100 protein-coding genes and 1 tRNA gene (2 of these 101 running past the window's edge) are annotated in these 115,343 nt (G+C 39.7%); 46 read left to right on the top strand and 55 right to left on the bottom strand.

The features are described 5' to 3' along the window. On the top strand, positions 1-68 hold the 3' end of the coding sequence (locus tag MCBB_RS09710) for a PRC-barrel domain-containing protein (RefSeq protein WP_071907572.1). 205 nt of this gene lie to the left of the window's left edge; only the last 68 of its 273 coding nucleotides appear in the window; its start codon lies beyond the left edge, outside the window; the stop codon is at positions 66-68. 290 nt (positions 69-358) lie between these two features. Here the strand turns inward: MCBB_RS09710 and fae are convergent, their stop codons facing one another. From fae to sufC, 3 genes are all read right to left on the bottom strand, one after another. Further along, complete coding sequence (fae, locus tag MCBB_RS09705; RefSeq protein WP_071907571.1) at positions 359-850, bottom strand: formaldehyde-activating enzyme; 492 nt, start codon at positions 848-850, stop codon at positions 359-361. Between the two features lie 232 nt (positions 851-1,082). Continuing rightward, positions 1,083-2,303 carry a SufB/SufD family protein gene (locus tag MCBB_RS09700; protein WP_071907570.1) on the bottom strand — a complete coding sequence of 407 codons (1,221 nt, stop codon included), beginning with the start codon at positions 2,301-2,303 and terminating at the stop codon, positions 1,083-1,085. Further along, the gene (sufC, locus tag MCBB_RS09695) at positions 2,285-3,052 is read right to left on the bottom strand and encodes a Fe-S cluster assembly ATPase SufC (RefSeq protein ID WP_071908074.1); all 768 of its coding nucleotides are present in this window, start codon (positions 3,050-3,052) and stop codon (positions 2,285-2,287) included. The genes MCBB_RS09700 and sufC overlap by 19 nt, the downstream gene beginning before the upstream one ends. 593 nt (positions 3,053-3,645) lie before the next feature. On the opposite strand from sufC, the gene MCBB_RS09690 reads away from it, so the two are divergent. The 4 genes from MCBB_RS09690 to MCBB_RS09675 are packed head-to-tail and all read left to right on the top strand — an operon-like array spanning position 3,646 to position 7,689. Then, complete coding sequence (locus MCBB_RS09690) at positions 3,646-4,074, top strand: hydrogenase iron-sulfur subunit (RefSeq protein WP_071907569.1); 429 nt, start codon at positions 3,646-3,648, stop codon at positions 4,072-4,074. Between the two features lie 16 nt (positions 4,075-4,090). Continuing rightward, positions 4,091-5,020: an NADH-quinone oxidoreductase subunit B family protein gene (locus tag MCBB_RS09685; protein ID WP_071907568.1), complete on the top strand. Its 930-nt coding sequence runs from the start codon at positions 4,091-4,093 to the stop codon at positions 5,018-5,020. Beyond that, on the top strand, positions 5,021-6,433 hold the full coding sequence (gene mvhA / locus MCBB_RS09680) for a F420-non-reducing hydrogenase subunit MvhA (protein ID WP_071907567.1): 1,413 nt from the start codon (positions 5,021-5,023) through the stop codon (positions 6,431-6,433). 20 nt (positions 6,434-6,453) lie between these two features. Beyond that, positions 6,454-7,689, top strand: coding sequence for a 4Fe-4S binding protein (locus MCBB_RS09675; protein WP_071907566.1), 1,236 nt, complete (start codon positions 6,454-6,456; stop codon positions 7,687-7,689). Between the two features lie 393 nt (positions 7,690-8,082). On the opposite strand, the gene MCBB_RS09670 is transcribed toward MCBB_RS09675, so the two are convergent. Next, entirely contained in the window at positions 8,083-8,262 is a 180-nt protein-coding gene (locus MCBB_RS09670) for a CooT family nickel-binding protein (RefSeq protein WP_071907565.1), read from the bottom strand. A 356-nt stretch (positions 8,263-8,618) separates the two neighbouring features. On the opposite strand from MCBB_RS09670, the gene MCBB_RS09665 reads away from it, so the two are divergent. Next, a complete protein-coding gene (locus MCBB_RS09665; protein WP_084789945.1) occupies positions 8,619-17,069 on the top strand; it encodes a DUF11 domain-containing protein in 8,451 nt (2,816 codons plus the stop codon). Positions 17,070-17,367: 298 nt separating this feature from the next. Here MCBB_RS09665 and MCBB_RS09660 read toward each other — a convergent pair whose 3' ends face one another. Further along, positions 17,368-18,696, bottom strand: coding sequence for a dihydroorotase (locus tag MCBB_RS09660; RefSeq protein WP_071907563.1), 1,329 nt, complete (start codon positions 18,694-18,696; stop codon positions 17,368-17,370). A gap of 291 nt (positions 18,697-18,987) precedes the next feature. On the opposite strand from MCBB_RS09660, the gene MCBB_RS09655 reads away from it, so the two are divergent. Further along, a complete protein-coding gene (locus MCBB_RS09655) occupies positions 18,988-20,112 on the top strand; it encodes a nucleotidyltransferase family protein (protein ID WP_071907562.1) in 1,125 nt (374 codons plus the stop codon). After that, the gene (locus MCBB_RS09650; RefSeq protein ID WP_071907561.1) at positions 20,103-20,867 is read left to right on the top strand and encodes a peptidylprolyl isomerase; all 765 of its coding nucleotides are present in this window, start codon (positions 20,103-20,105) and stop codon (positions 20,865-20,867) included. Before MCBB_RS09655 ends, MCBB_RS09650 begins: the two co-directional genes overlap by 10 nt. Before the next feature lie 195 nt (positions 20,868-21,062). Here MCBB_RS09650 and MCBB_RS12170 read toward each other — a convergent pair whose 3' ends face one another. From MCBB_RS12170 to MCBB_RS09635, 4 genes are all read right to left on the bottom strand, one after another. After that, entirely contained in the window at positions 21,063-21,224 is a 162-nt protein-coding gene (locus tag MCBB_RS12170) for a hypothetical protein (protein WP_171899128.1), read from the bottom strand. Positions 21,225-21,377: 153 nt separating this feature from the next. Then, entirely contained in the window at positions 21,378-22,937 is a 1,560-nt protein-coding gene (serS, locus tag MCBB_RS09645) for a serine--tRNA ligase (protein ID WP_071907560.1), read from the bottom strand. Positions 22,938-23,122: 185 nt separating this feature from the next. Further along, on the bottom strand, positions 23,123-23,374 hold the full coding sequence (locus tag MCBB_RS09640; protein WP_071907559.1) for a KEOPS complex subunit Pcc1: 252 nt from the start codon (positions 23,372-23,374) through the stop codon (positions 23,123-23,125). Positions 23,375-23,400: 26 nt separating this feature from the next. After that, the gene (locus MCBB_RS09635; RefSeq protein WP_071907558.1) at positions 23,401-24,198 is read right to left on the bottom strand and encodes an ATP-binding protein; all 798 of its coding nucleotides are present in this window, start codon (positions 24,196-24,198) and stop codon (positions 23,401-23,403) included. Between the two features lie 121 nt (positions 24,199-24,319). Between MCBB_RS09635 and rplJ the strand changes: the two genes are divergently transcribed. From rplJ to MCBB_RS09615, 4 genes are all read left to right on the top strand, one after another. Next, positions 24,320-24,802 (top strand): 50S ribosomal protein L16, encoded by a 483-nt coding sequence (rplJ, locus tag MCBB_RS09630; RefSeq protein ID WP_071907557.1) that lies wholly within the window; start codon positions 24,320-24,322, stop codon positions 24,800-24,802. A 22-nt stretch (positions 24,803-24,824) separates the two neighbouring features. Next, entirely contained in the window at positions 24,825-27,122 is a 2,298-nt protein-coding gene (gene ppsA, locus MCBB_RS09625; RefSeq protein WP_071907556.1) for a phosphoenolpyruvate synthase, read from the top strand. A gap of 168 nt (positions 27,123-27,290) precedes the next feature. After that, the gene (gene mfnA, locus MCBB_RS09620) at positions 27,291-28,448 is read left to right on the top strand and encodes a tyrosine decarboxylase MfnA (protein WP_071907555.1); all 1,158 of its coding nucleotides are present in this window, start codon (positions 27,291-27,293) and stop codon (positions 28,446-28,448) included. Between the two features lie 69 nt (positions 28,449-28,517). Then, positions 28,518-29,012, top strand: a complete 495-nt coding sequence (locus MCBB_RS09615) for a fumarate hydratase C-terminal domain-containing protein (RefSeq protein ID WP_071908073.1) — start codon at positions 28,518-28,520, stop codon at positions 29,010-29,012. Positions 29,013-29,036: 24 nt separating this feature from the next. On the opposite strand, the gene upp is transcribed toward MCBB_RS09615, so the two are convergent. From upp to MCBB_RS12310, 4 genes are all read right to left on the bottom strand, one after another. Further along, positions 29,037-29,672 (bottom strand): uracil phosphoribosyltransferase, encoded by a 636-nt coding sequence (gene upp / locus MCBB_RS09610; protein ID WP_071907554.1) that lies wholly within the window; start codon positions 29,670-29,672, stop codon positions 29,037-29,039. 344 nt (positions 29,673-30,016) lie between these two features. After that, the gene (locus tag MCBB_RS09605; RefSeq protein ID WP_071907553.1) at positions 30,017-30,568 is read right to left on the bottom strand and encodes a tRNA (cytidine(56)-2'-O)-methyltransferase; all 552 of its coding nucleotides are present in this window, start codon (positions 30,566-30,568) and stop codon (positions 30,017-30,019) included. A 230-nt stretch (positions 30,569-30,798) separates the two neighbouring features. After that, on the bottom strand, positions 30,799-31,587 hold the full coding sequence (gene cobS, locus MCBB_RS09600; protein WP_071907552.1) for an adenosylcobinamide-GDP ribazoletransferase: 789 nt from the start codon (positions 31,585-31,587) through the stop codon (positions 30,799-30,801). A gap of 229 nt (positions 31,588-31,816) precedes the next feature. After that, positions 31,817-32,881: a phosphatidylglycerophosphatase A gene (locus tag MCBB_RS12310; protein ID WP_145976038.1), complete on the bottom strand. Its 1,065-nt coding sequence runs from the start codon at positions 32,879-32,881 to the stop codon at positions 31,817-31,819. A 60-nt stretch (positions 32,882-32,941) separates the two neighbouring features. Here MCBB_RS12310 and MCBB_RS09590 point away from each other — a divergent pair, with 60 nt between their 5' ends. The 4 genes from MCBB_RS09590 to queC all read left to right on the top strand — a co-directional run bounded on the left by MCBB_RS09590 (position 32,942) and on the right by queC (position 36,114). Next, the gene (locus MCBB_RS09590; RefSeq protein ID WP_071907551.1) at positions 32,942-33,466 is read left to right on the top strand and encodes an MJ1244 family protein; all 525 of its coding nucleotides are present in this window, start codon (positions 32,942-32,944) and stop codon (positions 33,464-33,466) included. Beyond that, positions 33,463-33,630, top strand: a complete 168-nt coding sequence (locus MCBB_RS12160; protein ID WP_171899127.1) for a hypothetical protein — start codon at positions 33,463-33,465, stop codon at positions 33,628-33,630. The genes MCBB_RS09590 and MCBB_RS12160 overlap by 4 nt, the downstream gene beginning before the upstream one ends. A 437-nt stretch (positions 33,631-34,067) precedes the next feature. Further along, positions 34,068-35,270 carry a nickel pincer cofactor biosynthesis protein LarC gene (larC, locus tag MCBB_RS09585; protein ID WP_071907550.1) on the top strand — a complete coding sequence of 401 codons (1,203 nt, stop codon included), beginning with the start codon at positions 34,068-34,070 and terminating at the stop codon, positions 35,268-35,270. A 154-nt stretch (positions 35,271-35,424) separates the two neighbouring features. Beyond that, positions 35,425-36,114, top strand: a complete 690-nt coding sequence (queC, locus tag MCBB_RS09580; RefSeq protein ID WP_071907549.1) for a 7-cyano-7-deazaguanine synthase QueC — start codon at positions 35,425-35,427, stop codon at positions 36,112-36,114. 276 nt (positions 36,115-36,390) lie between these two features. Here queC and oadA read toward each other — a convergent pair whose 3' ends face one another. Further along, the gene (gene oadA / locus MCBB_RS09575) at positions 36,391-38,106 is read right to left on the bottom strand and encodes a sodium-extruding oxaloacetate decarboxylase subunit alpha (RefSeq protein ID WP_071907548.1); all 1,716 of its coding nucleotides are present in this window, start codon (positions 38,104-38,106) and stop codon (positions 36,391-36,393) included. 311 nt (positions 38,107-38,417) lie between these two features. Beyond that, positions 38,418-39,992 (bottom strand): glycosyltransferase family 39 protein, encoded by a 1,575-nt coding sequence (locus MCBB_RS09570; protein WP_071907547.1) that lies wholly within the window; start codon positions 39,990-39,992, stop codon positions 38,418-38,420. Between the two features lie 581 nt (positions 39,993-40,573). On the opposite strand from MCBB_RS09570, the gene nifH reads away from it, so the two are divergent. The 10 genes from nifH to MCBB_RS09520 all read left to right on the top strand — a co-directional run bounded on the left by nifH (position 40,574) and on the right by MCBB_RS09520 (position 52,234). After that, the gene (gene nifH / locus MCBB_RS09565; protein ID WP_071907546.1) at positions 40,574-41,401 is read left to right on the top strand and encodes a nitrogenase iron protein; all 828 of its coding nucleotides are present in this window, start codon (positions 40,574-40,576) and stop codon (positions 41,399-41,401) included. A 49-nt stretch (positions 41,402-41,450) separates the two neighbouring features. Beyond that, a complete protein-coding gene (locus MCBB_RS09560; protein ID WP_071907545.1) occupies positions 41,451-41,768 on the top strand; it encodes a P-II family nitrogen regulator in 318 nt (105 codons plus the stop codon). A 25-nt stretch (positions 41,769-41,793) separates the two neighbouring features. Then, a complete protein-coding gene (locus tag MCBB_RS09555) occupies positions 41,794-42,162 on the top strand; it encodes a P-II family nitrogen regulator (protein WP_071907544.1) in 369 nt (122 codons plus the stop codon). 330 nt (positions 42,163-42,492) lie between these two features. Beyond that, positions 42,493-43,956 (top strand): nitrogenase subunit alpha, encoded by a 1,464-nt coding sequence (locus MCBB_RS09550; RefSeq protein WP_071907543.1) that lies wholly within the window; start codon positions 42,493-42,495, stop codon positions 43,954-43,956. Further along, entirely contained in the window at positions 43,953-45,380 is a 1,428-nt protein-coding gene (locus MCBB_RS09545) for a nitrogenase component 1 (protein ID WP_231916352.1), read from the top strand. Before MCBB_RS09550 ends, MCBB_RS09545 begins: the two co-directional genes overlap by 4 nt. Before the next feature lie 335 nt (positions 45,381-45,715). Then, positions 45,716-47,110: a nitrogenase iron-molybdenum cofactor biosynthesis protein NifE gene (nifE, locus tag MCBB_RS09540; RefSeq protein WP_084790039.1), complete on the top strand. Its 1,395-nt coding sequence runs from the start codon at positions 45,716-45,718 to the stop codon at positions 47,108-47,110. 89 nt (positions 47,111-47,199) lie between these two features. Continuing rightward, the gene (locus MCBB_RS09535; RefSeq protein ID WP_231916351.1) at positions 47,200-48,654 is read left to right on the top strand and encodes a nitrogenase component 1; all 1,455 of its coding nucleotides are present in this window, start codon (positions 47,200-47,202) and stop codon (positions 48,652-48,654) included. After that, positions 48,644-48,976, top strand: a complete 333-nt coding sequence (locus MCBB_RS09530) for a NifB/NifX family molybdenum-iron cluster-binding protein (protein WP_197668940.1) — start codon at positions 48,644-48,646, stop codon at positions 48,974-48,976. Before MCBB_RS09535 ends, MCBB_RS09530 begins: the two co-directional genes overlap by 11 nt. A 178-nt stretch (positions 48,977-49,154) precedes the next feature. Beyond that, positions 49,155-51,110 (top strand): molybdopterin-dependent oxidoreductase, encoded by a 1,956-nt coding sequence (locus MCBB_RS09525; RefSeq protein ID WP_071907542.1) that lies wholly within the window; start codon positions 49,155-49,157, stop codon positions 51,108-51,110. Between the two features lie 236 nt (positions 51,111-51,346). Further along, positions 51,347-52,234 carry a C1 family peptidase gene (locus tag MCBB_RS09520; RefSeq protein ID WP_071907541.1) on the top strand — a complete coding sequence of 296 codons (888 nt, stop codon included), beginning with the start codon at positions 51,347-51,349 and terminating at the stop codon, positions 52,232-52,234. Positions 52,235-52,577: 343 nt separating this feature from the next. On the opposite strand, the gene MCBB_RS09515 is transcribed toward MCBB_RS09520, so the two are convergent. From MCBB_RS09515 to MCBB_RS09500, 4 genes are all read right to left on the bottom strand, one after another. After that, positions 52,578-53,681, bottom strand: a complete 1,104-nt coding sequence (locus MCBB_RS09515; RefSeq protein WP_071907540.1) for an inositol-3-phosphate synthase — start codon at positions 53,679-53,681, stop codon at positions 52,578-52,580. 308 nt (positions 53,682-53,989) lie between these two features. Then, a complete protein-coding gene (locus MCBB_RS09510; protein WP_071907539.1) occupies positions 53,990-54,433 on the bottom strand; it encodes a small multi-drug export protein in 444 nt (147 codons plus the stop codon). Between the two features lie 128 nt (positions 54,434-54,561). Further along, positions 54,562-55,434 (bottom strand): hypothetical protein, encoded by an 873-nt coding sequence (locus MCBB_RS09505; protein ID WP_231916350.1) that lies wholly within the window; start codon positions 55,432-55,434, stop codon positions 54,562-54,564. Positions 55,435-55,693: 259 nt separating this feature from the next. Beyond that, entirely contained in the window at positions 55,694-56,236 is a 543-nt protein-coding gene (locus MCBB_RS09500; protein WP_071907537.1) for a hypothetical protein, read from the bottom strand. A gap of 193 nt (positions 56,237-56,429) precedes the next feature. Between MCBB_RS09500 and MCBB_RS09495 the strand changes: the two genes are divergently transcribed. Further along, positions 56,430-57,320: a hypothetical protein gene (locus MCBB_RS09495; RefSeq protein WP_171899126.1), complete on the top strand. Its 891-nt coding sequence runs from the start codon at positions 56,430-56,432 to the stop codon at positions 57,318-57,320. A 370-nt stretch (positions 57,321-57,690) separates the two neighbouring features. Further along, positions 57,691-59,085: a DUF11 domain-containing protein gene (locus tag MCBB_RS09490; RefSeq protein ID WP_071907535.1), complete on the top strand. Its 1,395-nt coding sequence runs from the start codon at positions 57,691-57,693 to the stop codon at positions 59,083-59,085. A gap of 159 nt (positions 59,086-59,244) precedes the next feature. Here the strand turns inward: MCBB_RS09490 and MCBB_RS09485 are convergent, their stop codons facing one another. From MCBB_RS09485 to MCBB_RS09475, 3 genes are all read right to left on the bottom strand, one after another. Next, positions 59,245-59,733: a TspO/MBR family protein gene (locus MCBB_RS09485; RefSeq protein ID WP_071907534.1), complete on the bottom strand. Its 489-nt coding sequence runs from the start codon at positions 59,731-59,733 to the stop codon at positions 59,245-59,247. A 106-nt stretch (positions 59,734-59,839) separates the two neighbouring features. Then, positions 59,840-60,316 (bottom strand): pyridoxamine 5'-phosphate oxidase family protein, encoded by a 477-nt coding sequence (locus MCBB_RS09480; RefSeq protein ID WP_071907533.1) that lies wholly within the window; start codon positions 60,314-60,316, stop codon positions 59,840-59,842. Positions 60,317-60,366: 50 nt separating this feature from the next. Then, positions 60,367-61,761 carry an MBL fold metallo-hydrolase gene (locus MCBB_RS09475; RefSeq protein WP_231916349.1) on the bottom strand — a complete coding sequence of 465 codons (1,395 nt, stop codon included), beginning with the start codon at positions 61,759-61,761 and terminating at the stop codon, positions 60,367-60,369. 195 nt (positions 61,762-61,956) lie between these two features. Between MCBB_RS09475 and MCBB_RS09470 the strand changes: the two genes are divergently transcribed. From MCBB_RS09470 to MCBB_RS09440, 7 genes are all read left to right on the top strand, one after another. Then, positions 61,957-62,955, top strand: coding sequence for an ATP-binding cassette domain-containing protein (locus MCBB_RS09470; protein ID WP_071907531.1), 999 nt, complete (start codon positions 61,957-61,959; stop codon positions 62,953-62,955). 1 nt (position 62,956) lies between these two features. After that, positions 62,957-63,721 (top strand): ABC transporter permease, encoded by a 765-nt coding sequence (locus MCBB_RS09465; RefSeq protein ID WP_071907530.1) that lies wholly within the window; start codon positions 62,957-62,959, stop codon positions 63,719-63,721. A gap of 110 nt (positions 63,722-63,831) precedes the next feature. Then, positions 63,832-64,668, top strand: coding sequence for an MBL fold metallo-hydrolase (locus tag MCBB_RS09460; RefSeq protein WP_071907529.1), 837 nt, complete (start codon positions 63,832-63,834; stop codon positions 64,666-64,668). A 754-nt stretch (positions 64,669-65,422) separates the two neighbouring features. Beyond that, complete coding sequence (locus MCBB_RS09455; protein WP_071907528.1) at positions 65,423-66,787, top strand: transglutaminase domain-containing protein; 1,365 nt, start codon at positions 65,423-65,425, stop codon at positions 66,785-66,787. Between the two features lie 503 nt (positions 66,788-67,290). Further along, positions 67,291-69,906, top strand: a complete 2,616-nt coding sequence (locus MCBB_RS09450; protein ID WP_145976036.1) for a transglutaminase domain-containing protein — start codon at positions 67,291-67,293, stop codon at positions 69,904-69,906. Positions 69,907-70,254: 348 nt separating this feature from the next. Then, positions 70,255-72,156 (top strand): YhgE/Pip domain-containing protein, encoded by a 1,902-nt coding sequence (locus MCBB_RS09445; protein WP_071907526.1) that lies wholly within the window; start codon positions 70,255-70,257, stop codon positions 72,154-72,156. Between the two features lie 311 nt (positions 72,157-72,467). Then, the gene (locus MCBB_RS09440) at positions 72,468-73,187 is read left to right on the top strand and encodes a hypothetical protein (protein ID WP_071907525.1); all 720 of its coding nucleotides are present in this window, start codon (positions 72,468-72,470) and stop codon (positions 73,185-73,187) included. 386 nt (positions 73,188-73,573) lie between these two features. Here MCBB_RS09440 and MCBB_RS09435 read toward each other — a convergent pair whose 3' ends face one another. Next, positions 73,574-73,795 (bottom strand): TRAM domain-containing protein, encoded by a 222-nt coding sequence (locus MCBB_RS09435; RefSeq protein ID WP_071907524.1) that lies wholly within the window; start codon positions 73,793-73,795, stop codon positions 73,574-73,576. A 505-nt stretch (positions 73,796-74,300) separates the two neighbouring features. Between MCBB_RS09435 and MCBB_RS09430 the strand changes: the two genes are divergently transcribed. The 4 genes from MCBB_RS09430 (at position 74,301) to MCBB_RS09415 (ending at position 76,992) form a co-directional block, all read left to right on the top strand. Further along, positions 74,301-74,882 carry a hypothetical protein gene (locus MCBB_RS09430; protein ID WP_071907523.1) on the top strand — a complete coding sequence of 194 codons (582 nt, stop codon included), beginning with the start codon at positions 74,301-74,303 and terminating at the stop codon, positions 74,880-74,882. A 131-nt stretch (positions 74,883-75,013) separates the two neighbouring features. After that, a complete protein-coding gene (locus MCBB_RS09425) occupies positions 75,014-75,673 on the top strand; it encodes a CRISPR-associated protein Cas4 (RefSeq protein WP_071907522.1) in 660 nt (219 codons plus the stop codon). An 85-nt stretch (positions 75,674-75,758) separates the two neighbouring features. Beyond that, positions 75,759-75,830 (top strand) — tRNA-Gln (locus tag MCBB_RS09420). Between the two features lie 25 nt (positions 75,831-75,855). Beyond that, positions 75,856-76,992: an ATP-grasp domain-containing protein gene (locus tag MCBB_RS09415; protein WP_071907521.1), complete on the top strand. Its 1,137-nt coding sequence runs from the start codon at positions 75,856-75,858 to the stop codon at positions 76,990-76,992. A 124-nt stretch (positions 76,993-77,116) separates the two neighbouring features. Here MCBB_RS09415 and MCBB_RS09410 read toward each other — a convergent pair whose 3' ends face one another. From MCBB_RS09410 to MCBB_RS09400, 4 genes are all read right to left on the bottom strand, one after another. Next, positions 77,117-78,601, bottom strand: a complete 1,485-nt coding sequence (locus tag MCBB_RS09410) for a TrkH family potassium uptake protein (RefSeq protein WP_071907520.1) — start codon at positions 78,599-78,601, stop codon at positions 77,117-77,119. Between the two features lie 41 nt (positions 78,602-78,642). Continuing rightward, complete coding sequence (locus tag MCBB_RS09405) at positions 78,643-79,299, bottom strand: potassium channel family protein (protein ID WP_071908067.1); 657 nt, start codon at positions 79,297-79,299, stop codon at positions 78,643-78,645. Positions 79,300-79,594: 295 nt separating this feature from the next. After that, positions 79,595-79,744 carry a hypothetical protein gene (locus tag MCBB_RS12155; RefSeq protein ID WP_171899125.1) on the bottom strand — a complete coding sequence of 50 codons (150 nt, stop codon included), beginning with the start codon at positions 79,742-79,744 and terminating at the stop codon, positions 79,595-79,597. 4 nt (positions 79,745-79,748) lie between these two features. Then, positions 79,749-80,153 (bottom strand): DUF61 family protein, encoded by a 405-nt coding sequence (locus MCBB_RS09400; protein WP_071907519.1) that lies wholly within the window; start codon positions 80,151-80,153, stop codon positions 79,749-79,751. Between the two features lie 65 nt (positions 80,154-80,218). Between MCBB_RS09400 and MCBB_RS09395 the strand changes: the two genes are divergently transcribed. Together MCBB_RS09395 and MCBB_RS09390 are read left to right on the top strand one after the other, a co-directional pair. Then, positions 80,219-80,557: a hypothetical protein gene (locus MCBB_RS09395; RefSeq protein ID WP_071907518.1), complete on the top strand. Its 339-nt coding sequence runs from the start codon at positions 80,219-80,221 to the stop codon at positions 80,555-80,557. Continuing rightward, positions 80,547-81,074 (top strand): hypothetical protein, encoded by a 528-nt coding sequence (locus MCBB_RS09390; protein WP_171899124.1) that lies wholly within the window; start codon positions 80,547-80,549, stop codon positions 81,072-81,074. The genes MCBB_RS09395 and MCBB_RS09390 overlap by 11 nt, the downstream gene beginning before the upstream one ends. Positions 81,075-81,457: 383 nt before the next feature. Here the strand turns inward: MCBB_RS09390 and MCBB_RS09385 are convergent, their stop codons facing one another. The 16 genes from MCBB_RS09385 to MCBB_RS09310 all read right to left on the bottom strand — a co-directional run bounded on the left by MCBB_RS09385 (position 81,458) and on the right by MCBB_RS09310 (position 98,056). After that, positions 81,458-81,841 carry a DUF22 domain-containing protein gene (locus MCBB_RS09385; protein ID WP_071907516.1) on the bottom strand — a complete coding sequence of 128 codons (384 nt, stop codon included), beginning with the start codon at positions 81,839-81,841 and terminating at the stop codon, positions 81,458-81,460. Next, on the bottom strand, positions 81,841-82,485 hold the full coding sequence (locus tag MCBB_RS09380) for a V-type ATP synthase subunit D (protein WP_071907515.1): 645 nt from the start codon (positions 82,483-82,485) through the stop codon (positions 81,841-81,843). Before MCBB_RS09380 ends, MCBB_RS09385 begins: the two co-directional genes overlap by 1 nt. Positions 82,486-82,525: 40 nt before the next feature. Further along, entirely contained in the window at positions 82,526-83,917 is a 1,392-nt protein-coding gene (locus MCBB_RS09375; protein ID WP_071907514.1) for an ATP synthase subunit B, read from the bottom strand. A gap of 2 nt (positions 83,918-83,919) precedes the next feature. After that, positions 83,920-85,671, bottom strand: a complete 1,752-nt coding sequence (locus MCBB_RS09370; RefSeq protein ID WP_071907513.1) for an ATP synthase subunit A — start codon at positions 85,669-85,671, stop codon at positions 83,920-83,922. Then, on the bottom strand, positions 85,668-85,988 hold the full coding sequence (locus MCBB_RS09365) for a V-type ATP synthase subunit F (RefSeq protein WP_071907512.1): 321 nt from the start codon (positions 85,986-85,988) through the stop codon (positions 85,668-85,670). The genes MCBB_RS09370 and MCBB_RS09365 overlap by 4 nt, the downstream gene beginning before the upstream one ends. Continuing rightward, positions 85,985-87,142 carry a V-type ATP synthase subunit C gene (locus MCBB_RS09360; protein WP_071907511.1) on the bottom strand — a complete coding sequence of 386 codons (1,158 nt, stop codon included), beginning with the start codon at positions 87,140-87,142 and terminating at the stop codon, positions 85,985-85,987. The genes MCBB_RS09365 and MCBB_RS09360 overlap by 4 nt, the downstream gene beginning before the upstream one ends. Positions 87,143-87,156: 14 nt before the next feature. Continuing rightward, positions 87,157-87,780 carry a V-type proton ATPase subunit E gene (locus tag MCBB_RS09355; protein ID WP_071907510.1) on the bottom strand — a complete coding sequence of 208 codons (624 nt, stop codon included), beginning with the start codon at positions 87,778-87,780 and terminating at the stop codon, positions 87,157-87,159. Between the two features lie 30 nt (positions 87,781-87,810). Next, positions 87,811-88,299: a V-type ATP synthase subunit K gene (locus tag MCBB_RS09350; protein ID WP_071907509.1), complete on the bottom strand. Its 489-nt coding sequence runs from the start codon at positions 88,297-88,299 to the stop codon at positions 87,811-87,813. Positions 88,300-88,304: 5 nt separating this feature from the next. Beyond that, entirely contained in the window at positions 88,305-90,305 is a 2,001-nt protein-coding gene (locus MCBB_RS09345; RefSeq protein ID WP_071907508.1) for a V-type ATP synthase subunit I, read from the bottom strand. Between the two features lie 10 nt (positions 90,306-90,315). Then, on the bottom strand, positions 90,316-90,630 hold the full coding sequence (gene ahaH, locus MCBB_RS09340; protein ID WP_071907507.1) for an ATP synthase archaeal subunit H: 315 nt from the start codon (positions 90,628-90,630) through the stop codon (positions 90,316-90,318). Positions 90,631-90,739: 109 nt separating this feature from the next. After that, a complete protein-coding gene (locus MCBB_RS09335; RefSeq protein WP_071907506.1) occupies positions 90,740-91,624 on the bottom strand; it encodes a citryl-CoA lyase in 885 nt (294 codons plus the stop codon). A gap of 155 nt (positions 91,625-91,779) precedes the next feature. Next, positions 91,780-92,685, bottom strand: a complete 906-nt coding sequence (locus MCBB_RS09330; RefSeq protein ID WP_071907505.1) for a fumarate hydratase — start codon at positions 92,683-92,685, stop codon at positions 91,780-91,782. A 208-nt stretch (positions 92,686-92,893) separates the two neighbouring features. Then, complete coding sequence (locus MCBB_RS09325) at positions 92,894-93,796, bottom strand: peptidase (RefSeq protein WP_071907504.1); 903 nt, start codon at positions 93,794-93,796, stop codon at positions 92,894-92,896. 146 nt (positions 93,797-93,942) lie between these two features. Further along, positions 93,943-95,319 carry an MmgE/PrpD family protein gene (locus tag MCBB_RS09320; RefSeq protein WP_071907503.1) on the bottom strand — a complete coding sequence of 459 codons (1,377 nt, stop codon included), beginning with the start codon at positions 95,317-95,319 and terminating at the stop codon, positions 93,943-93,945. A 160-nt stretch (positions 95,320-95,479) separates the two neighbouring features. Next, on the bottom strand, positions 95,480-96,340 hold the full coding sequence (locus MCBB_RS12150; RefSeq protein ID WP_171899123.1) for a DUF5518 domain-containing protein: 861 nt from the start codon (positions 96,338-96,340) through the stop codon (positions 95,480-95,482). Positions 96,341-96,766: 426 nt separating this feature from the next. Further along, a complete protein-coding gene (locus MCBB_RS09310) occupies positions 96,767-98,056 on the bottom strand; it encodes a tRNA(Ile)(2)-agmatinylcytidine synthase (protein WP_071907502.1) in 1,290 nt (429 codons plus the stop codon). A 378-nt stretch (positions 98,057-98,434) separates the two neighbouring features. Between MCBB_RS09310 and MCBB_RS09305 the strand changes: the two genes are divergently transcribed. Beyond that, positions 98,435-99,418, top strand: coding sequence for a transcriptional regulator (locus MCBB_RS09305; RefSeq protein WP_071907501.1), 984 nt, complete (start codon positions 98,435-98,437; stop codon positions 99,416-99,418). A 132-nt stretch (positions 99,419-99,550) separates the two neighbouring features. On the opposite strand, the gene MCBB_RS09300 is transcribed toward MCBB_RS09305, so the two are convergent. Together MCBB_RS09300 and MCBB_RS09295 are read right to left on the bottom strand one after the other, a co-directional pair. Beyond that, entirely contained in the window at positions 99,551-100,306 is a 756-nt protein-coding gene (locus tag MCBB_RS09300) for an aldo-keto reductase family protein (protein ID WP_071907500.1), read from the bottom strand. Positions 100,307-100,475: 169 nt separating this feature from the next. Beyond that, the gene (locus tag MCBB_RS09295; protein ID WP_071907499.1) at positions 100,476-100,817 is read right to left on the bottom strand and encodes a heavy metal-binding domain-containing protein; all 342 of its coding nucleotides are present in this window, start codon (positions 100,815-100,817) and stop codon (positions 100,476-100,478) included. Positions 100,818-101,132: 315 nt separating this feature from the next. On the opposite strand from MCBB_RS09295, the gene serA reads away from it, so the two are divergent. Beyond that, positions 101,133-102,704 (top strand): phosphoglycerate dehydrogenase, encoded by a 1,572-nt coding sequence (gene serA, locus MCBB_RS09290; protein WP_071908066.1) that lies wholly within the window; start codon positions 101,133-101,135, stop codon positions 102,702-102,704. A gap of 393 nt (positions 102,705-103,097) precedes the next feature. Here serA and MCBB_RS09285 read toward each other — a convergent pair whose 3' ends face one another. From MCBB_RS09285 to MCBB_RS09265, 5 genes are all read right to left on the bottom strand, one after another. Next, positions 103,098-103,499 (bottom strand): Mov34/MPN/PAD-1 family protein, encoded by a 402-nt coding sequence (locus MCBB_RS09285; RefSeq protein WP_071907498.1) that lies wholly within the window; start codon positions 103,497-103,499, stop codon positions 103,098-103,100. A gap of 107 nt (positions 103,500-103,606) precedes the next feature. Further along, complete coding sequence (locus MCBB_RS09280) at positions 103,607-104,350, bottom strand: tRNA(His) guanylyltransferase Thg1 family protein (RefSeq protein WP_071907497.1); 744 nt, start codon at positions 104,348-104,350, stop codon at positions 103,607-103,609. Between the two features lie 278 nt (positions 104,351-104,628). Then, the gene (locus MCBB_RS09275) at positions 104,629-105,393 is read right to left on the bottom strand and encodes an aspartate dehydrogenase (protein WP_071907496.1); all 765 of its coding nucleotides are present in this window, start codon (positions 105,391-105,393) and stop codon (positions 104,629-104,631) included. An 11-nt stretch (positions 105,394-105,404) separates the two neighbouring features. Beyond that, positions 105,405-105,737 carry a PRC-barrel domain-containing protein gene (locus MCBB_RS09270; RefSeq protein ID WP_071907495.1) on the bottom strand — a complete coding sequence of 111 codons (333 nt, stop codon included), beginning with the start codon at positions 105,735-105,737 and terminating at the stop codon, positions 105,405-105,407. A gap of 259 nt (positions 105,738-105,996) precedes the next feature. Further along, positions 105,997-106,179 carry a hypothetical protein gene (locus tag MCBB_RS09265; protein ID WP_071907494.1) on the bottom strand — a complete coding sequence of 61 codons (183 nt, stop codon included), beginning with the start codon at positions 106,177-106,179 and terminating at the stop codon, positions 105,997-105,999. Between the two features lie 495 nt (positions 106,180-106,674). Here MCBB_RS09265 and MCBB_RS09260 point away from each other — a divergent pair, with 495 nt between their 5' ends. Together MCBB_RS09260 and MCBB_RS09255 are read left to right on the top strand one after the other, a co-directional pair. Then, complete coding sequence (locus MCBB_RS09260; RefSeq protein WP_071907493.1) at positions 106,675-107,397, top strand: tRNA-binding protein; 723 nt, start codon at positions 106,675-106,677, stop codon at positions 107,395-107,397. 373 nt (positions 107,398-107,770) lie between these two features. Beyond that, positions 107,771-109,255: an MBL fold metallo-hydrolase gene (locus MCBB_RS09255; RefSeq protein ID WP_071907492.1), complete on the top strand. Its 1,485-nt coding sequence runs from the start codon at positions 107,771-107,773 to the stop codon at positions 109,253-109,255. A gap of 206 nt (positions 109,256-109,461) precedes the next feature. Here the strand turns inward: MCBB_RS09255 and MCBB_RS09250 are convergent, their stop codons facing one another. The 5 genes from MCBB_RS09250 to MCBB_RS09230 form a co-directional block, all read right to left on the bottom strand. Beyond that, positions 109,462-110,868: a lactaldehyde dehydrogenase gene (locus MCBB_RS09250; RefSeq protein WP_071907491.1), complete on the bottom strand. Its 1,407-nt coding sequence runs from the start codon at positions 110,866-110,868 to the stop codon at positions 109,462-109,464. Between the two features lie 143 nt (positions 110,869-111,011). Beyond that, entirely contained in the window at positions 111,012-111,209 is a 198-nt protein-coding gene (locus tag MCBB_RS09245) for a class III signal peptide-containing protein (RefSeq protein ID WP_084789943.1), read from the bottom strand. Between the two features lie 48 nt (positions 111,210-111,257). Beyond that, the gene (locus tag MCBB_RS09240; protein WP_071907490.1) at positions 111,258-112,190 is read right to left on the bottom strand and encodes a type II secretion system F family protein; all 933 of its coding nucleotides are present in this window, start codon (positions 112,188-112,190) and stop codon (positions 111,258-111,260) included. A gap of 137 nt (positions 112,191-112,327) precedes the next feature. Further along, entirely contained in the window at positions 112,328-113,326 is a 999-nt protein-coding gene (locus tag MCBB_RS09235) for a M24 family metallopeptidase (RefSeq protein WP_231916348.1), read from the bottom strand. A gap of 225 nt (positions 113,327-113,551) precedes the next feature. Next, positions 113,552-114,004: an HIT family protein gene (locus MCBB_RS09230; RefSeq protein WP_071907489.1), complete on the bottom strand. Its 453-nt coding sequence runs from the start codon at positions 114,002-114,004 to the stop codon at positions 113,552-113,554. A gap of 385 nt (positions 114,005-114,389) precedes the next feature. On the opposite strand from MCBB_RS09230, the gene ercA reads away from it, so the two are divergent. Continuing rightward, a protein-coding gene (gene ercA, locus MCBB_RS09225) for an alcohol dehydrogenase-like regulatory protein ErcA (protein ID WP_071907488.1) crosses the window boundary here: on the top strand, positions 114,390-115,343 show its 5' portion. Its footprint extends 213 nt past the window's final position; the window shows 954 of its 1,167 coding nt (coding positions 1-954); it begins with the start codon at positions 114,390-114,392; the stop codon falls past the right edge of the window.

Genomic DNA, 115,343 nt, shown 5'->3' with positions numbered 1-115,343 from the left:
GAGATAATCTTTTAGTGCCTTTTGGTAAGGTTGAGAAGGTAGGAGAGTTCATAATAATATCTGAATAAACCTCACCTTACTTTTTCGGATAATATCATCAAATACCATCCAGATAGAAATTCATCCAGATAATTTATGAAATGAAGTTATCTCTCTTTTTTAATGCTTTTATTAATAAACTATAGGATAACCAGATACAATAACTCATAACACTTCTTTTAAAAGTTTTAAATCTTATTTTATGAAAATCAGAAAAAGAAAAACTGATGAAAGAAATATTGCAATGTTTATAAGATCATTCTAAACTTAAAAACACATTAAAAAGGTATTTTTAAATTTATTCTGAGATCCAGGGACATTATTTATAGAATGGATGTTTCAATGAATCTTTTTTAGCCAGTATCTCATCTATTGGCGGTTCATCAACAAAAGCGCGTTTGATTGCAAGTTTTGTTGCTTCGTAGTTGTACTGGTATATCTTGTCGGGATCCTCTGCTTGTGGATGGATGAAAACTCCACATAAGATACAGATGTCCTCAACCATTTCCTTCATAATTGTTCCATCTTCCACACAGTCTGAAACTGCCATTGCAACGGCTTTCTGGGCTGGGCCGAATATCCTGGTTGCATCGTCAAGATCCTTTATACTGACCTTTGGAAGGAGCATGGTCACTGGCTTGCACATGAGGTTCGGTGCAACAACAGCAAAAAGTGGTGTGTGTCTTTCCACTTGATTAACAAGTGCATTTGCAAATGCCTGGCCTATTGGACCTTCTTTGTCTCCTATTAACAGATCTATATGTGCAACTTCGTTTCCATCCCCAACAAGGGCTTCACCATTTATATACATTTCAAAACACCTCTATTTTTTCATTTAATCTTTTCAAATCATTTTTTTATGTTCCAAGTCTTTGAATATCATGTAAACGAATTATAATATCCAGTGAAATTAATGCATAGATCTAAAAAATTCTAAAAAAAGAAAAAAAATCGAATGAAAAAGTTATGGTAATCAGTTGAATCTGTTTTTAATTTGATTCACCATGATTACTCAGTTGCTGATTTAATATCTGCTTCACTTCTTACATTCCCTTCACACTAAGGTCTATCATCTTCTTGGTTTCAGATGCAAGTTCCGGTGGCAGACCAGTTATGTCCATGCTCAAGAATCCCCTGACAATCATGGAAGCTGCTTCTTCTTCAGTTAAACCTCTAGACATTAGATATAAAACTTCTTCTTCAGCTATTTTACCAACAGCTGCTTCGTGAGAAAGTTCCATGTCTGTTGCAGCACCTTCAAGCTCTGGAACTGAGTAAATCATTGAATCATCTGATAAAACCAGTCCCATGCACTCTAAATGGCCTTTAACATCAGGAGATCTTCCTGCAAGATGTCCCCTTGTGTATATTTGGGACTCATCATTGGAAACTGCACGGGTAACCATCTCAGCACTTGAATTTTTACCTGTCAAGATGGCCCTGGACCCCTGATCAAGTACAGAATCTTTCTTACCACTGAGTATGGACTGGAAGAGTACCTTTGAGTTTTCTCCCTGGCAATAAGCTGTTGGATAAGCTTGTATGGTTCGAACTGGACTTGTTAATATGTAATTTGAGATGTAGGTTGAGTCATCGCCCATGATGATACCTGTACGTGGTCTGACCTCCACCTGCTCTGCCCAGTTGTGCACCATTGTGAAGGTGATCTTAGCTCCCTTCTTGAGGTAGAACTCTGAAACACCAACGTGCATTGCAGACAGAACATCTGAACCTGTTGAACATCCTGTTATGATGTGCAGCTCTGAATTTTCCTCGGCTATGATGATGTTGTGGGCAGTTTGTGCAACGTTCTCATCACCTATGAACATGCAAGCCTGGATTGGGAACACTTCCTTGGATCCAGGTAACGACCTGATGAAGTATCCACTTGTTTCTCCAAGTGCTGTTTGTGCTGTGTATTTGTCTGTATCAACCTGCACAGCCTTCCACATGTAATCCTGGAGCCAGTCGTACTTGTCAAGGGCCTGTTTCATTCCCATGAGTTCAACTGATTCAGACTGACAGTTCGTGCAGACGTTGGACTGATCCATCTGGAGGAATGAACCACTTCTTCCCTCACCTGATGGTTCAACACCAACCTTCAGAAGGGTTTCCTGGGCCTTCTTTGGAAGGTCTTCAAGGGAGTCAATTTCTTCGTGTTCCTCTGGATTTTCCATCTCAAATTCTTCGATGTTCACGTCTTCTCCAAGGGCAGCTTTCTTCTTCTTAGCCTTCTCTGCACGTTCTAATGTGTTTCGCAACATTTCACACACCCTTTAAATCCTTCTTTCCTTATGTCATCAAGTATCTCGTTTGGGTCTCCTGAACATGCTATTCTACCATCCATGAGAACGTGTGCCCTGTTGGCACCAACGAAGTTCAGAATGTAACCAAGGTGAGTTATCAAAAGACCTGATTTCTGTCGAAGACCAGGTTTCTTATCCTTATCAAGTAGAGTGTTTATCTCACTTGCAAGAAGCTCCACGTTTTCGATGTCCACACCTGAGTCTGGTTCATCGAACATTATGAAGTCTGGTTTCTGTGCAAGAAGCTGAAGTATCTCTGATCTTTTAACTTCTCCACCTGAAAATCCAAGGTTCACGTCACGTTCAAGGAATTTCTCATCGAATTTGAGTGTTCTTGCAAGGGTCATTGTTTCGGGATCCAGTTCATCTTCATCTGCCTCAATTCCATGTTTACGGCTTTCAAGTCTTAAGAGGTCTTTGAGTCTGACACCCCTTATTGCAGGAGGGTTCTGGAAGCTCACACCAACACCGAGCTCAACACGTTCGGTTGTTGTGAGGTTGGTTATGTCTTCCCCCTTGAAAATGATCTCACCTCGCGTCACGTTGTACTTAGGAAATCCAAGGATGCTCATGAACAGAGTACTTTTACCGGTTCCGTTTGGTCCTAAAAGGACGTGGGTTTCTCCTTTCTCGATATACAAATCTATATCTTTTAAAATTTCTTTTCCATTAACTTCAACCGCTAGATCGGTTATTTCAAGCAGCAGTTCCACCACCACCATTTTTGTTTAACTTGGAGTGTTTTTTTTAAAAGAATCAAATATGGAATTTAAAAACACTGAAAGTGCAAGGATCTATGTTTTTATTTAGATAAATAATTTGAGTTAAATCATTCAGTTTTAGATTTGATCTGTATTATACATGGATTGACTAACTTTGTGGTTTTCAGTGGTGGTAACGCCCAACAAACCCAACAAATTATTTATATATGGTCTATGAACTTCGTGTTAAATGAGCTATAAACTGGATCTTTATGAAAATTGTTAATACTCATAATAATTCCCATAATTCTTTCATGTTACTAATACTTAAAATGGATTTAAAACGTTAAAAAATATTGAAATGGGATTTAAAAATAATTTTAAATGAAATTAATGAGGTATATGGATGTGGGTTGATTTTAGTGCTTCTAAATATGTGTATTAAAAATAAGGACATTGGTATTCTAATATATAAATTTTTCGACTTTGTTTTATAAGTAACCTTTATAATAACTCTTTTTATATTCATATACTGTACATTGATGGTACAACAATATTGGTACATTGATAGTACATCAATAAATCGAGGAGGAAACTCTATGGCTGAGGATGATGTAAAAATCGTTATGTTTTGTTGTAACTGGTGCTCCTACGGAGGAGCAGACACTGCTGGTACTGCAAGGATGCAATATCCTCCAAATATTCGAGTAATCAGAGTTATGTGCTCTGGACGAATAGAACCACAGTTTGTTTTTAAAGCATTTAAAGAAGGAGCAGATGGTGTTTTAGTAGCAGGATGCCACATGGGTGACTGTCACTACGACGCAGGAAACTACAAGTTAGACAGAAGAATGAGATTGATCTACAAACTCGCAGATGACCTTGGAATCGGAAGGGAAAGAATACACCACGACTGGATTTCAGCATCTGAAGGAGAAAAATTCGCAAAAACCGTTACAATGATGGTAAACCGCATAAAGGGACTTGGAAAGTCCCCACTGAAGGAACAGTTAGCGGCTGAAGCATAAAACGGAGGCTTAAAGAATGGCAGAAAAAGCTAAAATAGCAACAATGTGGCTGGGCGGATGTTCCGGCTGTCACCTATCTATTGCTGACTTACACGAGTCACTCTTAGATGTGTTAGAGCTGGCAGAATTCGAGTTCAGCCCAGTACTCATGGATGTAAAGTACGACGAAGTTCCAGACGACATCGACGTTTTAATAGTAGAAGGTGGAATCCGTAACGAAGAAAACCGTGAACTTGCTGAAATGTTAAGGGAAAAAGCAAAATTCGTTATATCATACGGTACATGTGCTGCTTACGGAGGAATTCCAGGACTTGGAAACCTTTCCACAACTGAAGAACTCATAGAAGAAGCTTACATAAACTCACCAAGTACATACAACGATGAAGGAGTAATCCCTTCAGAAGATGTGCCACACCTTGAAAGCAGGGTAAGACCACTTGCAGAAGCAATAGACGTGGATTTAACTTTACCAGGATGCCCACCAAGGTCAGATGTAGTAGCTGAAATAGTTTTAGCACTACTCAAAGGTGAAGAAATATCAATACCAACAACAAACCTTTGTGAAGTATGTCCAAGAGAAAAGCCACCAGAAGGAATGGCTATGGACAAAATAGTAAGGCAGTTCGAACTGGGTAAACCAGAAGAAGAACTTTGTCTCGTACCACAGGGACTGGTATGTATGGGACCTGCAACAATGTCATTATGCGGAGCAGAATGTCCTTCAATAGGTATCCCGTGCAGAGGATGCTACGGACCAACCGGAAAAGTCATTGATCAGGGCGCAAAAATGATAAGTGCTATAGGGTCTGACTTTGGTGTTGAAGAAGACAAAACCGTTGACCCAGAAGAAGTTGCAAACGAGTTAGATGATATAGTAGGTACATTCTATACATTCACACTCCCAGCTGCATTAATACCAATGAAGATGCAAAAGGAGGGAAAATAAATGGTTAAATTAACAATGGAACCTGTGACAAGGATTGAAGGTCACGCAAAAATCACAGTACAGCTCGACGATGCAGGAAACGTTGAAGAAACCAGACTCCACGTTATGGAATTCCGTGGATTCGAAAAATTCCTGCAGGGAAGACCAGTAGAAGAAGCACCAAGGATCGTACCAAGGATATGTGGTATCTGTGACGTACAGCACCACCTTGCAGCTGCAAAAGCAGCAGATCAGTGTTACGGCTTTAAAGATGATGAAATCTTACCAGCTGCATACAAAATGAGGGAACTGATGAACTGGGGTTCATTCATGCACTCCCACGCACTCAGCTTCTACTTCCTATCCGCACCTGACTTCATAGCAGGAAAGGATCACAAAACAAGGAACGTCTTCCAGATCATAAAAGACGCACCTGAACTTGCCTTACAGGCAATAGAACTCAGGAGAAACGCTTTAGACATAGTCAAAGCAGTCGGTGGAAGGCCAATTCACCCAACATCCTCAACACCTGGTGGTATCTCCACAGAACTCGATGAAGAAACCCAGGCAGACCTCCTCAAAAAGGCACAGAGGAACGTTGAACTGGCTGAAGCAACACTCGAAACAGCAAAACCAATTTTCCAGGAAAACATAGACCTTGTTAAAGACTTAGGTTACGTTGAAACATACCACTGCGGTCTCGTTAACAACGGTGTATGGGACGTCTACAACGGTGACGTTAGGATGAAGGACAAAGAGGGTAATCTTTACGCTGAATTCGGAAGCGAAAAATACCTCGACTACATGGCAGAACATGTTAAACCATACTCCTGGCTCAAATTCCCATACATAAAAGACTTAGGATACCCAGAAGGTGTCTACAGGGTTGCTCCATTATCAAGGCTCAACGTTGCAGACAAAATGCCAACACCAAAGGCAAACGACTACCTGAAAGAATTCAGGGACAACTTCGGATACGCACAGGAACCATTACTGTTCCACTGGGCAAGACTCATAGAACTTGTTGCAGCTGCAGAATGTGCTGCTGACGCATTAGAAGGAGATCTATCCGGACAGAAATTCCCAGATGCAATCGAAAGACAGGCTGGTGAAGGTGTAGGTATAGTGGAAGCAGCAAGGGGAACATTAACCCACCACTACCAGACCGATGAGAATGGATTAATAACCAAAGCAAACATAGTTGTCGCAACAATCCAGAACAACCCTGCAATGGAAATGGGTATTCAGAAAGTTGCAAAAGACTACATAAAACCAGGAGTAGAGGTAGACGACAAAATCTTCAACTTAATGGAGATGGTGATAAGGGCATACGACCCATGTCTATCCTGCGCAACTCACACAATCGACACACAGATGAGACTCGCAACAGTAGAAGTATACGACAGTGAGGGACACCTCATTAATAAAATCTAACCGCTCAAGGTGAGAAAAAAATGATAGTAGTCAACAAAGAAGACTGCATCAGATGCGGTGCATGTCAAGGCACATGTCCAACAGCAGCCATAGCAGTGTCACCTGAAGACGTGGCTTACTGCAACGTCTGTGGTGACGAACCAAAATGTGTGGATATCTGCCCAACCGGTGCACTGAAAACTGACGAACTTGCAGTTGATGAGAGCGGTACAACCCAAACCCGTATAGTGTTTAACCCAAATTTGTGCAACGAATGTGGGGACTGTGTGGATGTTTGTCCACCAAAAACACTCAAACTCGAAGAAGGGGAAAAAGTACCACTCGAAGGATACTGTGTCATGTGCCAGCAGTGTGCTGACATCTGTCCAGTTGAAGTCATAGGAATTGAAGGCGTTAAAGAGCCTAAAACTGTGGATTTGGAACTTGAAGGACCTATAGACATCATAGACTGTGTTGGATGTGGAATGTGTGTTGAAGAATGTCCAGTTGATGCAATAACTCTCCCAGAAATTGGAGAAAGTATTTCCATAGATGAGGAAACCTGTATAAAATGTGGTGTATGTGCACAGACCTGCCCATGGAATGCAGTTTACATCTCAGCTAAAAAGCCAGTTAAACGTGCAAAGGAAATGCTCAAATTTGAAGTGGACGATGACACCTGTATAGGTTGCAACGTATGTGTTGAAGCATGTCCAGGAGACTTCATAATACCAAAAACAGCTTCATTATCAGTGGAGCTCCCAGAAGTCTGTACAGCATGTGGGCTGTGTGAAAAATTGTGTCCTGTGGATGCAATAGACCTTGAAGTTGAACTCGGACCAGCAAAACCTGCTTCTGAAGAAGGACTTGTATGGGACGAGAGCAAATGTGACTTCATAGGTGCATGTGCAAACACCTGTCCAAACGATGCAATGAGGGTCGTTACCAAAACAGGAATGGAGGTTCCATCCCAGACCAAGGTCGATGCAGAACCATCATTTGCTATGTGTACCAGATGCGGTGCATGTACAACTGCATGTCCTGAAGGAGCACTCTCAATTTCCACAATCGATAAAGTCGTTGATGGAGAAACAGTTAAAAGGAACAGAATAGAGTACAGCCCTGACAAGTGTACCCAATGTGGTGACTGTGTTGAGGCTTGCCCATACAGCATGCTCAAACTCACAGAAGATGAAAAAGTACCTCTCAAAGGTTTCTGCATACTCTGTGACCAGTGCATACCTGCATGTCCTAAAAACGCATTATCCATTAAATAGACACGGTTTAAAAGGTGGAACATTCCACCAAAAACCTTTTTTTATTTTTAAAAGAGAATCATGTAAAGAATTGAATTTATTGGATTATTTTGCTTTTAAAATTTTATAAAACTTCAATAAATTGTTCTCATTTTTTACGTATTAATTTCAAAAAACACTCTTTTATTAAATTAGTTTTATAACTCTTTTTTTTCGAAGATATAAGGATTATAATCCTGGAATAACATAAAATAACGAATAAAAGCAACTTAAATCAATTAAATAATAATCATTTATAAATTAAATTTTAAAATTAATCTTCTTTATAAGATTTATATTAACTTTAGATAATATTTGATGTTTTGTAGATGAATCCATTGGTTCATAGAAGATATTTCAAAAAAATAATAAATATTAAATCAGTTCCACATATATCCCGTGCTTGTCAAGGTCTATCTCAACGATTTTGCCTTCAATGTCTTTTATTTGATTCAGAACATCCGCAAGGTGTATCTTTTTCCCTTCAATCTTTATGTGGAGCACGTCTTCCATGATCTTTTCGCCTTTTGTGCTGTAAACTGTTGATTCACACATCTTATCACCTTAATTTAGTTTTATGTTCTCAAGACCGATATAATTTTTCCGAAATATTAACCTTATTTTTTTTTAATTTATTCTTATATTTGGTTTAATTTTTTATGATTAATTAAAATTTAATATTTAGAGAGTCTTGTCTTAGCTTAATTGGTTTTTTGTGGCTTAAAGAACAAATGAATAATTTTAAATATAAAAATGTAAAAATAATAACTGTTTTAAATTAATCTACAATTACATTGAAGTAAAAAGTTCATTCACAGACTTCAGATAAAAATTTAACATAAAGGAACTGTTATAAAATGAATTTAACACTCAAAAAGAAATTAAAACTTTTCATATAATACGGGGGTTCTATGAAAACTAAATTACTGCTGTTTACAGTTTTTTTACTGATAATTACCCTTTGTGGGACAGCATCAGCTGCAGATACTTCAAATATTACTTTTAATTCAAGTACTAATTTAACTAATTCTAATTCGAATGTTAATGCTTCAAATCAATCTAACATAGTTTTATCAGGTAATGTAACTCGCTGTGATAATGGATTGCCATTCAGCGGAGTCACAATAAGTGTCAATTCTTTAAATGGTAGTTTTGTTGGAAGCACAACCACAGATGCTGTTGGATTTTACTCAATGAACTTTTCAAGTGATGAAAGGAACTTCATGGTCACAGCAAGCCACACAGGACACGTACCTGAAACAAAATATGTGGATGCGACAACCTGCACAAATAATTCAGGAAATCTTGTAGGTTTTGCGAACTTCAAACTTGGGCCAATACCAGTTTCAACGGTCACAGCACCAAATTCCTCCTTTATAAATGAAAGTTTTAACTTTCAGGTGAGCTTCAAGGATGGTGGAGATGTTACAGGTTACGGACCTTACATTGAACTCATAACGCCTGAGGGTGTAACCCTAAACCCATCAAGTGTAACATACCTTGGATCGAAGGTGACTGTTACAGATAATGGTATATTCCCAGCATCGGGAACATTGATCGATGCCCTCACTGGACTGTCTGTCACAGGAACTCCAGGTTCACACCTCTGGATAATCCAGTACCCCCTTGGAAGTTTCACAACCCAGGAACCTGAAGCAGTGCTCAACCTCACTGCAACGGTAGATGGAAATGCAACACTTGGTCTTCCACTGAATATCACAGCATATCCAGTTTTTCGTTACGGTGCAACACCAACTGGAACCACACCACTTCGGGGTGTAAGTTCAACAACACCTGTAACACCAACGGTTATAAAACTCACAAAGACCAGTGATGCCCATGAGCAGGAGACAGCCACTGGATCCAACTACCCTGTGACCTACACCTTAACAGTTGATGTTGCAAATGGACAGACAGTTAACAACGTAACCCTGATTGATTATATTCCTGGAAATCTTCAGTTCGTTAAGGTAGTTGATCCAGCAGGTGGAACAGTGATCCAGCAGCCATCAACAACCACCCCTGGTGGAAAACTCATAATCAACTTTGGATCCATAACTGGAGTGCTTGGCTCAGATAGGGTGGTGAAGTACACAGTCTTTGCACCAGAATTCAACAACACCGCGGGGTATGTACTTGACCCATCAACAGGTGCCACAACCAATGCAACCAACAACGCAACTGTCAATGGAACCTACCTCTCAAACCCCGTTTCATCAAGTGACAGTTACACTCTGAACCTGAAATCACTTGCAGTGCAGAAGGGAGTTTCAGATACAACGAATTCAACAAACCACAAACCCCTTGACATTCTGAAGTACACTGTGAACTTCCAGGTATCAGACTTCTTCTCACTCAAGGAGCTTGTGATAATGGATACTATGGGGGATGGTCAGACATTCCTTAATGATGCAGCACACACACCAACCCTAACATTACACCTTCCAAGTGGAACATACAACCTGAACTTCAACCCTCTTGATTCATCAGTTTTCCAGATGATCCACAACAGCACAACTGGTGAAACCTATTTAGTGTTCAATGTATCTCAATTGTTAATAAACAATGGGTTGAGTGGTGTGCTGGAGGGAGTTAACTACACTGGAGTTAACAATGGAGCCACAGAGGGTTCAATTAACTTCTGGTCCCAGATCAATGTGAACTATGAGAACCCTAACCATCCTGTGGTTTCCAACGATTACATAAAAAATTCAGTGACAGATTCTGCAAAACTTACTGAAAATAACAGTTCTGTATCCGATGGAAGTGGAACCCAAATAAGGATAGTTTCTCCAACGGCATCAAAGTCAATATACAAGATCAACGGTTCAGACCCAGTTAGTGGAAATCCTGTTAAACCTGGAGATACAGTCACATTTTCGCTGGAAGTTTATGTTCCAACAACCAACCTTGAAAATTTCAGCATAACAGATTACTTGCCACTCCCATTTTTAAGGACAGTCGGATTTTCAAATGGTCAGACACCTGTAGCTCAGGGCACTTTACCCTCGGCGGGGCAGTGGTGTTTTGCAAGTGATGACACATTCAGTGCCCTTACAGGAACAATTCCTACACTGGTTGTTGATCCTGTTCAGAACACCTTAACCTTTTTCTATGGAAATGTATACAATGCAACACAGCCAACGAGTTTGGTTCACATTCTCTTTACTGTAACGGCCACTGACGAACCAATGGTCGATTCTCTCTACCTCACTAACCTTATGAACATCAATTACAACAACACATTCCTGGAGACATTCGCAGACAACAAAATTGTTTCACTCACAACACAGGAGCCACATATAACCGTCACAAAAACTGCAAACACAACCACTGCTCAAGGTGGGGACAGCGTAACCTACACGATAAAGATTCAGAATACAGGTCATGCTACTGCATACAACGTTAATGTGTTGGATAATTTCAAGAACCTCTTCTTCCCAAGCTACGTACAGTCAATAACAGGAGTAACTGCAACATATCAAAATGGCCAGTCCATAGATCTCACTGGGTTAGGAGACTTATTTGGAAATGGTTTAAACTTTGGAGCACTTTACCCTATTTATACTGCAAATGATTCAAGTCACATCAACATGAGCACGATAATCATCACTTACACAGCTCTCCTTGGTAACGTCTACCCAAATCAGAGCTTAACTAACACTGTAAATGTAACCAATTATACCTCATCACCCCTGGCCGGAAGCCCTAACTATGTGACGAATCCTGCAGATTACAGTTCAACTGCTACGGTAACAACTTTAAAACCTCAATTCACAAAATCATATCTTGGATCACTTGATGGAATCAGTTCAGGGAACAATTTAACAATAGGAGAAAAAGGAAGGTTCAGACTTGTTGTAACACTTCCTGGAGGGCAGATAACAAATCTAAAAATAGTGGACACACTGCCAAATGGATTAACCTACCTAGGTTACTATTTAAACACAAGTGGACCTGGATACCTGGGATCCTTAGCTCCTCTAAGTTTCACTCAGAGCGGTAATGTGTTAACATTCCTATTTTCAGGAACATCCAACACAACATCAGGTTCCAACAACATATTCTACATAGATCTTGATTTCATCGTTGCAAACAGCACATCAAACCCTGTACATAGTACAAACAACACACAAACCAACAGCGCAACCCTGAGCTGGACAGACCCTGGAAATTCACCGATAACAAGAACTGCTGCAGTTAATGTGGTGGAACCATTACTGAATATTACCAAAACATTCAGTCCAAACCCGGTTCAGGGAGGACAAACCACAACCGTAACCATCACAGTTAAAAATACGGGTAGCTCAACGGCTTACCACACAATTATAACGGATCCTTTAAACGGAACAAACGGCAGTCAAATATTTGATTTAACAAGTGTTTTGGAAGGAACAACAGCTTCTGGATTTAGTTATAACTATTCAAATGGAGTTGTAACATACACTGGTGGGGACATAGCTGCTGGGCAAACAAAAACATTCACATTCACGGTTAAAATTTTACCGGATGTTGTAATTGGACCAAGGTATACCAACACTGCAACAGCAAACTATTATTCACTGCCTTGGAATGGAACGAGTCCTGATCCAAATGGAAGGCAGTACACTAATTCAGGTTCGGCTGTACTTAGAACTGGAAACCCTACAATAGGAAAAAACATCTTAACATCAAGCATACATGGAACAACAGGCAACCTCACTGTTGGAGAATACGTGACATACAGAATACCTGTAACAATGCCAACAGGTGTTTTTAACAACCTTAAAGTCGTGGATACACTTCCAAATGGATTCCAATACACTGGAGTTTACTTCGTTAACACCACCAACTTCAGTGGAGTAATCTCAAATCCAATTGTAACAGTTTCAGGACAATCCATAACTTTCCTGTTTTCAGGCTTAACAAACAGCACAGCATCGAACAACCCATTTTATATAGATCTACAGGCATTGGTTTTAAACCAGACCATTAACAATGCCACAGTTCCAACAAAAACTAACAGGGTGAACCTCACATGGGATGAAAATACAGCAGGAGCATTTACAGCTACAAAAACTGCAACGATCGTTGAACCGAAACTTTCAGTATCCAAATCAGTCACACCAACAACGGTTGACGGCGGTGATAAAATGACTGTAACCCTGAACGTGACCAACAATGGAGGATCACCTGCTTACAATGTAAACTTGACAGATACCTTAAATTCAACACTCTTTGACCTAACCACCTTCAGTTACACTCCAGTAACTGGCTTTAACATATCCTTAATAGGTAACACTGTTAAAATAGTTGCAGGTGATGATACAACAGTTATCAACCCTGGTCAAACCATACAATTCATTTTCACACTCAATGCAATGAAAGATGCACCATCCAATTCATCTTTCATCAACAATGCAACGATCCAGAGTTTCAGGTCGCTACCTCCAAGTTACACTGAAAGTAGGGCCTACCCTGCAGTGAATTCCAACAACGTAATCATAAGTACGGTTGCTCCAAGTGCTTCTAAAACCATAAATTCAACTTCAGAACCAGATTCCACAGGAACAAATGTTATGGTAGGTGAAGTTGTAACTTACCAACTCAATCTAACAGTTCCTGAGGGAAAAACAATTAATGTTAATTTGAATGATGTTTTAAGTTCCAAATTAAAATATCTGGCTGGTTCTGCCCAGATAAAAAGAAGCAATGGAAGTATAACTGCAACTGGATTCAACTTCAGCCAAATAAATGCATTTGAAAATATAGATCCAACAACAACTTCAAATATTGCATTTAACTTGGGAAACATCACTTATACTGGTACTGATGGACTTCAAAACGGTACCCTAACTCTCATATTCAATGCAGTTGTTCTCAACAGTCAGAATCAGAGGGGGGACACCATACCTAACAGTTTAATATTCACGTATCAAAACGCTACCGGCCAGACCAGTTCAAGCACAACCAGTTCTCCTGCTTTAAATGTGGTCGTGCCACAGTTATCCTCATCAAAACAGGTTCTAAATCCAGTTACTCCAGCTTCGGTTGAGGGGGGACAGAACGTGACCTTCAAGGTTCAGGTTCAAAACAACAACACAACCAACGGAGCACCAGCATACAACCTGCAGATCCTGGATCCTTTACTTCCAGACTACACAGGACTTGATTACACCCACCTAATAATCACTCCAAGCAATGCAGGAATTGTTTTCCATGACTTCTCCACTGCCGGAGTTCTTAACATCACAGTTGACAGACTGCTGCCCGGTGAGTATCTGAATATCACCTACAACGCAACAGTCAATCCACAGGTTAAATACGGCGACCAAAATGTTACAAACACGGTTAACTTTACAGGAACAACATTACCTGGAGATCATGGTACTAACAACTCCACACCAGGAAATCCCGGTGCAGATGATGGTAAAAGAACTGGTGATCCACTCCAGGGAGCTATTAACAACTTATACTCAAATGCAACAGCCACCTTAACTGCAAGAAAACCAACGATTTCCAAGGCAATTGTTGGTAGCAGCAATTCACCTGTAGGTGGTTCTGTGCATTACAGGATAACAATAACCCTTCCAGTGGGCGTTACTGATGATATGTATTTAACAGATGTCATGGCTTCTGGAACTTCCTATGTAACTGGAAGTGCAACTCTAACTCCTTCAACAGGAATTTCAACGGAGTTTGCTGTTCCTCAAGTTTCTGGAACTGGCACACTGAACTTCGACTTTGGATGGATCAATGCAACCCAGTCTGGAACTATCTACCTTGATTACTATGGACTTGTTGAGAATGTTCTCTCAAATCAGAATGGAGTTACATTAACAAACACTGCCAACATGTACTTTAAAGACCCTCAAAACCCAGGAAATTACCTGAACGGAGGATCATCAAATGCAACATCCACTGTGGTGGAACCAAACCTTCAGGTAACAAAAACAGCCAGCAAAACAAATCTAAACACGGGAGAACAGTTCACATACACTGTAACTGTAAAACACACAGCAACAAGCACATCAGATGCATACGACGTACAAGTGGTGGACACACTCCCCTATGGATTAACCTACGTGCCTGGCTCAGAGGTTCTGCCACCAACATGGACTTTAACAGTTTCAGGCAGCACTCTGACCTTCACAGCCCCAGTACTGACACTTTCTGAGGGTGATGTAAGTTTCATCTTCAACTGTACCGTGAACAACAACTACAACCTTGCAGGGGGTAACCTTACAAACATTGCAGTTTCAACCTACGCATCAGAACCTTCTGGTAATCCTGACAGAAGAACTGGAACTGATGGACTTGGACCCGGAGTTCTAAATGATTACTACACCACTGGAAACGCTCAAGTGCATGTTTTAGGTGCTGATATTGTTGTTGAGAAGGTTGGACCCTCCAGCGTTAATGCTGGTGAACCACTGAACTACACAGTAATCGTGATAAACAAAGGCCCTGACACGGCTGTAAACGTGGTCTTAAATGACACAATCATGGGTTCATGGTTCAACCGCCTTGTTAATCCACAGTACTCCATTAACGGAGGCTCATGGATCAACGTACCTTCAGGTTCATGGGCACTGAACCTTGGAAACATACTGCCAGGGGCAGAAAACAATGTAACAATAGCTGTAAGATCAATACTTGCCTCTTCAGCACCTGCAGGACAGATAAACAACACAGCAACTGCAACATCAACAACTGCAGATCCTGTTCCAACTGATAACACAAGTACGGCTTTAACAGATGTCGGAATAAATGATTCTCTGGTCATTACAAAAACAGGACCTTCAGGACCTTTAACCGCTGGAAAAGATAACATAACCTACACTTTGACAATACACAACAATGGTCCGTCTGATTCATCACAGCTGACAATAACTGACGATGTTCCAGGGGTGCTTACCAATGTTGAGTACTTCGTTGTAGGATACAGCACATCTTGGATGGAATGGAACAACCCACTGATATGGTTGCAACCTTTAACTGCAGGTCAAGACATTGTAATAGAGATAAGGGGAAACATACTTCCAAATGCTACATCATCCAATGGTAATGAGTTGAACAGCATAGTGGTTACAAACAATGCTAATGTAACCTCTCCAACGGATCCTGCAGGCAGTTCTGACCAATGGAACACCACGGTCGTGGCGCAGGTTGATGTGTTTGTCGAAAAAACAGGAACACCAAACCCTGTTGTTCCAGGAACAAATGTAACATACACCATAAAAGTTGGTAACAGGGGACCTTCAACTGCAGTTGGAGTAACATTGAATGATATTGTTCCATCCGTTATTGTCAATCCAGAATTCAGCCTGGACAATGGAACAACATGGAACCCGTGGACTGGAAACCTTTTACTCGGTAACTTGGAACCAAACCAGAATTTAACAGTACTTCTGAGGGGAACTGAGAATGCAACCAATCATGACAATTTCACAAACACGGCAACAGTTTCATCCCAGACAAACGATCCAAACACTGAAGATAAAACATCTTCCTATGAGATAAGGGTTAAAACAGCAGATATAGAAGTTACAAAGGATGCAAACAACTTGACACCTAACTACAATCAGAACGTGACCTTCACGGTTACAGTGACCAACCACGGCCCTGATGAAGCTACAGGTGTTGTTGTATCTGATCTACTTCCAGATGGACTTAAACTCATATCATACTCTGCTACTCAGGGATTCTACAACTCAACAACAGGTATATGGATGGTTGGAACGCTGGAAAATGGTTTCAACTCAACTTTGACCATAATTGCCCAGGTTGTTAAAACAGGAAACCTGACAAACGTTGCCAACAAAACTGCAGAGAATGAATACGATCCTAATCCTGAAAATAACAACGACTCAAAGACTCTGAACGTACCAGCAGCTGCAACACTTTCAATAACTAAAACAGCCAGCCCAGTAAAACTTCACATACATGAATCTGTGATTTTCACTTTAATAGTGCAGAATCATGGTCCAGACGCAGCTGTTAGTGTTTACGTTGATGATAAACTTCCAAAGGGATTGAAATACCTTTCATCAAGTGCGAATTATGGGTCATACGATCCAAGTACTGGAATATGGACAATTGGGGATCTGCCAAATGGCACAACTGCAGTTTTAACAATGAAATGTGGTGTGGAAGTTTTAGGGCCTTTAGAGAATCATGCACATGTGTACTCAAGTACGTATGATCCTATTCTCCATCCAACTTCAGCTGCAGCAGGAGTCAGTGTAACTCCACAGCCAGTGCCGAATAATCCAGATAAAAATGGAAAAACTGTTCCAATGCAGCCAACAGCCGTACCACTTGCAGCACTTGTGCTTGCTGTGCTCATGATTGTTGGGGGTTTCGGATTTAAAAAGAGGTAAAGGCCGATGTAAAAGAGGTATAAAAGGTTAAAAAAAAGGAAAGGTGTAAAAAAAGTTTAAAATACTTTTTTGCTTTTCCATTTTAACATTATTTTTCTTTATAATGAATTTATAATGAAATGTCTGATAAAAAAATCTTCAGAATCATATAATGTGCTTATGATACGTTATTTTCCATCTATTTTCTATTTTATTGAAAAAAGTTCGAATAATTATATAATTTTAAATTATTCTTTTTGTAAGATTGTTTTTTAAAGAGATAAAAAAAGATAACAAGATAAAATTTATTAAAATAGATTTAAATGTGGATGAACTTTCCCATGTTCTCGAATATTCCTCCTTCATCCATAACCACGTTACCCCTGACCACAGTCATCACAGGCATTCCTTTGACTTTGTATCCTTCAAAAGGGGTGTATTCGGCCTTACTCTGGAAGTTTTCAGGTTCTACAACTCCTTCCTTATTCATATCCACAACAACGAAATCTGCATCCATTCCTTCCTTTAGGAAACCTTTGTTTGGTATATTGAAGATCCTGGCAGGATTCTCTGCAAGCAGCTGTATCAACCGTTCAAATGAGAGTTTTTTCTGATTTATCTGGGTTAAGAGCAGCGGCAGTGCAGTTTCAAGTCCTGGAATTCCTGGAGGTGCGTTCCAAACATCCCTGCCCTTCTCAAGGAGTTCGTGGGGGGCATGATCCGTGCCTACAACATCGATCATGTCAAGGTCTGACACCATGATCTTGTCAGTTTCATCCCTCAGTGGGGGGTTGGTCTTTGCAAACGTACCGAATGCTTCAAAGGATGATGCATCAAGAAGCAGGTGATGGGGTGTTCCTTCACATGTGACAGGGCATCCTGCAAGTTCCGCCCTTTTGATAATTTCAAGGGCCTTTCTGGTGCTGACATGACATATGTGAACAGGAACATTGAAGTGTTCAGCCATGGTAACAGCATTTGAAACTGAAACCTCCTCTGCAAGGGGAGGCCTTGCCCTGGAATAAACCTTTGAATCTAAAACACCCTCAGACTTCAGCCTATCTGTGCAGTGCCCTGTGATACTTCCATCTTCACAGTGAATGGATATCAATGGTTTGAAGTGACACTCGTTGGATTCTTGTTCCTGTGTTAATGAGCTATCCTTAAGTTTGGACACTTCATGAAAAGCCTCCATTAAAAAACCATTGTCAACGAGATCTGCAAATATCTTGAAGGAAGAGGGGCATAATTCAGCGATCTTAGGGATTTCATCCAGGTTTTCAACCCCTGCATGCAGCCCAAAATCCACAACACTCTTTGAACCTGCAATCTGGAGTTTCTCCCTGAACCTCCCTGCAGTGGTGGTCGTGGGGTTTGTGTTGGGCATGTCCAGAACCGTTGTGAAACCTCCTGAAGCAGCAGCACGGCTTCCAGTTTTCCAGTCTTCCTTGTAGGTTAAACCAGGGTCTCTCATGTGCACATGCGCATCTATAAGTCCTGGAAGAAGAATTTTACCCTCAAGATCAATGGTTTCATCACATCTGGCCACTACCTTCCTTATGGACTTTATCTTTCCATTTTCAACCTCTACCGAACAGTTTTCATTTATTCCTGGAATGTTGCAGTTTACAAGAGCAAGATCAGACATTGATACACCTTTAAATTTTTTTATTTTCCTGATTTTAATGGTTCATCCAATTGAATTAAGTTCAATTAAATAAAATTTGATAACATGTACTTCACGATAAATTTTTGATTATGAATTGTATAAAAATATTTGTAACTATATATGAACTTAAAACTATTAAAAAACTTGTAATAAAGAGGTAATTATTTTAATTTATCGATTAACGCGATAAAAAAAGGATTTACTCCTTAAAAAAATTAGAGATCAATTAAGAGATCAATTAATAAAACCGTAACTACAAAGAGGATTCACATGCTTGAAAGGGAAGAATTCGTCAAAAACATCATCTCAAGGGATAAAAAAATCTTCAAGGTGGATCTGGAAACGGAACCCGAATATGGAGAACCAGAGGCTGATGTTAAACGTGAGGTTAAGATAATAGCGGACTTCACTGAGTACTCACCCCTCCACAAGGGCCACAGGCACTGTATGATGGGGGCAAAAAGTCAGGTTCCAGGGGGAATCTTCGTTGCAGTTGTTCCAGGACTTTTCGAGCGCAGTGGCAGGGGTCTTCCCTACATAATGACCCGCCAGGCCCGAGCTGAAGCTGCAGTGGCAGTTGGTGCTGATATTGTGATCGAAGGACCACCAATGGGAATAATGGGCTCAGGACAGTACTCCCTCTGCCTTGCAAAAACCTTCCATGCACTGGATGCAGATCACATACCCCGTGGCTACAAACCCTTTCCCGAATCTGAATCAGAGTTTAGGGAAATCCTGTCGAGGATAAGTGAGGGTCATGGTGTGGCACCCAAACCCTATAAATTCGTGGACATGCAGACAAAGGAAATTTTAATGGAGGGAAAGCTCGATGAGGATAACTACGTTATAGTGTCCCTTTCAAAGTCCCTTAAAAAAATAGGGTTCGACTTCAAGGACAAGTTCCTCTTTATAAAACGTATTGAAGGGGTTAGTGGAACTAAAATAAGGAATGCTGTCCTTTCAGGGCACCTTGATGATGCAGAGGATATGTTACCTCCTGAAACCATTCAAGTACTCAGGAGGGAGATGGATGCTGGAAGGGCACCCCTACATGATATGCGTGATGTTGAGGGCATACTCCATAGGGTGAATGAAAGTTCTCAGGATGAGCTCAGATCCCTTGCACTCATGGATGATAAAACCGCTGATTCTTTAATTGAAAACGGGCCATTTTACGGTCTTGGTGATGTTGAATCTGTAATTTCACAGGGTTTCAGCAGGCACCACCGGCAGCGTGTCTTATCTTCATTGGAGGCGGGTGTTTTTAAGGAGAGTGTACATAACTATATAGACAGATACCCATCTGTAATCCGTATATTAAAATATAAGAATAAAGAAGTTCTAAAAGAATTTCGAAAAAGAATACCGCACAGGAGGCTAGAGATATGCCAGTGAAGAATGGAGAATTTGTAAAATTAGAATACACCGGAAAGGTTCAGGAGACAGGCGAGGTCTTTGACACAACCGATGAAAAGGTGGCAGAAGAAGAAGGAATATTAGTAGAAAATAAATCTTACGGTGCAATACCAATCATTGTAGGTGCAGGACACCTCTTAAAAGGGCTTGACGAGGAACTCATCGACCTGGAAGAGGGCGATGAAAAAACAATAAGCCTCACTCCAGAAGAAGCATTCGGAGAAAGGGACCCAAAACTCGTACAGCTCATACCAATGAAGGAGTTCAAGAAACAGGGAATGAAACCTCAAGTTGGAATGAGCATCTCCTCTGAAGGTGTTACAGGTAAAATAAGGAGCATAAGCGGCGGCCGTGTCAGGGTTGACTTCAACCATGAACTTGCAGGCAAAAGCCTTGAGTACCATGTGAAGGTTGCAGAGATCATAGCAGGAGACGAGGACAAGATCAAAAGCATGATAGAACTCCACTACCCAAACCCAAAGATCGACATTGAGAAGACCGAGGTCACAATCGAGGATGGAGTTGCCAAGATATCCATGGATGAAATGGCAAAATTCGACAACAAACCGTACATGGACATAACCTTCGCCAGATTCAGAATAGCAAGGGATGTATGGGAAAACATAGACACCATCGAGAAAGTTGAATTCGTTGATGTCTTCGAGAAAAAAGCTCCAGAAGAAGAAGCTGAAACTGAAGAAGTCCCTGAAGTTTTAGACAAAGCTGAAGAGTAAACTGGGTGCTTCAACACTCATTAAATGGAATGAAATGGATGTAAAAATTCTTCAGTAGAAAAAAACCATCCATATTCGAACCATTTTACAGTTTTTCTGACAATTTTTCCCAGTTTTTTTGATTAAAATCAGCAAAATCTAAATATCTAACTTTTTTTATTTCAAATCCTAATATTACATACCAAATAATACTGATTATTTTTTATTCTTTCTGTTTTTAAACCGTTCTTTTCTCCCCTCTTTTTCATGGATGCGTTTATTTTTCGCAGTGTTTCTATCAAAGATTTTCTTCAGTAGAAAAATTGAGAGCATTGCAACGAAGGTCAAACCGACTACGTAGTTTTTCAGGTTGAGCATTTTGGAGTTTTCTCCCCCTTTTTTTATTAAAATATATTTTTCAAATATACTTCCAATAAATACTGTTTTAAAATTATTTTAAAAATAGAAAATTGATTTTAAAAATAAAAAAAATGTAAAAAATAGAAGTAGTTGTTTTTAGAAGTTGTTGATTTAAGGCCAGGTCAATATCTTTGGCACTTTGATGTTCTCAGCCCGGTCCCTGACAGCTTCAGGCCAGTTCTCCTTATCAAAGCCCTTCTGTGCAAGGAAACCGAAGACCCATCTGGTTATTCCAATACCTGTACATCCTGTCCAGACCCGATGTTTGTGAGCTTCTTTAATTGAGAATCCCTCCACGAAGTGGGTTCCATGAACGTTTGCAGACACCACAGCCACACCCTTCTTCTGGCCAGGTACTGAGAGTCTCATCTCATATTTTGGAACGTCTGGGAATTCGATTCCACGTTCCTCAACCTTCCTGCCCTCAAGGTAGAATGGGTCGTCACCAACCTCGGTGTACCACTGAAGTTCCAGTTCATCTGCCAGTTTCTGGGATATTTCAACGGTTGCATCCCTTATACTGTCCACCTGTTCAGGTGTTCCAAGCCATACGAGCTCTATTCTCTGGAATTCATGGACACGGTCAAGTCCCTTGGAACCGCCGCCTTCCCATCTGTAGGTCCAGCCGCTTCTGTCGAAGAATTTTATTGGAAGCTCACTTTCATCAACAACCTCGTGGCTCAGGAACTCGTAAAATGGCTCGCACTGGGCTGGGGCTATGACGTAGGATGGATCCTTCAGCCCATCCTTGAGAAGGTCGATTGGAACCTCCTTTTCAATGACCAGTTTGTTCCTGAATTTTTCAAAGAGTTCAGGGTCCCTCTTAGGTGCTGAACAGTAGTACATTCCCTCTGGAAGTCCCTCGAGGTAGCGCATCTTGTTCATCACAGGCAGGGGTATGAGTTTTGGGAACAGGCACTCCATGAATTCCAGGTTGTAAACAACGTTTTCAAGAAGTATGTCCTCAAGTGCATGCTGCAGTGCAGTGATCTCAGGGCCGTAGAACCACTGGCCCTTTGCAGGGAATTTCTTAATCCAGCCACGTTTTACAGCTTCCTCTGTGGTATCTCCCTCAAAGAAGAACTTCTGATCAGGACTCTTTGCAACGATGGTTCCAGGTTCTATCTTGGTCACCTGTTTGGTTAGGATGTCTGAAGGTTTTTCCTCATCTGCTGCCTCATCCACAGTGAATGCTGCAGTTTCAGCTTCAAGGTGCTTCACAACCCTGTCAACCACGTGTTTTCTGAGATCTCCCTCGTTCAGCTCCTCAAACTTAACGATCATTTCTCCATCTTCGAAGCTGGATTCAAGGACGTAGGGCATGTCTCCAACTTCTATTGGGTTTTCAGAGGGTATCTCAATTTTATAATCCTTAACGTTGATCTTACGCACACCTATATGGTATTTACGTCCTAAAAGTTGTGTCAATGGTTTTTTAACACGGAGTATGGCGTCGTGTGCCCTTCCCCTTCTTCCAGATACGATCTTAACCTTCAATGTGTTTCCATTTAAATCCCATTCAACTATCTTTGATGCGTCATCCTTCTGGGATTCTGGAACTCCCTTCTGGAATATCTCGTTGTTCGCATCTTCAATGAAACTTTTAATTTCTTTTGTGGCTTCATCTGCTTCTTTGCTGAATACAATTTCTCCTTTCAATGTAAATTTCATCAATGCCACCTTTTTTTTATTTATACGTGATATTCAATTAAATTTTATTCTCTAAAATTTTAATTCTCTATAAAATATATTAAATCTCACAATTCTTTTTTTATTTTTTTTACAATTAAAAATTCTTTTTTTAGATTTTAAATATTAATATCCATTAATATTTATTTTTTATAATTATTAAAGCGTTATTCGTGCTTAGAGGGTGGTTTTATAGATGCAAATTCTGACATCCTTTCAACCATCATCTCACAAAAGATCAGATCATCTGCTGTTGCAAGCAGAGTTCCAATGGCAGAACTCTTCATATCACAGATAAAACTGTTTTTAACCACATGAGAGTCTATAAATCCAATGTTATCTGGCTGTAGTGCTTTAAAGGCGTTTTCTGCCCCTTCTTCATGGCGGTAATTGAATTTTATTCTGGCTTTCACATTCATGTTTGCATCCCAAACGATCTGATATATTATACATTATCTACTTTCATTGAACGATTTAAAATATTTTCTGTGATTTCCTCTATGGATTTTAAAGCAGGGGATTCTGGATAATCAACAAGTGCCTTACCCTCCATATCTGCCTTAACAACTTCGGGGTCTCTTGGAATGCTTCCAATCACTTCAAGATCCATTTCTTTGAGTTTTTGAACCACAAAATCCTCTTCATCCTTATTCGAAGCCTTGTTTATAACACAGGTCATGTTGTTGATGCCTATGTCTCCTCCAAGTCTTTTTATCCGTTCTGCTGTTTCAAGGGATTTGAGTCCAGGTTCCACAACGATTATCATGATATCCACAGCCTCGGCTGTACGCCTGCCGAGGTGCTCAACACCTGCCTCCATATCCAGCACAACGATCTCATCCTTCTTAAGGATTAAGTTGCGCATAAGTGCTTTTAAAAGTACGGATGCTGGACATACGCATCCCTCTCCTCCCTTATCCACGGTTCCCATTACAAGAAGCTTCAATTTGCCCTCAGAGTCGTAGTTTATTGAGAGGGATTCTGGCAGATCAGATATCTTTGGATTTATCTTAAAAACTTCTCCAAATGATGATCCTGGTTCTGCTCCGGTTCTATCCTTTATAAGTTCCCTCATCTGAGATATTGGGGTTATTTTGTCGTGTATTCCTAGGCTGGATGCAAGGTTCATATCCGGGTCTGCATCGATAGCGAATACTTTATAAGTCCGTGACAATATACATGCCATAGTGCCCGAAAGGGTTGTTTTTCCAACCCCTCCTTTTCCAGTTACTGCAATTTTCATGACGATCACCACCCAGTGCATGGGTTATTCGATGGTTTTTTATATTGTGTGATGGGAGTATATTTGAGGGTAATGTTTATTAAGTTATAGACTTAAATTTCTGACAAAGGAGGATTATTTAATGGTTAGAGCATATACTAGAAAAGATTATATAAGGAAAATTCCAGGTTCAAGGATAGTTCAGTACGACATGGGAAACCTGGCCGGAGAATTTCCTTTAAAAGTGACTCTTGAAGTCAAAGAGCCAGCACATTTATCTCACAACGCACTTGAAGCAGCAAGGATTGCTTCAAACAGGTACATGCAGAGAAAATCTGGTAGGATGGGTTACCACCTTAAGATAAGGGTATACCCACACCACATAGTAAGGGAAAACCCAATGGCAACCGGTGCAGGAGCGGACAGGGTTCAGGACGGTATGAGGAAAGCTTTCGGAAAGGCAGTCAGTTCTGTAGCAATAGTGAAGGCTGACCAGAAGGTCCTGACCATCCGTACAAACAAGAAAAACTTCAAAGATGCAAAAGAAGCACTTAGAAGGGCTGCCATGAAATTCCCAGTTCCATGCAGAGTTGTGGTTGATGAAGGCGCAGAATTAGTTAGATAAACAGTAAAAAAAGAGTGTTAGCATGAAGTATGTCGAATTTTTTGAAGAACTTAGAAAGGAAGATGTCGATGTTGCAGGTGGAAAGGGTGCAAACCTTGGTGAACTAACTCACGCAGGAATACCGGTACCTCCGGGCTTCGTTGTAACGTCAGCCACCTACGATAAATTCATAAAAGAAACAGGGATCTTCGAGGAAATAATGGGCATTCTTGATGCTTTAGACGTCAACAACAACAAAGAACTTCAGGAAGCTTCACGTGTTATTAAAAAAATAATAACAGACACTCCAATGCCTGATGAAATACGGGTAATCATAGTGGAAGCATACAATGCACTGTGCACTCGGATTGGTAAAGAAGATGTCTACGTTGCAGTAAGATCATCTGCAACCGCGGAAGATTTACCTGAAGCATCATTTGCAGGACAGCAGGACACATACCTCAACATCAAAGGTGTGGATGAAGTTGTAAAATTTGTCCAGAAATGTTGGGCATCTCTTTTTGAATCCAGAGCTATTTTTTACAGGGAAGAGAACGATTTCGACCACTCAAAAGTTTACATAGCTGTTGTTATTCAGGAAATGGTTGACGCCGAAAAAGCAGGTGTGATGTTCACAGTCCACCCTTCAACAGGTGAGGACAAAATTCTCATAGAAGGTGCATGGGGACTTGGTGAAGGTGTTGTTTCAGGAACAGTAACTCCAGACAACTGTTGGTACGACAAGAACACTGGTGAAATCCTGGACTACAAGGTCAGTGATAAAAAGACCATGTTCAAACGTGGCCCTGATGGAAGAACTGTGCAGGTTGATGTACCTGAAAACCTACGTGAAAAACGAGTTTTAAGTACCTATGAAATAGCTAAACTTGCAGAACTCGGTAAAAAGATTCAGGAGCACTACCAGTTCCCACAGGACACTGAATGGGCAATAGAAGGAGGTAGGATCTTCATGCTACAATCAAGGCCGGTTACAACCCTTGGAAACAGTCAAGCAGCTGAAGAAGTATCTGAAGAAGTTGAAAGAACCATAATAGCCCGAGGACTTGGAGCAAGCCCTGGAATGGCTTCTGGTGCTGTTAAAATCGTTCGGAACACTGATGAACTTGATAAAATTGAGGAAGGAGATATACTCGTCACAGTTATGACCACACCTGATATGGTGCCTGCAATGAAACGTGCAAACGGTATAATAACAGACGAAGGTGGAGTAACCTGCCACGCAGCAATAGTCTCAAGGGAACTTGGAATACCCTGTGTTGTTGGAACTGGAGACGCCACCAAGATACTCAAAGAAAACTCAATGGTGACCATCGATGGTAAGAAGGGCTTGGTATTTGAGGGAAAACTTAAGGATGAATCCTCTGAAACCCAAGAAACTGCAGCTGCAGCAGCACCAACAGTTGCTCAACCATCATTTTTAACTGTAACTGAGGTTAAGGTTAACGTCAGCATGCCTGAAGCTGCTAAAAAAGCTTCAGAAACAGGAGCAGATGGTGTTGGACTTCTAAGAACAGAGCACATGATGCTCACAACAGGGGTTCACCCTAAAAAGTTCATAAGGGAAGGAAAAGAGGATGAACTCATAAAGGTACTTGTTGAGAACATCTTAAAGGTTGCAGATGCATTCTACCCAAAAACAGTATGGTACAGAACACTGGATGCCCCAACAGATGAATTCCAATCACTTGAAGGTGGAGAGGACGAACCATACGAGCACAACCCAATGCTTGGATGGAGAGGAATACGCAGGGAACTTGACGAACCAGAGATACTCAAAGCAGAATTCAGGGCAATCAAAAAACTCCATGAACAGGGGTACACCAACATTGGAATCATGCTACCACTTGTACAGCACCCAGATGAACTAAGAAAGGCCAAAGAAATAGCAGAATCAGTTGGACTCAAACCACAAAAGGACATTGAATTCGGTATGATGGTGGAAACACCAGCAGCAGCATTAACCATTGAGGACTTCATAGCAGAAGGTATAGACTTCGTAAGCTTTGGAACCAACGACCTCACACAGTACACACTTGCAATCGACCGTAACAACGAAAATGTAGCTGGACTCTACTCTGAAAGACATCCTGCAGTTTTAAAACTCATATCCCGGGTTATTAAGGAATGTAACAAAGCGGGAGTTAAAACCAGTATCTGCGGACAGGCAGGAAGTATGCCTGATATCGTTGAAAAACTCGTTGAACTTGGAATAACCAGCGTATCTGCAAATACAGACGCAGTACCAACTGTAAGAGAAGTAGTTGCTCGTGTCGAGAAAAAACTGCTCTTAAAAGCTGCAAGAAAACTTGTACAGGAATAAATAAACACATTAAATGTGCAAGAGGGGTTTAAATCCCCCAATTCATTTTATTTTTAAATTAATATTTACAATATTTATTTTAACTGAACACTAAATCAACACCAAACAATCTACTTAAATAAGTTAATAGGAAAGATCAGAATACTCATTCATTTTTCAGGGATTGAAATGGAAAACAAGGGAATATCACACGAAGAAGTACTTCAATCGCTCCGGCAATTCAAAAAATTGGACATGACCCACAAATCAGGTAAAATACTGGGTTCAATGTGCACCTGCCCCCATCCAGTTGGAGTTGAAGCCTACAAAATGTTTCTGGAGTCAAACCTTGGAGATCCGGGACTCTTCAAGGGAACCCAGAAAATGGAAGATGAAGTAATAACCATGCTTGGCGAACTCCTTGGAAAAAGGGACGTTTCAGGCCACATCATCACAGGTGGAACAGAGGCTAATATCATGGCAATGAGAGCTGCAAGAAACTCTGCTCAGCACAAGAGACATATTGATGAACCTGAAATAATCGTTCCAAAATCTGCCCACTTCTCCTTTAAGAAGGCAGCCGACATGCTCTGTCTGAATCTCCATGAGGCAGAGCTGGATGATGACTATCGTATGAAGATGGATTCAGTTAGGGAGCTCATTACAGAAAATACAGTTGCAGTTGTTGGGGTTGCAGGAACAACTGAACTGGGTAAGATAGATCCAATAGCAGAACTATCAGAGCTTTGTCTTGAAAGAGACATTTATCTGCATGTTGATGCAGCATTTGGAGGATTTTCGATACCATTCCTCAAGGAAGCAGGGCATGATTTTCCTGAATTTGATTTTGGACTGGAAGGCGTTTGTTCAATAACCATAGATCCTCATAAAATGGGACTTGCACCAATACCTACAGGAGGAATTCTATTCCGGGAAAAGAAGTACCTTGAAGCCATGAGTGTTAAAACACCATACCTCACAAAGGATAGACAGGCCACCATCGTTGGTACAAGGACAGGAGCATCCACTGCAGCAACATGGGCCCTCATGAAATACATGGGAAGAGAGGGTTACACACATGTTGCAGAGCGTTGCATGGAAGTTACAAGTATCCTTGCACAGGGAATCGAAGAATCAGACTTCAAACTGGTTACACAACCTCAACTTAACGTGGTTGCCTTCACATCCGATGAAATGTCACCCGATGAGATTTCATCAAAACTCAAGGATAAAGGTTGGGCTGTTTCCATAGCATCCTACCCAAGGGCCGTCAGGATCATAGTCATGCCCCACGTGAAGGAGGAACACGTTGAAACATTCCTCAAGGATCTGAACGAGCTGGAATGATGAATATACAGGAACTCCTATGGTTAACGAGATTTGAGGTTTATCACCATGAATGATGATAAATGGTCTATAAAGAAGATCCAAACTCCAATAACATCTGAAACAATTCAGAACCTTAGAATAGGGGATAAAATAGAAATTTATGGTACAATATTCACTGGACGTGATGCTGCCCTTCCAAAACTCGTTGAATCCATAAAAAATGGTGAGAATCTCCTTGATATTGAGGGTGCAGTTTTCATGCACACTGCAATGAGTCCTGCAGGAATATCACCCACAACCAGCAACAAGGAAGAGATAGAAGAGAGCATACCTTTTTTATCCAGCAGGGGTGTTAAAATGCACATTGGAAAGGGTGCGTTAAGTCCTGAAACTGTTGAATCACTTGAGAAGTATGGATCCGTTTTCGTTGTAACTCCACCTGCAGCAGCACTTTTAACGAGTCGGTTGATCTCATCTGAGGTTGTGGCATTCCCTGAAGAGGGTATGGAAGCTATTCACCGCTTGAAGGTTGATGGAATCCCGGGCATAGTTGCTTCAGCCCATGGTGAATCAGTTTACTGACTTAATACTCTATTTTTATCCTATTCAACCACATGGTTTCCCAAATGCTTTGTCTCCTGCATCACCAAGGCCTGGAATTATGTAACCGTCAGGGTTAAGCTCCTTTTCAATTGCACAGGTGTATATCTCAACTTCAGGGTGTTCAGATGAAACCTTTTTCAGTCCCTCCTCTGCTGCTATGATACTGAAGACAACCAGTCTTGAGGGCTTGTCAGTTTCTTTTATCCTTTTGAGGATCTTGGTCATGGTGTTTCCAGTTGCAAGCATTGGATCTGAAACAACAACGATCTTGTCCTTTATTTCAGGCAGTTTTATGTAGTTAACCTCAACTGGGAATGGTGGTTCGTCCCTGCGCCATGCACCAACCACTCCGCACTTTGCATTGGGGAAAACCCGGAGTATCCCATCAACAAGGGGAATTGCTGCCCTTAAGACATTTACAACCACAAAATCGTTTTTATCTTTTATTCTGATACCTTTGGAAGTCCCTAATGGTGTTTCAACTTCAAATTCTTCTGTTTGGAGTGTTTCTGCAAATTCGTAGCTTATCCATCTACCTATTTTGATCATTCCCCTTCTGAAATCTGCACTATCGATACCTGGACTTCTTAATTTTGCAAGTTCTTCCTGAACCAGTGGATGTGAAACAACATTTATCAAGCAACCAACCTCCTTCCTAAAACCTAATGCAAAATATCTTCAAGCAGAGATGAGAACCTTTGATTACTATTAATTTAATCGTTGATTATTTTATTTATTGTGGTGGGAACTTTCAGGTTTCAATCTGTAGTTGAAGATTTCTAACTAAATTTAATTGTTGGATAGATCTTGGCAGTTTAATGTTAAACAGTACTAAAAATGTTTTTAAAAAATGAGTTGGATTGTAAAAAAATAATTTTAATAAATAGTTTTAATTTTTAATGTAATTTATAAAAAGAATAAAAATAGGTGGTAATAATGATTTTAAAGATGCTGTGAGAGGAGCAGGTTACACAATCCTAAAATCATTCTGTGTTCTCCTCATGTGTCAGAACCCTTTTACCATGGGCTGTTGGCACAACTTCGAGTTTTCCACCTTCAAAGTCTTTATCATACTCTTTACCCTCAAAGAGTGTGTGAAGGAATATTGCAAGGGCTGCAACCTCTGAATGTGGCTGTGTTGTCACGGAAACGTTCCAGTCTGCCTCATGGTAAACCTTGGTTGGAACCCTGGAACCACCAACAACAACGAGTTTGTCCTTTGGGGATTCTCTTATCTTTTTTGTTATATCCTGAACTGGTTCTCCGTACATGGTGAGGTGGACTATTTCTCCACCGGAGTTTTTCCATTCATCAAGGAGGTTTTCCCAGTTCTTACGGTAGTCGACCTCGAAGTCTCCACCCCATCGTTTCACAACGTCCCTTACACCTCCCATAATTTTTTTATCTTCATCTCCACTTAATATGACTTTATCTGCTCCAAAAGCCCTTGATGTGAGGCATACATGTGTTGTTATCCTTGCATCCCTAACCCTTCTGTGATCAAGCCTTAAAACGTTAACTTTAACATCATCCATTTTCTTTCCGACCTTTATGACTATTTATTTTTTTTAAAATTAATTAATCCTATTATAGTCCTATTATAATCCTTTTATTAATCTTTTATTTAATTTAAAAATAATTATCTATAGTTTGATTTTGTTTACACTTGATTTAAATCTGATTTTTTCAGAATTTTTCATATCAAAGTTTATTTCATGTGATTGAAGTTATTTTAGTGTTAATTGTGGGATTTAATTCCAGTTGTCTAAACCAGCAAGATCCATGCCATGAGTATCAGGGACAACATCCTTCCAATTTCATTGGATGTTCCAAGTATGTCTCCTGTTGCCCATTTGAAGTTTCTTCGAGCAACAGTTGCAATCAAAGCCCCCCCCAAAAATCCTCCAATCACTCCAATTACTCCGGTTAAGTTGAGGGCTAAAAACCCAATGGCTGATGACAGAACCAGTGAAAGCAGCAAGAGCTTCTTGTTCATGGATTCAATGAAGAACCTCCCTGTGCCGTCTGGAAATGCCTCTGAAAAACTCGCACATGTGACAATACCCATTTTAGCTGCTACCTCTGCTACAATGATCACTGGGAGTATCAAAGCTGCAGGTGCTGATGTTAGACCTGCAAATGTGACAAGGGCCACCATGACGAAGTAAGCCATTCCTCCTGTGCCTATTCGTGTATCTCGCATTACAGATATCTTCTTTTCAGGGGTTCCATGGACCATCATCCCATCTCCAAAGTCCATGAGGCCGTCCAGGTGGTGGAATCCATTGAACCATATCATGAAACTGTATATCAGTGCGGCTGCAATGATTTGGGGTATCTGTACCATGTTCAGGAGGAAGAATCCAAAGGCCCCTGCAAGTATTCCAATGAAACCTCCAATCACCGGCCAGAACCATGTGAACCTAGCCATTTCCTCGATGCTTGTGTGAATATTAAGGGGGAGTATGGTGGAAAAGGATACAAGGCCTGCAATACCCCTCAAACCTCCAGCACTGGAGTTGTTGATACTGTTGTTTTCATCGTTATCTTGCAATTGTGAACCTCAAATTCATTTTTTCATTGAAATTTACTCTTATTTTAATTATTATTCAGTTATTGTAATTATAAAATTTTTATATTTGAATATCAAGTAAATCAGCCAAAACAAATAATCACTCATTCTCAAATACAGTTTGGCTGAACTGGTTATTGAATTGTTTCATTGCAAAATCCAGCTGGCTTTACTTAAATTTAATCTAAGCGGTTTTAAGAGATCTATGGTACTATTCCTCAAATATCTTGGACATGCATCCTGCAACAAGCCCTGCAAAAATATCATCCAGAACCGGGCCAAGATGACTTATTATTCCAGGTTTAGCCTCGTCATATCTTTTGAAGTTGAAAATAGCCTTTGTACCTGCTATCTGATTTGCAACTGACATTCCAAAGACCTCATCTGAGTAAAGGTAGGCAGGATCATCATCCACATTCACACCACGGACGCGGTGTTTCTCGTAGTCCTCTTCAAGTCGTATCCCTGCTATTATGAACGAGACCACGTTCAGATCCTGGAGTGATTTGATTATCTGCATCCTGAGTTTCTCCCGGATTTCATCGGTTTTTTCAACGCCAACAACGAGTTCCATACCTGCATCTGTGAGGTTTTCCACTGTGACTCCAACATCCTCCATGAAACCCAGAACATCCTTTGGAAATCCGCAGATCTTCAGAAGCTCAGCCACAGCCTTCCTTACACATTCGCCAGTGTTTTCAATGGTTTCGATCAATCTATCCTCAGGTGTGGTGCCCCTGCCCTTGCATGCAAGGACCACTGAATCACCGCAGTTCATGGGATCGAAGGAAAAATGGTTCAAAAGCCCCATATCCCATAGGCCTGCAAATTTAGCATCTGAAACTGTTTTGAATAGTTCTAAAAGGGTTTCTTCATTAAGGTACTCATCCACAAACACCATGATGTTCATCCAGAGGTAATCAGCATCGTTGGAGAAATATTTCAGGTAATCTCCAGTTAAAACCGTTGTAACATTGCCCGCGTTGATGGTCACTGAAACTCCATCCGAGGGATTCACAAGTACCATGGCATCATCTGAAACATGAAGATCATCTGAAATTTGGCTTGTTCCAGTTCTGTCTTCTGATTTGGAAAGGTGAGATCCTGATCCCTCAGGGATTTCACTGCAACTGGACTGATTAACGATATTTTTAACCTCTAGGATGCCCCCACCAACATATGGTGTTCCAACTGCAAGAAATCCCTCTTCTCTTTGAATTATAAGCTTTTCATGGTCTTCTAGGACCTTTGCATCTTTTATGCAGATTTTTTTCATTTCATCACCAACACATTATAATAATATGATGAATATAATGAATATATAGTAGGTGGTTTTATGAAGGTTCATCTTAGAGTCTTTGTTGAGATTGAAAACCTGGGAAAAGCCATGAATGCCCTTACAGATGCAGGGATAACCGGATTTTACATTTTAGAGTACAAGGGAATGTCTCCCCAGGATTGGAAGGGATTTTCAATAAAGGAGGATCCAAAATCAGCCATAGGTATGATAAGGGATTATGCAACAGATGCAGTTCTCATATGCAGTGTTGTGGATGAGGAGAGGGTTGATGGAATTATAGAATCTGTTGAGGAAGCCCTTAAAGGGGAGAAGTACACCATACTTGAAGTGCCAATACGCAAAATAATCGTGAGCAACGGAAAACATGAAGCCAAGGAAGATAGGGCTGAAACATGGTTACTTGAAAAGGAAGTGCCCTGCTTTTACTGCGGTGAAAATGCCGTGCAAAGAATTCGTATAGACATGAACAAAGGCAAAATATGGTGCACCAACTGTGGTGCCGCAAGGTACTACACTCTGAAAACGGTGGAAGTACCAGGTAAATCGGAGGGTGGAAAATGACAGTTAAAGCGTGGAAGCTTGAAAAATCCGCCAAGTGCTACAACTGCGGTGATGCAACCATCCATGACATAACAGTTGACGAGTACACCATGGAGATACGCTGCAGGGACTGTGGCTTTGCCCGTTACTACACATTCCACATGGTAAACCTCCCTAAAAAGTGAAAAAACAAGTAAAGCGCAGTGAAAATATAAAAATTTCTAAGGTTTATAATCTAAGGTTTCTAATACCTTAGTGCAGCAGGAAGGATACTATAAAGTAAAATACCACTGCAAATATTATAAAAACAGCCACAGATTTCCAGTCCATTATCAAATCACCTAATTTCTTTTAAATAACTAATACTTCACTAATAATTCAGTTTTTATTTTTATCTTTACCCTATTTTCAGGTTATCTGAGAAATAGGTTTCGTTTTATATTATTTCTTTTAAATTATTTTTTTCTTTAATTTTGGATTTTATTTGGGGTTTCTTTTATATTGATACCTATTTAAACTTCAGAAAACAATATTTTTTTCAATAGAATATTGTTGTAAATTAACAGTTCTACTGTAAATTATGTATCGAAACTTGGAATGAATAGAAAATTGCAGTGATACCATGGTAGTTATCATAGACCCCCAAAACTCTGGAATATCTGGAAACATGATGGTTGGAGCTTTAGCATCCCTTGGAGTGGATCATGAAGATCTCATAAGTGTCATGGAACATTATGCATCACACTTTGGGGATGTAAAGGTTGAAATATCTCATGTTAAAAAATCAGGGATATTCGCAACCTACGCGGATGTTAAATGTAATGATAAAGGTTCTGTAACCTACAAAGAACTCCTCAAAGGTTTTGAAAGTATCAAACACCCGATTGTTTCATCAGAAGTCACAGATTTTGTTAAAAAAGTTTTTAAAACCATTGCAGAGGCAGAGTCAAAGGTCCACGGCACAACAATAGATGAAGTGCACTTCCATGAAGTTGGAGCTGCAGATGCAGTTGCAGATGTTGTGGGTGCAGCCTACGCATTTTTCAAACTGGGATTCAACGAACAAAGGGTTTATGGGATGCCAGTGGCCCTTGGAGGGGGCAGGATAAACAGTATGCACGGTAAACTCAGTGTTCCAGCACCTGCAACCCTCGAGATCCTGAGGAACGTTCCAACCTTCGGAGGGCCTGTTGAAAAGGAGCTTGCAACCCCCACTGGTGCAGCCCTACTCGTGAACATGGTTGATGAATTCTGCAAGTTTTATCCTTTGGTAACGAACAAAACCGTGGGATACGGTGCTGGAAAATATGAACTGTCTATTCCAAACGTTTTAAGGATTGTGAGGGGTGATTCGCACGTTCCAATGGACAAGGTTCATGTACTTGAAACCAACCTGGACAACGTTACGGGAGAGGTTCTGGGCCACACATTTGATAGGTTGATGGAGAAAGGAGCAAGGGATGTTACCATAATACCCACATTGACCAAGAAGAACAGGCCAGGTCATCTTCTAAGGGTCATAACCACACCTGAGGATTCTGAAAATGTTGCGGAAACTATTATAAGAGAAACAGGAACATTAGGTGTTAGATTTTTGCCTTACAGTCATCGAAGTACGGTTTCAAGGAAAATAGTGCCTGTTGAAGTTGATGTCAATGGTATGGAGAAGACCATAAGGATTAAAGTTGGTTTGATTGGAGAAGACATTGTAAGCAGTAAAACTGAGTACGAAGATGCAAAAAAAGTATCAAAAGAAACTGGAATTCCAGTTAAGGATGTTATGGCAATGGCAGAAGATGCTTTCAAGAACAGAAAATCCTCTTAAAATGTCTGAATATAATTTTAGAATAATCAGTGAATCCTATTAATTTATTTTCATCTTCCTGTAAAAATTAAATGATGATTTTAAAGAATTAAACGTTTCAACGAATTAAACTGAAAAATGAGATAATATAAATTAAACTCAAAAAGTGTTTAAAATGGTATCAGAAAAGAAAAAGGCAATAGCAGTCCTCTCAGGAGGTCTGGATTCAACGGTTGCAACATCCAGTTTCAAGGATGAATATGAGATACACGCCCTGACCTTCAACTACGGCCAGAGAAGTGCCCAGAGGGAGGTAAAGGCTGCAAGATCCATATGTAAAAAATTAAACATGAAACACACTGTTCTGGAGCTGCCGTGGCTTGCAAACTTGGGTGGTTCAGCCCTGACATCAGAGGAGGAGATACCTGAAATCAAGGAGCATGAACTGGATGATAAGGAAATCTGTGATGAAACAGCACGTAAAGTATGGGTACCTGGACGTAACGTGGTTTTCACAGCAATTGCAACATCATTTGCAGAGGCAGAGGGTGCTGAGATCATAATAGTTGGGTGGGACCTTGAAGAAGCTGTAACATTTCCTGATAACTCAAAAGAATTTTTAGATGCATTCAACAAGGTTTTGGCCATAGGATCCCCTGATGATATAAGAATTGAAGCACCTGTAATTGGTATGAGTAAGAGGGAGATTGTAGAATTTGGTGAGAAGATTGGAGCTCCAATGTACATGAGTTACTCCTGCTACAAGGATCAGGAGGAGCACTGTGGAGTCTGTGAATCATGTATGAGACGTAAAAGGGCATTTAAAGAGGCAAAAATCCCTGACAAGACTCTTTACATGGAATAAATAACATCTACTTTTTACCTTTTCAATAAAATTTCGCCTTTTAATAAAACTCTTTTTTACTAAATTGTTGTTACACCAATAGAAAGGAAGCTAATAATTTTAATTTTTTAGAAGGATATCTAAAGATGGATACTATCTCATAATTTTATCTCATAATCTATTTTAAAAAATATCAACATCAAAAAAGTTTTTTAAAATAGAAATTAACTGAGTTTTTAAATAAATTTTTAAAATAGAAATTATAATAATATTTAATCTAAAAAAAGGGTATTTTGGTCATTTAATGACCATTAAAGCTTCTCCAGGGTTGACTGTGTCTCCCTCGTCCACGAAGACCTCTTCAACCACTCCAGATTGAGGGGCATGTATATCGTTTTCCATTTTCATGGCTTCAAGGACTGCCACAACATCTCCTTCGTTCACTTTGTCACCTGCTGTCACCTTGAGCTTCAGGATCATTCCCTGCATACTGCATGTGACTCCGCCTTCAACAGGTCCCGATGGTGCCTTGGTTCCAACGGATTCGATCTCCATGTAACCGGTTGGCACAACCTTCACATCGAAAACCTCACCATCAACCTCAACGTTGTACTCGGTTGGAAGTGCAGGGGCTTCAGATGGAGCAACTTTCTCAGGAGATGGGATTTCCTCCTCTTCTGCTTCACCTCTCAGGAATTTAGGTGCAACTGCAGGGTAAAGTGCGTAGGTTAGAACATCCTCTTCCTTTTTGATTATACCCATTTCTTCCCCTTTCTTTCTGAATTTTTCAAGTTCAGGTTCCAGGAGGTCTGCTGGTCTGCAGTCAATTGGTTTCTCATCTCCAATGATCATCTCAGCGATTTCCTGATTGACTGGGGCTGGAGGTTTTCCATAGAACCCTTTGATGTAATCCTTAACCTCTTTTGAAACGTTTTTGTACCTTTCACCGCTTAGAACATTCATAACTGCCTGTATTCCAACTATCTGGCTTGTTGGTGTTACCAGTGGAGGGTATCCAAGTTCCTCACGCACGTGAGGCATTTCTTCAAGCACATCCTCGTACCTGTCCAGTGCGTTCTGCTCCTTAAGCTGGGAAACAAGGTTTGAAAGCATTCCACCAGGGATCTGATATAACAGGACGTCTGTATCCACTCTTTCAGTTATTGGATCGATCAAGCCGCTGTACTTCTTACGTATCTCCTCGAAGTACTTCTTTATATCACTTAAAAGCTTCAGGTCAAGGCCTGTGTCGCATGGAGTGCCTTTAAGTGCTGCAACTATGCTCTCTGTAGGTGGCTGGGATGTACCCCATGCAAGTGGTGATATTGCAGTGTCAAGGAGGTCAACACCTGCTTGACAGGCTGCATAGTAACTCATTGGAGTCATACCGCTTGTACAGTGGCAGTGAAGGTTCACCATGAGGTCTGTTTCTTCTTTAAGAGTTTTAACAAGTTCATATGTGTCGTGTGGTGATATTAATCCTGCCATGTCCTTTATGGTTATTGAATCACATTCCAGTGCTTCCAGTTCCTTTGCAAATTCCACGTACTTCTCTATTGTGTGGAATGGGCTTATTGTGTAACTTATGGTTCCTTGAACATGGGCGCCCTGTTCCTTTGCAACTTTTATTGCAAGTTCCATGTTCCTGATGTCGTTGAGTGCATCGAATATCCTGAAGACATCCACACCGTTTTCATAGGATTTTTCAACGAATTTCCTGACGATGTCGTCGGGGTAGTGTCTGTAACCCAGTAGGTTCTGGCCTCGAAGCAGCATCTGTATCGGGGTCTTTTTCAGGACTTCCTTAAGCTCAACCAGGCGTTCCCATGGATCCTCGTTGAGGTACCTTATACAGCTGTCGAAGGTTGCACCTCCCCAAGCTTCCAGGGAGAAAAATCCAACTTCATCCATCTTCTCGGCAATTGGTAACATATCCCTGGTTCTCATCCTTGTTGCAAGGAGTGACTGATGCGCATCTCGGTATGCTGTTTCTATGATCTTTATCTTTTTCATTCTGACCCTCACAGTAAGTTTGGATTTTGTTTCATTCTTACTTACATTGTCTCTATATAGATAGTCCTAAGTTCCATATATATTTCCGTAATCTATATTCCCATAAATTCCTGAAATACTTTCTCTTTTGAAAAATTTGGGAGTAACTTTTAGGTTTGTATGTGTGTTGAATTCAATTTATTCAAACAAAATTTATTAAAAGCATTTATAAAACAAATTAGATTCATTAAAAAATTTTAAAAAATGTGAATTAAAAAAATTAAGATTAAGAAAATGTGAATTAAATATTTTGAAGGTTATTCCCCTTAAATTCACACTTTGAAAACCAAGAAGTCCTGATTTTGATACACAAGTTTTGCAAAGCTTGAAACGATCTCATTCAAGTGTGAAGTGATATCTCCAGTGTAGTAAAACATTGGATAGAACTCTGAATTTTCCTTCTGCAGATAAAAGGTCCCATTCTTTGATGGAAGGGTGAGGCGTTTGTCCAGTACTATGTAACCTATTCCCTCTTTTTGGAAATCTGATTGAGGGGTGCTTCCATTGAAGTATTCAAAACCATAATGCAGTGGCATATCTGCATAACTTGATACAAGCGTTCCAGAGTAAAGGTTGTTTGTTAAAATGGATTCGTTTTTGACACCATTTGACTTGAACCAGCCTGCAAGTTCAACCTCGGATGTTGTTGGAGGAGCTATCTGGAAGTTTCCAGATGCGGGTTTGGCATAGAAAACCCCCATCTCTGAATTTGTAACAGTTAAAACTCCAAAGAACATTGACAAACTGAGTACAGCTATCAAAAATGAAGATCTGAATCTGGGCGAGGAGAATCGTTTGTAATCTTTAAGATGATAATACATATGGCTTAAAGCGAATCCTCCCAGTATTACCATGGGTATAAGGAGGTAGACAAGAACCCTGTAGGATATAACATTTATGCCAAACCAGTAAGCTTTGCTCAACAAAAAGAGCACAGCAATCCATGTTAATACGAACAATCCTTTTTTTGACCTTAATTTGATACTTACAACGGCCCCTACCAGTGCGAACAAGGAAACTAAAGCTCCAAGATGGCTCAAATAGCCTATGCCGCTGAAAGTTTTGTTGTAATTGAGTTTTGTTCCAAAACCAATTGCCTGTGTTCCATTTTGTATGATACTGTTTAAAAGTTCTGGTTTTAATATCAAAAGCATGATCAAACCTATAATCCCTAAAATAATTCCCACAGAGAGGAATGCTCCAAAATTCTTTAAAACGGTGATCTTGCGGCTCAATATTATTTCAAGTAGAGTGAATGCTATTATAACAAGTATTAAACATAATATGGCTGCTTGATGACTTAAACATACTAATATGAATAATATTCCGGATATAACTGCATATTTCAATGTTTTTTCAGTTATTGAGATATAATAGAAGTAAACTGAAAGGGGCAGGAATATCAGGGCCAGGTTTTCAGGTATTGGAAGCACTAAACGGGTTAACATGTAACTTGAAACGAGAAGAAAACCTGCAGATAATCCTGCAACTTCTCCGTAGATCTTTTTGGCAACGTAACTTACCGAGAGTACTATTGACATTGCAATGATGGGCTGCATGAACCTGGCTATCTGGAAGTAATCCACCTTGAGAACGGTTCCAAGTGCTGCAAGCAGCAGATGGAAAAGAGGAGGATAACCTATGGTCTGGCCTGTGGGCGCATTCAATAGGGGGTCTGTTAGTGTAAATCCTTGTTGGGCATAGATCTTTGCGTACTGCACATGGTACAGTATATCCCAGCTTAAAGGCCAGTTGTGGGTTATTGTGGGTATCAATGCCAGTAAAAAAGCTGCAAGTGCAGGAATCAGTATTAACTTTCCCTTAAAATTTTTTCTTCCGAATTTCATGTTTATCCCGTATTTCTATTTTTATTAGCTTTCTATCTCTATTAAAGGATATTCCGCTATATAGATAGGCCCTTAACTTAATCGTAATGATCTAATTAATATGTTATCTATCACTTACCTGTTCGATAAATACTAATCGAATATTCAAAGGTTTAAGTAGCAGTATCAAGGGCACTGCAGACTTTATTAAAACACATTCATAAATTTTTAAAAAAGATAAATATAATGGATTTGCTTGTGATAAAAACTTATCCTAGTGCTGATCTCTTGTAGTGATGATCCCCTATGAAAAATACGTCTTACATTAATGATCATATCGTTTCATTGATTTCATATAATTTGTTTTAACATTTTCTGAGAATCACTGAACATTTTTCAAAAGCCTGCCGCAAAATTTATATATCACTTCAGCGCATCTATTGTTGTCGGAAGTATGTTACCTTGTTCCGATAAGATTTGAGGTGAAAATCAAGGTAAGCTAAGATGGAGATTAAAAATTAAAAAATCGATTTAAAAAAAGATATTAAAGGATAAAAATCCATTAAAAATCGATTTAACTAAAAAAAGGAAGAGAGGTTTAAATGGTAAGAAAAATAGCAATTTATGGAAAGGGTGGAATAGGAAAGTCCACAACCACCCAGAACACAGCATCAGCAATGGCACACTTTCACAATAAGAAGGTTATGATACACGGCTGCGACCCAAAGGCAGACAGTACAAGAATGATACTCGGGGGAAAAATGCAGACAACCATGATGGACACCCTGAGGGAAGAAGGAGAAGAAGCCTGTATGGATCTGGACAACATCATGTCAACAGGCTTTGAAGGGATAAAATGTGTTGAATCTGGAGGTCCTGAACCAGGTGTTGGATGTGCTGGTCGTGGTGTGATCACAGCCATCACAATCATGGAACAGCAGAAGGTCTACGATGACAACGACTTCGTTTTCTTTGATGTTTTAGGGGACGTTGTTTGCGGAGGATTCGCAATGCCAATCAGGGATGGTAAAGCCGAAGAAATCTACGTTGTGGCATCTGGAGAGATGATGGCGCTCTACGCAGCAAACAACCTCTGTAAAGGTATGGTGAAGTACGCAAACCAGAGTGGTGTGAGACTTGGAGGAATAATCTGTAACAGCCGAAACGTGGACGGAGAAGTGGAGCTTATGAAGGAGTTCTGTAAACGTATAGGAACCCAGATGATCCATTTCGTTCCAAGGGACAATATAGTCCAGAAGGCAGAGTTCAACAAACGAACAGTTGTTGAATTTGATTCTGAGTGTAACCAAGCTCATGAGTATGAAACACTTGCAGCCAAGATCATCAACAACGACAAATTCGTTATTCCAAAGCCTATGTCCATGGACGAACTTGAGGAACTGGTTCTTGATTATGGTTTGGTGGATTAACACCTAACTTATAAATTTTTTAAATTAGTTTAGATTCAGGAGTTAAAAAATGAAGATGGTACGTGCAATATTAAGACCAGATAAAATAGATGAAGTTGTAGAAACTCTTGCAGAGTCAGGATATGTTGCTCTCACCAAAATGGACGTAATTGGCCGTGGAAAACAGAAGGGTATCCAGTTGGATAAGATATACTACGATGAACTTCCCAAGGTCCTTCTAATGCTGGTTGCAGAGGATGAGGGGATACCTGAAATAATAGAAAAGATCAATGAATCCGCATTTACAGGGAATTTTGGTGATGGAAAAATATTTGTAAGTGATGTTGAATCTGCATACACAGTAAGAACAAGATCAGAGGGATTATAACCTATAAATTGGAATGGTGCATTAAATGAAAGAAATAATTGCCATAATACGCCCTAAAAAAATGGCTCAAACAAAAAATGTTCTCGAAACTCTGGGATTTCCTGCAATGACTGCACGCAGGGTCATGGGAAGGGGAAAACAGAGGGCCATAATAGGGGAGGTTTCCTTTGATATTCAGGAGCCAGAACTTCTGGAAGAAAAGGGATCCATGAGTTACATACCAAAGCGGATGATCTCACTGGTTGTTCCAGATGAGGATGCGTCTCTAGTTGTTGAGGTCATAATGAGGGTTAACCACACAGGACAAATAGGGGATGGAAAAATCTTTGTATGTCCCATAAGGGATGCTGTTAGGGTTAGAACTGATGAAAGAGGAGAAAGTGCAATAGCTTAAAGAAAAATTTGCAAGTTGAATTAAAGAGAATAAAAAAAATCATTGAACTTCGTTACTGAACTTTGAATAATCAAAGAAAACTTCAAAAAACAATCATTTGAAATGGGAGTTTAAAAATTCAACCATTCACTCCATTCTTCATACTCCCATTTCAAATTAATTTAAGTCATTAATCTCACGAATTTAGTTAACAACGAATGAAAACATTCAAGAGGTTTTAAATTATTAAAAGCATGTTTTTCACTTAAAAAGGAGATTAAATAAAGAAATTAAGCCATTTAATAAATGAATTTAAAATTTAAAAAATTTAATGATAAAAGGAGAATTATAATGCCTTACAAACTTTTTGATGTGGATAAGGATATTCCTGAAAGAAAAAAACACACTTACGTTAAGGATAATGCAGACCCTACGGAAGATATTCCTGCCTGCAATACCAAGACAGTTCCAGGGTGCATGACTGAAAGGGGTTGTGCATTTGCGGGTGTTAAAGGTGTTATAACTGGAGCTATAAAAGATGTTGCTCATGTTGTTCATTCACCTGTGGGTTGCACATTCTATGGATACGGAAGTAAGAGGTATCCAACCAGTCAGGATATGCCAGATGGAAGCAAATTTCCAATAGAAAATTTCAACCTCAAGTACATAGTTGGAACGAATCTCACGGAATCAGACGTTGTATTTGGTGGAATGAAAAAGTTAAGACAAACCATTCTTGAAACTGCAAAGGAATTCCCAGAAGCAAATGCAATTTACACCTACTCAACATGTACCGTTGGCCTCATAGGTGATGATATGGATGCAGTGGCCAAAGAACTCTCTGAAGAACTGGGTAAGGATGTTGTTGCCTTTAACGCCCCTGGTTTCTCAGGTCCAACACAGTCCAAGGGACATCACGTTGCAAACCACACACTGTTCGATAATCTTGTGGGTACCAGAGAGCCACTTGAAACAACCCCCTATGATGTCAATCTCATAGGTGAGTACAACATAGATGGAGACCTCTGGGTCATTAAGTCCTACTTCGATGAAATGGGAATAAGGATATTGTCCTCTTTCTCAGGTGACTCAACCCATGATGAGATATGCTGGATGCACAGGGCCAAACTCAGTCTTGTAAGGTGTCAGCGTTCTGCAACCTACATAGCGGATCTCATAGAGCAAAAATATGGAGTACCCTACATGAAGGTGGACTTCTTTGGGCCCAGGTACTGTGCAGAAAACCTAAGAGCGGTTGGAAAATACTTTGGACTTGAAGACAAAGCAGAAAAGGTTATAGAAAGTAGAATGAAAGATATAAAGCCTCAGTTAGAATTCTACAAGGAAAAACTCAAGGGTAAGAAGGTTTGGGTTTTTTCAGGAGGTCCAAAGAACTGGCACTTCCCAAGGCCTCTTGAAGAAGAGCTCGGAATGGAGGTAATTGCAGTATCAACCATGTTTGAACACGAAGATGGATACGAAAAGATCAAGGAACGTGTGGATGAGGGAACAATAATATTTGACGATCCAAACTCCCTTGAAATGGAGGAAATAATCGAAAAATACAAACCCGATCTCATGCTTTCAGGTATAAAAGAAAAATATCTGGCCCATAAGATGGGAGTACCATGTATTCTTATCCATTCCTACGAAAATGGTCCTTACATAGGCTTTGAAGGCTTCTTAAACCTTACAAAGGATATTTATGCTGCCGTATATAACCCTGTTTGGAACATGCTGGAATTTGAGTACGAAACTGAAGGAGGTATTGAAGAAATGAGCATGGAAGAAACTGAAGAGGAGGTGGCAAAATGAGTGGTGAAACCGTTAATAAAGAATCTGATATGACTACCTGTGGTATAAATATCGTTGAAAAGGATAGAAATGCCATTATAAATCCTCTTGTAACATGTCAACCTTTAGGTGCCATGTTTGCAGTTTCAGGGGTTAAAAGGGGACTTCCACTGGTTCATGGATCCCAGGGTTGTTCAACATTTGTACGTTACGGATTCTCAAGACACTTCCGTGAACCATCTGAAATAGCTGTCACCTCACTTCACGAGGATGCAGCAGTATTTGGAGGGCGTAAAAATCTCATATCTGGTATAGGAAATCTTGCAGTAAGGTTCAAACCAGAACTCATGGGTATCGTAACCACGTGTTCATGTGAAATCATTGGAGACGATGTTGAAGGTTTCATAAAGGTTGCCCGTGAAGAGATGATCCAGAAGATGGGTAAAGAAAAGGCTGAAAAAATTAAACTAATACACATAAGTACACCCAGTTTTGTTGGAAATCACTTCACAGGGTATGACAACGCTGTGAAGGCAATGGTCTCAAACCTTGCAGAGGATCCAGAAGAATCCAACGGGAAGGTCAACATAATTCCAGGAATAGTTAACCCTGGTGACATACGTGAGATAAAACACATGATGGGCCTTATGGGTTCTGAAGGTATAATGCTCACTGACACATCTGACCCATTCGATTCGCCGTTAAGGCCTTCTACAACACAGAAGAAACCTTATTACCCAAAGGGAGGTACACCTGTTGAAGACATTTGTAACTCTTCAAACAGTCTTGGAACAATCGCTCTGTGTAACTATGCAGGTTCTGCAGCCCTTGAACTGGATAAAAAGTACGATGTACCTGCAGTTATTGGTCAACTACCAATTGGACTACAGAACAGTGATGATTTCGTTAGGAACATGGTTAAATTAACCGGTATGGAAGCTACAGATGAACTTCTGGATGAAAGGGGTTTGCTTGTGGATTCAATGGCAGATCTCGCATCAAGATACCTTTTCGGACGTAATGTTGCCATTTATGGAGATCCAGCAATGGTCAGTAGCATAGCAAGATTCGTGTGTGAACTTGGAATGGTGCCTGCAGTTGCATGTACTGGAACAGAGAATCCAGAGTTTGTGGAGGATATGAAAAAGGTTTCCAAGGAATCTGATGGTCCAATAGAGGTCATGCCGGGACAGGATCTCAGGGCATTGGAACTACGTCTAAAGGAAGAACCTGTTGATCTGGTGATAGGACACTCCGATGGAAGGGTAATAGCCAAGGATCTTGGAATACCTCTTGTTAGGGTGGGATTCCCGGTTTACGACCGTGCAGGGTATCATAGAGTACCAATTGTTGGATATAATGGAGGAATCAATCTTCTTAACAGGATAACCAACACCGTACTTGAAACATACTACGATGAAACCCACTGGAAGCTCCAGCAGTAACAAAGCAGTAAAATTTAGTAAATACTGGATAATTTGGATAATTGATTATTTTGGGTTAGTATTGGGCTGAATCCAAACATTATCCAACTCTTTTTTAAAATGCAATCTAAAAAATCTAAAAAGTAGCACTTAAAAACTTTAAATATTGAAATTATGCTTAATAATCATATCTTTAATTAATAAATTGATAATAATTTTCAAAGGATTGAAAATAATAATTATTCACATTCATTGGTTAGAGGAGGCTAAAATTGGTATTAAATACTGACAACAATGCAGATGTGGAAGTAAAAAATAGAAAATCAAAGAATAATGGCTTAAATACTGAAATAGTAATGCCTGAAATTCCAGAATCTGTTCTGAAAACATTGAAGTCTCGTAAAAGTCACATGTGCATAAAAAGCCAGGATTCAACTCCTTCATGTAACGAAGCATCAATACCAGGTGCCGTCACCCAGCGTTCATGCGTCTATGGGGGGGCTAGAGTAGTTTTAATGCCAATAACCGACGCAATACATTTGGTACACGGTCCTGTAGGTTGCGCTTCATGTACATGGGATATAAGGGGGAGTAGGACTTCGGGGGATGATCTTTACAAAACAGGCTTTTCAACAGATCTACAGGAGAAAGACATAGTATTTGGGGGAGAAAACAAATTATTTGAAACTATAATTGAATTAAATAAACTTTACAAACCTGCAGCGATATTTGTATATGCTACATGTGTTGTTGGATTGATCGGGGATGATTTGAAAAGTGTGTGTAAACAGGCTCAGGAGATAACCCAATGCAAGGTTATACCCGTGCAATCTGAAGGTTTTAGAAGTTTTAACAAATCTTTGGGCCACAGAATTGCATGTGATGCCCTTTTAGATTATGTGATAGGAACAGACTCTGAGGAGGATAAGCTCAATTCGAATGAAAGTTTCAGTGAAAACTCCAGGTACAAAATAAATGTAATAGGGGAGTTCAATGTTGCAGGAGATCTATGGGCTATAAAATCACTCTTTGAAAGGATAGGTGTTGAAATAAACTGTTCAGTGACTGGTGACTCAAGAGTTGCCCAAATAGTCAAGGCTTATAAGGCTGATCTAAACGTTGTTCAGTGCCAGAAGTCTTCCAACTATCTTGCACATGAAATGGAGAAGAAGTATGGTATACCTTCCATAAAGGTCAACTTCTTTGGAATTGAAGAAACATCGGAATCATTAAGGGCAGTTGCGAACTTCTTCGGTGATGAAGATATGATGAAGAAGACTGAAGAACTTATAGCGGAGGATGTGAAGAATTTACGTTCTAAAATCGTCGGTTACAGGAAAAAATTGGAAGGTAAACGTGTAGCAGTTTATGTTGGGGGAAACAAGGCATGGTCACTTATAAGGTCATTTGAAGAGCTTGGAATGGATGTTATAATGACAGGAACACAAAACGGACTTCCAGAGGATTACCAGAGAATACAGGATGCTGTGAGGGATGGAACCTTAGTGGTGGATGATGCGGGTTCAATGGAACTTGCAAAACTCCTGAAAAAGTATAAACCTGATCTAGTTGTTTCAGGTGCAAAGGAGAAATATATGGCATTAAAAATTGGAATACCCTTCTGTGATTTTAACCATGATAGAATAACCTCCTTCGCAGGTTTTCAGGGTTTCATGAACTTTGCACGGGAAGTTGACAGGTCTGTTTCCAGCCCTGTTTGGAAGTTGGTTCCCAGGGCCATTGAAGAATGATGGATAAAACAAGATGGATAAAAAAAATGAATTTAATGGGATAATTAAGCAAAAATCCTCAAGTTATAAATGATTAAGGAGAATTAAAGGTGATTAAAGAAAATCAGGAAGTAGATGGTCTTCATAAAAATTTTGCAGTTATAAACCCCTGCAGGTTCTGTCAGCCAATGGGTGCTTTACAGGCACTTCTGGGAGTTAAGGGTGCAATGCCTTTGATTCATGGTTCTCAAGGATGCAGTACCTACATGAGGTTTCAGCTTTGCCGCCATTACCGTGAACCCATAAATGTGGCATCCACATCAATGAGTGAGGGTACCGTTGTTTATGGAGGTGAAGCAAACCTCTTAAAAGCTCTTAAAACAATATGCAATGAGTATGAACCGAGTTTGATCGGTGTGACTTCAAGTTGTCTCACAGAAACCATTGGAGATGATATGTCTGCCATAATAAAGAAGTTTAAAGAATCTTATATTGAAAATAGTGATGGTAAATGTATAGATGTTTGTGCAGATGTTGAAGTTAGTGGTGAAGATGCTGATAACACTATTCCTGAGGTATCAATCCATGATCTTCCAATAATTCCAATTTCAACCCCCAGCTATGCAGGTAGTCATGTTGAAGGATACGACAGAACCATAAAGGCACTTGTTGAAGCTTTGGCCCAAAAATTCAGTGAAAATGGGGATAACGGTAAAGTGAATATTGTAATGGGCACAGTATCTCCTGCAGATGTGGAAGAGATTAAAGATATACTTGAAACTCTTAAATGTGGAAATATAATCCTAACAGATACATCAGAATCACTTAATGCACCAAGTACCGGGGATGTATCATTTTTTCCATGTGAAGGGACAGGTTTGGATGAGATTAGGGACTCTGCAAATTCAAGGGGCACCATATCCCTATGCAAACATGCAGATTCTGGAGCCCTTCTCCTGGAGAATAGGTACGGAGTCCCATCATTTTCACTGCCAATGCCGGTGGGACTTAAAAATACCGATGAGTTCATAGGATGCTTAACCACCCTCATGGAACTGGAAACCTCAAAGAAGCTAGAAAGAGATCGTGGAATACTTATAGATGCTATTGTAGATGCTCATTCCTACAACTACGGCCGGAAGGTGGCCATATATGGGGATCCTGACTTCGTTGCTGGAATGGCCCAATTCGTATCAGAACTTGGAATGATCCCGTCGGTACTGTGTACTGGAGTTTCCAGTCAGAGATTCATTGAGGATATTAAGTGTATGAACCATGAAACTGGTAGCGAGCCTACAGTACTTGCAGGAGGAGATCTCTATGACCTCCATGAAAATATCAAAGAGGGAGATATAGAATTACTCATTGGAAATTCTTACGGTGTGAGGGTAGCTAAGGAAGAAAATATTCCTCTGGTAAGGTTAGGATTCCCTATCTATGATCGTTTAGGTGCTCAAAGGGTGCCGGTACTAGGTTACAGGGCCGGTACCCATCTGGTGGATCTGTTGACCAACACCATCATAGAGAACTACTACGATTTTGAAGGAGAAATTAATGTTCCATAAGGGGGAAGGTATCGAAATGAGAATTGCAGTAGCTTCAAGTGATGGTAAAAATGTGGATCTGCACTTTTCAACATGTGATCACTTCTTGATCTTTGAGTTGCAGGATGGACTGGTGGAATTCCTTGAACTCAGGGAAAAACCAAATACTATAATTAAAGAGCATTCAGATCGCTGGAGATCTGCCTGTGCCCTACTGGAAGATTGTGATATGATCCTATGTGCTAAAATTGGTCCAGAACCCAGATCAAATATTGAAAAGAAGGACATCAAGGTACTAGAATCACAGGGGCTGATTAAAGACAACCTTGAAAACCTTCATTAAATTTATTTTTAACCCAGTTATAACTTTTAATATCTTTTATTCTATAAAATTATAAAACTTAAAAACCGCAATAATGTTTTAATTGAATTCATAAAATTCATTAAAAACTCATTTATTCTCATATCATCAATTATAATAATTATTTCATTGATTTTAAGGTTTTAGAGGTGCATCCATATTGAAAAAAATTTTAACTGCCTGTACAAGGGACTGTCCCGGTGGCTGTAGCATAATCGCCACAGTTCAAGATGGAAAAATAACCAAATTAAAGGGAAATCCCGACCATGACATCACAGATGGATTTCTTTGTCCAAACACTTCTAAGTACCTTGAAAATGTTCAGTATAACTCAAAAAGGGTTTTACATCCGCTTAAAAAGGTGAATGGGGCCTGGAAGAGAATAAGTTGGGATGAAGCCTTTGACATAATGGTGTCCCGACTCAGATATACAATAAAAAAACATGGAACAGAATCCATACTTTACTACCAGGGATTTGGATCAAGAACCGCTCTTAAAATACTTAATCGTCGATTTTTCAATTTACTGGGTGGGGTTTCAACCATTTATGGGACTGTTTGTGGTGGCATAGGTCAGGCAGGTCAGGAAATGGATCTGGGCAGGAGAATATCCCATGATCACATGGACCACCTAAACAGTAGGGTTGTGATCATTTGGGGTAGAAATCCCGCAGTCACAGACATCCACCTCTGGAGGATACTCAGGAAAGCCCAGAGAAACGGTACAAAACTCATAGTTGTTGACCCCATTAAAACAAAAACAGCAAGATACGCGGATATTTTCGTTCAACCGAAACCTGGAACGGATCCTTACCTTGCAATTGCAGTTTCAAAACTGATACTTCAGAAGGATCTTGCAGACAAAGATTTTATTAGTAGAAACACTAAAAACTTCGAGAAATACCTCCAGATCATCTATGGCTTTTCCATGGAGGAACTCTCAATTAAATGTGATGTCCCGACTGAAACCATAACGGAACTTGCACTTACATACTCTCAAAACAAACCTTCCAGCATAGTCACTGGTTGGGGCCTCCACAGATACATGGCAGGACACCTTACCTTCAGATTTTTGGATGCCCTAGCAGCCATAACAGGAAACATTGGGATCTCCGGTGGGGGTGTGAGCCAGGGATTCGAGGAGTTCGGCTTCTTTGATGGTTCATATTCCCTCGACAATTTAGATAAAAGTAGAAAACTTCCAATGCCGACAATTGGGAGGGCCATCCTTAAAACAGAGGATCCACCTATAAAGATGGCATTCATAACATCAGGAAACCCTGTTAATCTGAGCCCGAACTCGAACAGAGTTAAAAAAGCATTTGAAGGTGTTGATTATGTTGTGATGATGGATCACTTCCTAAACGACACATCCGATGTTGCAGATCTGTTTTTACCTGCAACAACCTTCCTTGAAGAGGGGGACATGCTTGGGAGTTATGGTCACAATTGGATATCTCCTATAAATCCAGTATCGCCTCCTGAAGGTGAGGCAAAATCAGAGTTTGAGGTTTTTCAGACACTTGCAGATAAGATGGGATTTGGAGAGGAAATGGCAGGAAGCACGGCTGAATGGTTAGAGAAGATAGCAGCTCCCATTGCAGACATGGGGATCCAATGGGAAGATATTAAAAAAGGCCCTGTGAATCTGGTGCCTGAAGATGAGATCCCCTACGCCGATGGAGAGTTCTTAACAGAATCTGGGAAATTTGAATTCATAGATGAATTCCATGAAACTTCATGTTACAGAAAAAACAAGGATCTTGAGGATGGTTACAACCTCCATCTTATCTCATCCTCCCCTGAAAAATGGATCCGTTCGGTTGTCCCAGAAACTGAAATGAAGCAGGGAGTTCTCAGTGTTGAAGTTTCATCCAAGGTACTCCAGAAACTAGGGATGCATGATGGAGAAACTGCAGTTCTTGAATCTCCAGTTGGGGAGCTTGAAGTAATTCTTCAGGAGAGTGAGGGTGTAAGGATAGACACGGTTAAGGTGCAGATGGGTGGCTGGATGAAGTACGGTAAAAATATCAACGTTTTAACTGTGGATGTCATGAGTGAAGCTGGAAATGGAACTCCATACTATGAAACTATGGTTAAAATTCGAAAAAAATGATGTGGCCAGATCCAAATAAGGCATATTATTCTGATATAAATTATTATTTATAACTACGTATTCTGTTTATTTTAGAAATTAGTAAGTACTTTTTTTAACTAATTATTACTAAGTCCTGGCAATTCCCCATAATTTAGATTTATTCCTAAATCATGTTTCAATTCGGTCTATGCTTTATTGGGGAAGAAAATTCCTTCAATAAGTCTATTAATGTCAAGAAGGAGTGAGGTACAAAAATGGATGAAATAAATGAAAAAGGAATGGGATGGTTTCCAGATATCCCTGATAGGCGAGATCTAACCCTTGAAATTGAAAAAAAGAAGAACGACAGAATAAAAGACATGGTAAATGAGTTAGGTATCCAAGAACCTGTAACTGGAATTCCAGATAACATGGATCTAAGACAGTGGTGTTCTCCTGTGGAGGATCAGAAAAGTCTTGGGTCATGCACTGCAAATGCAGGTGTTGGTCTGCTTGAATACTTTGAACGCCGGGCCTTTGGTAATCACATAGATGCTTCAAGGCTTTTCCTCTACAAAAATTCCAGAAAGCTTGCAGGACTAACTGGTGATACTGGATCTTACCTCAGAACAACCATGGCTGCTTTGGTTCTCTTTGGAGTGCCACCTGAAAAGTACTGGCCCTACACAGATAAAAAACCAGATTTTGATGTAGATCCAGATGCCTTTTGCTATGCATTTGCTGAGAACTACAAAACGATTCAGTACCTGCGATTGGATCCTCCCTCAACATCTACAAACACCCTTTTGGATAGAATAAAAACAAATCTTACAGCAGGCTTGCCCTCCATGTTTGGTTTCACAGTTTACGATTCAATATATGATGCAGAAGCTGGGAAGATACCCTATCCATGCAGTGGAGAGAAGGTTGCAGGTGGTCATGCCGTAGTTGCAGTGGGATACGATGACAGTGTTGTGATCGAAAATCCAAAATGTGGAAAAACAAGCAATGGCGCCCTGTTAATCCGGAACTCATGGGGAAAGTCATGGGGAGACGAGGGTTATGGATGGCTGCCATATGACTACGTTCTCAAGGGACTGGCTATTGATTGGTGGACACTTGTCAAGGCGGATTGGGTTGCAACTGGGGAATTTGGCCTTTAAAATGAATATATTTTCTGAAAAGGGGTTTTTTTTATCATTTTTTTATTTTCAATCCTTTTTTTAATCTTTTTTCCATATTTTTTATTTTAAACAAAAATTTTAAATAACCCATGAAAAGATATCAAAGGATATTTAAACATTTAAAAGATATTTTAAAGAAATAAAACATTTTTTATTAAAAAATAAGTTTTAAAATGAACTAAAATCAAATTAAAAAGATTGATAAATTATGGAGATTGACAAAAAGGTATAATAATTAATTTTAAGAATTAAAACTAATTAAAAATAGTTATTCATATATTTTAAGATGTAAAAAAAAGTTTAGGATACAAGAGAGGGAGTTTTATCTCTCCCTCTTCCCAGCAATAAACTCCTCAACCATGTTACGGGCCACATCATCTGTGAACTGTTCTGGTGGATGTTTCATTGTGTAGGCTGAGATTGAGGTGAGCTGTCCGCCTATTCCCCTTTCAAGTGCCAGTTTACAGCATCTTATGGCATCTATAACACAGCCTGCAGAGTTTGGTGAGTCTTCAACGCTCAATCGAAGCTCTATGTTCATTGGAACATCTCCGAAGGTTTTACCCTCCATTCTGAGGAAGCAGAGCTTGTTGTCCTGCTGCCAGGTCACGTAATCGGATGGACCAATGTGGATGTTCTCAGGTTCAAGCCTTTCAGCCAGAACAGCCTGAACAGCCTCAGTTTTTGACTCTTTTTTAGAATCCAGCCTGCTCCTGTTGAGCATGTTCAGGAAATCGGTGTTTCCGCCTGTGTTCAACTGGTAGGTTCTCTCGAGCTTCACTCCTCTATCACGGAACAGGTTTGCAAGTGTCCTGTGGGTTATGGTTGCACCGATCTGCGCCTTTATGTCATCACCAACTGTTGGTATTCCCTTTTCCCTGAACTTAGCATCCCATTCAGGATCGCTAACCACGAAAACAGGCATGTTGTTGATGAACGCAACACCAGCTTCAAGTGCACACTGTGCATAGAACCTTGTTGCATCTTCAGAACCAACTGGAAGGTAGTTTAGAAGTATCTCTGCTCCACTTTCCTTTAAAATCTTTATTATTTCATCCTTTTCATTCTCTGCTTCATCTGAAACAACGAATGTATGGTCCTCTTTAAAATCTGCCATGTGTGGTGCCACACCATCAAGTACGCATCCCATGGATACTTCAACACCACTTTCTGGTACATCCTCACAGAAAACAGTTGTACAGTTGGGTTTTTCGAATATGGCTTGGCTCACATCCTTTCCAACCTTCCTCTTGTCGATGTCAAAGGCAGCAACCACCTCTATGTCAGAGGGTGTGTAGCCCCCTATATCCCAGTGCATCAGACCGATGACATCCTGGGGATCCCTGTATTTGTAATAGTGTATTCCCTGTATGAGGGAGCTTGCACAGTTACCAATACCAATTATCGCTATCTTTATCTTTTCCAATTACTACACCTTCTAAAACACCGTTTTAAAACGTTAATTGTGATATATCAATCTTATTTCAAAATTAACATAAAAATTCTGTCTTTCATAAGCTTAATTAGGTCATATTAAGTTCTCTTAAAACTACAATTATTGTATTGTACTATTAAAGGTTTCGATCAACTTCCATATTAACCTTTTCCATGCTTAAACTATTAAACAGGCTGGTTTAAGGCCTTACATTCCCTTTTTTCTAAAAAATTATTTTCACAGATATTTGAATACTTTAACAGCATAAAAGAAGATGTTCTATATTAATAAACGTTAAATCATTTTGAAAGTGCTTCAAAACTCATCAAACCCATTATTCCTGCTGCAGTCAGTCCTACGCTCCATATGATTATTCCCAGGGACATCCATAGTATCAAATTGTCTTTCCTGACCCCAAAGGTAATACCTACTGCAGTTCCAAGGGGAGCACCAAAAAGCAGTGGAGATAACAATCCCAGACCCACAACTCCATATTTATTCCAGACATCATGGATCCTCCTGGTTTCAAATTTTTTATCCTCTCCATATCTCCATGCAATGAATCTGTTCCTGATGGAATCTCCTAAAAACGCCACTATCAAAACAGCTAAAATGGAACTGGAAGCTGATACTACAACGATTAAAATGGGATTTAACTTGAGTGCAATTCCCGTTGGAACTGCAAGCCAGAGTTCCACGATCCCGCTTATGAAAACAAGTGTAATGTTTGTAAAAAGGTCCACAGTTTCATTCTCCTATTGCCTTATCATTATAGATCTTAGGTTATTTGTTAGGTTCATCCATCTATATTTACCTTTAAAAATAGGGGTGTATATTAGGGACTGGAATTTCCCTAAAGAACACTTCCAATTCAAATAACAACAATGGCGACAAAGGCGAATAACAACCACAAGAGAACTGTGATCAATGTACTCTTCCATGGAATCCTTCCAAATTCCATTTTATAAGTTTTTGAACCAACGTACCAGCTGAGAATTATGAGAACCATCAGAAGTATGCTGTTAACGATTCCCATCATGTTCAATGGATTCTGGTACATCACGTAGATCCACATAAGGGTTGTGATGATTATTCCCAACCAGATCAGGGGTTTAAGAACTCCACTTACCTTAACTGTTATTTCACTTATTTCCTTTGATTTTCTGGCCTTCACAAGCATTGCCAGAAGCACCATGAGTGATCCGAGCGCCATTATTATTCCTAAAAATTCCAGAAACAGTGTTGTAATGGGCTTTGCAAAGAAAAATTCCTTGAGTAATGGTATGGTCACAAGGGCTGTCAGAGACTCTTCAATTGGAAAGGATTCCATATCTCCAATTGCTATGGCGTACTTTCCTTGGTTGTTGGTGTTGAACACCCTAACGTAGTAGGTTCCAGAAGGCAGGTTTTTTGTTGCCTCAGGCCCCTTGAGGTAGTAGTCCCCACCGAACTCTTCGAAGTACGGCTCCCACTGGGCATCTGTACCGTTTATGAGGAGTATGCTTTCACCACTTGAATTGAGAACTTCTGCTGAAACAAGATTTGCACTTATGCCTGGACTTGCAGGTACAAGAAGGTTTATGTAAAGTTTAAATGGTTTGTCTGAAGTTATCTTGTAGTAATTGGGGCTTTCACTGAGTTTTCCATAGAATGCCTGGGATATTTCTGGGTTTTCCACCACAATTGCATTTTCGTAGGTTGCATTTTGACCCACCTCAAGGCGAGGTTGGTGGGCACTGACCATTGAAATGGATGCAAATAAAAAAACAAAAATCACCGCTAACAATCCAAAACCGTGAATTTTTGAATTTTTTGTCATGGTTATATTTATGGTACTACGAATTATTTAAATTTTGCATATCCTAATTTTTGCAGTTTTTTTTGCATGATTTCCCTATTTAATGACTACACTTCCATATTGGGATATGATAAAAAAAATCAGAATGTGAATATGGGCTTGATTTCATTTGAAAAATACCCTTAAATATCATTTTATTTCTCTTTTAGGACATGATAAGATCGATCATCTGTTTGAACATTTCATCTGAGCCTTCTTCATCACTTAAAACAAATGCAAGTTTGCTCGTTAACTTTCTTCTGTGGGTATCATCCTGACTGTTAACCAGCAGGTAAGTTTTGTTGAACACGTTGTTTAAATTAAGGTTGGGATCGTTCATGCTTTGAAGTTTTCGATTCATGGCCCTTTTTATTTGATAACAAGCTTCCAGGGAATCTTCTGGAATATCGCTTCCAAATTTTTTCATTAAAATGTTCATATTTACAATGTCCCGTTTCACGAGACTGAAAACAACCCCCTCTGACCTTATGGACTGAATACGCTTTTTTCCTTCGTATATATTAAAATCATAGCCCACAATTTCCACTTTTTCCTCTTTCAAGAGGTTCATAATGTTTTCATTTAAAGCTTTGCTTGATATTTCCCTGTTAGTTCGGGCACATACTGCATCTAAAATTTGTTTTTTTGACAGTTCCTTTTTTGCAAGTGTTTCAATAATTAGATCCCTTACTTTTTGTTCAGTTTCCATTGAACAACGCCCCTCATATTAATTGTGTGAATATATGCACCCAATTCATTATTAAGCTTTATGGCACTGTGAAAACTCAGCAAGGTATACAAAATTTAAGGGAGGGATGTTAAGATTGTCCCAAACTAGTATTAAAAAAAATTTAATGGCATTTGGAATGATGATGATATTTGCAACTATATTTTTTATTTCAATGCCAAGTTCAGAGGCACACATTCTAGTGGTGGGTGATGCAAGAGGTGACACACCTTACATGCACAATGAAGCTGCTGCAATAACCTCTCAACTTCAAAGTAAAGGTTACAAGGTTGTAAGTCTCATTGGAAGCAGCGCAACCACTAAAAATATAATGAAGGGAATGTACAACGCAGATGCCATCATATACGTTGGTCACGGTGCGTACATAACCGGACATTACAACATGAAAGGTGGAGCAGCAACAGGTCCATATGCCCTTTACGGTTCAAATGATTACATATGGGGTGTTGGAAACCAAATGCGTGAAGGATGGTACGGTAAAACATTCACACCTCCGTACAAAAAGGGTATTCCCGTAATATTATTACACACTTGTTTCTCAGTGGGTGACGTGCAGGGTACCAGGGTTGCAAATCCAACCCAAACAATATACGACTTTTCACGTATGTTCCCAAATGCAAATTACTACGCAACCTCTTGGAGTGGTGGAGAAATAGTCACAGACTTCCTTGGAGGAGCTACAAACTTTGCGGATGCAAACAGCAAAAATTACGAGGTAATCAAGCAGTCAACAACCTACAATGGTGTTCAGGTGTGGCATAACACCAATGGACATGCTGCATTTGTAGGTAACTGGGTTGGAACATTCCCAACTGCTGCTCAGACAAGTTCTTATGATGATGCTGCCGCAGAGAAGTGGTATCAAAGTACAAAAGGTACAACAGCATCTGCTGTGAAGTACAAGTACGTTAAGAAGTACCTGTACACCAAAAAAGTGGTAACCAAGAAGAAGGTTTACTACTACAAAAACCATCACAGATACGTTAAATACAAGAAAGTGATTAGTTACGTGAAGGTTTATAAAACAATCAAAGTAAGGGTTTAAGAATCTCTTAAATTCTTATTTTAAATCCCTTTTTTTATTTTAAATCCCTTTTTTAGATAAATTCAATCTAATCGTCTATCTTTTTTTAAACTTATTTCTAATGCAGCTTATGGTGTAACTGCAACCATGATTTTTCTGTTGTGGGAGGTACACTTCACTTTTTTTATTAAAATTGATTCATATAACCTTATTAATCTGACAATTTTTTTGGGAATATTCGGCTCCTATAAAACAATTTTGTTCTCATTTTAATTCACAAATTATTTATTATAATCTTTCCATAATAGTGATTATAGTCACAATATATGAAATTCATTCATATACGGTGGTGACAAATGTCACAAACTATGTAAAATAGGGGGTGAAATTAATGTATAGGAAGCACAGGCGTCCTGCATTTTTATTACTGACGGTATTCTTCGTAATATGTGCTGCTGGCGCCGCCGCTGCTCAGGAAGCTGTAGACGTAAACATTACCAAGACTGCACCTGATACTGTGGTTGCTGGTGACAACATTACGTATAATATAACCGTCACTAACACCAACCCTGATGAAGATGCTCAAGCCGTTACATTGGTAGATGATGTGACTGGTAAACTCGTTGATCCCCAGTACTCTGTTGATGGGGTGGATAAAGGTTCGTGGAATGGTACCCACATCTGGGATGTTTTACCAGCGCAAACTTCTGTTTTGGTGAAAATTTGGGGTCAAGTGAATCCTTCACAACCTGCTGGGCCTTGGTTGTACAACGATGCAACTGTTTTCTCAGCAAACGATCCAAATCAGGACAACAACTATGCTCATACCTGGACATTGGTATCTACCGCAGCTGATTTAAATATTACCAAGACTGCACCAGATACTGTTGTTGCAGGTAATAATATTACTTACGACATCGTGGTCGCTAACAATGGACCTTCTGATGCTCAAGCTGTTACATTGGTAGATGATGTGACTGGTAAACTCATTAATCCACAGTTCTCGATTGATGGAGTGAATATGGGTTCTTGGGGTGGTGCATATGGTGGTTCATACGTTTGGGATGTGTTAGCAGCGCAAACTTCTGTTTTGGTGAAAATTTGGGGTCAGGTGAATCCTTCACAACCTGCTGGGCCTTGGTTGTACAACGATGCAACTGTTTTCTCAGTAACCGATCCAAATCAGGACAACAACTATGCTCATACATGGACATGGGTCTACACCTTAGCTGATGTTTACGTCCAGAAGACTGCTCCTGCTAACGTGACTGCTGGTGAAAACATTACCTACAACATCGTAGTCGGTAACAATGGACCTTCTGATGCTCAAAACGTTACTGTGACGGATACATTGGATTCATGGCTCAGTGGCGCGACCTACACTTTAGATGGTGCCGATATGGGTTCTTGGACAGGTTCCTTGAGTCTTGGTACTCTTGCACCTGGTAAATACGTCACCATAATTATAACAGGTCTTGTGAATGCTACTGCACCTGCAGGTTCTCTTATTGGAAACACCGTGTCTGCCATTACAGATACTTCTGATCCATTCATGGATAATAACACTGCAAGTACTGTGACTGGTGTGGTTACTGCAACAAGTGGTGGTGAAGGAGTACTTCCACCTATTAGTGGAGGAGAAGCTGTAACAGAAGAACCTTTATCTGGTGGAGAGGCTGTTTCTGCTGAAACTATTCCAATGGAAACCACTGGTTCACCAGTAACTTTACTGGTAATGGCACTTCTCGTGTTGCTAGCAAGTCTGTCTGGTATTAGAAGATCCTAAAAAAGAGAGTTTTGGGGTTCAATTCCCCATTTTTTCTTGTTTTAGAGATATAAATTTTTTTTAAAAAATATATTAAAAAAAAATCTGTTTTTGTGTATACACTGCATTTTATATCCCTGCCGTTGATTCCAAACTCATTCCAAAGTTAAATCCAACCTTTTATGGATTCAACAGGTAAACTGTGTAGTTGAGGTAACTTGCTATACTGACCCACACTATATAAGGTATTAAAAGCATTCCTGCTGGTTTTGAAATCACGTAGAATGCTATGATGTTTGCAAGTATTGCAAGCCATAGCACAAGGATAACACCAAAAGCTCCAAGCAGGGAGTGGAAGCTGAAAAACACCACGGACCAGAGAACGTTAAGTGCGAGCTGCACTGCGAATATAAGAACTGCAAATTTAACATCCTTCCTCTGCCAGCCACTTCTCAAAACCAGGAATAATGCAATTCCCATGAGCAGGTAAAGTGTTGTCCACACCGGTCCAAAAACCCAGTTAGGAGGTGCCCATAGTGGTTTTGCAAGTGACGCGTACCATACGGGTATCTGTGAAATCGTGGCTTGAGAACCTAAAAAACCTGCAAAAAGAACAATCAAAATGGATCCAGCGAGCATTGGAATTTCCTTCATTTTAAATCCTTCCATTTTTTTCACCCCTTTTTATAACTTCATTTTAAATTTATTTTTTTAAAAAAACTTAAAAAACTGAATTCAGTATATCATTTCCATATTGATTAAAGATCCCCTTCTATTAATCCCTATTTTTAATTCCAGTTATGCTTTTCACATCTACAAGCTTCCAGACGAATGATCTGTCCTCCTCGATAAGGTACTCAAGTGGATCATCTGGAGAATGTCCAAGTGCAGCCATGACATGATTTGAAAGGTTTTTATCATGTATAAGTTCAACAAAGTCTTCCTTAACCTTCCTCTTTTGGACTACATCATCCACCTCAAGGATAGTGCCCTGAAGTGTCACGAACCTGTAATCTGAAAGGTCTTTGGAGTATTTTTCTATCTCAACAGCCACGTGTGGATTTTCCCGAAACAGTTCTATCTTTTTACCGTAACGTGTTGAGAGAAAATAAATAAAATCTCCATCGAAGACATAGATAAAAGGTGCTATGTAGGGATATTTTCCTTTAAATGCAATTCTGCCCACATAACATTCGTCTATCAGTTCATCATACTCGCTTCTTGTCATTAAAGGAATTTTTTTGATTTTCATGTTCCACCACCTTGATTCGCCTATTCCGAAATCATTCACATCCTTGAAATTCAATCCCCTGAAGTGGGATAACCTGCCATTTTCCAGGCCATAATGCTGCCAAGAACATTTGTAACGTCAAGGTAACCATTAATTTTAAGTATGGATGCTGCAACTCCAGCTTTGTAACCAGAATCACAATAAACAACAATTTTTTTATCCTTTGGGACTTCCTTCAGATTTTTTTCAAGAATTCCAAGGTAAATGTTGTGAGATCCTCTTATACGTTCCTCTTCCCACTCCCATTCCTTCCTGACATCAAGGAGGAAGATTGAGGGATCTTCCATTTCTTCACGGAGTTCATGCACGGAGCAAGTTTTAATGGTTTCTGTTGGTCCTGCAGATTTGAACCACGATGAAAAACCGCCTGAAAGGTATCCATATATATTGTCGTAGTCAAGACGAATCAGGTACCTCTCAACACCATGGATTCTGGATCCATCCTGATCAACCAGAACTATGGGGGTTTTGTAGTTTAAAAACCACCCTGCAAATGCAGGAATTCCTTCATTCCATATGTTGAGTGTTCCGGGTATGTGTCCGCCTGCAAAGGATTCCGGATCCCTGACATCAACCACCTGAACACTTTCAAACATCTCCTGAAGTTCTACAGTTGAAATGGATCTAAGCTGAGGAAGTCTGCAAAGGATATCCACACCCTGCTGGTTGTTCAACTCCATCCTCTTGAAGTAGGGTGGAATGTAGAACCTCTCAGCCACCTTGTGTTCAACGAACTCTTTTCTGGTCTTCTGTAGAAGTGGGTTGGTCTTTTTTTCGTATCCCACAGTTGTAATATCCACGTCCCGTATCTCAGCCCCACAGACTGAACCTGAACCATGGGCCGGGCAGATGATAACCCCCTCTCCAAGGGGGAGTATCTTTTCATGTATACTGTCATAGAGGGATCCAGCCATTGCCTCCACTTCTCCAGGGCCGTAGATATCACACCTTCCAACTTCCCCTGCAAAAAGAGCATCTCCTGTGAAGACCATGTAAACATCGTCTGAAGCATCCTTATCTTTAACCGTGATTGAGATGCTTTCATTGGTGTGTCCTGGAGTTTCAAGAACCTCCAGTTGGAGTGATCCAATTTCGAAGATGTCCCCTTCATGTGCAGGATTTCCATATTCAAAATCAAGACCAGCACCATGATGTATCTCTGCATCAACAAGCTTTGAAAGTTCAAGGGATCCAACGGTATAATCTTCGTTTCTATGGGTTTCAAATATCAACTCAACGTTCATATCATGCGCCCTTGCAATGTCGAGGTAGATATCAACATCCCTTCGGGGGTCGATGACAGCTGCAGCTCCTTTGGATCCTATAAAATAAGATTTGTGGGACAGTCCTTTGGATTTCACAATTTCAAATATCAAATTCAAACCCTCCAGTTCAAGTTGATTCATATTTGAAGCAATTCAATCCATCACAATCTTTATATTGTGTTCTCCTACTTTAATTATTTCATAATAAAAAAATATTACAACCCTAGTTCATATTTTTGTATTAAAATGAATATATATTATTAGTAAAATGATGTATGGTTTATTTGAAATCGAATAATATCTGAAGTATTTATCTCAAGTTACTGAGGTGTGATAATGGATTACATCATAGAAACCGACAACATAACCAAGGAATTTGATGACTTCGTGGCGGTGAATGGAATAAACCTCAATGTTAAAAGGGACAGTATACATGGCGTGCTGGGCCCCAACGGTGCAGGTAAAACCACTCTCATCTCCATGCTCTGCACCATACTGCGCCCAACATCTGGAACTGCAACGGTGAACGGTTACGATATAGTTAAAAATGCCAACGAGGTCAGAAAATCCATAGGAATAGTCTTCCAGGCAAGGGCTCTCGATGATATTCTTACGGGCCGTGAACACCTTGAAATGCATGCAGCACTTTACGGTGTTCCAAGGGATGTTAGAAAGGATAGGATCGAGGAGATACTTGACCTGACACAGCTTCAGGACAAAGCCGACGAAATGATAAAGACCTACTCTGGTGGAATGAAAAGAAGGCTTGAAATAGGCAGGGGACTTATACACTACCCTAAAGTGTTGTTTCTGGATGAACCAACCCTTGGACTCGACCCTCAGACGAGGGAGAGCATATGGGAGTATCTGCAGAACCTCAACAAGAAGGAGGATGTCACGGTTCTTCTCACAACCCACTACCTTGACGAGGCAGACAAACTCTGCGACAAGATATCCATTATAGACCAGGGTGAGATAATAAAGTCAGACACACCTCGAAACCTTAAAAAAGAGCTTAAAGCGGATATAATAACTGTCAAAGTCGACGATGAGGAGCGTTTCGTGTCCCTGGTTTCCAAGCTGGACTTTGTAAGTGACATCCACAGGATCGATGGTGAGGTGAAGCTCATGGTTGAAAGTGGTGAAAACCTCGTTCCTTCAATTGTGAACTTGGCAAATGAGAACAGCATATTCGTGAACTCCATAGAACTGGAGCACCCAAAACTCGATGATGTTTTCATACACTACACAGGAAAGTCCATAATCCATGGAACAGCCAGGAAGGGCAAAACCAGGAAGGGTGGAAGGTTCAACATACTGAGCAGGAGGCGTTAAAATGGGAGAATTAGAGGGAATATACACCATATGGCGCAGGGAAAATACCAGGTTCCTCAGGTACAAATCCAGAATCGTAACATCAGTTGTAACGCCCCTACTGTGGCTTTTGATATTCGGCACGGGTTTAGGTTCAGCAATGAGGTTCGGGGGAATTGCAGGGGGTTATCAGACCTTCATATTCCCCGGAATAATAGGAATGACCATATTATTCACGTCACTCTTCTCAGGGGTGTCTGTTATTGTGGACAGGCAGTACGGTTTCCTTAAGGAAATGTTCGTTGCCCCAATATCACGTTCATCCATCGTGTTTGGTAAGGCACTGGGTGCAAGTACAACTGCAATGATACAAGGAACTATAATCCTGCTTCTGGCATTCATACTACACATTCAACTCACTGTGCTTGGTTTCATAGCAGCCATGATCATCATGATCATCATGTCACTGGGACTCGTGGGAATAGGACTCTTCATATCTGCATTCATGGAGAGCATGGAGGGATTCAACCTCATAATGAACTTCGTTGTACTGCCAATGTTCTTTTTAAGCGGTGCACTCTTCCCAATAACCAGCCTGCCAGAATGGCTTAAGATAGCGGTTTACATAGACCCACTGACCTACGGTGTGGATGCCCTTCGCTATGCAATACTTGGAGCATCCTCAATACCTATCTACATTGACATAGCAGTTATAATGGTATTTGCGGCCCTAATGATAGTTATTTCTGCATATGCATTTACCAAAAGGGAACAGGGGCTCATGTAAAACTCCATTTCACTATTTTTTAATATGTCTTATGATTAAATCTCTAAAGATTAAACCCATTCTAAAAAAAATATACTTTAAATCTTTTTAGTGCCTTTTAGGAGAGTAATATGAAAGTAACTTCGCTCATTGATGATGAATGCCAGAACAGTGGATTTGAAGGTGAACATGGACTCTCCCTTCTAATTGAATGGAACGATAAAACCATACTCTTTGACACTGGAGCCACAGGAAGGTTTGTAGATAACGCAGAGAAACTTGGAATTGATATTGGTGTTGTTGATGTTCTGGTCATCTCACATGGCCATTACGATCATGCTGGAGGTCTTGAAAGGTTTTTCCAGGAGAATTCTAGGGCTCAAGTCTATATGGCTGAGGGTGCTGATCTGAACCACTACTCCAAAGATCCAGGTTTTCCCTACAGGTACATAGGAATTGATAAAAACGTTTTGAATAAGTACAATGATAGAATAACATTTTTAAAGTGTAAAACCAAGATAATGAACGATGTTTATATTTTAAAGGAATTTAAAAATGAATATCCCATTCCAAAGGGTAACAGATACCTTTACATGGAAAAAGAGGGCATGATTCTTAACGATACTTTTGATCATGAGATTGTGATGATTTTAAAGGGTGATGACGGCCTGGTTGTTTTCAGTGGCTGCTCCCACAGGGGCATACTCAATGTGATGGAATCCGTCAATGAAGAGTTTGGAATACCTGTGAAAGCTGTTTTTGGTGGTTTCCATTTAATGGGAAGACCTTCATCGGGTATGGTGGAAGAGGAGGGAGATATCCTTTTTACAGCTGAAAAACTTTCCCAGTATAAAATTGAAAGGATTTACACTTGCCACTGCACAGGTAAAAGGGTTTATAATTTTTTTAAGGATGTTGTTGGCACTAAAATAAAATATTTTTCAACTTCAGATGTCTCGATCATTTAGACATCTATTAAATTCATTAAAACTTTTAATATAATATAAGGGGATCACTTTAGCTTGCAATCATCAATACATTTAATGAATATTTATAATTATTGATTTAAAGTTAAATTTGAAGTTTATATATGATTTTAGGATTAAATTAACTTTTTTTATTTTTTTAAAGATATTTCCACATTTTTTTAGCATTTTTAACAAAACTAATTAAATAATACTGATTTTAACTTTAAAAAAAAGATTTTAACTTAAATAGCTCAATGATCTTTATTTTTTTTGCAGCCTAAAATAAAATCTTGATGAGCTGGATTAAAATGGTATATTAACCTTTTTAAAGGCTATTCTATCTAAACAAGAATTTTTTAAATATTTTTTTGGAAAAAATAAAGAAATACAACTTTTTTGATGGATCAAAATAGCTAAACCTTAATAAAAAACCTTTTAAAAGGACTTTTTTTCCTTGAAAACGTTTTAATAATGTATTTTTCCTGAAAATAGGGAATCCTTATTGGAATGGATGACATGTCTCATAAAAATCCTTTTTAAATAAGTTTAAAACTAAAAAAGAGTTCTTAAATCATTTTTATTCTAATTTTAAATCAAAATATTTATATATTTTTAGATTTTAGAGGATATACTTGTCCAGAATTAAAAACCATTAAAATTAGGTTTGGTTTAAGAGGGATTATTAAGGGACTACATATAGGTTCAGGGTTCTGGATGTGGAGGCGATAGAATCAGACGAAGATTACTGTTGACAATGCTGCTTGTTATGTGCATGGTATTGTCTAATGTAAGCGGCATATTTGCTGAGTCGTTAAGCAATCAAACAAATGAGAACTTAACAAACTCAACTGATGCCCAATCGTTAACAGAAAACTTGACAGGGGATTCAAACACCACTGTAGAAGATACACAAAATACAACCACCTCCAATACATCTGAAAATTCATCTTTGAATGAAACTTCAGATGGATCTGAGGGACTAGACGTGAAAAATGTAAATTCTAGCTCTGAAAATTCTAATGAAGAAAATAACTCAAGCAATTTGAGTAATGTTGAACTAACAGCTACAAATGGTAACAATTCCAGTGCGATCTCAATTAGTAGTACTAGTAACAATTCAAGTGTAGCAGCAGGTAGTTCAACCAGCACAAAATCAGTAAAAAGTATCACATTAACAATTGCAAGCATTAAAGATGCAGCAAAAAGAGTTGTCGCATATGTTGCGGCTCACAAAGTGCTGCCAAATTATGTTACAATTAGTGGTACGCAGATACAGATGCCTGAGTTTTTGAACTTACTTGTAAACGCTCTTTTAAAAATCAAAAGTGGAAAGACCACTTCTGTGACCAGCTATAACTACACTGGTCCATCAACATCAGTAAAGGGTGTTACAAGTGCCAAACTTTACTCTTCAGAGTACCTTAAGATAGCTAGTTATGTGGCATCTTTCATGAAGTCCAACAGTAGAGCTCCAAACTATGTTTCTTCTTCAAAGGGAAAGATAGGATACAGTTCCTTGATATATATGTACTCTAACATACTGAGCTTTACAAGTACCAAGGGGAGGCTTCCAAAATACGTTACAGCTAAATATGTTGCGGTGGATTCAGCAAGTAATTCAACAACTACAACAAATTCCACAACTACAATTCCTGCAGCTTTAGCTAAGTATTTGAAGGCCACGACTAATTGTCAGTCGACTAATGCTCAGATAGTGGCTTTATCTAAGTCTATTATTTCAAGTGCCGGTGCAACTACTACGTATGCTAAGGCAGTTGCTATATTCAATTGGGTAAGGGATAACATAGGTTATTCATTCTACTACAACACCAAGTACGGTGCGGTAGGTACATTGAAAGCCAAAACAGGGAATTGTGTTGATACAAGTCACCTTTTGATAGCTCTTGAGAGGGCTGCGGGTATTCCTGCTCGTTACGTGCATGGTTACTGCAAGTTCTCAAGTGGAAGCTGGTATGGACATGTTTGGGCTGAGATATACGTTGGTGGTAAGTGGTACAGTGCAGATGCGATAAGTTACAGAAACAGTTTCGGTGTTATAAAAAATTGGAACACAGCAACAGCAACCATATACGGTAGGTATGCTTCACTGTCGTTGTAATTTTCCCCTTATTTTTTTTAGTAAGCCCTTTTTTAGGATTGATATCATCGCTGTGATTTTTTAATCATTTCAATGCAAAAAATAATAAAAAAGCCCTTTATGTAATTTTAAGGCTCTTTAAATGGATTTTTTTAGGATTTACTCCATTAAATTAAAAACTTAGAGTTGAAGTGGAGATAATTGCAGTATAAATCTATTTTAAGATTTATTTAATCTAAAAAATAGGCCTTTACATATCTTTTTTTAAAAAATAAGGTAATAGAAAGGGGTTATTCAATTGAAGGGTTAATCCCAAGATAAAGACATATTTAAATTCCTTTTTTTCTTAAAATAAGCTCTAACTTTGACTTATTTCTAAAAATAACAAATTAAGAGAGGATACTTGAAACTCGACATGTTAAATCCATTTAAGGAAGCTTTAAAACTAAAAAAAGGCTTAGTGATATTTTATTATTGAATTTCAAATCGAAATTTTTATATATGCTCCATTTTAGAATTTATGGTTGTCCAGAAACTTCTTTCAGACCATAATATCTGAGATGTACATTTCAGTACATGGGTCTGAGTTTCAGGGAAGGTCTGGACATGGAGGCGGTATAATTAAGCGAAATTTGCTATTAGCAATGCTGCTCGTTATGAGCTTAGCATTGTCCAATGTAGGTAGCATATATGCCTATTCATTAAGTGAAACTGTCAGTGACAACAACACAACTAACGCACAATACTCAATTGAAAACGCAACGAACTACACAAACACAACAGACTACACAAACACAACTACGAACAACACAAACACAGAAACAACAGAGAATCTGACGGTAAACACAACTGCATCGGTTAATACCACCAATAAAACCAGTGATTCTGGAATTAACAACACCACAGCAAGTAGCACGGTTTTAAACAGTTCAAACAATGCAACAGCTGCAGCTGGAGAGGATTACAGTAAGATACAGGGGATCTGGGTTTCAAGTGCAGATGCACTAAAGGTGAACGTGACCCAACTACTCAGTATGGGTATAACGGACATCTACGTGAAATGCAACATATACTCGGACCCAACGTACAAAACCCTTCTCTCTCAAGTCGTGCAGACGTTCAATGGTACTGGAATACGTGTGAATGCATGGGTAACCTGCTTCAAAGATGCCAACGGAAACTGGATAGATCCACAGGGAACCTACACATCCACAGTCACAACTCCAGTAACAACTTCAACCAAGGTAGCAGTCAAAAACTACTACAAGTCATGGTACAAGTCCTACTACAAGTCCTACTACAAGTCCTACTACAAGTCCTACTACAAGTCATGGTACAAGTCCTGGTATAAATCATGGTACAAGTACCGAGGACACTGGAAGTACAAGTGGAAATCCACATTGAAGTATGTGTGGAAGTACACATGGAAGTACACATGGAAGTACACATGGAAGTACACATGGAAGTACACATGGAAGTACACGACTAGCTACAAAACAGTCACAACAACGACTTACACAACAAAAACAGTCACAGCTTACAACACAACCCACAACGACGAAGTTATAAGTGCTATTGCAGACATGGTTAAGAACTATGGAGTTGATGGTGTAAACCTTGACTACGTCCGCTATCCAGGAACAGCCTACAAATATGCCAACGGTACAGATGCAATAACATCATTTGTTGCAGATGTTTACAGTACCGTTAAGAGTATAAACTCAAGTGTGGCAGTTTCAGCAGATTTAATGCCTGAAGGAGCTGCAAACGCATATTACTACGGGCAGGATTATGCCCAGCTGTCCCAGTATCTGGATTACCTTGTCCCAATGATCTACAAGGGTAACTACAACGAGGATACTGACTGGATAGGAGATGTGACTGCGTACATAGTCAAGTATTCTGGTGGAAAACCAGTTGTTGTAGGAATTCAAACCTATGAATCTGACAACAACGTAACAAAACTATCTGCCAGTGAACTGAACCAGGATATACAAGCCGCAATTGATAATGGAGCATCAGGATATGTTCTATTTAGATATGGATTGATAGATGATGGATTCTCTGGATACACAGGGAATATGAGCTCAGGGAGCTCAGGAACCACTTCAAGTGATAATTCAACCGAAGGAAATAACACTTCAATCAGTAACAATACAACCATAAGCTTAGCTGACATTGAAGATGCAGCAACAAGAGTTGCAAACTATGTTGAAGCCAATTACAGGTTACCAAACTACGTAACGATTGGCAGTCAGAACATAGACATGTCGGACTTCCTGAACCTGCTTGTCAACGCACTACTGAATATCTACAACAACGATACAGATGATGTAGTACTTGGCAACTTCACACAAGCTACCAATTCATCTGAAAATGTGACGGCTGGAAATATTTACACCACAGAGTACCTTTCGATGGCTAATTCAATAGCCTCATACATGGCACTCAATGGTAAGGCTCCAAACTATGCTTCATCAACCCTTGGAAAAATGGGATTCGAATCCCTTGTGTACATGTACTCAAAGATCCTTAGATTTGATGACAGCAATGCAAGACTTCCAAGCTATGTTGGTGTAAAAGCATGGAGTGCTGTGACAACCAACAGTACATCAAGCAGTAGCTCATCAACCAGTTCAACTAGTTCAAGCAGTAGCTCCTCTAGTACAGTTTCAGCAGCATTAGCACAATATCTAAAGGCTACAACCAACTGTCAATCAACCAATGCTCAGATAATAGCTTTATCCAAATCTATTATCTCAAGTGCCGGTGCAACTACTACGTATGCTAAGGCAGTTGCCATATTCAACTGGGTAAGGGATAACATAGGTTATTCATTCTACTACAACACCAAATACGGTGCTGTTGGAATGTTAAGTTCCAAATCTGGAAACTGTGTTGATACAACCCATTTGTTGATAGCTCTTGAGAGGGCTGCGGGTATTCCTGCTCGTTACGTGCATGGTTACTGCAAGTTCTCAAGTGGAAGCTGGTACGGACATGTTTGGGCTGAGGTATACGTGGATGGTAAGTGGTACAGTGCAGATGCAATAAGCTACAGAAACACATTTGGTGTTATAAACAACTGGAACACAGCAACAGCAACAATATACGGTAAATATGCGTCTATATCTTTCTAATTTTTCTTTTTTATTTTTTTTAATAGGGTAACTTATTTTAAGAATTAAGCTTCAACATTCCTTTTACAATCTATTGAGGATTCTCCAACTTCAATGAACTTCATTCTTTCTAAAAATTGTGATTATGAAAAAATTAATTGAAAAATCAATTCAAAAGTAGTGCGATTATGTATGTTAATGGATTTTTCAAGGAAGCCTGACCATCATGAATTAACTTAACGTAGGTTATTAAAAGACAAACCTTTTTATAGGATGAGAAGTAACATCTTTACTTCATGCATTTATAAGCATTTTATTCTAATAAATTAACCTTTACACTTAACTTTCACAATTATAAGGACGGATTTAATGATAAGAGGAGCAAGAGAAATCTTTAAAAGGGACATTAGGGCTATTGTAAGAAGTCCTGTTGTTATGTTCGTTTTGGCAGTGATTATTCTGATACCTTCACTCTATGCTGTGTTCAACATCCAAGCAACGCTGGATCCCTACGCTCACACATCAGATATAAAGGTCGCAGTTGTAAACGAGGATATGGGTTCTAAATTTAATGGAACACAGTACAATCTGGGAAACGAATTTGTTGATGAGTTGAAAAACAACACGAACTTTGACTGGCAGTTCCTTGATAAGCAAACTGCAATGGATGGACTTAAAACTGGGAAGTATTATGCAGTCATAATAATTCCAGGCAACTTCACTGAAGATATATTATCAATCAAGACATCTGACCCTCATCAAGCCCACATGGAGTACATAGTCAACGATAAACTGAATCCTGTAGCTCCAAGGATCACCAACGCTGGAGTGGATGCAGTTCAGGCCAAGATCAATGATGAAGTCGTTAAAACAGTTGATGGGATCATATTTGGTAAACTCAGCGATGTTGGGGAGCTTGCCAAGGCAAACAAGGCACAGTTCCTTAAAACCAAGTCAATGGTCAACGAGCTGAATGGAAACCTTGGGGAGATTGATTCGTCACTGGACCAGGCAAATTCAGATATGACAACAGTGAACAGTGTATGGTCTAAGGTAAGTACAAATTTACCTCAGATAAAGAGCAACGCTGATTATGCTAAGTCCAAATCAGATCAACTGGCAGGTTACATTGGAAACGACCCATCAAAGGCCCTTACAACGGTTCAGGACATGGAGGTGAAGGTCAGTAACCTCGTCACTGCACTGAATTACATGAAAGCCATCTTAACCAGTCTCTACAATTTAACTGGAGATCCTCAGCTAAAAACGATCATCACTCAAATTGATGGGGATATTACTGAGGCAAATCAGGCCCTAACAGTTTTGAAGGCTGCAGAAGCAGATCTTAAGAGTACAGGTACAACCACGAGACTGAGCCAGTTGAAAACTTCAATAGACCAGATGGACAGTGCGGTTAACGCTCTCTACAACAATCAGGGAAAAATAAACTCTGCAATCAGTGAAGCTTCAGCAAAATTGGGTCTTGCCAACTCCCAATGGCCAACCTTCAGAAGTGCCATCCAAGAGGCTGCAGCCAAACTCAACTCCGTGAGTGAGTCTGATCTTGACAGTTTGATCTCACTTTCTGAGGTGAATCAGACTGGAGTGAAGAGTTACTTCGAAAGTCCTGTTGATCTAGAAAAGGAACACATTTATCCGGTGAAAAATTATGGGTCTGCACTTGCCCCATTTTACATACCCATATCCTTGTGGATAGGTGGGATAATAGCAGTTGCAATGTTAACCATGAGGGTTAAATCAAGGAAAAAATACCACAGTACCAGTGTTTACATGGGAAGGATGGGAGTATTCTTAATAATAGCTATATTACAGGCTCTTGTTGTTGGAGTGGCAACCCTCTTTTTGGATGTACAGATTTCATCCAAAATACTCTTCATACTCACTACTCTGTACATCAGCCTGTGCTCCATGGTGATCATATATTCCATGACGTCTGCAGTTGGAAACGCTGGAAAGGCCCTTGCAATCATAATACTGGTCTTCCAGATCACGGGAACAGCAGGTATATTTCCATTGGAACTCTTACCCTCATTTTTCCAGGCCATACATCCATACCTGCCCTTGACCTATGCAGTTGGGGCCCTCCGTGAAGTTGTAGGTGGAGTTTTATGGAGCAGTTTCTGGTACAACATAATACTCTTAACAGTGTTCCCTGTGGCGGCATTTATCCTAACCCTAGTTATTAAAGAAAAAATGGATAAACGTGCACAGTGGATGGAAGATAAGCTTGAAGAGAGTGGATTGTTCTAAAAACAGGAATTGAGAGGAGATCCTTTATCCTCCAATTTTTCACTTCAAACGATGCATACATTCGACAAAAACTATTCCAACCTCCAACTACTTTTTTTTGATTAGTTATCAAACCAGCATGGTTTTATCACGGAATACAAAAAAATATATGATTTGAAGAAGATAAATTCAAACAGATCACGTGGGATCTGGTTGATAGAATGAGGATCAATAAAGCCCTAATTATCGGAGTTTTATTCATAATTTGCAGTTTAATTACTTATTTTGCTGAATTTTCAAGTTTAACATCTATTCTATCGTCTGCTGTTGGCATGTTCCTTATTTTAACTGGTCTTTTTGAGATGAAAGATTATGAGAACAGAACACTTTACCTGTTGGTCGTGGCAGTACTGGTGGCAATTACCATTGTATTGACCTACACTCAAATATCCTCAGTTTACATTGGAAATGAGTTGATTGATTATATATGTGTTGTTTTAATTTTAGCTGTACTTTTATGGGCAGCTTATGCTTTCACCAGGACATGGAAACTCTTTGATGGGAAACTCAGTTATCTTAGGGTTTTGGTTGTAGTTCTACTCTTGGGGGTGATGATCTTCCTTGAGGTTCCTGGAGCACCTCTTAACTACCCCACCTACAATGGTTCTTCCACAAATCAGACCAATCTGGGATCATTTGAAAATCAATGGATTTCTTTTGATTACCCTTCAAACCTAACAGTGGAAGATGCTTCCACAAGTGACCATGCTGAAGTGTACATCTACAATGGATCAGAACAAATAGGTGAGATAGTCAGTGGAAATGGAACTATAACTGATTTTATTTATTCAAAGGGTTTCACAAAAACCACGGTAGCTGGAAGGGATGCGGTGATAGGTAATCTCACAACGAGTGAGAACGGTACCTCTGAAGGGACTCTGGTGTCCATATCACTAACCAACACCACTACCCTGGATATAAACTTTGAACCCAACAATGGAGCAACCCTCAAGCAGATCATCGGTACCCTGTCCATCAAGAAAACAGGGTGATCCTATCTTTTAAGTTCTTAAATTTTCGTTTTTCATGATTTTAAGAAAAAAATAGGGAATCATTTAGATCTAGTTTTTCAAAACTCCATTCAAAGTTCTATAAATGAACCAGTAGATCTATAGGTGTTGATAGATTCATGGCAATTTTTATCAACTTTTCAAGTCCTAATCTTTGAGATTAATTCGTAGAAATGTTGTTGAGATGCATTACTTCGTTATAGTATAATTTAACGAAATAAAATTAAATAAAAAACAGATTGATATGTAGTTATAATTTATTTTAAAAAAAATTTAGTGAGAGAAAAAAAAATTCGTGAAAATTAATGAAATTAATAAGAATTAATTTAAGAATTTTCAAGAAAAATCAGTGAATAATTCAAGTGTGATTATTCTACTACTTCAGCAAAGCCGAAATTCCTTCTTGTAGAAGTGATCCTAATTTTAACTTCATCGCCAACTTTAGCGCCTGAAACAAAAATCACAAAACCTTCTATACGGGTAATTCCGTCTCCGTCTCTACCTAAATCTTCAATTTTAACATCGTATTCTTCCCCTTCATTAATAGGAGCGGAATTTCCTCCATCATTACCGTAGTTACTTCCGAACATTTAATATCACTTCCAATTTTTAGCCATGAGACTAATGCCCCAGACTTATTAATCATTGATTTCCCGAGTATATAAAGTAATGCAATTACCTCCATTTTTATTTCCAAAAACTGGATTTTTCCCTAATTTTCCAGATGGGTTTCAGAATTTTTTCAAAAAAAATATCATCAGGTACAGCATGGATGGTTGTGTGGCGGATGTATGATGAAAAATGAATTAATTATGTATAATTGGCTGCTGATGCTATGTTTTAAGATGTGGCACTGTTACCGTGCTTAAGCAAACTATTCCCTACATAATCATCCAGGGGTATAGGTGGGATCTGTGATTTAGTGGAAAGAAATCAAAAAACATAAAAGTATTCCACTTCAATATAAGATTCATTCTACATTAGAAAATCTATGAAAGATATAAAGAAGTTAATTATAAAAGCTTTGATCTAGATACATTCTAATAGAATTTAAATTGCTTTTTATAACTTTAAGTTGCAATTGGAGTAATCTTGATGGTAAGGGTAATAAAATCAGCTGTTAAATGCTATAAAAAGAAGACCAAGAAGACGGTTGGGGGAAAAACTAAGATCTATGAGTACAACCAGTACCTCATCCCTCTGAAAAAGTCTGATGACCTGGAGTGTAGTGAAGATGTTTTTATACTTTCCCAGAAACAGTTAAATGAGATAACTGGAAGGGAAGTGTCTGATTTAAACCAGTACTTTGAGGATATCATGGCGTACCAGGGCAATGTGGAGGAGTATGAAAACACCATTGCAGAGATGGAATGGAAGAAGAGCGAACTTTCAAAATCCTACCAGGACCTTGTAACCAAAAATGCAAAGACCAACAAAAAGCTGAAAATTGAATCTCAAAGGGCAAAAGACCTTGAAGAGACAAACCAGAAACTTCTTAAAGATATTGGGGCCAAAAACAGGGAATATCAGGATCTGAAGAAGAAGTACGACTTCGAGCTTGAGAAGAACAAGGTCATGGAAGAGGAGATCAACCAGAAAGATAAGGATATATGGTCATCCTTGAAAAGCCGCCTTGGAAGTAGCGTTAAGAAGGAACAGGATGAAGAGGGCAAATGAACCTATTTTTAATCCTTGTTTATTTTAACTTTCATGTTACAGATCCTTAAATCTTTAAATTATTAACCCATCACTATTTAACTCATTAATTTTACCCTATTGAAATAAAAATTTAACAACAGTGGGATACTATGAAGTATGGAAAACCTATTTTTGACCAGTCAAAACTCAAAATAACTTCAGATAAAAAGTATTTCCCAATAAGCTGGCTCAACACTCAGGGCTTCTGTGAGTACTGTATAAAACTTGAGTACCACGATGAGATCAAGGTGGGTCCAACCAAGGCCATGCTCAAGGGAACCCAGGAACACTCAGCACTTGAAGCCAAATTTTTAGAGGAAGCTGAAGAAACAACCTTTGAAGAGATGATGGAATCATCAAAAACAGCAGAGATGCTCTCAAGGGAGATGTGGGTTGAATCAGAAAGTTACGGTATCAGGGGATACATAGACGAGATCTGGATGACCCCAGAGGAGTTCGTTATAATAGATGACAAACCAGGTCAAAGGGCTTATTCTTCAACCATAAACCAGGTTTACGGTTACTGCCTTGCATTCAAGGATATAATCAATGATGACCGAAGGATAGTTGCGTCCCTGAGGCAGAGGGGTACCGACAACATATTCTGGGTAGCACCCTTCGACACCAGGGTTGAGAGGGCAACCATAGAACTTGTGGAAAGGGTTCACAGACTTCTTAACGGTGAAGAAGAGTTCATACCAACTAAAAATGCGAATAAGTGCCGGAGCTGCAGGTTCAAAACCCACTGTGATATGAAATGCGAGTTCTGATCCATTAAATTGGCTTCGATAAATTTAAATAGGATGTTCATCTAAGAGGAAATTACCGTATTGATGCGGTCTTTTCTATATTTTCAGTCCCGTAGGGTAGTGGTAATCCTTCTGGTCTTTGGAACCGGAGACAGCGGTTCGACTCCGCTCGGGACTACTTTAAATGATAAGCAGGTAATTTTATGGAAAAAGTGCTTGTTGTAGGTTCAAATACAAGACCCGTAGCTTCTTCTTTTAAAAAACTCGGATACACGGTTTACGCTGTTGACTACTTCTACACCGCGGATCTTATAGAAGCTTCAGATTACAGAAGATCCGTTCTATCACCAGATCCCTACCTTTCATCTGGAAACTTTGCAGAGGACTTCCAACCCTCACTACTCAAGGATGCTGCAGATGAATTCGTGGATGAGGTTGACTTCATAATCTGCACATCCGGTGCATCACCTGAAGACTTTCCAGGGGACAAGATCCTTGGGAATAAACACACTGCACCTGTTGAAGATAAATATAAACTTTACAAGAGACTCAATGGAGATTTCAAAGTTCCTGAAACCTATTTGGTGTCTAATGTTCATGAGGCCATTGAAGTTGGGCTGCATAATCCTGAAAAAAGATTCCTCCTGAAACCCCTATCTGGATCAGGGGGTGTTGGTATCATGAACCTTGATGATGCAGATGAAACCTGTGATATGGGGGAGGCTCTCCTTCAGGAAATCATTGAGGGTGTTTCTGTGAGTGCATCTGTGATGGCAGGTGAAGAGGGGGCCCAAACGATCCTGACAAGCAGGCAGATCATAGGTGATGTGGAACTGGGGCAGCTTGAACCCTATGGTTACTGCGGAAACCTAGCACCATACCCATTACCCCATGAGGTTGGACTGATTGCAGAGGAAGTTGTTGAAACCCTGAAACTCACAGGTTCCAACGGTGTGGATATGATAAGAAGCCACGATGAAACCTATGTCATAGAGGTTAACCCCCGCTTTCAGGGAACCTTCGAATGTGCTGAGGCATGCCTTGGGTTGAACATGGCGGAAGCCCACATGAAGATGTGTATGGGGGGTAACTTCAACGTGCCAAAACCCAAAAACTTCGCAGTGAAAAAAATCATCTTTGCAAAGGAACGTTCCCTCACAGAAAGAATGGATTTTCAGGGGGTTTACGACAAACCTCCAGTGAAAACTGTTGTTGAGAGGGGTGAGCCCGTTTCAACGGTTGTTTCATGGGACAAGATCCTTGAAAATGCAACGATCTCTGCAGATGAAACAGTGAAGAGGGTTTACTCTTCATTAATCCCATTTAATTCAACGTGTTGAGAAAAAATTAAAAAATAAACTAATTTTTAGGATACAATTTTAAGAAAAAGATATACTCTCTTAAAAAAAAGATTTTAAAGGATCTGGTTTATCTACCTTAATCTTTTCTTTCAAGGATTCATGACTATTTTCGCACAGCATTCTGGATTAAAATCACTGTTAAGAGAAGTATTGGCCATATCTCCAGCCTTCCTATCCAGAAATCTGCCATGAACACCACCTTCGTCACTGCAGGTGAACTCGCTGTCATGAGCCCAGAACCCAGTCCAACGTTGCTCATGGCAGATGCAACCTCGAACATCACCTGGGGAACGTTTTGGTAGTAAAATAGGATTATTATGACGCTTACCATGTAGATCAGCAGGTAACTGAATACGAATAAACCTGTTAACCTCAAAACTTCATTGTCCAACTTCAGTTCATCCACATGATGAATCTTATGAGATATTACTGCATTTTTTGGGAGTAAAAGTGATTTAATCTGCCACCACATCCCCTTAATGAGAATACCTATTCTCAACCATTTTATACCTCCACCTGTTGAACAGGCGCCCGCACCCACCATCATGACTATGGTGAGCACGAATATTCCCATTCCTTCCCACTGGTAGCTTATCTCGGATCCAGAAGCTGTTTGAAGACCAGTTGTTGTCAAGGCAGACACAACCTGGAAAAGGGAGTACCTAAGTGATAACAGGAAATCATGGCCGTAGTATGTACCATTGTAGAGGAACACTGCTACAAGGATAGTTCCAATAATCATTAATGAATATGCAACCTTCGTTTCAATGTCCTTGAAGTATTCCCTCCATTTTCCCTTTAAAACTGCATAGTGGATTGCGAAGTTGGTTGCACCGATCACCATTACGATCATGGCAGCGATCTCTATCCAGATGCTGTGGTAGAATCCCAAGCTCGCATTGTGCGTTGCAAACCCTCCAGTTGAAAGGGCGCTGAATGCATAGAAAATTGCATCGAAAAGGGACATTCCTGCAAGCAAGAATAGGATGATTGAAAATACAGTGTATCCCATGTATATGTAAACTATGATTCGTGTTGTGTGTCTTATACTTGGCACCAGTCTTTCTTCTCTGCCCTCTGCACTGTACATCCTCATTACGTTGATGGAAGGTGATGATAGTATTGTCAGAGCCATTACGATTATACCGATTCCACCAAACCACTGCATGAATCCACGCCAGAAATTCATTGTATAACTAACCGCGTCCAGGTTGTTGTACATGCTGAATCCAGTTGTTGTGAGTCCTGAAATCGCTTCGAAGTAACTGTTGAGGTAGGACAGATCCCCTGAAAAGTAGAAGGGTAACGCTGCAATCGCACTTGCAACAAGCCATATGATGGTTGCAAATATCATTGCACTTTTGAGTGAAATTTCCTGTGTGTTTTTAAAGAACTTGTAGAGTATAAATCCAAAAACAATACTTATAACTGCAGAATAAACGAAAGGCATGATGTAATGATACTCACCATATATCAAGGCAACTGAAACAGGAACTAACATTAAAAGCCCAAGCAATATGCATATGAACCCGGTGTAGTGGATTATGGAGTAGGTTTCGTCCTTTTTTAATTTGTTTATGGAGTACAAATTTCAAACCCCCTACTTTTTAGACAGTAATTATGGTTTGATCATTGAATGAACATTTTAACAACCCTTTTAATGGCTTCTGTTTTTATTAAAATTGAGATTTTAAAACCTTCCTCAAGGACCATATCCTGCTGGGGGATGGTTATATCCTCATCACCATGTCTGTAAAGGGCACATATGATGTAGTCCTTCGTTGGACTCAGTTCTCCCACGGTTTTACCAACGACCTTTGGATTTTCAACGGGAATGTCCAAGAGTTCTGCATTACCCTTACCCAGTATAACCAGATCCGCAATTTTTGGCCGTATTATGAGTTTTTCAAGGTAGCTTGCAGCTGTAAGCTCTGGGCTGACAACAGAATCAACTCCAACCTTCCTGAAGATGTTTTCGTGTGTTGGGTCGCTGACCCTGGCGATGATCTTCTGGGGGTTGTGGTCCTTCACAAGTATGCATGCCAGAAGGTTGGCTTCATCGTTACCTGTAGCAGCAACGAAGATGTCAGTATCCTTTACGTTAGCTTCTTCAAGTGTCTTAACATCTGTGCCGTTACCACAGATAACAAGGGCATCGATATTGGTGGCGGCCTCTTCACATACCCTAGGATCATTCTCTATAAGTGTGACATCCTGTCCTGCTTTAGATAATGATGAAGCAAGTTTTAAACCTACTCTACCTCCACCCATAATCACCACGTACACCACAAACACCTCTCATAACCTACATGGAACTGCAGCATCCTTAAAACAATTTAAATTGGTATAACTGTGTTATACTTTTTAGATTCCCAGTTTTTGAACCTAATAATGATCGTTTCAAATATTATATAAACTTTTTCATGAATTTAAGAAAGAACTTTTTAAAAGGCATTTATACTTAATTAAAGATTTAAATTATCTTCAAAAGATAAATAATGAAAAATAAGTGTTTAAATTTTATAAATAAACTTTTTTTAGATATTTTTTTAATTAATATCTGTAAGCGACTTGTAATTAGTTAAATTATCCCAATAACATGCAGAATAAAGATTATAGTCCCGATTGCTATCATGAAAGTTGATATGATAATTGCTATTGTGAAGTAGACGTAGGCCTTGGCGCGTTTGTCAGGGTCTTTAATCAGATCTTCGAATGGGTCTGTGCTCACTTTTTCACCTCACTAAAAATATGTACTGGGTCGTCGTTGGAAACTTAGCTCTCAAAACTCTTATATCGGGTCTGTAAATGAAGATCTCCCTTGAACATCCTTTCATGTTTAATATACTGCAGACCACCTTTGTTTCAATATTTCCAGCTACTCTGGCCCCTGAAGTAACAGACTCTATTTCCAGGTATATTGGGAGTTTAAGGAGGTGGTGTTCTGATTCAGGAACTATATCTGCAATCCTTTTAAGTTCCTCTGCTTTGAACCTGTGTCTTGTACCATTTGGAGCCACAACATGGGGTCTGTCCTCTTCAAGGAGTTCTTCGAGGGTTTTTCTTTGTTTTGGTATGTGCCTGTTAAGGCTTAATATATGTTTTTTCACCAGTCTGTCTGCTCGGTTTGGATCCGTCATTTGTTAAACTTATCTGTGTTGGGGGATATATTAGTTTTCAATGAAATCTACCTAGGGGTGATCATGTGGAAATTAGTGTTGAGCAGTGCCGAGAGAATGATAGGATAAAGGAAATTATAAGTAAAAGTGGGCTTCCAATAAAATATATAAAATTGCTTCTGAGAATTTCGGATGCAATCTACATAAATGCCGTGAACTACAACGTTTCAATAGAAGACAGCACAGTCACCATACTCCTCATATCCTCGAAACCAGAAAATAAGATGGGACAGTTCAACACCATTCCCCTTAACAACATATTCTACAGATTAACACAGATGTCTAAGGAGAATTCTGAGGTTAAAACACTCTGTGAAGTGGAAGATGGGCTGTTGAAGGTGACTGTACATATACATGCCCATTGATACACATGTTTATCTATTGTTATACATATTAACTTCATATGCACTTATTTACAACGATCTTAGGGATTACAAAACTTTTTGGGGCAATAATAATATGGATGTTAAGGAATACTACAATATTCTATCTGAAATAACTGATATTGACCTGGAAGTCTCCTCAATTGCAGATTCAAGACGATTAATGTCTGCATTAAAAGAAATTGAAGAAACTCTGCATAAACTTAAAAAAAGTGTTGAATGGGATATAAAGCAGGTTAAATCAGATCACGCCCATAATAAACGTATCATAATTGATAAATACACTGGCAAATCCCAAAAATCAGGTATTTCAAGTGTTTTAAGGTCTTCACCTAGAAAGAAGATGATGCAGGAATTAAAACGTCTTGGAATGGAAAAGAACGAAAAAATACAGGAATATCAGGAGTTGCAAAGAATTATCGAAGACCTGATACTTGAAGTTGAAACTAAAAAACAGCCTGTGAATGAATTCATCAGAAACAGACTTTTCAACAGTTGAAAGTTGATGGAGATTTACACACAAAACAGAATATAAACCCTTTATTAGGCCCTTATCTTTATTTTTGATTCATATAATGAATCTTCTCTATTGAACGGTTTGAAGTATCTCCCATTTTTTCTGGATCTCATTGAACTAACTGGGCACTGATACTGTGTTTGATATGTACTGAGTACCTATTTTTGGGGCTCTTTTTGAAATGAAAATCCAGTGAAAACTAAATTTTAAAGAAATCCTTATATACTCCATTAAATATTCTCTATTTTTCCTAAAAAAGCCCTAAATAATTCTAAACCTAAATAGTTTTAATAGATTCTAGAGTAAAAAAAGTATCTGAAAATAAGCATTTAATTAAAAATAAAAAAATGGATAAGGATTGAACCTTACCTCAGGAGTTCTGCTGGAAGTAATGTCAGCACTCCAATCAGATCATCCTTTTTGATTTCACCGTCAAGAGCTGCAACAAATGTTGCGTGGTCTGCTGTTCTGTCCATACTTATAGGTAAAGGTGTTTCTTCACCTACAGCTATTGTGTGTCCGTACCTGTTCTCGGCGTAGGCGTAAAGGATGCAGATATGGTTTGCAGGTATCTCGATGTTCTTGATTTTAATTGGTTTCACATCGCTGGCCTTGAAGTCAACATCTTCATCGGCGATGATTGCCCTTAACTTTCCAACAACGCTTCCAACTTTAAAGTCAACATCTGCCCCTTCCATATCCTTGAGTTCCTTTTTTATGGTACCAAGTCTGGTTACTATTCTGACCATTACTCCATCTCCATGGTTTTTTTGATCATCTTCAGCCTTACGAAGCTTTCCCTCTCCATCTCCTCGAGTCTCATCTCAATGTACTTGACTGTGTTCTCAACCCTCGGAATGATTATGTGTTCAAGGGCATTAACACGTCTTTTCGTTGATTCGATCTCCTCTGCAAGAAGTATAATAGTTTTTTCTATTTCTCCAAGTTCTATTATGAGTTTGATGGATTCTTCGAATTTTTTGGCTGCTTCATCCAGTTTTACAGAGGTGTCCACGAAGCCATATCCCCTGTTAGCCATGGTACGTGTTTCTGTGCTTGTTGATTCAATTACAGGTACAACAACACCCATTATACTTCGAGAGTCAATGTCAACTTCAACAGACTCTTTAACAGCCATTGAAGCTTTACGGACAGCGAGATCTCCCATTGTGATCTGGGCCTTGGCCAGATCAGCGTAGGCTTCCTTCAACTGTTCCTCAACCATGTCCCTTGAACCCTGAACACGTTCAAGTATGTTGAAGAACTCCATGATAAGGGCGTTCCTCTTCTCTTTGAGGAGACTATGACCTTTTACTGCCAGTTTTTCCCTATCCTTTAGTTTTAGAAGTTCCATCCTTGTTGGATTGATTCCTTCTATCATTTCTTGTGCCATTCTATCCCTCTATATAACCCCAAAAAATAAATTAAGGGGTTTATTTGTATTCTGGGTGGTATTTTGGAATGTGTTCTTCACGTACACGTTTGAGCTCTGCTTTTGGCAGAAGTGCCAGAAGCTCCCAACCAAGTGTCAGTGTTTCTTCAATGGACCTGTCTTCGTCCCTGGTCTGGGTTATGAATTGTTTCTCAAATTCATCTGCAAACTTCAGGAACTTCCTGTCACGCTCTGTAAGCGCTTCTTCACCGACAACAGCCATTAAATCACGTAGTTCACGACCTTCAGCATATGCTGAGTAAAGCTGGTCTGAAACACCACTGTGGTCTTCACGTGTCTGTCCTTCACCTATTCCACCACTCATGAGCCTGGAAAGGGATGGTAAAACATCTACTGGTGGGTATATACCTTTCCTGTGAAGGTCACGGCTTAGAACTATCTGTCCCTCTGTGATGTAACCGGTTAAGTCAGGAATTGGGTGGGTTATGTCGTCCTGTGGCATAACGAGTATAGGCATCTGGGTGATTGAACCCTCTTTACCTAATATTCTTCCTGCACGTTCGTACATGGTTGCAAGGTCGGTGTACATGTAACCAGGGTATCCACGTCTTCCTGGAACTTCGTCCCTTGCTGCTGATATCTCCCTTAATGCCTCACAGTAGTTGGTAAGGTCAGTGAGTATAACCAGCACGTGCATGTTTTTCTCAAATGCGAAGTATTCAGCTGTGGTCAGTGCCATCTTAGGTGTGATGATCCTTTCAATTGCAGGGTCGTCTGCAAGGTTCATGAAAACTGTAACCCTCTCAAGAGCTCCTGTTCTCTCGAAATCCCTCATGAAGTAGTTTGCTTCTTCGTGGGTGATACCCATAGCTGCAAATATAACTGCAAACTCTGATCCTTCACCTATAACCTTAGCCTGCCTTGCTATCTGTGCTGCAAGCTCGTTATGTGGAAGACCGGAACCTGAGAAAATAGGCAGTTTCTGACCACGTACAAGTGTGTTCATACCGTCTATTGTTGATATACCGGTTTCTATGAACTCTGCTGGGAATTCCCTTGCTGATGGGTTCATAGGGTTACCGTTGATATCCAGTTCCTCTTCAGGAATGATCTCGGGACCGCCGTCTATTGGTTTTCCTGTACCGTTGAATATTCTTCCTAGCATGTCTGGTGAAACACCGAGTTTTGCTGTTTCTCCTGTGAATCTGACCTTGGTGGTTGCTGTGTTGAGGTCGCTTGTTCCCTCGAAGACCTGCACAACAGCCAGGTCATCTTTAACCTCAAGAACCTGTCCACGTCTGTTTTCCCCGGCAGGTGTTTCGATCTCAACGATTTCGTTGTAGGCAACGCCTTCAACGCCTTCAACAATCATTAAAGGACCGGAAACTTCTGAAACTGTTGTGTACTCCCTTGTTTTGATATCTATCTTCATCTTCATACCTCACTGCATTGTTTGATTATTTCGTCCTGAATCTCTTTGACCTTTGCCTCAAATTCTGCTTCAGGTAAATACTTCATCTTTCCTATGTCTTCCTTTACAGTAAGAGCGACTACGTCAGATGCTGCGGCTCCCCTTTCAAGTGCTGCAGTTGCGTTTTTCTGGAACATGATGATTGTTTTGAGCATTTCATACTGTTTCTGAGGTGCACAGTAGGTGTCTATCTCGTGGAAAGCGTTCTGCTGAAGGAAATCTTCCCTTATCATCCTTGTTGTTTCGAGGGTTATTCTTTCACGGTCAGGCAGTGCGTCTGGACCAACGAGCTGAACAATTTCCTGGAGTTCGGATTCCTTCTGGAGAAGGGCCATTGCTTCATCCCTTGTGTCCCTCCAGTCCACACCTGTGTTTTCTTTCCACCAGTCCTGTACGCTTTCAACGTATAAGGAGTAGCTCTGTAACCAGTCTATTGATGGGAAGTGACGTTTGTCTGCGAGTGATGCATCCAGTGCCCAGAACACTTTGGATATACGCAGGGTGTTCTGTGTAACGGGTTCTGAAAGGTCACCACCAGGAGGTGATACTGCTCCAACAACTGTTACTGATGAAACTTTGGATTCGGTACCAACTGTTGTAACTCTACCAGCACGTTCGTAGAACTGTGCAAGTCTTGATGCAAGGTATGCTGGGTATCCTTCTTCACCAGGCATCTCTTCAAGCCTTCCTGAGATCTCCCTCATAGCTTCAGCCCATCGGGATGTTGAATCTGCCATTAAAGCTACGTCGTAGCCCATATCACGGAAGTATTCTGCTATGGTTATACCTGTGTAAACACAGGCTTCCCTTGCTGCCACGGGCATGTTCGAAGTGTTTGCGATGAGTACTGTTCTGTCCATGAGTGGTTTTCCAGTTTTTGGGTCTTCAAGTTCTGGGAACTCTTTAAGAACCTCTGTCATCTCGTTACCACGTTCTCCACATCCAACGTAGACGATTATGTCTGCGTCAGCCCATTTTGCAAGCTGCTGCTGTGTAACTGTTTTACCGGATCCGAATGGACCTGGCATAGCAGATGTTCCACCTTTAGCAACTGGGAAGAAAGTATCCTGTGCCCTTTGTCCTGTTACGAGTGGTACATCAGGGTCTAATTTCTGTTTGTATGGTCTTCCAACCCTGACAGGCCATTTCTGTAACATCTGAACTTTTACAACACCTTTAGATGTTTCCACTTCTGCAATGTCTTCCTCTACAGTGTAATCTCCTTCAGAAACTATTGTTTTTAATGTTCCTTCCACTTTTGGTGGTACCATTATTTTCTGAACGATTGCAGATGTTTCCTGGACTTCTCCAAGAACGTCTCCACCTTTAACTTCTGTTCCAGGTTTTACTATTGGTTTGAAGGTCCATTTTTTATCCTTTGGTAAGGATGGAACATCAACACCCCTCTGGATGTAATCTCCTGTTAGAACTTTGATCTTTTCAAGAGGCCTCTGAATTCCATCGAATATTGATCCTAGTATGCCTGGACCTAACTCCACGGATAATGGTCCTCCTGTACTTTCGATTGGTTCGCCAGGTTTCATACCTGCTGTTTCCTCGTAAACCTGTATGGTTGCTGTGTCACCTTCGAGTTCGATTATCTCTCCAATGAGCTTGTCGTTACCGACTTTGACCATTTCGTACATCTGGGTTCCCTTCATGCCGTCTGCAACAATAACGGGACCTGCTATTTTTATTATATTTCCTGTAATCATTTTACCATCTCAACCCCAATTACTCTCTTTATAAGCTCTCTCATAGGGTCTGATTCCTTCCTAATTGAGCCTGACTTATCGGGTACTTCAATTATCATAGGTAATGCACTTGTTTTTGTGAATTTATCGATTGTTTCCCTTATTCCGTCTCCGATCTTTTCTGTTATTATTATAATAGAAAAATCCTGTTTAACAAGTTCTTTAAGGGTTTTATCTGCTTCTTCCATGTTTGAAACTGGATATCCTGCCTTAATTCCTCCAAGGCGGAATCCTGTGACAGTATCCGCGTCAGCCATAACTGCTACCTGCGAACTCATACTAACATCTCCTTGATCATGGAAGTTGAAACTCCATCCTCTACCTTACCACGGGCTATGATCTTCAGGTTCCTTACCTCAGTTTCTTTCCTGCTGAGGAATCCTATTATTGGACCTATGCCTATTGGTTTTTTCTTGGATATGGTGTTTGCAGTTTTTCTTACAGTTTCATCCAGAGCTGCCTCGAATGGAGCTATTGAACCTGTGCCTGTGTAATCAGGCATGGACTCTGAAAGTATTGGTGCATACTTCGTTCCTTCAAGACTGCTTAACACCCCTTCAACATCCTCAGATTCCATGAGTTCTTTTAACTTCCACTCACGTATCTGGTATCCATTGGATATCATGTAAGACTGGACTTCATCGTATTTGAGTCCGTCAACCTTTGCCCTGAGTATGATCTTCAGGTTGGTTGTGTCCACAAGGGTTCCTATGTAACTCTGCAGTAACTTGCTGTTGTCATCTGCAGGGTTTGCAACGGATCTAACCAGTTTGTCAAGGTAGTTCTTGTCAAGTGCCGCTTCTAAAGGTAAGAGCATGCCCATTTTCTGGTACTCTGGCATAGCATCCTCAAGGACCTGTGCGTACTCTGTACCTTCAAGGGCGTTGACAACTTCCTCAATGTTCTTTGCATCTAAAAGTTTGTCAGATGTATCTTTTAACTCTCCAAATGGTATTAAAAGATTTTCTGTTTCTTCCCTTGTTAAACCAGCTTCTTTTGCAATTAGTATGCTCTTTAAGTTGCTTATATCCCATCTTGATAAAAGGATCTCGAAGGTTTCCTTTACATCATCTGGTGCTATCCTTGCAAGAAGATCATGAGTTTCTGCAAGCTGGCTGTCGAGTGCCTTCTCAAGGGGGTATTTCTCCACGTATTCTGCGTACTCTGGAACTCCCCTGAGGTAGTTCTTAACTTCGTCCACTGTGTCTGCTTCAACTATTTCTGAAAGCTGTTTTTCATCAAACAGCCTTCCTCTTCTTGCCATTACACGTGCATTGGGTGACGTGTATGGGTAAAACTCCAGAACGGGTCTGATGCTTACAACAACAATCACTGCTCCAATAACTGCCAAGACCAGAAATAAAAGTCCTATAACTGCTTCGGGAGAGGAAAATCCCATTGAGCCTATTAATGCTGCAATATCTTCTGCCATTTAGGTTTTCCTCCTTACTTGAACAGCACCTTTGCAACCTCGGATCTTAGAGCTTTTTTGAATCTGAGCATCCTTGCTTCGATTGTGTTGTTCACCTCAATCTCTCCACTTTTGGTTTTCACAACTACTCCACCAATGGTTTTTATGGTTTCTCCAATTTCAAAGGTTGTTTTCTGGCCTGTTTTATCTGTAATATCTTTCTCAATATCTTTTATTTCATCTTTTATCTTGGAGATATCCTCTTCCTTAAGAAGTACGACCAGTTCTCCACCACCAATCTCAGTTGCAGCTTCACTTACAACGTTTTTAAGTGATTCCACATACTCTTCTGAAGAAGTTGAAGCGATCCTTTCAAGTTCTGCTCCGGCTTTAGCAAATGATTCCTCAATAAGTTCTTCCCTTGCTTCGAGTTCCTTCCTACGGGAGTTCATCTTAGCTTCAGAGATCAACTGTTGATACTTCATCTGTGCCTGTTTTTCAGCACTTTCAAGGATTTTTTCGCCTTCAAATTGGGCTTTTTTATCCCCTTCTTCTAGGATTGTTTTGGTTTCCTCCTGGGCCTTCTGGATGATGATATCCGCTTTACTTTGAGCATCTGATATGATGTTTGATACTATTTTTTCTGCCCCTGAGCTCATCTGCTTATCCTCCAATATTAAGCCTAATGCTTATGCTCCGAGAATTCCGCCGAACACAAGTAACAGTATAGCTATAAGGAAACCGTATATAGCCTGTGTCTCTGGTATAGCACTGAAAACGATACCCTGTGCAAACATACCTCTGTCTTCAACAACTGCACCAACGGATGCTGATGAAGCTATACCCTGACCCATACCGGATCCTAAACCTGCAAATCCTACTGCTGCACCTGAACCTATTGCTACAAGTCCTGTGAGCATGTCAAGTGTGTGTCCCCCCATGAGTCCTGAGAACACCAGAATTAGTATAGCTATTAAGAAACCGTATATAGCTTGTGTCTCTGGTATAGCTGTGAAAACGATACCCTGTGCAAACATACCTTTATCTTCAGCTACTGCACCTACTGCACCTGCTGATGCTATACCTTGTCCTATACCTGATCCTAATGCCGCAAATCCTACTGCGACTCCTGCTCCTATTGCTGCTAATGCTGTACCTAATGTTAATTCTACTGCCATTTATTTTACCTCCTAATTTTCGTAAATTTTCTCTCAGCTTTGAAGGCCTCGAATTTTGGACTTCCGCCCTCATAGAATTGACTGAAAAATTCAACATAATGTAAACGTAATGAATGTATAAATGCACCAAGACTCTGGAAAGACATGTTGAACAGGTGTCCTCCAATGAATATTATTGGTGCCAGTATTAAACCAACGTAGGGTATCATCTGAGCTGATAACTGTGTTAATATGTTAACGGTCATAGCTATTCCACCTGTTGAAAGACAGAGTGCTAAAAGCCTGGAATATGATAGAACTGTACCGAGGAAGCTCAGTATATCCATAATTCCCATGACACCGTTGTAGTAAACAAGTAATCCAACACCTATGATTGCCACAACTCCTCCAACTATACTTGATCCTGTTACAACGTAAAGAACGATGGCTAACTCAAGTATGATCCAATCGATCTGTGAACCGAGTGCTTCTCCAATTTTCTTTTCCTTTATGTTGTTGTAGGCGCCTATCAAAAGACCCAGGTTTATGTGAAGGATACCTATGGTCAGGGCTATGTAGAGGATGTTCTCAGGGTGTACAAATGCGTTTACAGATCCTATAACAGTTGGAAGTGCTGCACTTGTGCTTCCCATGAAGAATCTGGGTATTAAATCTCCTATGAAACCGTTGGTAACCATTCCAAGGATGAATGCCCACACACCACATGCAACGAGTATGAGCCCCATGTCATGCATGGCTTTGTTGGTCTTTCCAAGTCCCCTGTAAAGGATATATCCTATTAATGCATCAATTATACCATAACCTGCATCGGTTAGACAGTAACCAAAGAAGAATGGAAACACGATGGCCATTAAGATGGTTGGATCAAATTCCTTGTAATTTGTAGGGGAGTACATCTCCACCATCATCTCGTATGGCTTTGCAAAACGAGGATTATCAAGCTTGGAAGGAACTTCATCGTTCTCTTCAGGGTCTGAAACTTCAACAACTGAATGTCCTTCAGTGGATGTTTCAAGGATTTCAAGAGATTTTTTCATCTTCTTCACTGGAACCCAGGCTTCGAACATCATGGTGTTTTTGGTTTCTCCAAATGAGGAGAATATTTCATCTCTTTCCTTTTCAACTTCAAGCTGTTCCCTTAAAACGAGGAGGTCTCCCTTCCATTCGTCTGCAACAACAGCAAGTTCGTTGAAAATAGTTTGTTTTTCACTTTCTATGGCCTGAATTCTTGTATCAGTGTTTCTTATGAACTCTTCTGGTTTTCCAGAAATTCCTGAAACCTCGAATTTATCAAATTCCAGTTTTCTCAGGAGTCCTGTTAACTCTTCACCATACTGTGCTAATGTTATGATAATAATATTCTTTGAAACTTCTTTAGACTTTTCTTTAGAAACAGAATCAGTTTCAAAAACAAGGTATTCATCTGTAACTGCACTGGATTCTTCCTTGAATTTTTCAAGGTTAGAAACTTCTATTTTACCAGTTATAACTGCAGTATATTCGGATCCCTTTAAATCAATGAGATCAACATCAAAATCTTTTAATTCTTCCGCAACTTTGGAAGCATCTTCAAGTTTGCTCTTTTCAGAGTCCAGTTTGCTCAAGTTTTCCTCAAGGGCTTTGGTCTTTGATTCAACTTCTGCAATTGTTGATTCTGCCTTGTTAACCAGTTCATCCACACTTATGGCTTCCACTTCTCGTTTCTCAATTGTCTTCGGATTGATGAACCCCATGATGGTATTTTTTATACCACCTTCACGTTTTTCAACGGATTCAAGGAAATCAACCATTCCAGAAGTTTTCATGAGAAGAGAAGAGACTTTTCCAGTGTGAGGATTTACCTTTGAAGGTTTGAGTATCTGCTTCCATTCTGCGTCGGTTTGGATTCGCTCTGAGATATCATGGATCTGTACGATCCCCTCTTCGTGAAGGGAATTAACTGCAGAATCAGCGTACTTATCCAAAGTTATTATCTTGAGCTTCTGCATTCTTGCCGGCTTGAACATTGTACTCACACTATAAAACACTTTTAACTATCACAGTTACGGCTTCATCCACCATATCTGTAGCCTTCTTCTTTGTTACTTCTATTTTTTCATCAGTTTCGTTTGATATTTTGTAGGCTTCTTTCTGAGCTTTTGTCTCAGCTTCAAAGATAATGGCTTCAGATTTTTCTTCAGCTTCTTTTTTAGCTTTTTCCACGGCTTCTTCAGCTTTAGAATGAGACTCTTCGATCAGATCTGCTGATTTTTGTTTTGCATCTGCAATCAATGAATCAGCATCATTTTCCGCCTTTTTAATGGTCGTAATAGCTTCTGATATTGTTGTCATTTAAATCACCATGATATGCCAAAGTCTATTATGTATTATATATATCTTTTACTATTTAATTCTCAAAATATGTATTCAACACATCTATCAAGGGGTTTTAATTCAATTTTTAGCCTTTATTTACAATTTTATTCAATATTACATTTTCACTCTCCTCAGCACCATGGTACTGTATTTCATTTGTCTCAAAAAGCTTTCTAAATGGAGATTCATTTGTCTGCTCTTCATGAACATGGGCCACCATTGCTGGAAGCCTTCCAATTACAAACATACCTGTTCCAAGCTTCCAATCAAAGCCCATATCTGAAAGTATCCCTGCATTTGCACCATCGATGTTCATACGAAGCCCCTTAGTTTCATAGAGCACTTCTTCAATGGAAAGGGCAAGTTGGGTATGGGGACCTGAGAAACCATAATCCTCTGCAAGTTCCAAAAGTTTCCTTGCCCTGGGATCTTCGGTGTGATACCTGTGACCAAATCCAGGTATTTTCTGGTTCTTTGCAGTGAATTTATCAACTATAACCTCTGCAAGTGTGTTGATCCTGTTTTTAATACTGGAAGGTACTTCACCTGTGAAATCTGAGAAACTTTCATCTGAGAATCTTTCACAGATAGTTTCCTGGAGCAGCCTCATTGAAAGTTCCAGTGCTCCTGCATGATGTTTTCCAAAGGCAAGAATTCCTCCTGAAACACATGAATTCAGTGGAGAACCTGCAGAGGCCATCAACCTGGCAACCTGTGTACTTGGAGGTGTTACTCCATGATCGCAGAAGGATACAAGAATAGCTTCAAGCATCTTCGACTCCTTCTCAGAGGGCATATCTCCCTTTATCAGAAGGTAAACCATTTCAGGAAATGAGATCTTTCCTATAAGGTCTTCCTGTGAATATCCTCTGGTGGTGATCCTGTTTGGCTCAACTTTGGTTATGGAGGTTCTCCATTTCACGTTGTCAAATCCAAGAATTTTTTCCATGGTTTCTCTTTCAGTTGCCATTTTTAATCACTTCATTAATTACTTCAGAATCTGGAGGTATTTCATAGATTCATTCAAAGGATTTTTCTCAGGATTTCATCCTATTTATTTATAAATTGAATCTCTTGAGAAAAATATGTTGATCATCTAGTATTTGGAAAACTCAATCCATTTCCCTAAAATCCATCCAGAGATTCGGAAGATATGTAAACAGATGATCTTCGGGGTTCAACACAACAGCATGGTCTGGTGCAAAGGATTCTGACACCACTGGCCCTTTGAGGCCCTACATTGATGAAGGATCCAAGAGCAGTTACAGAGCCACCAATACCCAGAGCACCTGTGTTTGAACTGTTAAGAAATTCAGTTATGTCATTTTCTAGTTCTGATTGTTGGTTAAGGTCCCCATATGCCATTGCCTTCAGCATCAAGGACGAAGCTTCAAAATGAGTTCTCCCAATACCTACAGTGGGAATGCATGGAGTGCAGCCCATCATGGGAATCTCTGATCTCAACCATGTTTTAACGTCCCCAAATACTTTTCTATGATCCCTCTTGTGGAAAACTTTATAAGTGTGTGCCCGGATCTCAGGACCCCCACCGAGCATGAGCACATGAACCTTAACACCATCTTTAAGCTCATTTCCTGATGCTCCATACTGAGAAAGATCCTCTGAAATGGTGTCAATAAAGAATGAGGGTGGGACAAGCATTCCAGGATCATTGTAAAGCCCCTGGCTTTGTTCAATCTTCTCAATGGAATCTCCACGTACTGCCATGGGTCTGGCTGGAAGTTCCCTCAAACCCCGGGCCACACCCTCCTTGATCTCCTTGAAAAAACCTGCTGGAATTGCGGTATCCTCATCAACTTCCATGTAAATGTGTGGGATGCCAGTGTCATCGCAGAGGGGCATTTTTTCCTTATGAGCGATCTCAGCATTTTCAAGAAGAAGCTCCAGAACCCATTTGGCATTTTCATTCACCTCGAGATCCAGGGCCCTCCTGTAGGCATGGATCTGATCCGTTCGGAAGGTTGTGCTGGCCTCTAAAACGGCATCTTTGATCATTTCAGTTATTTCCATTTAAAATACGTCCATTTGTACATTCAATTGATTTTTAGTTTCAGGTTTAAACTTGTCTATATCTATTATGTGATTTGAATTTTATAATTTTTAGATCTCTGGAAGTATTTAGATCTCAGACATAAATTCCTGAAAGTACCTAAAAGGCATTGTTAATTATTAAAAATAATCACCAAAAACTATAAGAACAGATTTCAATATCCTGAATTTAAACTTCAGGAATTGACATATCTTTTCTACCCTTCTCTGAAATCTTGGCATCTGGATAGTAGCGGTTTATCATGTTTTGAACAAGAAGAACCTGTCTTGCACGTTCTCCAGCCTGCTTCTGGGTTGTGTCCCAGCCATGGTGAGCTGCAACGGCCCCACCAGTTTTAAGGTAAACTGGTGCTGCAGCCTTTATTATTTCAGGGGCCTCGTAGTGTCTTATGAAACCTCCCGAGGATTTTGGATTTTCCATGTGAAGATCAAGGGAGATATCAATTGCCCTGCGTATAGCTGCCATCATTGGTATCTGCAGGTCACGAACAGGGTTGAATGAATCCGCACCCAGTTCCTGGAGGAGCTTTGCTGATGCAGGGTTTCCATGGCCGCAGTGGGCTGAAACCTTGAAATGGACTTTTTCAGGCAGTTCTCCTGCTCCACGCATCTTACTTAGTACCCAAAGCAGACCCTCATCGTAGACAACTATTCCCCTGACACCAAGGGATATAGCACGTTTCACATCTTCCACAGCATAGAACAGGTTTTTGTAGCCCCTGAGCCTGTAACCGATCCTTGCACCCTCTGACGTGTTGGCAGATGCACTTGTATCGTAGGTTGCACGGGGTCCAACGCTCAGAAACAGTTCCACCTTAGCAGCCTTTGCAATTTCTACCATTTCCTCGATTTCCGGGTCTGTGAGAAGCATTATACCCTTGGTCTGTGTCACCCTGTGAATTTTAACGCCGTAATTGTCTGCAGCGTCCAGCAAGGAAGTCATGGCTTCTGGTTTTTGAATTCCAGGAACTTCAAACCTGTACTGAGCACCATCAGGAAATCTTTTAGGTGATTCGAAGCTTTCGACAGCATCATTTATTCCGATTTTACTTAAAAAATCCTTTGTATCCATAAAATCACTTTTTGGTAATTGAAACATTATCACTTAATTTTTTAAGATTTTGATCGTGTTTTAATCGTATTTAAGGGCATATAAATTATTTAATAATGTATAAAACATGTTACTGTAATTATATTTGTTATATCTCCTTTATCATTTCATTTAATATATGATTTAAATTCTTCATTGATGATTTCTATCAAATCACAGATTTTAAAGGATTCCATCTCATCAACAACCCCTAAAACATCAACATCAAATTTAGGGTTGAGCTTCTGAAACTTTTCAATAATATCCTTTTTATTAAGGGGGTTTTCAGGTTCTCCTAGGGGTAGATCGACCCTTTTAACGTATTTTTCCCCATTTTTAAGGTTCATCGTAACTTCAGATGGTCTCATGGATGGGTAAAGATCATCCAATTCTGGATCAAATACGATTTCAACTCTCTTGGCTATTTCATTCAGTTCAAGTTCTTTGAATGCATTTGAATCAAGATTTTCAAGATCTAAAGAATCATTAACAGCCAGTGCAATGCTCATGGGAAGACTCTGCTTCAGAGCTTCAGGAGTGTTTGGATGGTAATTATTGTGTTCTGCAGCGATTTTATAGGTTTTAACTCTTATGTTTAGGATTTCATTCCGTATTTTATGATTTGAACTAGTTTCATTTTTAATTTCACTTAAAATCTCCATAACTGCATCTATAGAAGAATGAAGATGTCTGCAGACAGGGTACTTCTTGAAGTAAACATTTAGGATGTGTGGTTTAGTCCGGAGTTCCTTGAAATCATCCTTTGATGCATTTTTCAGTGCTGTTTCATAATCATAGGTTGTTGCATTTAAAAATCCTTCGTTCCCCTCCACTATGGATTCTGCTCCTGTGAAACCTTCCCTTGCAAGCAGTGCAGAGAGAACTCCAGATTGTGCTGCTTTGCCTGCATGTAGGTGTTTTCCCATGGTTCCTGCATGGTCAGATTCCAGGAGACCTGCTGCCTGGGTACCTGCAAGTCCAAGGGCATTCACAGTTTCATTTAAATCCAGGTCCATTGCCAGGGATGCTGCAGCTGCAGCTCCAAAGGTTCCGCAGGTTCCTGTGCTGTGAAAACCTTTATTTCTATGTCCTGGATTTGCAAGTATCCCCATGGTTACTGCAGTGCTGTAACCTGCCACTATTGAAGTTATTAAATCTTTTCCATCCTTTTTTTTGGATTCACATAGGGCCAGTGCAGCTGGTATGATACAGCAACCAGGGTGGAGCTGTGCAATTCTGTGGCCGTCGTCAAGGTCCATTGAATGGGCTGCAACCCCATTTGCAAGGCTTGCATCCATTGGAGTGGACTTCCCTGCCCCGAGGATGCTGGACTCTTCACCGGGGGGTAAGATGTTCCTAACCTTTTTGCTGCTTTTTCCCTGTGATCCCCTGAGTGCAACACCTAAAAAGTCTAAAAAGCACAGCTTTGCCTTTTCAACGGCTTCGTCAGGGATTTTGCTGTAGCTGGTCTGGACTGTGAGTTCTGAAAGTTTCTCTGCAATCATTGATCTATGAACTGGTTTGATCAACAATAAACTTGTTGATGGATCAAATTATTGTAAAGATGGTATAATGATTAAAAAAATTGAATTAATTTGAGTATGCCAGTCCAATCTTTCTCTTATCATCATCAAAGTCTTTTAGAATTTTTTAATTAACTTTTTTTTAACGGTTGACCTTTTTTCTTATTCCTGCGCCGAGTATTCCACCAATTGAGCCAATTAGGAAAAAAACTACGAAATATGCTATTGCTCCCACTGATAAAAGGAGTAAAGCCATTTCAGGTGAGCTATTATTAAAAGTATGCATTTCACTCTTAAATAACAACGTAACTAACGGAACGCCTACGAATCCTGCTATACCTGCTGGAATTCCTCCATTTACAAGTCCGTTAATGTAACTCTTGCCAACTATGCAACCTGCAATAAATCCACCAACTAACGGCCCTATAAGACTTACATTATTAGGTAAATATCTTCCATAAAACATACCTATTACAATTGCAATTAGGAATGCAACAACAATTGCAACCCAATTCAAATTCTTTTTTTCATACAATCCCAAATATCTACTTTTAAATCTTCTTATAAGTGCAATAATTACCACTAAAAGAATAATAGGGAAAATAAGCGTAATTAGTAGAGTCTGAAGATATGAATAAAAATCTGTTATCGGTTGGGAGTTAAAACTATGAACAATTACGATCCCTAACATATACGTCACTGCAATAAATCCTATCATAAAAATACCTATTTGAGGTAAATACCATAAAAATCCAAAAATAAGCTGATTTTCTGTTAAAGGTGATTCCTTTAATTCAAAACCACAACCAGGACAAACTTCATCCTTATCACGGATCACACCTCCACAATTAGGACAAACTTCATTTGAGCCATCAGCTTCATCCAAGTCCTGAACGTAACTTAAATGCCCACCACACTCACACTTATCACTGAAATCCTCAGGAGACTCCCCAGGCTGGAGCTCATAATAACCCCCACAACTATCACAAACAAGGTAAGGCATAAAGGCATTTATTATTTTATTAAATAAATAGGTACCTAATACGCAGATTTAAATCAGCTTATAATAGTGGATCTAAGAAGTTTCGAGGATTATTTGGACTAACTACTTTAAAAATCATGGCTAAACAGAATATTACAGCTATAATCATGAAAAAAGAGGTTATTATAGTTGCGTTGTAATTATCAGTTGGGAGTGGAATAGTGCCTAATCCCCAAGCTTCTGCAAAAATAGAACTGCTGTTAAAAAGTAGAATAATCGCCTGGAAATTGTATTTAATACTATTCTTGGTATTATTCCTTGGTTGCATTGGAGGCATTCAGTGCTAGATTACTTTGTGTATAATGTAAAAATAGAGTTAAAGGATTAATTGTTATTATGGTTCCAAATAACCCCTCACATTATTGTGTTTTCAATAACAGATATTCCTTACTTTAAATTCTTCTTCTCACCCATTCTAACGATGGGCTTGCTCAAATGCCTCCTTGCAGACGGTGGAACCTCATAAAAACCCTTTTCAATATCCCTTGGAACGGGTATCTTCTCTTTTTCAGCTTCACGAAGTTTTTCACCACACTTTGGGCACTTGTATCCTTTACCTGCACCTGCCGACTTCATACGCTTCCCGCATTTGCAGAGGGGGTTCAGGGTTTTGTAGGTGGGTGCAAGCTCCAGTATCTCGAACTTCTCAACGTTCAGGGTTCCTTTCTCACCTATTCCTCCATAAATTCGAAGTTTGTCACCCTGGGCCAGCTTCCTTACAACATCTCTGAAAGTTTTGGTTGGTTCGTAGGCAGCACATTCAATCTCTCCAGAACCATCAGCCGCGGTGAATATGATATGACCTCCCTCGATCACATGGGGATTCTGGGATACCTCTGCCTCGAAGATGTAGCACTTGAACTGTTCCATTTCACTGATCTTATCGATGCATTGGAGGTGCATATCTGTGTGCTGGTTGCTTTTGAAGATGCAGTAACTTTCAATGGCTTCATTAACCTCAACGATATCATGGGCCTTCCTCACGGCTTCAGGGCTTTCACCCCTTATTCCATATAAAACCGGGCATGGTGTGTGTGGTTCTATTGCAGTGTAACCATCATCAACGTTGTCAAAGGTTTCAGGGTATGTCTGTCTGTTCATCTCCCTGACAGATTCATGGTCTATTCTCCTTTCAGTTCCACGGTTTTCAGGGGTCCTGTAGGCCAGACATTCGTAGGTGTGATCTGGAAGGGGGCATCCTATGGCTGCAAGTGCACCAATTATACCCCTCCCCTTCTTGAATTTGAAGAACTCTGCACCTATACTGTTTGCAAGTTCTTCTGCTTCTTCTATACTCACTATATTCTGTATGGTTCTGATTGAGTAGGTTTCCATTTCTGGGGTGATCCTTCCACTGTAGAACACAACTCCGGGGTTTGTCCGCTCCTCCTCAAGTTCTGAAAGGGTTTCAACTTCCTTTAAAATGATTTTTTTAGCTTTTTCAACGTCTTCATTTGAATCAACCAGTAATTTAAAGGTTAAAGCACCGTTTCCACGGGTTTTGAAGCGTGCAAATGGGTTAAGCCGTATCAGGCGGGGATAGTCCTGGATTTTAAAACCACAATCTTTAAGTTCACGGATTATTACACAAGTTATATAAGTAGTGCACATTCCCTCCTGGGAATCAGTGTCATCGATACCAACGTACAGTACATCGTTCAAAGATACATCATTCATAATATCATCCATTAATTCATAAGGAATTCAACATGTTCCAGTTCTTATAATAAATTGATTCACAAATAAATTCACACATTTATTGATTCACAAAATAATTCATACCCTCATTAATTCGTACAATTCAAATTAGTACACAAATTGATTCAGATTAATATAAATTAATTCATAAAAACTAATTCATAAAAAGTTCAAATTCATTTATATACAACTCAGATTTATCTATATACATAATTCATGTATATTTAATTTAATTCAAATTCTATATTAAAATCAAATCTTATATTAATATATTAAAAATCTTATGTTAAAATTTCATATTAAAAAAAAACTCTTATTAAAACTCATATTAAAAAAAATTTAAAGAGGTGATCCCAAATGCGTGGTAACGTCCCAGCTCAAAGAGATCATATCCTGGTTCAGATAAACGAGCTTCTATCAAATCATGGTTTTGAAACGTCTAATATATATGATAGGAGCTGCTTCGATATGGTTGCAAGAAAGGAGTTCCTACTTCTCCTTATGAAGGTCCTCATTAACGTTGACGGATTCACAGGAGAACAGGCAGAGGAAATAAAAAAGTTATCAAGCATTTTTATGGCATCACCACTCATAGTTGGGCTTAAATCAAAAAATGAATTATTAGAGGAAGATGTTGTTTATGAGAGGCATGGGATCCCTGTAATTGCCCTTGAAACCCTTAGAAGTATGGTCATCGAGGATATATATCCTGAGATATTCGCTGACCGTGGCGGGTACTTCGTTAGAATGGATGGAAATGTGATAAAAGAGGCAAGGGAACATAAAGACCTTTCATTGAAGGATCTGGCTGATCTTGCCCATGTATCGAGGGAAACCATCTACAAGTACGAGCATGGCATGGTGCGGGCATTTCCAGAAACTGCAATGATACTTGAGAGCATTCTCAACATGAGGATAACCCTTTCAGTTGATCTTTTCAAGGTTCCAGAACCAGAAGCAACGCATTCCAAAAAAGCTGAAACTGAAAGCGAACCAAGAAAACTGGTTGACCTTGGCTTCGGTGTGATACCAACAAGCAGAACACCATTTGATGCCCTTGCAAAACCTGAAGAAGAAATTCTACGTGACATCCGGAAGAATCAGGCCCCATTGATAACCAACCTGGAAAAGAACAGGAACCAGAACGTCTTGAAAAAGATGGCAGTGAACGTCAAGGATCTTTCAGGGGTAACAGGTACAGATGCAGTTTTCATAATGGAAGGTAAAAAGAAGCTCACATGTATAGAGGGAATTCCAGTTGTCCACAGTTGGGAAATGGAAGAAATGGAAACCTCAAAAGAATTTTTAAGGGTTGTACGTGAACGTAAAGAGTGCAGTTAATCCTTCAGATTCTTTTTTTTGCTTTAAACTTTTTTTAAACTTTCAGCGTACATTAATTTTTTTAAAATAAATTTTTAAAATAAAAAATTGAAGTTTGCTGCATATTCTGTTGCTGATTCCATTTTTAATAAATTATTTGGATGCAATGATCCTGAAGGTTTCCTCTGCCTCGGCAACGGATGCGATACCAACACTGACCATGTCCACGTAATCAACAGTTTTAATGTAATCGAAGGCTTCAGATGGTTGCAGTATTCCTGCAGCAAGGGTTTTATTTGCAATAACTCTTTTACCAAGCTTTTTGATCAGGGCCTCGAGTTTTAGACGGTCTTCAGGTCCGTAACCCTCAGAGTCCATTATGTAACCCAGTTTGTTCAGGGGGATCATGTAGATGTCGAATAGATCCTGCAGGGAAGAATCAATGAGCATTGCAGTGATCTGGAATGGAAAACCAGTTGAAACTCCAGAAACTGCTCCTTCATCTTTAATTAACTGCAGTTGTTCTTCAACAGCCTGAAAATCCATTTTATCAACTGTTGCAGGGTGCAGTATCATTGCTGATGCACCTAGTTCAGACAGGGTGGCAACATCCCCTGAAGGATCTTCCGGACGCACGGTACCTATGATATCCATTTTACAGCCAGTTTCAGCTGCCATTTTAACGGCTTCAACTGTCCATGGTTTTGGAATGAGCTGAATTCCCCTCACCCCTATTTCATAGGATTTTCTGATTATACCTGCGATTCTCTCTGGATCTTCAGGAAAATCAAGCTGATATAACATGGCCCTGTGGCCGAACTGTGCAGCTTCAATTCCTGTGAATGGGGCTGTTCCAAGGAGTGTTCTTGGAATATCTTTTCCTTTGATGTTGATGGTTCCTTCAAACATTTATAAGACCTTTTTATTGATTATATCGTTGTTGAATGATTTTGTAGTATAAAAAAATAGAATATTGTTAATTCTTATAAAAATGTCCTTTATAGAATTCTAAACTATTTTTATATGAACTACTTTTAAAAACTATTTTTAATTCTAGTTTTGTCACGAAACTGGTACTTCATTCCACTTTCTGTGCAACCACAGCAGTTCCGTAGGCAAGTATCTCCTGCATAACATTTGCAACGTCGTTTGAATCATAACGTGTGCTTATAACAGCATTTGCGCCCATCTGTTCAGCGTGCTGAATCATCCTTTCAATGGCTTCGTTTCTTGACTGTTCCATCATTTGCACGTACTCTTTTATCTCTCCACCGAACATAGAACGGATTCCTGCACCTACCTGTCCACCAACGCCCCTACTTCTCACTGTAAGTCCGTAAACAAAGCCCTTTGTTTCAAGAATCTCGTATCCTGGAATGTAGTTTGAGCTCACAATTATGAATTCATCCATTGAAACCATACTAACACCTCATATCTCCATTTAGTTTGTTAACTTTTATATTCACAATTTTTTTGTTGATCATTGTATTAATTTTTTTCATTAAATTCATTGACCCCTTTTTTACAGTTTTGCATGTGTGTTATTCTTCAAGTTCATGTAAGGCTATCCACACCAGTCATAACTGTTGCTTTTTAAAACCTTCATTAAAACCTTCATTACAAATCAGTTAACAACAAATTTTAAACCACTTCAATCTAATTAATTATAATATAGAAAATTTCAATTTCAATTGGATACAACAAAATGAGATTTGGAGCTGAAAAGATGGATAACATGAAAGTACTTATCGCTGATCAAATAAACGAAAAAGGAATAGATGAGCTCAAGGATGTGGCAGAAGTTGTTGTAAACACTTCAATCACAAAGGAAGAGCTTTTAAATGTTATAAAAGATTTTGACGCCATAATAATCAGGAGCAGAACCAAGTTAACAGCAGATGTTATAGCTGCTGCAGACAAACTCAAGATCATAGCCCGTGCAGGGGTGGGTGTTGACAACGTGGATGTTCCAGCAGCAACCGAAAGGGGAATAATGGTTGTAAACGCACCTGAATCAACATCAGTAACAGTTGCAGAGCACACCATAGGAATAATACTCTCACTTGCAAGGAAGATAGCCATTGCAGACAAATCAGTTAAGGATGCCAAGTGGGAGAAGAAGAAATTCATGGGACTGGAGCTCAACGGCAAAACATTGGGTGTTATTGGAATGGGAAGGATAGGAAGCCAGGTTGTAACCCGTCTCAAGGCATTTGGAATGGACACGATCGTATACGACCCATACATAACAGAGGAAGTAGCATCAAAACTTGGAGTAACTGTTGTTGATCTTGAAACACTCCTTAAAAACGCTGATGTTATGACCATACACGTACCATTGACCCCTGAAACAAAACACCTCATTGCAAAACCTCAGTTCGAGTTGATGAAGGAAAACGCATTCATAGTCAACTGTGCAAGGGGAGGAATCATCAAGGAGGAAGATCTCTACGAAGCACTGAAAACAGGTCAGCTAAGGGGTGCAGGTCTTGATGTTTATGAAACAGAACCACCAGAAAACAGTCCACTCTTCGAACTCGACAACGTTGTACTCACACCACACATAGCAGCTTCAACAGCAGAGGCACAGCGAGACGCAGCAATAATCGTTGCAAATGAGGTTAAAAAGGTTTTAAAAGGCGAATCTCCTAAGAACGTTCTTAACATGCCTGTGCTTGACCCTGAAACCTTTCAAGTTATAAAACCGTACTTCAAACTCACAGAGAAACTTGGAAAATTCATGATACAAACAGCCAAGGGTAACATCAGCGAGATCAATATAACCTACTGTGGAGAACTTGCAGAATTCCAGAAAAAGGATATTCTAACCCGGATGATAATCAAGGAAGTTCTAAACCCTATACTCACGGAACCTGTGAACATGGTGAATGCAGCTGCAGTTGCTGAGAACAGGGGTATAGTCATAACTGAAGCCAAAAGATGCGAGGCAAAGGGCTACAAAAACCTCATAAAAGTTGATGTTAAATCAGATGGCTCCCAGATGAGCATTGAGGGAATTTTCGTTGGTGAACCAAAGATAGTCATGATAAACGGTTACACAGTGGATGTTGAAACCGAGGGAACCATGCTTATCGTTACCTACAGGGACATACCTGGAATAATCGGTTCAATAGGCACAAAACTTGGAGAACATGGTATAAACATAGCCAAAATGCAGGTTGGTCGCAAAGAACTAGGTGGAGAGGCTGTGATGGTTCTGCGTGTTGACCAGAACGTTCCAGCCAACGTGATAGAAGAGCTTAAAAAGCTTGAAAATGTCTACGATGCTGTTGCAGTGGATCTTTAAGTTTTCAGGGTTCCAGACTAATATTTAGTTATAAATAGAAAAGTGATGATTTATAGCTAAATAAAACCTTTTATTTACTTCCTATTTTCTTTATTTAAAATTTGTTCATATTCAAAGATTTTATTTATTCAAAGGATAATGCTGCTTCAAAAAGAGCCTTACTTGAATATTAACATTTTATTTATTTTTTAAAAATAGAATTAACATTTATGTATAATTTGAAGTTTTATAATTAAAATTTTATAATTTTAAAGTATTTTAAAAGGAATTTTTTGTCATGATTCTTTAAATTGGTTTATAAATTTTATAATATTATTATTAAAAATAATTATCTTTAAAATGGACCCATTTACTGCTTTAAACCATTTTTAAATCATTACCCTGATTCATTCTTTAAACAACTTCAAATTCTGCAGGCTCACCAAAGGTATCGTAAGCCCTGATACTGTCGAGATCATAGGGTTGAGCTATTATAATATGGAATGAGCCCTGTTTTGAGAAGAACTGGAGATCTGCAGTTGAGGGACTGGCATCGTATCCGGGATGGCTGTGCACAGAACCAACTGCATCTGACAGCATGGGCATCATGAATATCTCCATTACAGCCCCACTTTCAGAGGCAGCCCCTGGTAGAAAGATCAGGCCATCTATCTTCAAAATATTGTCCTCCACTTTTCCCTGGAGCATTGCGCTGAACTCATTGGGATAAGATTCCTTTGCAATATCCATGATTTCTTCAAGGAGCTCATGGTCGATCTGTACGTATTCAATTTTTTTCTTTCCAAATCCGAACATCTGTTTTCACCAGTTTTATGGATGCAAATCCAACTTCTTGATTAAGTAAATCTATAGATCTAAAGTACATCATACATATAAAGTACATCTAAATAAATCTAGAATAACTAAAGGATTTCATTGTCTTTGAAAAACTCTTCATCAAATATTGGTAGATTCCAGTCTTCTATGAGTTTTAAACGCTCAGAAACAACATTTTCCTGGGATAGTGGGTTGTAACCTTCAATTTGAACCCTTTTTTTATAAATTCCAATTCCCCTTCTCTGCCAAGTGGGAACTTCCACTATGTTGACTCCCCTTTGGAATATCAGGTCATGTAAATCCTTACTTTTTTTCATCTGCAGCAGTTCAACAGCCTCCTCCCTGCTGTGATCCTCCCTGAGCATCCAATAGGCGTACCCGTTGATACAGTTTCTCCATGCTTCATCCTGCCTGTTTTTGAAGTAATCAGCAACCATATCCCTGGAAACTGGTATAATTCGACAGTCGAAGGATAGGGGTCCAGATCCATCAATGTGATCCTGGAATGAGGGCACCTTACGGAGTGAAGTTGTGAATGCACTGGACACGAAGCCTGAAAAGACCGAGTCAAGCTTTTCAACACGTCCAGCAAAGGGTATGTCCGAGAGCAGAACGTTTATTTCATCTGAAAAGGTGTAAACGAAGGATGGTGCAAACTCCCTTGCGAAGGTGGTGCAGGTTTCAACCATTGTTCTGGCAAAATCCACGTCGTATGGTTTTTTAAATCCAATTCTCCTGGACAGCTTTGAAAAACCCCTTCCATCCAGTCTCACAATGATGTTGGAGCCGCAGGGAACCTTTAAGTTGGAGAAAATTTCACATTCTTTCATTGATTCAACTCTATTTAAGATATTTTTAATATGATGGGGATCTTTGTGATATTCACTTCAATTTTCATTCATTAACTTGTTGGTATAAAAGTTTGTAGTAACTCTATAATTAAATTTACATCCCTAAAATTATTTAAAATTAAGTTTACTTAATGAAAAAAAACAGTAGAGCATTCCCACAAAACTTTAAAAAATATTATAATTTGATTGAGGTACTGGGATTAAAAAGAGTAATTAAAGGATTAAATCATTCTGAAAAGTTATAATTTGGGAAAGTTTCAAGTTCCCACGCGTATGTTTTCATTCAAACTTTTCAGGAGTTTGATTGCAGAGTATGCTGCAAGAACGCTTGTTTTAGGGTTCATTGAACAGCGCATGTTCTTAGTTATCGTTGTGAACTCACCGAAATCTCCAACCACGTGAACTTCGTGCATGTTCCTGTTAACGGATGGATCTGCTATTATCTTAACGTCCACTTCCCTTCCACATGCCAGGCTTAAAGATGCAGCCACGTTTATGTTCATTGGAAATTTTTGGACAGCTTCTCCAGCTTTTCCTTCGTAGAGAACCTGTTCTTCATCTGTTACAATTCCAAGGGATTTTGGAGGTTTGCGTGTTACAAGTGATGCGCTCTGTATCTTACCGATTGAAGCTGCTTTGATACCATCAAGTCCTACAATGGCTCCAGATGGTGCGTAGATCCTTGCATTGTTCTCTGATGCAATTTTTTCAAGCCTTTCCCTGAGTTCGTTGTTCAGGAGTGCACCAACACTCATGATGATGACGTTAACCCCTGCCTCAAGTACATGGGGAACCACTTCTCCAACTGCCTGTGGAGCTGCAGCCTCTATAACAAGGTCAACGTTTTCCAACATGTCCTCCAGTTTAAGGGCAACTGTTCCATCAACCTGTGATGCCAGGTTTTCGGCCCTTTCTAAGTCTCTGTCGTAAAAAAAGTTCAGGTCAACGCCAAGCTTTCCCTCAACTGCGTAGTTGGTGATTATGTTAGCTATGGCGCCACAGCCAAGTATCCCTACCCTCATGAAATTCTTCCTTATACTTCCTCTTTGGTTATGGCTGCTGGTGTTTCGCGTACCTCAGGACTTATTAAGAGGATGTCACCAACTGCCTGAACCCTATCGTAGGATATGTCTATTGTTCCTTCTTCTCTAAGGGGGCGGATTTCATCATCTTCTGGGACTATTCTTATACTGGTTTTTATAACGTCTTTAAGGCCAACGTTCTTTTTATCAGCTTTCATTGCCACAGCTTTTAAGGTTGAAACTCTGCCCTTTTTTATGTTCAATATGACATCCTGGATTCTTCCGACGTACTTTCCACGTGTTGTGTACACATCCAAATTGTACAGGCTTGATAACTCCACCATTGTTTACACCTACCCTTTGCTTTGGTCTTTCATTAAAGAAGGTATTTCTTCAAATCTAATCCAAATTCAATGAATATATCTATTGAATATTAATTTAAAACATCTGTGTACTTAAAGTTTACTATGGAGGGGTTAGGACTACCTATTTTTCAATGAAAACATTGGAAAAAACATTGGAAAACTGAAAAGAATCTGAAGTGAAGAATGAATGGTGCTGAAGTTTTGAATCTACCCGGTAAAAGCAGTTGCAGATCATGGATCATACATGTTTGAAGTAGATACAGTGCACAGGGTTTCCAGGACCTCTAGGGTGTCTACAGGATAAACTAACCCTTTTAAACTCTGTAACAACAACCTTTTGTTTGAATAGGCATTGGTTACATCTGGGGCTGCAGGATACAACCTCAAATGCTTCACCATCGATCATCTCATAGTTCTTCATTCACACACCTACTTTGATATTGGGGAATTGATTCTGGAACCTATTAAATGTTGGTATAACTAAATGTTGGCATAGAACCTGTGATTTTATGAAGAATTCAATTGAAGACATTTGATGCCACTTTTCAGTTTTTAAGAGTTTTTTAGTCCTCATTAATTAAATAAAGGGTTAATATAATTTTTTTACAGAAAAAATTCAAAAAATAGCCAGATTTTTTCATGGTATGGGGGACAGTTTTAAATCCCTTGGTGAACTACTAATAATTTGAAGTTCAATTCCAAATAACAAATTCTTAAATGGATCCTTATTTAAAAGGAAATCATTGTAGATCATACCCTATTTATACAAGAATACTGTGAAATGCTTCAAAACCTGAATTGGATGGATTTGGATCTTTAATTTTTATTTTAATTCTATAAAATGATGATACAAAAGGAAATAAAACTTGAATTAATTTGATGGATGAATGCTAATTGATATCAACACGGTGATTGAATGTGGGATACTAGTAAAGATTACAGACTTCGCGTTGCAGAAAAATCAGTTGAACTCTTTATACGAACTGCCGAGGGAGCAAACCTTAAGGGAATCTGGAACAAAAGAAAATCCCTGAACTCTGCAAGGGACATGGTACCCGAGATACAGACACTCTACTACTCCTACCTGGAGCCAGATGAACTGGCAAAATCCCCCCAAATAAAGGATATGAAGGCAAAGGTTGCAGATATAGTGGATGCACTTGGAGGGGAGGGCTGGCAGAATGAATTCTTCAAACTGGTTAACAAGGATGAGAAGGAGAAACTCGAGGAATCCATAGCCAAAATGAAATTCGCGTTGAACACCATAAACGACATAGACAAACGTTTACTGTTGGGTCCCGTTAACGACCCTGTGGTGGGTATAGATATAAAAACCGGGGAAGTTGTGAGTATCATGAAACATCCTGTGGCAGATAAACTTCTCGTGTGCAATGTTAACGTTGGTGACAGGGCATTAACAGTTGTTACAAATGATTTAGCTGTTAAAGAGGGTAACCGGGTTGGAGTGTCCCTACTTCCACCAACAGGGTTTATGGGAATAACCAGCGAGGGAATGTTCCTGGGTGTGGGTGGAAATGTTTTGAAGGATGTTGAAGGCGAATTAGGCCAGCTGCCGCATGGATTCCCATTGGACGCCCTTAATGCAACCCGAAATCTTGTTGAAGAGTTTTTGAAGTGATAACTTTCAATTAATGAAGTTCAAAGGTTTCATTCTTCAAAGGTTTCATTCATTAAGTTCAAAAGCCCTCAAACCCTTTTTAAATCTTTTAAATGATATAAAACATTACTTTTAATTTAAAATATTTCACACGATTTAAATCTATTTTTAATGGATAAAATTCTTTTTCAGTGATAAGCTGTCCCTGAGGGTTGGCGTTCTTCTCACTAATTTTAACACCAATAAAAAAAGATAAAAGTGCATAAAATCAATAGAAAAATTATCATTTAGAATATTGTTCAGGTCACAAGCACTATTAAGAACATGAACTTGTAAATTAAAGTGGATGGCTTCTAATAAAATGGATGGCTTTTGATTGTAACGGTGTGTAATCATGGTGAAAATTGATTTTTACGGCGGAGTTGATGAGATCGGTGGGAACAAGATTCTGGTTCATGAAGCTCAAACATCACTCCTCCTGGACTTTGGAATGAGCTTCAACCAGGCAGGACTGTACTTCTCAGAATTTTTACAGCCAAGAAAAGCCAACGGAATCATGGACTTCATGGAACTTGGACTTCTACCTGAAATAAAAGGAATATACAGGGAGGATTACCTTAAGCACTGTGGAATGGAATGTTCAGATGAACCTGCAGTTGACGGACTTCTCCTGAGCCATGCTCATATGGATCACTCCGCCTACATACACCACCTGCGTGAGGACATTCCCCTCTACATGAGCGAGGAATCCCACCTGATCCTGAAGGTTTTAGAGGAAACAAGCACGGTTTCATTTGCAGACATACTCCATTTGAAGAGAGATTTCCACTTCGTCCCCAAGAAAACTGGTGAAGGCTACAAGAAGCTCAGTGGAAAGGACGCATTCATTGATAGGGAGATCAACACTGTTAAACCCTACGAAGCCTTTGAAATAGGTGATTTCAAGATTAAAAGTGCACCAGTTGACCATTCACTACCCGGGGCTGCTGCGTATCTACTTGAATCAGATGGGGGAATGACAGTTTACAGCGGAGACCTCAGGTTCCATGGAAGACATCCGGAAATCACCCAAAAATTTGTTAAGGAAGCTAAAAAATCTAATCCCAACGTGATGATGTGTGAAGGAACCAGGATGGGTGAGGAAAGAACTGAAACAGAGCAGGACATAGAAAACAGGGCCACTGAACTGATAACTGACTTCGGGGGTCCTGTCATTGTCAACTTCCCTGTGCGGGACCTTGACAGGCTTTTAACGTTTCACAACGTTGCTCGAGCTGCAGACAGAACCCTTGTTGTGAACCTCAAACAGGCCTACATGCTCAACCTCTTCAAGGGCAGAGGATACCCTGAAATAGATGAAGTGGCAGTTTACGTACCGCGAAGGGCCTGGGGATTACTGGGTGAGGATTCCTTTGCATGCTTCGATGGTCAGTGGATTTCCTCCTCTGAGATGGAACACGATTACGTGAATTCCCAGTACAAGAAATGGGAAAGGGACTTCCTGGAGTGGGAAAATACCGTAAACTACATGGACATGAGGGATGAACCCGAGAAGTACCTATTCCGTTGTGATAACTTCGAACTCAAGGAGTTAATCGATATAAAACCAGAAAACGGACTTTACATAAAATCAATGACAGAGCCATTTGATGATGAGATGATGATCAGTGAGCGAAGGGTTGAAAACTGGTTGAAACGCTTCGATCTCTGTCCAATGCACAAAATGCACGTCTCAGGCCATGCATCGGGTCCAGAGCTTATTGAGATGATCAGAGAGGTAGAACCTGAAATCCTGTATCCTATACACACAGAGCACAAGGAGATGTTCAAGGTGCTTGAAGATGATGGAATAAAGGTTGTTTATCCTGAAAGAGCCTAATTGTTAGATCCATCATATGTTTTTATCTAAAATACTTTCTATCATCTAATCATTTAATTTGTCATTTAATTTTGTAAAATAAATTACTTAATAAAATAAAAGGAAAAAAAAGGATTTAAATTTACTAAAATGCTAAAGGATGGTTTTTTTTAAGATTTAATAATTTCTGAGTTTAAATTCAGATGAACCTCATTAACTTGACACGTTCATCCAAACACCACGAGCTTGGTACGTGTCATATCCTCAACAGCATATTTAACACCTTCTTTACCCATACCGCTCATTTTAAAACCTCCAAATGGCATGTTGTCAGTTCTGAAGGTTGGTTGTTTGTTGATCATAACGCCCCCAGCTTCTATGGTCCTTGCAGCCTTAAGTGCATTTTCGATACTACTCGTGAAAACACCTGCCTGAAGTCCGTAAGGAGTGTTATTGGCGATACTGAAGGCTTCATCAACAGTTTCTGCCCTTATTATGGGTGCTACAGGTCCAAAGGTTTCATGGCACACCATATCCATACCAGGATCAACCATGTCGAGCACTGTAGGAGTGTAGAATGCGCCTTCCCTTTTGCCGCCCAGTAAAATCTGAGCCCCATTTTCCAAAGCATTTCCAACTGTTCTTGCTACGTTTATGGCTGCTTCCTCATTTATCAACGGTCCGATGTCTGTTTCAGGATCCATTGGGTCACCCATCTTAAGTTTCCGGGTTTCTTTAATGAGTAAATCAATGAATTCCTCTGCAACACCTTTTTGGACGATTATGCGCTTCACACCTATGCAAACCTGCCCTGCGTTGAGGTAAGCTCCTCTGGCTGTAGAAACTGCTGCTTTTTCAAGGTCTGCATCCTCCAGAACTATGATTGGATCGTTTCCACCAAGTTCAAGTGTTAACTTCTTCATACCTGCCCTGTTGGCTATGGCGTTACCTGTTTCAACGCTTCCTGTGAAGGAGACCTTGTTAACAATGGGGTTGGTTACAAGTTCATCCCCAACAACACTTCCCGGGCCGGTTACTGCGTTTACAGCACCATCTGGAAGGTGATGGCCCAGCACCTCTCCAAGTTTCAATGCTGCAAGTGGAGCTTCCTTTGAAGGTTTGAAAACCACACTATTTTTTGCTGCAAGTGCAGGAGCTATCTTATGCACTGCAAGGTTAACTGGATAATTGAAGGGGGTTATTGCAGCCACAACCCCCAAGGGTATCTTCATTGTAAATCCAAGGGCAGTTCTGCCACCTATACCTGCATCCATGGGAACTGTTTCACCGTAGATCCTTTTGGCTTCTTCAGCTGCCAGCTGCAGGGTTAGAACAGAACGTTTCATTTCATCCCGGGAATCCTTTATAGGTTTACCTGTTTCAAGGGTTATGATCCTGGAAAATTCCTCCTGTGACTTCAGAACAACTTCATAGACATCGTAGAGTATCCTTGAGATCTTACGGGCAGACATATCTCCAAGAACCTTCTTTGCCCTGTTTGCAGCTTCCAGAGCATTCTTAACATCTTCCCGGGTAGCTTCAGGAACTGTATCTATGGTCTCGTTGTTTGCAGGATTTTTAACATCTATCTTTTCATCCCTATCCACCAAACTTCCGTTTATAAACATTTTCATGTTTTAACTCCTTTTAACTACTGCAAATTAAGCATAACTCCATTTAATTAATGTAAATTTAAAGATATAAAATTAAAAAGTCCCAAAATTTATTAGTGAGATTAAAATAAAAAGAGATTATCTAGAAACTGAAAGTTTACGTCTCAAGTAGGAAAGTATTTTTTCAGATCCTGTATCTTTGAGGTTGTAGCATTTACATCGGTTTTGTTGATGTCATCTCCAATCCCTGCAAGGTAGTTCTTGTAAAAAACTGCAGCAGCAATTACTATTACAATCATCCCACCAAGAACCAGAATGAGTTCAGCTGAACCCTGTCCATTTTCATCTTTTATCATATTCATTTCCAACACCCTCATTTAATCTAAGAGACATTCTGCTGTACCAGATAATCACATGGCGAATAAAGACATGGCCAATGTTCCTGCCAGATAAAATATCAAGTACGAAGCAGGTACCACTCCCAATGCAAATTTGACTCCCTTTTTGGCATTTCCATACAAAACGATTCCCATTAATATACTGGCTATGACTGAATGTATGATGATGTACCCACTTGCAGCGGTGTAAGCTGCATCAGCCAGTGCATTTGCTTTACCCACTGATGCAATGAAGGAGGAGTAGGTCATTATCATTCCAAGTGCAAATGGTGCAGCTATAACCGCTGCTATCAAAAGGAACATCACTGACATCATAACGTTGGCCTTTCTTTCACGTTTCAACGCAAGTACAGCCCTTAAATCCTCTGCAACAGTTTCAATAACATCTGAAAGGCTTCCTCCAACCCTTCTTCCCTCAAGAATCATTCTGAATGTTCTGTCAAGATTTTTGGATTTCAAACGGGTTCCCATGGCTAAAAGTGCATCTTCAAAGCTGCTTCCTATCTTTATTTCAATGACGGATCGTCTCAGCTCTTCAGTTAAAGGTCCACTTCCCTGCTTTGAAATATCTTCCATTGCAGTTTCAATACCAACACCTGCTCTTAGGAGGGATGCAATCTGCCTCAGAAAGTCAGGGGTGCTTTGTTCTATTGCATCGACTCTTTTTTCCATTGCAAAGAACAACCATGCTAAAATTAGGGCAAAGGGTGCTATGAAACCTATTAATGCACCTAATATTGGGCTGATTCCAAGTACCATGAACAAAACAAATGTAAGTGCTGCTAAACCAATACCAAAAATAAGCATAAGAGTTATAATGTCAGATGCCTTAACGTAAATGCCCGCCCTTATGAGATTTTCCTGTACAAGAACCAGGTATTTGTCAGGCACCATGTCGTCTATAGATTGGGACAACGGTGACAATGCAGTGGGTATAATTGCCATTTTTTCACCTTTTTGAAATATCTAATTATTTTAGTATATTACTCATTCCATATATTAATATATCTACCTATATGTGTTCTATAGGATCAGGATTCATTGTTGATTTCCACATTCACGGCTTCAAGGCCCTAAAAAATTTAAAAGGTTAACTTATGGCTTAATTTGTTCAAAACATTTCCTCTATTGGTTATTTGGACCATGTCCTCAACACGAACTCCAAATTCTCCTTCAAGATAAATTCCTGGTTCAATTGTTACAATCATTCCTTTCTCAAGTGTTGTGTTATCCTTCTGAGATAATGATGGCATTTCATGAATTTCAAGTCCAACACCATGGCCTGTTGAGTGTATGTATCCCTCACCATAACCATACTCTTCTATCACATCTCTTGCAGCTTTATCAATTTCTGAAGTTTTCACGCCGGGTTTTATTGCAGAAACAGCTTTTTTATTCGCTTCAAGCACGATGTTAAATATTTCTTCCTGTTTATCTGTTTCTATAATTGTACGTGTGGTGTCAGATGCATAGCCATTGTAGACAGCTCCCCAATCAATAACAACGGGACTTTCAATTTCTGTAACTTGTGGGGTTCCGTGTGGAAGGCTGGATCTTTCACCCGATGCAACAATGGTTTCAAAGGAGGGTTTACTTGATCCGCGGACCATCATGTTGTACTCCAACTTTGCAGCAGCTTCATTCTCGGTTCCTGAAAACTCAACATCTTCAAAGGATTTTTCAGCAATTTCAAGGGCTTTTTTGATGTTTTTGATTTCATCTGGAGATTTAACCATTCTTGAAACTTCTATCAGATCAGTTATGTTTGCTTTAAAATTGTTTGACAGCTTTTTGTAGGTTTCAACGGTCATTGAACTTTCTATTCCAATTTTTCCCTTGAGAAGTTCTTTGATATCCTTCAGGGATTTCAACTCTTCAACTGGAACTTTGGAACTCTGGGAAGCATCTTCGATATCCAATTTGGATGTGAAAAGAACTGGTTCATCTTTTAATAAAAGCAAAGAAAAGCTTGAAGGGTTAAAACCTGTTAGGTAACGTATGTTTTCTGGTTTAACTGCTATCAATGCATCCATGTTTTTCTCATGCATGCTGTTGAGTATTCCTGATAATTTTCTGCTCAAAATTTACATCTCCATTTGTAAGTTTTAGATCAAGATGAAATGTTTTAAAAATTGAATTGTGCACACTTCACAGGTTTACTGTGCCTTTAGAGTATGGTTTAAAGATTGATTGCAATTTTAAATTGTAGTTTGGTTTAAAATTATTGTTTCTAGAATTATTATTTATGATTCAAAATTATTTATTTTAGTTATTTATTTTAGTTCAAAATATTTTTAGAATTACTTTTAGAGGTTTTTTAGGATTTCAGCTTTCATTTTGACCATAACCTCATCTGAAACCCTTTTTTCTACGGGCTGGGGTATGTAACCGAAGTCCGGATCTTCAAAGGAAATCCCTGCAAATTCAACCTTTGTCTTGTAACGGGGTATGAAATGCCAGTGAACTTCAGGGTTGGGAATTTCGTTCCTGAAGCTTGCATTTTTAAAGCAGCTCCAGTTGTAGAGTGTGGGTCGGAACGCTTCGTCCAGTGAACCTTCCAGTTTCTTGACGGTTTCTGCAAAATCTGCCCATTCACAGGTTTCAAGTTCAGCCAAGTTTTTACATTGCCTCTTCAAAGCAACAACACAGGTTCCAAGGTACCTCTGGCTTGGAGCAAGAAATATTTTCCAGCAGTCTGTTTCATGGATTAATTCACCGTAACCTCCATCTAACTGACAATATTCGCATTTGCTTACCATAAAAATCTCTTCTAAAATCTGTGTTCCATCATTTTTCAGTACACATACTAGATCTGTTTCTACCTTTTGTAGGCTTCAAGATTTTAAGATTTGCCCCACGGGTTTGCCTCCAGATTTATCCCTCCCACAAGATTTTAGGTTTAACTCCAGATTTTAGGTTTAACTCCATGATTGTTTCCTACGATTTAAAGGTTCACATCCATTTTCAGAACCCTCTTTTTTGGGATTTACATGGTTTTAGGATTATTAGGTGGAATCAGTCAGTGTTTTGTGTTTTTTTAATCTGGGTTGAAAAAATTTTATAGTGGAACCTCCAAATAATTGTTAACAGCATCTCACTCTCAGGAACTTCAGGGAACTGCTGAAAAAAGGAGTTGATTCGTTAATGGTTGAGGCTGGTGGTAGGGTAACTGGATCTGAACTTCGAAAATTCGTTGCACCAGAATTTATTTTTGGTAACGATGCCAGATTGCTGGTAGGGCGTTACGCAAGAAATTTCAGTGGCAGAAATGTTTTTGTAGTCACTGATCCTGGTGTTATGGCTTCTGGATGGTTGGAGGATGTTACAGATTCCTTGAATGACGGGGGACTTCATTACACCACATATTCTCATGTAAATCCCAATCCAAGGGTTGAAGATGTTATGGAGGGGGCTGAGATCTACAGGGCGGAAGAATGTGATGTGATCGTTGCAGTGGGTGGAGGAAGTCCCATGGACTGTGCAAAGGGCATAGGTATTGTAAGCTCCAACAAGAAACACATAACTGAATTTGAAGGTGTTGATAAGGTTGGATTACCTGCACCTCCCCTCATCTGTATCCCAACAACGGCAGGTAGCTCTGCAGATGTGTCACAGTTTGCAATAATATCTGACAGGTCACGACACCTTAAAATGGGTATAATAAGCAAAACACTTGTCCCGGATGTTGCCCTCATCGATCCAGTTACCACAACAACCATGCCCTGTGACATGACTGTTCAAACAGCCTTCGACACCTTGAGCCATGCCATGGAGTCTTATGTATCCAATGCAAGTTCTGCTGTGACAGACCTCCATGCATTGGAATCTATTCGACTTGTGAGCTCAAACATCATCCCTGTAATATCTGATCCTGAAAACCTCAATCTAAGAACGAATCTAATGTTGGCAAGTCTTCATGCAGGTCTGGCATTTTCAAATGCAAGTTTAGGACTTACCCATGCAATGGCCCATAGTCTGGGTGGATCAATGGATCTGCCCCATGGAGAATGCAATGCCATCCTAATGGAACACGTTGTGAACTTCAACTTTCAGGCAGAACCAGAACGTTACATGGAATTGGCCCGGACAATGGGACTT

It is taken from the genome of Methanobacterium congolense (genome assembly GCF_900095295.1).
Lineage (GTDB): Archaea > Methanobacteriota > Methanobacteria > Methanobacteriales > Methanobacteriaceae > Methanobacterium_C > Methanobacterium_C congolense.
The sequence above is the reverse complement of the archived record's forward strand: the minus strand, read 5'-3'. Positions and strand labels throughout refer to the sequence as shown.

Bases quoted from the DNA above. Each gene is read 5' to 3' on its own strand.
- fae (WP_071907571.1), bottom strand. From the start codon at position 850: ATGTATATAAATGGTGAAGCCCTTGTTGGGGATGGAAACGAAGTTGCA.
- MCBB_RS09700 (WP_071907570.1), bottom strand. From the start codon at position 2,303: ATGTTGCGAAACACATTAGAACGTGCAGAGAAGGCTAAGAAGAAGAAA.
- MCBB_RS09690 (WP_071907569.1), top strand. From the start codon at position 3,646: ATGGCTGAGGATGATGTAAAAATCGTTATGTTTTGTTGTAACTGGTGC.
- MCBB_RS09685 (WP_071907568.1), top strand. From the start codon at position 4,091: ATGGCAGAAAAAGCTAAAATAGCAACAATGTGGCTGGGCGGATGTTCC.
- mvhA (WP_071907567.1), top strand. From the start codon at position 5,021: ATGGTTAAATTAACAATGGAACCTGTGACAAGGATTGAAGGTCACGCA.
- MCBB_RS09675 (WP_071907566.1), top strand. From the start codon at position 6,454: ATGATAGTAGTCAACAAAGAAGACTGCATCAGATGCGGTGCATGTCAA.
- MCBB_RS09670 (WP_071907565.1), bottom strand. From the start codon at position 8,262: ATGTGTGAATCAACAGTTTACAGCACAAAAGGCGAAAAGATCATGGAA.
- MCBB_RS09665 (WP_084789945.1), top strand. From the start codon at position 8,619: ATGAAAACTAAATTACTGCTGTTTACAGTTTTTTTACTGATAATTACC.
- MCBB_RS09660 (WP_071907563.1), bottom strand. From the start codon at position 18,696: ATGTCTGATCTTGCTCTTGTAAACTGCAACATTCCAGGAATAAATGAA.
- MCBB_RS09655 (WP_071907562.1), top strand. From the start codon at position 18,988: ATGCTTGAAAGGGAAGAATTCGTCAAAAACATCATCTCAAGGGATAAA.
- MCBB_RS09650 (WP_071907561.1), top strand. From the start codon at position 20,103: ATGCCAGTGAAGAATGGAGAATTTGTAAAATTAGAATACACCGGAAAG.
- MCBB_RS12170 (WP_171899128.1), bottom strand. From the start codon at position 21,224: ATGCTCAACCTGAAAAACTACGTAGTCGGTTTGACCTTCGTTGCAATG.
- serS (WP_071907560.1), bottom strand. From the start codon at position 22,937: ATGAAATTTACATTGAAAGGAGAAATTGTATTCAGCAAAGAAGCAGAT.
- MCBB_RS09640 (WP_071907559.1), bottom strand. From the start codon at position 23,374: ATGAATGTGAAAGCCAGAATAAAATTCAATTACCGCCATGAAGAAGGG.
- MCBB_RS09635 (WP_071907558.1), bottom strand. From the start codon at position 24,198: ATGAAAATTGCAGTAACTGGAAAAGGAGGGGTTGGAAAAACAACCCTT.
- rplJ (WP_071907557.1), top strand. From the start codon at position 24,320: ATGGTTAGAGCATATACTAGAAAAGATTATATAAGGAAAATTCCAGGT.
- ppsA (WP_071907556.1), top strand. From the start codon at position 24,825: ATGAAGTATGTCGAATTTTTTGAAGAACTTAGAAAGGAAGATGTCGAT.
- mfnA (WP_071907555.1), top strand. From the start codon at position 27,291: ATGGAAAACAAGGGAATATCACACGAAGAAGTACTTCAATCGCTCCGG.
- MCBB_RS09605 (WP_071907553.1), bottom strand. From the start codon at position 30,568: ATGGATGATGTTAAAGTTAACGTTTTAAGGCTTGATCACAGAAGGGTT.
- MCBB_RS12310 (WP_145976038.1), bottom strand. From the start codon at position 32,881: ATGAAAAAAATCTGCATAAAAGATGCAAAGGTCCTAGAAGACCATGAA.
- MCBB_RS09590 (WP_071907551.1), top strand. From the start codon at position 32,942: ATGAAGGTTCATCTTAGAGTCTTTGTTGAGATTGAAAACCTGGGAAAA.
- MCBB_RS12160 (WP_171899127.1), top strand. From the start codon at position 33,463: ATGACAGTTAAAGCGTGGAAGCTTGAAAAATCCGCCAAGTGCTACAAC.
- larC (WP_071907550.1), top strand. From the start codon at position 34,068: ATGGTAGTTATCATAGACCCCCAAAACTCTGGAATATCTGGAAACATG.
- queC (WP_071907549.1), top strand. From the start codon at position 35,425: ATGGTATCAGAAAAGAAAAAGGCAATAGCAGTCCTCTCAGGAGGTCTG.
- oadA (WP_071907548.1), bottom strand. From the start codon at position 38,106: ATGAAAAAGATAAAGATCATAGAAACAGCATACCGAGATGCGCATCAG.
- MCBB_RS09570 (WP_071907547.1), bottom strand. From the start codon at position 39,992: ATGAAATTCGGAAGAAAAAATTTTAAGGGAAAGTTAATACTGATTCCT.
- nifH (WP_071907546.1), top strand. From the start codon at position 40,574: ATGGTAAGAAAAATAGCAATTTATGGAAAGGGTGGAATAGGAAAGTCC.
- MCBB_RS09560 (WP_071907545.1), top strand. From the start codon at position 41,451: ATGAAGATGGTACGTGCAATATTAAGACCAGATAAAATAGATGAAGTT.
- MCBB_RS09555 (WP_071907544.1), top strand. From the start codon at position 41,794: ATGAAAGAAATAATTGCCATAATACGCCCTAAAAAAATGGCTCAAACA.
- MCBB_RS09550 (WP_071907543.1), top strand. From the start codon at position 42,493: ATGCCTTACAAACTTTTTGATGTGGATAAGGATATTCCTGAAAGAAAA.
- MCBB_RS09545 (WP_231916352.1), top strand. From the start codon at position 43,953: ATGAGTGGTGAAACCGTTAATAAAGAATCTGATATGACTACCTGTGGT.
- nifE (WP_084790039.1), top strand. From the start codon at position 45,716: ATGCCTGAAATTCCAGAATCTGTTCTGAAAACATTGAAGTCTCGTAAA.
- MCBB_RS09530 (WP_197668940.1), top strand. From the start codon at position 48,644: ATGTTCCATAAGGGGGAAGGTATCGAAATGAGAATTGCAGTAGCTTCA.
- MCBB_RS09520 (WP_071907541.1), top strand. From the start codon at position 51,347: ATGGATGAAATAAATGAAAAAGGAATGGGATGGTTTCCAGATATCCCT.
- MCBB_RS09505 (WP_231916350.1), bottom strand. From the start codon at position 55,434: ATGGTCAGTGCCCACCAACCTCGCCTTGAGGTGGGTCAAAATGCAACC.
- MCBB_RS09500 (WP_071907537.1), bottom strand. From the start codon at position 56,236: ATGGAAACTGAACAAAAAGTAAGGGATCTAATTATTGAAACACTTGCA.
- MCBB_RS09495 (WP_171899126.1), top strand. From the start codon at position 56,430: ATGCCAAGTTCAGAGGCACACATTCTAGTGGTGGGTGATGCAAGAGGT.
- MCBB_RS09490 (WP_071907535.1), top strand. From the start codon at position 57,691: ATGTATAGGAAGCACAGGCGTCCTGCATTTTTATTACTGACGGTATTC.
- MCBB_RS09485 (WP_071907534.1), bottom strand. From the start codon at position 59,733: ATGGAAGGATTTAAAATGAAGGAAATTCCAATGCTCGCTGGATCCATT.
- MCBB_RS09480 (WP_071907533.1), bottom strand. From the start codon at position 60,316: ATGAAAATCAAAAAAATTCCTTTAATGACAAGAAGCGAGTATGATGAA.
- MCBB_RS09475 (WP_231916349.1), bottom strand. From the start codon at position 61,761: ATGAATCAACTTGAACTGGAGGGTTTGAATTTGATATTTGAAATTGTG.
- MCBB_RS09470 (WP_071907531.1), top strand. From the start codon at position 61,957: ATGGATTACATCATAGAAACCGACAACATAACCAAGGAATTTGATGAC.
- MCBB_RS09465 (WP_071907530.1), top strand. From the start codon at position 62,957: ATGGGAGAATTAGAGGGAATATACACCATATGGCGCAGGGAAAATACC.
- MCBB_RS09460 (WP_071907529.1), top strand. From the start codon at position 63,832: ATGAAAGTAACTTCGCTCATTGATGATGAATGCCAGAACAGTGGATTT.
- MCBB_RS09455 (WP_071907528.1), top strand. From the start codon at position 65,423: ATGCTGCTTGTTATGTGCATGGTATTGTCTAATGTAAGCGGCATATTT.
- MCBB_RS09445 (WP_071907526.1), top strand. From the start codon at position 70,255: ATGATAAGAGGAGCAAGAGAAATCTTTAAAAGGGACATTAGGGCTATT.
- MCBB_RS09440 (WP_071907525.1), top strand. From the start codon at position 72,468: ATGTTCCTTATTTTAACTGGTCTTTTTGAGATGAAAGATTATGAGAAC.
- MCBB_RS09435 (WP_071907524.1), bottom strand. From the start codon at position 73,795: ATGTTCGGAAGTAACTACGGTAATGATGGAGGAAATTCCGCTCCTATT.
- MCBB_RS09430 (WP_071907523.1), top strand. From the start codon at position 74,301: ATGGTAAGGGTAATAAAATCAGCTGTTAAATGCTATAAAAAGAAGACC.
- MCBB_RS09425 (WP_071907522.1), top strand. From the start codon at position 75,014: ATGAAGTATGGAAAACCTATTTTTGACCAGTCAAAACTCAAAATAACT.
- MCBB_RS09415 (WP_071907521.1), top strand. From the start codon at position 75,856: ATGGAAAAAGTGCTTGTTGTAGGTTCAAATACAAGACCCGTAGCTTCT.
- MCBB_RS09400 (WP_071907519.1), bottom strand. From the start codon at position 80,153: ATGACGGATCCAAACCGAGCAGACAGACTGGTGAAAAAACATATATTA.
- MCBB_RS09390 (WP_171899124.1), top strand. From the start codon at position 80,547: ATGCCCATTGATACACATGTTTATCTATTGTTATACATATTAACTTCA.
- MCBB_RS09385 (WP_071907516.1), bottom strand. From the start codon at position 81,841: ATGGTCAGAATAGTAACCAGACTTGGTACCATAAAAAAGGAACTCAAG.
- MCBB_RS09380 (WP_071907515.1), bottom strand. From the start codon at position 82,485: ATGGCACAAGAAATGATAGAAGGAATCAATCCAACAAGGATGGAACTT.
- MCBB_RS09375 (WP_071907514.1), bottom strand. From the start codon at position 83,917: ATGAAGATAGATATCAAAACAAGGGAGTACACAACAGTTTCAGAAGTT.
- MCBB_RS09370 (WP_071907513.1), bottom strand. From the start codon at position 85,671: ATGATTACAGGAAATATAATAAAAATAGCAGGTCCCGTTATTGTTGCA.
- MCBB_RS09365 (WP_071907512.1), bottom strand. From the start codon at position 85,988: ATGAGTTCGCAGGTAGCAGTTATGGCTGACGCGGATACTGTCACAGGA.
- MCBB_RS09360 (WP_071907511.1), bottom strand. From the start codon at position 87,142: ATGGCAGAAGATATTGCAGCATTAATAGGCTCAATGGGATTTTCCTCT.
- MCBB_RS09355 (WP_071907510.1), bottom strand. From the start codon at position 87,780: ATGAGCTCAGGGGCAGAAAAAATAGTATCAAACATCATATCAGATGCT.
- MCBB_RS09350 (WP_071907509.1), bottom strand. From the start codon at position 88,299: ATGGCAGTAGAATTAACATTAGGTACAGCATTAGCAGCAATAGGAGCA.
- MCBB_RS09345 (WP_071907508.1), bottom strand. From the start codon at position 90,305: ATGTTCAAGCCGGCAAGAATGCAGAAGCTCAAGATAATAACTTTGGAT.
- ahaH (WP_071907507.1), bottom strand. From the start codon at position 90,630: ATGACAACAATATCAGAAGCTATTACGACCATTAAAAAGGCGGAAAAT.
- MCBB_RS09335 (WP_071907506.1), bottom strand. From the start codon at position 91,624: ATGGCAACTGAAAGAGAAACCATGGAAAAAATTCTTGGATTTGACAAC.
- MCBB_RS09330 (WP_071907505.1), bottom strand. From the start codon at position 92,685: ATGGAAATAACTGAAATGATCAAAGATGCCGTTTTAGAGGCCAGCACA.
- MCBB_RS09325 (WP_071907504.1), bottom strand. From the start codon at position 93,796: ATGGATACAAAGGATTTTTTAAGTAAAATCGGAATAAATGATGCTGTC.
- MCBB_RS09320 (WP_071907503.1), bottom strand. From the start codon at position 95,319: ATGATTGCAGAGAAACTTTCAGAACTCACAGTCCAGACCAGCTACAGC.
- MCBB_RS12150 (WP_171899123.1), bottom strand. From the start codon at position 96,340: ATGCCTTACCTTGTTTGTGATAGTTGTGGGGGTTATTATGAGCTCCAG.
- MCBB_RS09310 (WP_071907502.1), bottom strand. From the start codon at position 98,056: ATGAATGATGTATCTTTGAACGATGTACTGTACGTTGGTATCGATGAC.
- MCBB_RS09305 (WP_071907501.1), top strand. From the start codon at position 98,435: ATGCGTGGTAACGTCCCAGCTCAAAGAGATCATATCCTGGTTCAGATA.
- MCBB_RS09300 (WP_071907500.1), bottom strand. From the start codon at position 100,306: ATGTTTGAAGGAACCATCAACATCAAAGGAAAAGATATTCCAAGAACA.
- MCBB_RS09295 (WP_071907499.1), bottom strand. From the start codon at position 100,817: ATGGTTTCAATGGATGAATTCATAATTGTGAGCTCAAACTACATTCCA.
- serA (WP_071908066.1), top strand. From the start codon at position 101,133: ATGAAAGTACTTATCGCTGATCAAATAAACGAAAAAGGAATAGATGAG.
- MCBB_RS09285 (WP_071907498.1), bottom strand. From the start codon at position 103,499: ATGTTCGGATTTGGAAAGAAAAAAATTGAATACGTACAGATCGACCAT.
- MCBB_RS09280 (WP_071907497.1), bottom strand. From the start codon at position 104,350: ATGAAAGAATGTGAAATTTTCTCCAACTTAAAGGTTCCCTGCGGCTCC.
- MCBB_RS09275 (WP_071907496.1), bottom strand. From the start codon at position 105,393: ATGAGGGTAGGGATACTTGGCTGTGGCGCCATAGCTAACATAATCACC.
- MCBB_RS09270 (WP_071907495.1), bottom strand. From the start codon at position 105,737: ATGGTGGAGTTATCAAGCCTGTACAATTTGGATGTGTACACAACACGT.
- MCBB_RS09265 (WP_071907494.1), bottom strand. From the start codon at position 106,179: ATGAAGAACTATGAGATGATCGATGGTGAAGCATTTGAGGTTGTATCC.
- MCBB_RS09260 (WP_071907493.1), top strand. From the start codon at position 106,675: ATGTGGGATACTAGTAAAGATTACAGACTTCGCGTTGCAGAAAAATCA.
- MCBB_RS09255 (WP_071907492.1), top strand. From the start codon at position 107,771: ATGGTGAAAATTGATTTTTACGGCGGAGTTGATGAGATCGGTGGGAAC.
- MCBB_RS09250 (WP_071907491.1), bottom strand. From the start codon at position 110,868: ATGAAAATGTTTATAAACGGAAGTTTGGTGGATAGGGATGAAAAGATA.
- MCBB_RS09245 (WP_084789943.1), bottom strand. From the start codon at position 111,209: ATGAATATGATAAAAGATGAAAATGGACAGGGTTCAGCTGAACTCATT.
- MCBB_RS09240 (WP_071907490.1), bottom strand. From the start codon at position 112,190: ATGGCAATTATACCCACTGCATTGTCACCGTTGTCCCAATCTATAGAC.
- MCBB_RS09230 (WP_071907489.1), bottom strand. From the start codon at position 114,004: ATGGTAAGCAAATGCGAATATTGTCAGTTAGATGGAGGTTACGGTGAA.